Raw genomic sequence first — 97285 nt, 5'->3', positions numbered from 1 at the left:
CCACCCAACCCCCCCCCCCCCCCCCCCCCCCGCCCCCCCCCCCCCCCCCCCCCCCCCCCCTTTTTTCTCCCGGGCCCGTTCTTCCGGCCGGACGGATCAGGGCAGCGTGAGGATCTCGGCGCCGTGGTCGGTGATGGCGATCGTGTGCTCGGTGTGCGCGGTGCGGCAGCCGGTGGCGCTGCGCAGCGTCCAGCCGTCGTCGTCCATCGCGAGCTCGTCGGTGTCGGTCATCACCCACGGCTCGAGCGCGAGCATGAGGCCGGGCCGCAGCGGGAAGCCGCGGCCGGGCCGGCCGGTGTTCGGCACGTGCGGGTCCTGGTGCATGGTGCTGCCGATCCCGTGGCCGCCGAACTGGGTGTTGACGGGGTACCCGGCGTCGGACAGGACGGTACCGATCGCGTGCGAGAGGTCACCGATCCGCTGCCCGGGGCCCGCCGCGGCGATGCCGGCGTCGAGCGCGCGCCGCGTGGCGTCGATGAGGCGTTCGCTCTCGGGGTCGGTCGACTCCCCGACGACGAAGCTGATCGCCGCGTCCGCCGCCACGCCGTCCTTGAGGACCGCGAGGTCGAGGGTGAGCAGGTCGCCGTCGGCGAGGACCTGGTCGTGGGGCAGGCCGTGGAGCACAGCGTCGTTGACGGCGGTGCAGATGTGGTGGCCGAACGGGCCACGCCCGAAGGACGGCGCGTAGTCGACGTAGCAGGACGTCGCGCCGGCCATCGCGATGAGGTCGCGCGCCCACTCGTCGATCTCGAGGAGGTTCGTGCCCGGCACGGTCCGTTCCCGGACGGCGCCGAGGATCCCGGCGACGATCGCGCCGGTCACCCGGCCGCGGGCGATCTCTGGGGGTGTGAGGATCTCGATCATGTGCTCGCGATCCTACGGCTCAAGCACGAGCTTGAGGCTCTCCCCCGCCGCCGCACGGGCGAACCCGGCGGGCGCGTCGGCCAGCGGCACGCGGTCGGTGATGAGGCGGCGGAAGCGCCGCGGGTCGGAGGACACGATCTTCAGGGCCTCCGCGTTGTCCTCGGGCGTGTTCGCGGTGGACCCGGTGACGATCAGCTCGCGGTAGTGGACGAGGTTGGCGTCGAGGGCGATCTCACCCTTCCCCGAGGGCAGGCCGGCGAAGAAGTTCACCCGCCCGCCGACGGCGGCGGCGCGCAGGGCGTCGCCGAAGACCTCGGCCACCGGGGTGGCGACGACCACGCAGTCCGCGCCACGACCGCCCGTCAGCTCGAGCACGCGCTCGGTGAGGTCCTCGGCGCGCGGGTCGACGGTGTCGTCGGCGCCGAGGGCGGCGGCCAGCTCCCGGCGCGGCGCGGACGTCTGGCTGACGATGATGCGCTCGGCCCCGCGCATCCGCGCCAGCAGCACGGTGGTGAGCCCGATCGGGCCGGCGCCGCAGACGAGCACCGTGTCGCCCGGTCCGGGGTCGAGGGGGCGCAGGCCCCGCACGACGGCGGCGACGGGCTCGGTCATGACGACCTCGACCGGCTCGAGGCCCGCGTCGACCACGAGGACGTTGCCGGCCGCCACGCCGCGCGCCGGCACGCGGACGACCTCGGCGAACCCGCCGTCGAAGGTGAGGCCGACGCCGGCGTAGTCCGTGCACAGGTTGCTGCGGCCGCCCGCGCAGGCGTGGCAGGTCCCGCACCCGACGTTCGGGGCGAGGGCGACGAGCGTCCCGGGGGCGAACCGGTCGTCGCCGGAGCGGTTCTCCCGGACGTGGCCGACGACCTCGTGCCCCGGGACGCGCACCGTGCCGGGCGGGAAGAGCCGGTGCTGCCCGCGGGCGATCTTCAGGTCCGTCCCACACACACCGGTGGCGGCGACGTCGATCGTCACCTCGCCGTCGTCGGCGACCGGGACGGGCCGCTCGACGAGCCGCAGCTCGCCGTCAGACTGGAACTCGTAGGCCAGCATGCGCTCATCCTCTCGCGGCCCTACGGCCGTGGTGACCGGCGACGCCGGGACGCCGCCTGTCGTCGGGCCCCCGACGCCGTGACGCCGCCAGTCGTCGAGCCGGCGACGCCGTGGTACGCCGGTTGGTCGGCCGTCCGGCCGCCGCGTTCCTCGCAGCGGCCAAAGAGCCCGTCGTGGGGTCCGGGTCAGGCGTCCAGTCCGTCGAGGACGGCCGCGGTGCCGGACAGGCCGAGGCGCGTGGCGCCGGCCTCGATCATCGCCAGGGCCTTCTCCGTGTCGCGGATCCCGCCGGAGGCCTTGACGCCGAGGCGTCCGCCCACCGTGCGCGCCATGAGCTCGACGGCGTGGGTCGTGGCCCCGCCGCTGGAGTGGAAGCCGGTGGACGTCTTGACGAAGTCGGCGCCGGCGCGCTCGGCGGCCTCGCAGACGGCGACGATCTGCTCGTCGTCCAGGGCGCCGGACTCGATGATGACCTTGAGCACCACGCCCGGAGCGGCGTCACGGACGGCCCGGATCTCCGCCTCCGTCTCGTCGTAGCGTCCGGTGAGCGCGAGCGCGAGGTTGATGACCATGTCGATCTCGTCGACACCGTCGGCGGCGGAACGGGCGGCCTCCGCGGCCTTGACCTCGGCGGCGTGGGCGCCGGAGGGGAAGCCGCACACGACGGCGACCTTGAGGCCGGCGGGCACCTCGAGCGGGACGAGGTTCGGCGACACGCACACGGAGTAGGCGCCGAGCTCTGCGGCGTCACGCACGAGGGCGGCGACGTCGTCGGGCGTGGACTCGGGCTTGAGCAGCGTGTGGTCGACGAGCTGGGCGACCTCGGCGCGGGTACGGGTGGTCATGACGTGCTCCTTGTCGTTCGGGATGGTCGTGGGGGTTCGGGTGGCAGGGAGGCGAGCAGGCCGGCGGCGAGGTCCTCGTCGGTGACGAGGATCTTGCACAGGCCGTTGGTGACGGCTGCGAGCGCGGCCGGGGTCTTGGCGACGCCGGCCGCGACGGCGATCGGCAGCCGGGACGCGCGCACCTCGTCGAGCGTGAGCCCGACCGTACGCGCGTCGATCGCCGGGTCCGCCGGGCGGCCCCGGGAGTCGATGAACCGGCCGAGCACGTCGCCGACGGCGCCCTGGGCGACGAGACGCTCGACCTCGGCCGCGCTGAGGTAGCCGGCCTCCACGAGGACGGACGTGCCGACCGGCTCACCGAGGGAGAACAGGAGCGCGTCGGCCTCCCGCGCCTGGTCGAGGACCCGCCTGAGCGAGGCGTCGCCCATGAGCGTGGCGGCCAGGTCCGGCGACTCGACGATCGCCGGGGCCTGGAGGAACACGGCCGTGCCCCGTGCCTGGCGGGCAAGCTCGGCGACGACCTGCCCGGGGTTGCTCGCCCCGGGCAGGGGCAGGCCGGCGTTCGCCTGCACCACCACCGTGCCGTCGGACCACGACGGCGGGATCTGCTCGGCGAGGTCGATCATCGTGCGCCCCCAGGACACCGCGAGCGTGCCCGGGGACTCCTTGAGGTCGGCGAGCAGCTCGCCGGCGGCACCGGCGACCCGGGCGCGCGTGGCGACCGGGTCGCGCTCGGGCGGGACGACGACGGCGGCGGTGAGGCCGGTGCGCGAGACGAGCTCGGACTCCAGGGCGTGCGAGCGCGCCCGTGGATGCACGATCTCGATCCGGACGATGCCGGTGCGGCGCGCCTCCTGCAGGAGGCGGCCGACCTGCCAGCGGGTGAGGTGAAGCCGTTCGGCCACCTCCTGCTGGGTCAGCTCCTGCTCGTGGTAGAGCGTGGCCACCCGCAGCAGGAGCAGGTCGCGCTCCTCGTCACCGCTGCGCACCGGCACCGTGCCTCCCCGTCGTCGTCGTCCTCGTCCGCGTCCGTGGTCCTGCCGGGCTCACAGCCCGTGCGGCAGGAACAGCACCTTCGAGCTGTGGATCGTGCGGTTGTACATCGCCTCGATCGTCTCGCCGACCTTCTCCAGCGGGAGCTCGTGGGTGATCATGAACTCCCACTTGAGCAGGCCCTGGTGCATGGCCTCGACCGTGGTCGTCCACTCGGTGCCCGGGAACGGCGCCGAGAACGAGTTCCACGAGCCCAGGATGTTGATCTCGAGGCGCATCATGCGCGCCCAGTTCGTGTCGCTGATCGTCACGTCGGCGTTGGGGATGCCGATGAGCACGACCTCGCCGTGGCGTCCGGCCAGGCCGACGGCCTGGTTCTCGGCGATCGGGTTGCCGGAGCACTCGACGACGATGTCGTAGCCGAGCCCGGCAGCCTCGGCGGCCTGCTCCGGGGTGGTGGCCGTGGCGGTGGCCCCGGCCTCGCGGGCGAGCTCCGCCTTCTCCGGGGAGACGTCGACGGCGAGGACGTCGAGCGCGCCGCCGAGACGTGCCCACTGGATGGCGAACAGGCCGATCGGGCCCCCCGCGCCGACGACGGCGACCCGCTTGCCCGGCGCGAGCTTCGTCCGCAGCAGAGCGTGCAGGGCGATCGCCGACGGGTCCACCATCGCCGCGGCCCGCGGGTCGAGGTCCGAGGGCACCTTGAGCAGGAGCCGCGCCGGGCCCGCGACGTACTCGGCGTAGGCGCCGTGGCGGCGCGAGCCGTAGTAGTCGTAGTCCTCGCACAGGCTGTAGTGGCCGGCCACGCAGGGAGCGCACTCGAAGCAGGGCAGCATCGGCGGGACCGTGACGAGGTCGCCGACGGCCACCTCGGTGACACCCTCGCCGAGCTCCTCGACCCACGCGGAGAACTCGTGGCCGCAGATCAGGGGGAGCTTGTGCGCCCCCTTCTTGAACATGCGGTCCAGGTCGGACCCGCACACGCCGCACGCGGCGACCTTGAGGAGGGCCTCGCCGGGTCCCGGGGTGGGCTTCTCGACCTCCTCCAGGCGTGCGTCGCCGACGGCGTGGAGCTGGACGGCCTTCATCGTCTCGGTCATGTGTGGCTCGGGTTCCCTTCTGGTGGTCGGGCGCTGCCGCGGGCGCGGCGCTGCCGGTGGTTCTGCGGTGGGCGTCAGGCCTCGTCGACGTGACGCGACATCGAGTTGGTCAGCTCCTTCATGGCCTCGTACGTGTCGATGTACGCCTCGAGGTTGTACTGGTAGGCCTCGTGCGCCTCGGTGTCCGGCTCGATGACATCCACGGTGCGGACCATCTCCCGGGCCGCGGTCGGGAGGTCGGCGTGGACGCCGGCGCCGACGGCGGCCATCATCGCGGAGCCGAGCAGGGGCCCCTCGCTCACGTCGGTGAACGTGATCGGCACGTTCGAGACGTCGGCGTGCATCTGCATCCAGAAGCGGCTCTTCGTGGGACCGCCGGAGACGACGACCTCCTGCGGCGGGAAGCCGCCCGCGCGCATGGTGCGGAAGATGTTCTCCGTGCCGAAGCAGATGCCCTCGAGGATCGCGCGGAACATGTGGCCCTCGGTGTGGCCGAGCGTGAGGCCCCAGAACACGCCGCGGGAGCGCGGGTCGGAGTAGGGCGAGCGGTTGCCCTGGAAGTGGTCGAGCAGGACGAGGCCCTCCGAACCGATGGGGACCTCCGCGGCGAGCTCGTCGAGGACCTCGTAGGCGGAGCGGTTCTCCGCCGCCGCGCGGTCGTTCGCCTTGCGGGCGAGGTGGTCGCGGAACCAGGCGACGACGGACCCGGTCGAGACCTGTCCGGCCTCGACGGTCCACTCGCCGGGAATGACGGCGTCGGTGTAGGAGCCCCACAGGCCCTTGGCGTGCAACGGCACCGGGGACTGGCCGATCATCACGTGGCTGGAGCCGGTGATGAGGGCCATCTTGCCGGGCTCGACGACGCCGAGCCCGATCGCTCCGGCGTAGGCGTCGATCGCGCCCTCCGCCACGGGCGTGCCGGCGGCGAGGCCGAGCTCGTCGGCGATCTGCGGGCGCAGGCCGCCCACCGCGGTGCCGACGGGCAGGACCCGCTCCGGGAACTTTTCGAGCAGGTCGGCCGCGCCGACCGCGTCGTAGAGGGACGTGGGCCAGCCCCCGACGGAGGTGTCGTAGAAGTACTTGCCCGCCGCGTGGTTGAGGGACATGGTCCACTCGCCGGTCAGGCGGTGGACGAGCCAGTCCGTGCAGTCCACGAGGAGGTCGGCCTCGGCGAAGATCTCGGGCTCGTTGTTCTTCAGCCACATCGACTTCGGGGTGCCCCACTCGGCGGACACGGCGCCGTGCCCGGAGTACTTCAGGGCCGGGTCGCCGGCCCGGGAGAGCTCCTCGGCCTCGGCGGCGGCCCGGACGTCCATCCACAGCAGGGCGGGTCGCAGGTGGCGGCCGTCCTTGGTGGCGGCCACGAGCGTGGAGCTGGTGGCGTCGACGGAGATGCCCGCGATGGCGTCGGCGGGGACCTTGGCCTCGGCCAGCGCGCCGCGGACGGAGGTGACGATGGACGACCACCACGTGTCGGGGTCCTGCTCGGCGCGGCCGGGCCGCGGGAAGGACGTCTTCCACTCGGTCGAGGCGACGCCCTTGAGCGCGCCGGCGGCGTCGAAGATCCCGGCGCGCGCACCGCCGGTACCCATGTCGATGCCCAGCAGGTAGGGGCCGTCAGTCATCGGGAACTCCCATGTTCTCGGGGGCGCACCGCGTCATCGACTTATCGACGACCGGTGCTCGGGTGCGTTCAGCCTGCCAGCGGCTCGCGCATGCGCGCAAATGCGGCGCGCTGTTCGCTCATCTGAGCACCAGGAGTGCGGGGAGTGCTGGGCCTGCGCCGGCTCGTGTCCCGGCGCGCTACCCCTTGACCGAGCCGGCCGTGAGCCCGCCGACGATGTAGCGCTGAAGGAAGAGGAACAGCAGGAGCACCGGGACCGCCGAGATGACGGCGCCCGCGGCGAACACGCCCCAGTTCTGGTTCGTCAGCGAGGAGACCAGGCCGTACAGCCCGAGCGCGAGGGTCCAGTTCTGCTCGGACTGCAGCACCACGCGGGCGATGACGAAGTCGGAGAACGTGGCGACGAAGGACAGCAGGCCGACGACGGCCAGCACCGGAGAGACCATCCGCAGGATGATCGTCCAGTAGATGCGGGCGTGGCTGGCGCCGTCGATCTTGGCCGCCTCGTCGAGCTCCTTGGGGATCGTGTTGAAGAAGCCGTACATGAGGAAGGTGTTCGTGCCCAGCGCCCCGCCGAGGTACACGCAGATGAGCCCGACCCGCGAGTTGAGCCCGAGCGCCGGCACCACCTCGCCGAGCGAGAGCAGGAGGAGGAAGACCGCCACGAACGCGAGGAGCTGGGGGAACATCTGCAGCACGAGCAGGGTGTTGAGGCCGAACCCGTGCCCCCGGAACCGGAACCGGGAGAACGCGTACGCCGCGGCGGCGGCCATGATCACGGTACCGATCGCCGTCGAGAGGCCGACGAACATCGTGTTGCGGAACCAGGTCCAGAACAGCGTGGTGTCGGACAGCTGCGCATAGCTGCCGACGTCGAGGGACGTGAACAGCGAGTTCGAACCGGTCAGCGTCGCGCCCTGCCCGGCGAGGGAGGCCGAGAGCACGTAGACGATGGGGAACGCGGCGTAGACGACGAAGACGATGCCGACGACGTGCCGCACACCGAGCTCGGCGAACCAGCGACCGAAGCCCATGCGGCGCTGCGGGGCGATCTCCTGGCCCTTCCGGTCGACGACCGGGTCGGCGTCGGGGGTCGTGGTGGTCATCAGTTGTACTCCTCGAGCTTGCGGGCCTGTCGGAAGCCGATGACCGAGATCACCGCGACGATGACGAAGATGAGGATCGAGAGCGCGGACGCGAGCCCGTAGTCCTTCTGCGCCCCGCCGTCGATGCCGGCGATGTTGTAGACCATCGAGATGAGGATGTCGGTGTGCCCGACCGGCACGCTCGCGTCGTCCATGCGCGGACCGCCGCCGGTGAGCATGTAGATGAGGTTGAAGTTGTTGAAGTTGAAGGCGAACGAGGCGATGAGCAGCGGGGCCGTCGCCACGAGCACGAGCGGCATCGTGATGGACCGGAAGTGTTGCCACACGCCCGCGCCGTCGATCCGCGCGGCCTCCTTGAGGTCGCCGGGGATGGACTGCAGCGCGGAGGTCGCGATGAGGAACATGTACGGGAAGCCGAGCCAGAGGTTGACGCCGAGGACCGAGAGCTTGGCCAGCCACGGATCGGTGAGCCACGGGATCTCGGCGCCGAGCAGGAGGACGTTGTTGACGAAGCCGAAGCGCTCGTTGAGCAGACCCGACCACAGCAGGGCCGCGAGGAAGCCCGGGAACGCGTACGGGAGGATGAGCAGCGTCCGGTAGATCTTCTGCCCCTTGAGGCGCGGCTCGTTGAGGACGACCGCCAGGAAGAGACCGAGGAGGAAGGTCGTGACCACGGACAGGGCGGCGAACGCGACCGTCCACGCCAGGACCTTGAGCAGCGGGCCGGAGTACCTCGAGTCGGCGAACGCGTCGATGTAGTTCTCGGGGCCGACGAGCACCCGCCAGCCGGGGGTCAGCGCCTCGCCCTCCGCGGAGACGAAGCTGCCCCGGTCGTCCGGCCGGTACTCGACCCCGGACTCGACGTTCGTCACGACGTCGGCGTCCTCGTCGTAGACCAGGCGCGAGGTGGCCTGGAACGCGTTCGAGGCGTCGGTGGTGCGCAGCGACCCGTCGTTCGGGTCGTCCGAGAACGGGATGCGGATCTCGAGGATCTCGGCCTGATGGTCAGAGATCTGGTCGCGCGGGAGGATCTGTGCGCCGGGCACCTCCGTGATCAGGGGACGCGTGGCGTCCAGGTCGACGACGGCGTCCGGCACGTCCTCGAGCTCGCCCTCGTGGACGCCCATCCGTACGGTGCCCGACGCCTCGTCGTAGATCGCCAGCCCGAGACCGTCATCGGTCTCGACGACGACGGCGGGGAACGTCGTCGCGTCCGGGAGCCGTCGCTCGTTCTGCTCGAGCATCCGCTCGATCGCCGTCGGCTTGTCGAGGATGTGGCCGTCGCCGTAGTTCGTCAGCGAGACGTACCCCGTGTAGACGATGGTGAACACCTGGTAGATCGCGAGGAAGATCAGTCCGGGCAGGAGGTACTTCAGCGGGACGACCCGGCGCGAGAAGTACACCCAGTTGACGACGACGAGCACGACGACGGTGCCGCCCAACAGCCACCAGGACTCGGCACCGACCGCCTGGATGACGATCGTGATACCGAGCGCGTCGACCAGCGCGACGAGCGCGAGCTTGACGAAGAACCAGACGTTGACGTCACCGCCGGCGGCGGGACGGGTGCGGGTGCCGCCGGTGCCGGGCGACGGGGCGGCCACCGGGAGCTCTGTCGCGGTCATGGGGCCCTTTCGGGGACGTGGGCACGACGTCGTGCCGACCTACGGTGCGGAGAGGAGTGCGATGCGCCGTGGGGCGCGAGGTGGGAGCGGCGCCGTGGCGCGCGGGGTGGAAGCGGCGCACCGCATGGAGCGGAGGTGGGAGCGGCGCACCGCGGGGCGCGGGGTGCGAGGTGGAGAGGTGCGAGGTGGGAACGGCGCACCGTAGCGACGCGTGGCGGGCGGGGCCATGCTGCGGGGCGGCGGCAGGTCGGCCGCCGCCCCGCACGGGCAGGGTCTAGCCGGCGTCGATCGCGCCCTGGATGTCGGCCACCATGGTCTCCCAGGCGGCGGCCGGGTCGGCCTCGGCGCCGGAGACGATGCCGGCCTCGGTCACGCCCCAGAACTGCCAGACCTGACCCATCGCGGGCAGTGCGGGCATCGGGGCCGCGTCGGCGCCGACCTCGCGGAAGCCGGCCTGGATCTCGTCCTCCGCCGCGGCGTCGGCCGACGCGGTCAGCGCGGGCAGGCGACCACCGGTCTCGAAGATCGTGGTCTGCGCCTCCTCGGTCGACATGTAGTTGACGAGGAAGTCGTTGGCGTTGAGCGCGTCCGCGGACTGCGCGTTGACGAAGAACGCCTGGACGCCGGCGAACGGCGTGGCGGCCTCGGGACCGGGCGCCGGGATCGGGTCGATCGCGACGTCGATGTCCGCGAAGGACTCGAGCATCCACGGGCCACCGACGATGAAGGGTGACTCGCCGTTGGCGAAGGCCTCGACGGCGACGTCGTAGGTGACGTTCGTGTCGAGGGCGCCCGTGCCGTTCTCGCCCTGCTCGGCGAGCCACTGCGCGAACGCCGCGCCGCCCTCCCCGCCCAGGCCGAGCTCCTCGGTGTACGCGCCCGCGTCGTCGGTCTCGAAGACCGGGGCGCCGAAGGACATCTGGAGCGGGTAGTACGTGTAGGGGTCGCCCTCGGTGCTCGTCTGGATGAGGATCGGGAACTCGGTGCCCGCCTGCTCGCCCGCTGCGAGCGCGTCGTCCCACGTGGCCGGGGCCTCCGGGGCGAGCTCCGTGTTCCGGATGAGCGCGATGTTCTCGATGGCGAACGGCAGCCCGTAGACCTGCTCGTCGTACGTGACGGCATCGATGGCCACCTGCTCGAACACGTCGGCGTTGGTCAGCTCCAGCGGCGCGACGACGCCGTTGACGGTGAGCTCGCCGAGCCAGTCGTGCGCACCGACGGTGATGTCCGGGCCCTCGCCCGTGGGCACCTGCGTGACGAAGTCGGCGCGGATGTCCTCGAAGTTGCGCAGCACGGTCTGGACCTCGATGCCCGTCTCCTCCTCGAACGCCACGGCGGCCTCCTCGACGGCTGCCTGGCGCGTCTCGTCGACCCAGACGACCAGGGTGCCGTCCTCGTTGGGCGTGACCTCGCCGGCCTCGGCGACCTCGTCCCCACCTGCGTCGTCGGAGGACGCCTCGTCGGAGGAGGACTCGCCACCGGCGTCGTCGGAGGACGCCTCGTCGTCGGTTCCGCCGGCGTCCTGGGCGGGCTCCTCCTCGGTACCGGTCGACTCGTCGTCACCGCCTCCGCAGGCGGCGAGGGTGAGGGCCACGGCAGCTGCTGCCGCGAGGGTGGTGATGCTCCGTCGCATCTCGGTCTCCAGGTGTGTGAAGGTGACGGGGATGTCTCCGCGGACGTGCTCATCGCTGCGCACCTCGCGGATCGAGGCACACAGTACGCAGCCGACTGGCGATCTGCAACCACTTGCAGTAACTTTCAGGAATCCAGACGGTGCCGTTGCACCTCTTCCCCACGACCGCGCGAGCGGGACGCTCGACGAGGAGCGCACGATGACCCTCCACCGCCCTCCACGGGGCCTACCGACCACGTCGACGACGGAGAGCGTCGCATGACGCCCCGGACGCGGCTGACCGACGTCGCCGACCAGGCTGCCGTCTCCACCGCGACGGTCTCCCGGGTGCTCAACGGTCGTCCGGGGGTGGCGGAGGCCACCCGGCGCGAGGTGCTCGCCGCCCTCGACGTCCTCGGCTACGAGCGGCCCTCGTCGCTCCGGCAGCGCTCGGCCGGGCTCGTGGGCCTGATCGTCCCCGAGCTCTCGAACCCGATCTTCCCGGCGTTCGCCCAGCAGATCGAGACGCTGCTGAGCAGCTCCGACCTCACGCCGCTGCTGTGCACCCAGTCCCCCGGTGGGACCACCGAGGACGACTACGTCGAGATGCTGCTCGAGCACGGCGTCGACGGGATCGTCTTCGTCTCCGGCCTCCACGCCGACACCTCTGCCGATCCCGCTCGCTACCACCGGCTCGTCGACCGGCGCGTCCCGTTCGTCCTGGTCAACGGGACGAACCCGGACATCTCGGCGCCGGCGTTCGCCGCCGACGACGCCGACGCCATGGATCTGGCCGTGCGGCACCTCGCCGCGCAGGGGCACCGTCGGATCGGCCTGGCGGTCGGTCCGACGCGCTTCGTACCGGTCGCCCGCAAGATCGACGGCTTCCGTGCGGCGGCGGCCCGGTACGTCGACGACCCGGACCCGGCGACGGTCTCGACCCTGTTCACGGTCGAGGGCGGCCGCGCCGCCGGCCTCGAGCTTCTCCAGGCCGGCTGCACCGCCGTCGTCGCGGCGTCGGACCTCATGGCGCTCGGGGTCGTGCGCGCGGTCCGCGCGGCGGGCCTGCGGGTGCCCGAGGACGTGTCGGTGGTGGGCTACGACGACTCGCCGCTCATGGGGTTCAGCGACCCGCCGCTGACGACCATCCGTCAACCGGTGCCGGCGATGTGCCAGGCGGCGGTGTCGACGCTCGTCGCGATGATCCGGGGCGGTTCGCCGAGCGCCGCCGAGCTGACGTTCGTCCCTGAGCTGGTGGTGCGTCGTTCGACCGGCGCGGCTCCGCCGGAGTCGCCGGCCGCGGCGACCGCCTCCCCGTCGCCCGCGTACCCGTCGCCCGCACCGGGCGCCGAGGCCCCACCCGCACCACCGACGAACCCGGCACAGGACGAGGACGGATGACCGACGCAGCCGCACCCCACGACCGCCCGGCGGGCACCCTCCTGCACGCCGCCGGCTCCGGCGGCGGTGACCACTGGTGGCGCGACGCCGTCGTCTACCAGGTCTACCCGCGCTCGTTCGCGGACTCGGACGGCGACGGCATGGGCGACCTGCCGGGGATCACCGCCAGGCTCCAGCACCTGGCGGACCTGGGCGTCGACGCGATCTGGCTCTCGCCCTTCTACCGGTCGCCGCAGAAGGACGCGGGCTACGACGTCGCCGACTACCGCGACGTCGACCCCGTGCTCGGTTCGCTCGACGACGCCGAGATCCTGCTGGTCCGGGCGCACGAGCTCGGGCTGCGGGTGATCGTCGACCTCGTCCCCAACCACACCTCCGACCAGCACTCGTGGTTCCGCGCGGCCCTCGCCGCGGGTCCCGGTTCGCCGGAGCGCGACCGGTACCTCTTCCGGGACGGCAGGGGCGACGACGGCGACCTGCCCCCGAACGACTGGACCTCGGTGTTCGGCGGCATCGCCTGGACCCGCGTGCGCGACCGGACCGACGCCCCGGGCTCCGCGTGGGCCAACGACCCGCAGTGGTACCTCCACCTGTTCGACGGCTCGCAGCCCGACCTCGACTGGGACCACCCGGAGGTCCGCGCGGAGTTCCTCTCGATCCTGCGCTTCTGGCTCGACCGGGGCGTGGACGGGTTCCGGGTCGACGTCGCACACGGCCTGGTCAAGGAGGCGGGGCTGCCCGACTGGCCCTGGCACCTGCGCATGGTCTCGGGCTCCGACGTCGACCCGGCCGACGTCCCGCCCGCGCCGATGTGGGACCGCGACGGCGTCCACGAGATCTACCGGACCTGGCGGCGCGTCCTCGACGAGTACTCCCCCGCGCGCATCCTCGTGGCCGAGGCCTGGGTCGACGACGACGAACGTCTCGCGCGGTACGTGCGGCCCGACGAGATGCACCAGGCGTTCAACTTCCGCTTCCTGTCCACCCGCTACGACTCAGGGTCGTACGCCGCCGCGATCCGGGGGTCGCTCGCCGCGGCGGACCGCGTGGGCGCGCCGTCGACCTGGGTGATGTCCAACCACGACGTCGTGCGGCACGCGAGCCGGCTCGGCCTCGCCCGCGAGGACACGGGCAAGGGTCCGAACGGGATCACGGCGGACGACCCGCAGCCCGACGCCGCCCTGGGGCTGCGCCGCGCCCGCGCGGTCACGCTGGTCATGCTCGCTCTGCCCGGCTCGGCGTACCTCTACCAGGGCGAGGAGCTCGGCCTGCCCGAGCACACCCACCTGCCGGCGCAGGCCCGTCAGGACCCGGCGTACGCGCGCACCGCCGGCGCCGAGGCCGGGCGCGACGGCTGCCGTGTGCCGCTGCCCTGGGAGGCCGACGCACCGGCATTCGGCTTCTCGCCGTCGGGCGCCTCGTGGTTGCCCCAGCCCGAGGAGTTCCGCGCGCTGGCGGCGGACCGGCAGGCGGGCGTGGCCGGCTCGACGCTCGAGCTCTACCGCGAGGCGCTGCGGTTGCGCCGCAAGCTCGGTCTCGGCCGCGCGTCGCTCGAGCTCGTCGACGCCGGTGGGCCGGGAGAGGTCGACCTGCCCGCGTCGGGCCGCGCGGCGGGCACGGCCGGCGACCAGGACGGGCTCGGCGCCGACGGCGTCCTCGCTCTGCTGTCCCGATGTGCCGACGGTCGCGAGGTCCTCGTCGTGCTCGTCACCGACGGCGAGCCGGTCCACCTGCCCGAGGGCTGGCGGGTGGTCCTGGCCTCGCAGCCCCAGGCCGGCGTGGACGGGACGGTCCCGGTCGACACCGCCGTATGGGCGATGCGGGAGAACCGCGCGGACTGAGTCCTGGCGGCTCCGGCTCGCCGGGTCCGCGGTCGGGACGCCGGCGACGGCCGCCGGCGCGGGGAACCGCGAGTCAGCTGCCCCAGTACTTGTGCTGGACGGCGGCGATCTTGTCGTACGCGCCCGACTCGGTGAGCGCGTCGAAGGTCGTGAGGAAGACGTCGTATAGCTCGTCGTAGAGCTCCCGGTTCGCGGGGTCGGGCTCGAGGTGGCCCACGGGATGGACCATGTGCTCGACCGCCTCCTCGATCGATCCGAAGACCCCGGTGGCTGCCGCGCCGAGGATGGCCGCGCCCAGCGTGGTGCACTCCGGCACGCGGAGCAGCTCGATCGGCCGGCCGTAGACGTCCGCCTGGATCTGGTTCCACAGGTCGCTCGTGGCGCCGCCGCCGGAGAGCCTGATCGACTCGAACGGCTGGCCGATCACGTCCTCCATCGCCTCGACGATCATCCGCATCTCGAAGGCGCTGCCCTCGAGCACGGAGCGGGCCACCATCGCGCGGTCGTGCATGAATGACAGCCCCAGGGCGCCGCCGCGGGCGTTGTGGACGTACCGCGGCGTCACCTGCCCGACGAAGAACGGGAAGAACAGGGCGCCCTTGCACCCGGCGGGCGCCTGGGCCGCCTGCTCGGTGATGAGGTCGTAGGCGCTCACGCCGCGCGCGGCGGCGGCGTCCTGCTCGGCCTGGGCGAAGTTGTCCCGGTACCAGCGCAGGACCGCGCCGGAGCAGTCGGCCTCCCCCTCGAGCTCCCACCGGCCCGGCACGGCGTGCCCGCCGTGCAGGACCTGACAGCCCGGGTCCGCCCTGCGCGAGTCGACGTGCGCCACCATGACCGACGCCGTGCCCACGGTGATCTCGGCCAGCCCCTCACGGACGACGCCCGAGCCGACGGCGGCGCACTGCTGGTCGCCGCCGCCCACGCAGATCGGGGTCCCCTGGGCGAGGCCCGACGCCGCCGACGCCTCGGCGGAGACCTGGCCGACCTGCCTCATCGGTGGCTCGATCGGAGGCAGCAGCTCCGTCGGGATCCCCGCGAGGTCGCAGATCCGCTGAGACCACTGGAGCGTGTCGACCTCCATCATGCCGCTCAGCGTGAGTGAGGACGGGTCCGAGAACAGCTCCCGGGAGCCGAGCCTGTGGAGGAACCACTCCTGGCCGTTGACGACCTTCCAGGTCTTCTCCCACACGTGCGGCCAGTTGTTCTTCACCCACATGATCTTCGGGAGCGACCAGTTGGCGTACAGGGCCGTGCCCGTGATCGCGTGGTACTCCTCCGGGGAGATCCGTGCCCGCAGGTGCTCGATCTCGTCGTGCGACCCGCGGTTGTCGTTCCACACGATGGAGTCGTGGAGCGGGCGCCAGTCCTCATCGATGCACACGAACGTCCCGCGCTGGCTGGAGAATCCCACCGACTCGATGTCGCGCGGATCGATCTGCGTCGCCGCGAGCACCTCGGTGCTGGCATCGCAGATCCCCTGCCAGACCACGTCCATGTCCTGCTCCACCCGGCCGGCCTGCGGATAGCTGCACGGGTACTCGCGGTAGCCGGTCCCGGCGACGTGGCCCTCGAGGTCCACGATCATGACCGTGCACCCCGTGGTCCCCGCGTCGATGCCGCACACGTATCTAGCCATTGCTCATACCTCCTTGTAATGAACCCATGGTGATGCTGCTCTCCGGGGCCACGACCACGTGGCCCCGGATCCTGCGGGCCGGGCCGGGACGCCATCTGGTCCCGGAGCTCCGGCCCGTACCGGGACGCTCTCAGCCGTCCCGGAGCCTCGGACCGCGCCGGGCCGGCCCGGTCACGTCGTTCGTCCGCCCGAGACGAGCACGGTCTCGCCGACGACATAGCTCGCGAGGTCGGACACCAGGTAGAGGACGACGTTCGCCACCTCCTCGGGCTGGGCGACCCGTCCGAGGGGGATGTCCGTCACCCGCCGGGCCCGGACGTCGAGGTCGGGGTTGGCCTCGTAGTACATGTCGGTGTCCATGTAGCCCGGCGCGATGCAGTTGACCTTGATGCCGTCCTGGGTCAGCGTCCGTGCGGAGTACTTGGTCAGCGCGACGACCGCAGCCTTGGCGGGACCGTACGCCGGTCCCATCGTGCCGCCGGTGAGCCCGGAGGTCGAGGAGACGTTGACGATGTGGCCACCGCCCTGCTCCCGCATGACGGGGACGACGGACTGGGTGCAGAGGAAGGTCGAGCGCACGATCGTCCGGTACGCCAGGTCGACGTCTGACACCGGGGTGTCGTCGAACGTGCCGATCGGGCAGCTGCCCGCGTTGTTGACGAGGATGTCGATGCGCCCGAACCGTTCGCGGGTGCGGTCGACGAGCTCCCGGACGTCGTCCTCGTCGCCGACGTCGGCCTGAACGAGGAGCGCCTCGGCCCCGCGCTCCTCGAGCTCGCGGCCGACCGACTCCGCCCGCTCGCGGCTCTGGTGGTAGTTGACGGACACCCCGCTGCACCCGGCCTCCGCGAGCAGCAGGCTGATGCTCCGCCCGAGCCCGCGCGACGCACCGGTGACGAGCGCGACCTTGCCCGAGAGATCGATGCCGATCATCGCGTCCTCACTGTCGTCCTGGACCGGCAGTGCCGGCTCGTGGTCGTCAGCCGGCAGTGCCGGCACCGCCCCGACGCGATCGTCGTCCACGGGTGAGGTCGACGGGCCGGCCGGAGAATCTGATCGATGCTAGGACGGTGCCGGCGACACCGAGAAGCCGGCGCAGGTACTTGCTCAAGTGAGCGCGGTGCACAGCCGCCGTGGGCCGGGGACCGAGGACGACGGCACCGTCCCGGTCGACACCGCCGTCCGGGCGGTGCGGGAGAACAGCGCGGACTGAGTACTGCCGGCTCCGGCACGTCGACGACGCGGTCGGAACGCCGAGGGCGCGGTCAAGGCGCCGAGGGCGCGGTTCGTCGTCGACGACGCGGTCGGGACGCCGAATGGACCCCCGGCGGGTGTCCACTCGGCGCCCCGACCTGACTCTCGGCGCGTCAACCGCGCTCTCGGCGCGAGGTCCGTCTCCTCAGCTCGCTCCAACCACGATCTCGACGCCGAGTCCCGCGCCTCGCCTCAGTGCGCCGTGCCCGCGTGCCGAGCGATCGTGCGGACGACCAGCGCCGCGGAGACCGCGCCGGGGTCCGCGTGCCCCACGGACTTCTCCGCGAGCGGACGCGCGCGCCCGAGCTTGGGCCGCATCTGCTCGGTCGACTCCGAGCCCTGCTGGGCAGCCACCGCGGCGGCCGCCCAGTCGCCCTCGCCGAGGGCGTCGATCGCGGGCAGCAGTGCGTCGAGCATCGTCTTGTCACCCGCGACCGCCCCGCCCACGCGGGCGACGGCGTCCACCGCGGCCTTGGCGGCCCGAACGAGGTCGGCGTTGCTCGGCGACCCGGTGTCGGACAGCTCGCCTGCGGCCGCGTTGAGCAGTGCGCCCCACAGCGCGCCCGAGGTGCCGCCGGCTCGGTCGGACCAGGTCTCGCCGGCCCGGCCGAGCGCGGTGCGCAGGCCCGCTCCGGCGTCGACGGCCTCCCGTGCCGAGGCGAGCGCCTCGCTCGAGCCGCGCGCCATCCCCGTGCCGTGGTCGCCGTCGCCCGCGAACGTGTCGAGCTCACCGAGCTCCTCCTTCTTCGCGGCGAGCGCCTCGGACACCGACGAGAGCACCTCGACGAGGCGTGCCGCGGCGGCCTTCCCGGCGTCGTCGGCGTCGGGGATCGCCTGCTCGGCGGACTCGACCTGCTGGATCTCCTCGGCGCTGAGCTCCTCGCCGGCGATCTGCCCCATCTTCACGGTCGGCGTGTCGCAGGGGGCCTTCCACAGCCGCTCGAGCTCGTCGTCGACCCACACCAGCGTCAAGGAGACCCCGCCCATGTCCAGCGAGGTGACGAGCTCGCCCACGAGCCGGTCGACCACGGTGAGGCCGGCGGCCTCGAGCTGGCTCTCGATGGTGCGGTAGGCGACGAACATCTCCTCGTACTTCGCGGTGCCGAGCCCGTTGAACAGGACGACGACGCGTCCGTCGGCGCCCTCGGGACGCTCCTTGAGCACGGTGTCGACGAGGGTGGTGGCCACCTCGTCGGCGGTCCCGAGGTCCGTCTCGTCGATGCCGGGCTCGCCGTGGACGCCGAGGCCGATGCCGAGCCGGCCCTCTGGCACGGTGAACAGCGGCTCGGACGAGCCGGGCAGGGTGCAGCCCGAGAACGCGACGCCGAGGGTCCGAGTGCGGTCGTTGGCGTGGCGGAACACGCGCTCGACCTCGTCGATGTCCATGCCCTCCTCGGCCGCGGCGGAGGCGATCTTGAATACCGGGAGGTCGCCGGAGATGCCGCGGCGCTTGTCGATCTCGTCCTCGGTCGCGGAGGCGATGTCGTCCGTGACGACCAGCGCGCGGGCGTCGATGCCGTCGGCACGCAGGCGCTCGACGGCGTCGCCGAAGTGGAGGACGTCGCCGGCGTAGTTGCCGAAGCCGATGATGACGCCGCCGCCGCGCTCGGCCGCCTTCGCGACCGACACGGCCTGGGCGGCCGACGGCGACGCGAAGATGTTCCCGGTGACGCCGCCGTCGGCGAAGCCCGGGCCGACCCAGCCCATGAACGCCGGGTAGTGGCCCGTCCCGCCGCCGGTGAGGACGGCGACCTTGCCCTTCGGGGTGCGGGTGGCTCGGACGACGCCGCCGTACACCTCACGGACGTGGTGGGGGAACGCGGCAGCGAATCCGGCGACGAGCTCGGCCGGGAAGTCCGACGGGTCGTTGACGAGCTTGGTCATGACAGCTCCTTCGGTGTCGATCTGGTGGGGGTGATGGGTAGATGGGTGGATGGGTGGACGGACGTGCGGGGGCGGGACGTGGCTGGTCGGGGCGGGTCTGGTCAGGTCGGGTGTGCTCGGGTCGGTCAGGGCGCGGCGCCGGATCAGGTCGCAGCGGCGGTCGTCCCGCCGGGGACGACGGCGACCTTGAGCCCGCCCCGCTGAGCGGTGAGCTCGACGGCGTCGAGCGCGTGGTCGAGGTCGAACCGGTGGGTGACGTAGCGCGAGCCGTCGACGGCGCCGGACGCCAGCAGGCCGACGGCCTCGTGGTAGTCGGACCGGCGGCAGTTCGAGCCGCCGGTGACGGTGAGCTGGCCGTAGTGGATGTCGTTCGGGTCGATGACGGCGGTCCCGCCCTTGGGGAACCCGGCGAACGCGCTCACGCGCCCGCCCACGCGCACGAGGCGGGAGGCCTCGTTGAACAGCTCGGGCGCACCGATGGAGATGACGGCGACGTCGGCGCCGCGGCCGTCGGTCAGCGCCCGCAGCTCGGCGTCGAGGTCGTCGGTGGCCGGGTCGAGGGCGAGGGTCGCGCCCATGTCGAGCGCGACCTGGCGCCGCTCGGCGGAGCGGTTGGTGACGACGACGTGGCGCGCGCCACGCAGGAGCGCCACCTGGAGGTGGAGCAGCCCGATCGGGCCGGCCCCCATGACGAGCACCGTGTCGCCGAGCTCGACGGTGTACTCGCGCAGCCCGTTGAGCACGCAGGCGAGCGGCTCGGCCAGCGCGAGGTGTGCGGGGTCCATGCCCGACGGGGCCGGCACGAGGTTCCCGCGCGCGACGGCGTCGGCGGGCACGAGCTGGTACTCGGCCAGGCCGCCGTCGACCTGGTAGCCGAACAGCCGGGCCTGCTCGCAGTGGTGCTCGAGGTCGCGGCGGCAGTAGAAGCACGAGCCGCACGAGATCGTCGGCAGGACCGCGACCAGGTCGCCGGCCTCCACCGCGGTCACTCCGTCGCCGACCTCGGCGACGACGCCGGCCGCCTCGTGGCCGAGCACGACCCCGGGCCGGGCGTCCTTCTCCCCCCGCAGCAGCCGCACGTCGGTGCCGCACACGGTGTTCGCGGCGACCCTCAGCAGCACCTCGCCGGGGCCCGGGCTCGGGGTCGGCACTTCCGTGAGGACGACGTCCCCCTTCCCGCGCAGGACGACGGCCCTCATCGGGCGGCCCTCGGGTCGGTGAGGATCTGGTGCGTCGTCGGCATCGGGATCTCCTTGGGTGACGGGGACGGGGCGGACAGGATGGTCAGGGCCGGCGGTGCGCCGGTGGTCGGCGGTCCCGCGGTCGTACCGTGGCCAGACGGCGCCGGGACGGCCCTTCGTGCGGCGGTCATGACACGTGGACCCGCAGGCCGAGGTCGCGCAGGTGCTCGACCCGCTCGGCGGACAGGGCGGAGGGGACGACCACGTCGTCGACCTGGGCGAGGTCGGCGACCCGGTGCATCGCGCGCCGGCTGAACTTGCTCGAGTCGACCACGAGGATCTTGCGCACCGACCGCGCGAGCATGGCGCGCTTGACCTCCGTGACGTCGCCGTCGGGGTGGTGCATCGCGTCGTCCCAGATCGCGGTGGCCGACATGACGCAGCAGTCGGCGCTGAGCTCGCGCAGCGCCGCCACGGTCGACGGGCCGTGGTAGGCCTGCGCCCACGGCGTCCAGCGTCCGCCGACCATGTGCAGCCGCACCCCCTCCATCGCCTGGGCTGCGGTGGCGACGAACTGGCAGTGGGTGATGACCGTGAGACCGCTCGTGGCGCCGAGCGCGCGCAGGACGTGCAGGCCGGTCGTCGAGTCGTCGAGCATAAGCACGCTGTCCGGGGCGACGAGCCGGGCCGCGACGGCGCCGAGCTCGTCCTTGACCTCCGTGTCACGCGCGAGCCGGTAGGCTGCCGACGCCTCGACGAGCGAGGTGACCACGGACGTCACCGTGCCGCGCGAGCGCGCGAGCAGGCCCAGCTGCTCGAGCGCCGCCAGGTCCCGGTAGACGGTCATCGCCGAGACGCCCAGCTCGGCGACAAGCTCCTCGACCTGGACGGAGCCGCGCTCGACCACGATGTCCGCCAGGCGGTGGCGGCGGCGGTTGAGCTCGCCGGCGCCCCGCGCGTCCTCCTGCGTCATCGGCCGCGCGCACCGGTCGCCGCGGGACGACCCGGGAGCACCCGGCTCACGACAGCACCGCGGCCGCGACGCGTCCGGCCGGGTCCTCGGCGCCGCCGATGACGTCCGCGACGGCGAACAGCAGGGGCATGCGCTCGGGCAGCCCGCCGCCGACCTGCCGGGCGAGCCGGACCGCGAGACCGGCGGCGGGCACGCCCTCCACGGTCTGCTCGGCGGCCTCCATCGCGGCGAGGGCCTCCGTGGCCTCCTCGCCGGCGCCGATCCGGGAGCCGTAGACCTTGTTGCGTCCGGACAGACCGGTGACCTCGAGGTCGCCGACGCCGGCGAGCCCGTAGACGGTCTCGGCGCGGCCGCCGAGAGCCTGACCGAGGAGCGCGATCTCGCGCACCGCCTGGGCGAAGGTGGCGGCCTTGAGGTTGTGGAACGGCTCGCCGTGGGCCTCCTGGAGACCGTCGGCGAGCCCGAGGGCGATCGCGTAGACGTTCTTCATCGGCGCGCTGACCTCGAGCCCCACCTCGTCCGCGGACGGCTCGATCCGGTAGGTGGTCGAGCTGAGCGCCGCCGCCACCTCACGGACGACCGCCTCGTCCTTCCCCGCGTAGAGGGTCGCGGTCCAGCGGTCGGCGGCGACCTCGTTGGCCTTGCACGGGCCGCCGACGGCGACGATCGGCGGCAGGGGCGTGCCACTCGCCGCGGCGACGCGCCGCACGGCGTCGGGCAGGAGCTCGATGCGCCCCTCGGCGTCCGGGGCGAAGCCCTTGGAGGTGAGCAGGAGCACCCGTGCCCGTGCGATGCCGGACAGGGCCAGCTCGGCGACCTTCTCGACCCCGACGGACGCGACGGCGAGGACGACGTACTCGGCCCCGTCGAGGGCGGCCTCGATCTCGCCGGACCGGAAGAGCCGGGTGCCCTCGGCCACGGGGACCTGCGTGCGCGGGTGGGGCTCGCCCGCCTCGACGGCGTCGAGCAGGTGGTCGTCGAGCCAGGTCCCCCACAGGCGGACCTCGTGGCCCTGGGCGCGATAGGGCGTGGCGAGCGCGGAACCCATGGCCCCTGCGCCGAGGATGGTGATCGTCGTCATGTCGCTGCCTCGATTCGTCGGTGAACCTCGTCGGCCCAACCGCGAGCCGCCCGCATCATCCCACACTTCGGATGTGACAAACAACAGGCATCCCGTGAATCGGGTGGGCCCGTGGAGGCCGAAGCCGCGGGCCGGGACACTCCTGCCCCGGCCCGCGTCCGTTCACTCGCCCCCCAGCTCCCAGAGCCGCTCGTAGACCGGCTCGAGGTGCTCGTAGAGCGTGGCCTGGGCGTCGCCCCAGCGCGCGTACTCCTCGCCGCGACGCTCGTCGGGCTCGGTGACGTGGCCGGTCCTGGCCATGGCTCGGGCGGTGGCCGCGACGTCGCCGTGGACCCCCGTGTGGGCCATCGCGAGCACGGCGGCGCCCTGGGCGGAGACCTCGTCGACGCCGGAGGCGACGATCGGCAGCCCGACGGTGTCCGCGAGGATCTGCGTCCACAGGTCCGAGCGCGACCCGCCGCCCGTGGCCCGCAGCTCGGTGAGCCGCGTCCCGGTCCCCCGCTGCATGCCGGCGAGGTTCTGCCGCAGCTCGTAGGCCGTCCCCTCGAGGATCGAGCGATACATGTGGGCGCGCGTGTGGCTGCCGCCGAACCCGACCATCGCCCCGCTCGCCACGGGGTTCCACCACGGCGACTGCACGGCGTTCCAGTACGGGAGCGTGAGCAGGCCCTCGGCGCCGATCGGGACCTTGGCGGCCGCCGCCTCCAGCTCGGGGTCCGGCCGGCCGTCGAGCTCGGGCCGACCGAGCTCGGAGCGGAACCAGTTCGCGAGCACCGAGCCGGAGTTCTGCACGATCTCCAGGACGTACTGCCCGGCGAGCCCGGCGGCAAGGGTGCGGTACTCGCGCCCGTAGCGGTAGTCCGCGGAGTGCACCCCCGCGACGATCGACGTGCCGATGTTGATGTACGCGACCTCGGGCTCGATCGCGGCGGTGCCCAGGCCGGAGCCCTGCCCGTCGCCGAGACCGGAGATCACCGGCACGGTGTGCTTGAGCCCCCAGTGCTGGGCGACCTCGAGGTCCAGCTCGCCGACCACCTCGCCCGGCGCGGCCAGCTCGGCCATCTGCTCGCGCGTGACGCCGGCGAGCTCGAGCAGCTGCTCGGAGTAGTCGAGCGCCTCGATGTCGAACAGCGCGAGCGTGTCGGCCGACGCGTGGGAGGAGACCCACCGTCCGGTCATCGCATGGACGAGGTAGGCGTGTACGTCGACGACCTTCGCCGCGCGCTGAAAGATCTCCGGCTCGTTCTCCTTGAGCCAGATCATCTTGTACAGCGCGGGCGTCGTGTCGCCGGGTTTGCCGGAGAGCCGGTGGATCTCGTCCGAGCCGTGCTCGCGGATCTGCTTGGCGGCGCGCGAGTCGAGCCACAGCACGGCGTTGCGGATCGGACGGCCGGACGCGTCCACCGGCACGAAGCTCTCGCGCTGGTGAGTGATCGCGACGGCCGCGACGCGTGCCTTCTGATCGGCGCTCAGCCCGCCGACGGCCTTGCCGACCGCCGCGTCGGTGGAGAACCACCACTGCCGCGCGTCGTGCTCGTAGTGGTTCATCCTGGGCTGGAGCAGGTCGATGTCGGCCCGGCCCTCGCTGACGGTGGTGCCGCTGGGGTCCACCACCACGGCCTTGGTGGCCGACGTCGAGGAGTCGATGGCGATGACCAGCGGGTCGTCGGTCATGACCGGCCCCCGAAGAACTCGTCCCAGGGCAGCGAGATCGGCTCGTCGCGGGCGATGATCCCGTGGAGGTGGCGCAGCAGCGGGAACTCGTGCGCCTCGAGGACGCCCCGATCGATCTGCTTCTCGATCGCCGCGCCGACCACGCGGATGGCGTTGACGCCCTCGAGGGTGACGCCCTTCATCAGGGAGTCGCGCACCTCGGAGAACGGGACGCCGGAGCCGACATAGGTGCCGGCCTTGACGTTGCGCCCCCCGGCCGAGGTCACGTGCATGTCGCCCACGCCGGGCAGCCCCCACACCATCTTCGGGTCGCCGCCGAGGATCTCGTAGAACCGGTGCATCTCCTGGGCGCCCTGGGCGAAGATCGCCGCCGTGAGGTTGAGGCGGCGGTAGCGGTCGTTCGCGTCGTCGCCCTCGGCCCGCTGGAGGCCCTCGCCGAACCCGGCGGCGAACGCGTAGATGTTCTTCGTGGCGGCGCCGATCTCGGCACCGAGGAAGTCGGTCGACGTCCACACGTGGTAGTAGTCCGTGCGGAACATGTCCGCCAGGCGCTCGACGACGTCCTCCTTGTCGCCGCAGAACACGACGGCGGTGTCGTGGCCGACCGCCAGCTCGCCGGCGATCGACGGGCCGACGATCGCGGCCCAGTCCACCTGGCCGGCGAGCTCCTCGCCGACGATCCGCTTGAGGGCGTCGGGGATCATCTCCAGGTTGCCGTCGTCGTCGGCGAGCATGCCCTTGGTGACCGACAGGACGGTCTGGCCGGGCCGCAGGAGCCGGGCCAGCTGCTCACCCACCCAGTCGACGCCGAAGGAGTTCACCCCCGACATCACCACGTCCGCGCCGTCGAAGGCCTGCTCGGCCTCCTCCAGCTGGTAGGCGGCGATCCCCTCCTCGACGACGAGGTCGAGGTCGGGGTGCCGGCCCGTGGTCCGGATCGACTCGATGATGTCCCGGTCCAGGTGCGTGCCGACGAGACGGACCTCGTGGCCGTTCTGGCGCAGCGGGTAGGTCAGCGCCGTGGCCATGATGCCGGACCCGAGGACGACGACGGTGGTCATGTGGGTGCTCCTTCGCGCGGGTGGTGGGGTTCTCAGTTCTGACCGTAGACGCCCTGGTAGCGCTCGTAGAGGCGCGTGACGGCGTCGTCGGGCACGGGCACGGGCTCACCGAGCTGGCGCGACACGTGGACGGTGCGCGCCACCTCCTCGCACATGACGGCCGCCTTGACGGCCGCCCGTGCGTCCTTCCCGATGGTGAACGGACCGTGGTTCTGCATGAGCACGGCCGGCGAGCGGTGGTCGCGCAGGGTCTCGACGATGCCGCGACCGATCGAGTCGTCGCCGATGATCGCGAACGGCCCGACGGGGATCTCCCCGCCGAACTCGTCCGCCATCATCGTGAGCGCGCAGGGCACGGCCTCTCCCCGGGCGGCCCACGCGACGGCGTAGGTCGAGTGCGTGTGCACCACTCCCCCGACGTCGGGCATGTGCCGGTAGACGTAGGCGTGCGCGGCCGTGTCCGACGACGGGCTGAGCACTCGGGACGCGTCCGGCTCGCTCAGCGCCCGGCCCCACAGGTCGGTGACGACCATGAGCTCCGGAGCGAGCTCGTCGTAGCTGACGCCGGAGGGTTTGATGACCATGAGGTCCTCGCCCCCCTCGACGGCCACACGTGCCGAGACGTTGCCCGCGGTCCACACGACGAGCCCCCAACGGGGCAGCTCGGCGTGCAGGGCAGCGACCTCCGCGCGCGCCCGGGCGACGTCGTCGCGCACCTCGGCCGGGAGGTCCGCCAGGGCGGGGACCTCCCCGCGCGGGGTGTCGACGTCCGCCACGGTCACCTCGTGGCGCCCCGGGCGGCCGCCCGGGCGCGGATCGCCTTGAGCCGGTGCATGAGCTCGTTGCCGCCCCGGCCGAAGTAGTCGTGCAGGGTGACGTACTCGGCGTAGAGCTCGTCGTAGAGCTTCGCGCGCGCCTCGCTGGGCAGGTAGGCGTTGCGGACCTTGCCGCCCATGGCCTCCGAGGCCTCCTGGATGGTGCCGTACTCACCGGCCGCGACGGCCGCGTGGACCGCCGAGCCGAGTGCCCCGGCGTGCGCCGCCGTCGCGACCGAGATCGGCAGGCGGGTGACGTCGGAGAACAGCTGCATGAGGAACTTGTTCTTCAGCAGGCCGCCGGCGGCGACGAATTCGGTGAGCTCGACGCCGTGCTCCTTGAAGGTGTCGACGATCATGCGGGCGCCGAACGCCGTCGACTCGAGCAGCGCGCGGTACTGGTCCTCCGGGCGCGTGGTCAGCGTGGTGCCGATCATCAGGCCGGACAGGTCCGTGTCCACGAGCACCGACCTGTTGCCGCCGTGCCAGTCAAGGGCGACCAGACCGTGCTCGCCGATCTCCTGCTTCGCCCCGAGGTCGGTGAGGTAGTCGTGGACCGACTTCTTCGCCTTCTTCGCGGCCTCGTGGTACTCGGGCGGGACGCTGTGGTCGACGAACCAGCCGAAGATGTCGCCGACGGCGGACTGGCCGCCCTCGAAGCCCCACAGGCCGTCGACGATGCCGCCGTCGACGACGCCGAACATGCCGGGCACCTCGACGAGCTCCGGTCCAGAGACGACGTATACGGCGGAGGTGCCGAGGATCGCGGTGAGCTGGCCGGCCTCGACGGCCTTGACCGCGGCGGCGGTGACGTGGGCGTCGATGTTGCCGACCGCGACCGCGGTCCCGGCGTCGAGGCCCATGAGCTTCGCGAACTCCTCGTTCAGCTCGCCGGCCTTCGACGCCAGCGGCGCGACGGGCGCGGACATCTTCTCCTCGAAGACACCGCCGAAGTCGGGGTTGAGCGCCTCGAGGTACTCGCGCGAGGGGTACTGCCCGTCCTGGTACATGCGCTTGTAGCCGGAGTCGCCGGCGGACTGGACGAGCGTGCCGGTCATCCTCCAGACGATCCAGTCCAGGGCGTTGACGAAGACGTCGGTGGCCGCGTAGACCTCCGGGTCCTCCTCGAGGGTCTCCAGGACCTTGGGCAGGAGCAGCTCGGAGGAGATGGTGTTCCCGTAGCGTCCGAGCCAGGTCTCGCCGCGCTCCTTGGCCACCTCGACGATGCGCGTGGCCTGCTCCTGGCCGCCGTGGTGCTTCCACAGCTTGACCCAGGCGTGGGGCCGGTTGCGGAACTCCTCGAGCGTGCACAGCGGGGTGCCGTCCTCCTTGGCGGCGACGACGGTCGCGGAGGTGAAGTCGATGCCCACCCCGACGACCTGGTCGGGCGTGATGTCGGCGTCGTTCATGGCCGCGGGCACGGCCTTCCTGAGCACGTGGATGTAGTCGTCCGGGTCCTGCAGCGCGAACTCGGGCGGGAGCTTCGAACCGTCCGCGGCGTCGAGCGTGCGGTCCATGACCGCGTGCGGGTAGTCGACGATGATCGAGGAGCCCTTCTCGAGGCCGTCGCTGACCCGGATGATGCTCGCGCGTCCGGAGAGCGTGCCGAAGTCGATACCGATGACGAACTTGCTGTCCTTGGTCACGATGATGCCTTCCTCCCGGCGCTCAGGATGACGCCGACGTGGGTGGCGGGAGCGGACGAGCGCGGTCGGCGGGGCCCGGCTCCCGCCGGTCCGGGCCCCCGACCGTTCAGCGTGCGTCGTCCCGGGCCCAGTAGCCGTCCGGCCCGAAGAGCTCCTCGACGCACTCCTCGAGCAGGCCGACCTCGAGCAGGAGGTCGAGGATCGTGTAGCGCGAGCGGATCGTCTGCGCGCGGTAGTAGGTGAGCCGGAACCGCTCCATGTCGATGTCGATCTGCTCCGGGTGGTAGACCGCCCCGACGGCCCGGAGCATCTCGCGGGCATCGGCGGCCGGGACGAGCTGCTCGCGGCAGCGGCTGACGATGGTCGGCCACTGCTCGACGACGAGCTCGAGCCGCGCGCGCAGCTCCTCGGGCTCGAGGTACTTCTTCAGCGTCTGCTCCACGGCCGGCTCGACGAGCGGCGCGGCGCGCTCCGCCGTGTGCATGGCGCGCACCCGGGCCTCCATCTCCTCGCGCGAGGGCCAGGCGGTGACCAGGGCGTCGATGTTGATGCCGGGAACGTCCTTGGTGAGCGCCACCTCGAACAGGGCGCAGATGGCCACCGTGCCGAGGCCGACCTTGAACCCGTGCGAGAGGGGCGGCTCCCAGTCCAGGCCGTGCCCCTCCATCTCCCAGGTGTGGGAGAACTGGTGGCCCGCGCCGGAGGCCGGCCGCGAGCTCTGGTGGGCCTGCATCGCCAGGCCGGACATCAGCAGGCCCTCGGCGAGGCCGGCGAGCGCGTCGGGGTCGGAGGTGGCCAGGTCGGCGGGACGCGAGAGGGACTCGCGCAGCGGGCCCTGGACCAGGCCCCACACGTACTCGTCGACGGGCTCGACCCCGAGGATGTCGGAGATGATCCAGTCGGCGCCGGCGGGGACCTTCTCGACGAGGTCGCCGAACCCGGTGGCGGTGAGGCGCTGCGGGGCCGTCGCCATGAGGTCGAGGTCGGCGACCAGGGCCGTCGGTGCCGGGCAGTTGCGGGTGATCTTGAAGCCGTCCTTGGTGATGGACGAGCCGAACGCCGCGTAGCCGTCCATCGAGGCGGCCGTGCAGACGTTCATGTAGGGGCGCTCGAGCTCGCCCGAGGCGAGCTTGACGATGTCGTTGAGCGTGCCCGCGCCGATCGAGCAGGCGACCGCGTCGGTGCCCCGCAGGTGCTCACGGATCAGCTCGACGTTCTCGTAGCCCGCGTACAGGGTCGGGACGCCCGGGAACACGTAGGGCTCGTCGAGGTCGATACCGGCGGCGCGCAGCGACGCCGTCACCGCCTCCCCGGCGAGGTCCCACGTGTTGCCGTCGGCCACCACGATGCCGCGCCGGCCCGGGAACTGCTCGGCGAACACGTCCCCGGTCCGGTCCACCACCCCTCGTCCGTGGACGATCGCCTTGGTGTCGGTGGCGGTGCTCAGTGCGGTGGCGATCAGGTCCTCGGTCATGACAGCTTCTCCTTCTCGGCGTGGGCTTGGTGGTGCGCGGCGGTTCAGCCGGCGACGTGGTCGACGGTGTCGTGGATGAGCCCCTGCAGCGCCGGGTACTGCTTCGCGTACTGGTCGACGTAGAAGGAGTACTCCTCGTGGCGGGCCTTGTTCGGCTCGAGCCGCGCGCGCGTGTGCACCATCGCCTCGGCGGCCTCCTGGACCGAGGGGTGCAGGCCTGCGCCGGTCGCGGCGAGGATGCAGGAACCGAGGGTGACGGCGTCGCCGACCTCGGTGAGCGTGATCGGCACGCCGGTGACGTCGGCGTGCATCTGGATCCAGTCCCCGGACTTGAGCGCGCCGCCGGCGGCGACGAACTCCTCGACCTCGAGGCCGCCCTCGCGCAGCCCCCGCATGTTGAGCTCGACGCCGTAGGCGACCGACTCCTGGACGGCCTTGTACAGGTGTGCCCGGGTGTGGGAGAGCGACAGGCCGGAGACGGTGCCGCGCGCCTTGGAGTCGGAGTACGGCGTGCGGTTGCCCTGGAAGTACTCGGTGAAGATCACGCCGTCGGACCCGGGCGGGATGTCGCGCGCCTGGGCGTTGAGCACGTCGTAGGGGTTGAGGCCGGTGCGCTCGGCGGCGTCGACGATGTCCTGGCAGAACTCGTCCCGGAACCACTTGAGGACGGAGCCGGAGGACGTCAGCGAGGTCTCGACCGTGTACTGGCCGGGGACCACGCCGTCGACGTACCCGCCGAAGAACCCCGGTCCCGAGATCGGCTCGGCGCTCTGGCCGGACATCACGTGGCTGGAGCCCGTCACGAGGGTCATCTTGCCGGGGCTGAGGACGCCCAGGCCGATCTGGCCGTGCCAGGCGTCGCCGCCGCCCTGCGCGACGGGCGTCCCCGGCGTCAGCCCGAGCTCCTCGGCGGCGTGGGAGGTGAGGCCGCCGACTGCCACGCCCAGGTCGTTGACGGTCTCGGGGAGCTTGTCGAACACGTCGCCGGCGCCGGCCGCCTCGTAGAGGTCCACCGGCCAGCCGCCGTTGTCGCGGTCGTAGTAGGACCGGTGCGCGGCCGTGTTGATGTTGAGGGTCCACTGGCCCGTGAGCTGGTAGGTCAACCAGTCGGGCGCGTCGATGAGACGGTACGCGGCGTCGTACGTGTCGGGCTCGTTCTCCTTGAGCCAGGCCGCCTTGAACGGGTACCACTCGGCGGTCGGCGGGAGCGTGCCGTCACCGGTGTACCGCGTGGCCGGCGAGGGGTGCCCGACGACGCGCTGGGCCTGCTCGGTGGCCCGCACGTCCATCCACATGATCGCGGGGCGCAGGGCCGTGCCGGTCCGGTCCATGGCGACGACCGTCATCGTCGTCGCGTCGTAGGAGATGCCCTTGATGTCGCGACCGGCCAGGCCGGACTCGCGCATCGCCTTGGCGGTCGACGCCTTGAGCGCCTCCCACCAGTCGGTCGGGGACTGCTCCGCCCAGCCCGGGCGGGGGTGGGTCGTGCGGTAGGTCGTCGCCGCGAAGACGACGGGCCGACCGACGAGGTCGAATATCCCGACCCGGCAGCTCTCGGTGCCGAAGTCGATGCCCATGACGAACGGGCCGGTGGGGGTACGAGCAGACATCGTCGCCTCTCTTCGCTGGACGTCCTCCCGCGCGACCTCGCGCGGGCGGTCGGTGGGGGTCGGCGCGGCCGCGCCGGATCTGGTCGGTCGGTGCCTGGTCAGTCGGTGTCGTCGTCGGTCCAGCCGAGCGCCTCCCGTTCGGCGGCGGGGATCAGGTGGTCGATGCGGCTCAGCGCGAAGGTGGGCTGCTCCTCGGCCGGCAGCGCCTCGGCGTCGTCGAGGGTGTTGTCACCGGTGAGGACGAGCGTGGACGCCATCGACGTGCGCACGGCCATGCCGATGTCGGTCGCGAGGCGGTCGCCGACCATCATGCAGCGCGACGGGTCGACGTCGAGGCCCACGAGGGCCGCCTCGAGCATCGCTCCCTCGGGCTTGCCCATGTTGGCCTGCAGCGTGGCCCCGGTCGTCGCCTCGATGGCGGCGACGATGCCGGCGGCGTCGGGCTCGCCACGGCCGCCCGGGAACGGGCAGTAGCGGTCGGGGTTCGTCGTGATGAGGAACGCCCGCTCGTGGAACCAGATCGCGTCGAACGCGATCTGCAGCTTGCGGTAGTCGAAGGTCCGGTCGTAGGACGCGATGACGATGTCGATCTCCGCGGGATCCTCGGATCGCCGGATCCCGGCGGCGTCGAGCGCCCGCAGGAGCGGGGGCTCCGCGATGGGGAAGACGGTCGCGTCGGGGTGGTGGGCCTGGAGCCACCGCACGGTCGTCACGACCGTGTTGGCGATCTCGTCGACCGGGGTCGGCAGCCCGAGGCCCTCGAGCTTGGTCGCGTACTCGGCGGGGTCCTTGGTGGGGTTGTTCGACAGGAACCGGACCGGGAGCTCGCGCCGGTGGAGCTCCTCGATGAGTCGCTTCGCACCCGGGAGGAGGTGGTCGCCCAGGTAGATCGTCCCGTCCATGTCGAAGACGTAGGCCTCGTAGAAACCGGTGGGACCGGCCTGGTCGATCATGTGGTGCTGCCCTTCTGCGTGTGCGGTACGGCGGACGTGGCCCGGCGGCGCGCGTCCCTGCGGTGCCGGGACGACTCCGGGGCGAGGGCCTCGGCCCCCGCCCCGGAGCGGTGATCAGATCGTGGTGACCAGGTAGATGAGCGTGGTCCCGATGAAGATCGCACCTGCCGGCGGGTCGATGTGCGTGTCGCCGCGGGCGTTGAAGATCCGCGAGAACGCCTCACCGAGGACACCGCCGAAGAGGCCGGCGAGACCACCGACGACGACGGCGACCCACGGGTCGGTGCCGACGACGGTGAGCAGCTGGACGGCCGCGAGGCCGGCGAGGATCGTCATGTGGTGCGTGACCGGGGTCTTCAGCCCCAGGCTGAGGAAGATCAGCGAGATGGCGGAGATCGCCCAGCCGATGAGGAACACCTGGCTGACGATGTTGGTGTACGCCGGGTTGTCCGTGGGGACGTTGCCGATGAGCCACACGGCGACGAACGCGAAGAGCAGACCGGAGGTCAGGCCGTGCAGGGCCGACATGCTCCACTTCTCCTGGTGCTCGACCCAGTGCGTGCCGTCCTTGAGCGAGAGCGGGCTGTGACCCTTGAACGGACCGACCAGCGAGCGCGACTTCACGCCGAACACGAGACGGGCGACGACGGCGACACCCACGACCGACAGGGCGACCGTGTCCGTGGTGAACAGCAGGCCCTCGCCCTCGGGTGCCCACAGGCCGAAGAGCCAGGTGAAGAACTGGTTCATGACGTAGCCGAGGATGCCGAAGACACCACCGACGATGAAGATGTCGGCCTTCGGGTAGCCGGCCAGCGGCGTGACGATGTCACGACCGTTCACGCCCTCGGGGAAGTACCCCCGCTTCGCGGCGTACGCGGCCGCTGCCGCACCACCGGCGAAGGCGATGTGCGGGCCGAAGACCGGGCCGAACGCGAAGACGGCGATGAAGTCCTGCGCCACCGGCACGCCGCCGAGCAGGGCGGAGAACCCGAACAGGAACGCGAAGCCGGTGAAGATGAATGCGGTCTGCCCGCCGATGGCGGCGCCGAACGCACCTCCGGCAAAGGCGACGATCAACCAGACGATGTCGATTTCCACGTCGGTGGTACCTCTCTCTTCCCCCACGGCGTCGTGGGGAGTGTCGTGACTGCGGTGTCAGACCGCCGACGTCGGACGATGACGAGGGCGGATCCGGGCCGCGCGGGGGGACCCTGCGACCCGAGGTCCGCGCCCCGACCGGTATACCGGTCGGGGCGCAGGGGTCAGGAGGCGGAGGAGCCCGCCTGCTGGTTCTTGCTCTCGTAGTCGCTGAGCACGGCGACCTTGTCGGCGGACGCCGAGCTCTCGTCGAACTCGTGGCCGAGCCACTCGCCGGCGAGCTTGCGCGCCAGCTCGAGACCGATGACGCGCTGACCGAAGGTGAGGACCTGCGCGTTGTTGGACTTGATGAGACGCTCGACGCTGAACGAGTCGTGCGCGACCGAGGCCCGGATGCCCGGGACCTTGCCCGCGGCCATCGCCACGCCCATCCCGGTGCCGCACACCAGCAGCGCGCGGTCGGCCTCACCGCCGGCGACCTTCTCGCCGGCCGCCGTACCGATGTTGGGGTAGGGGTTCGCGTCGGAGTTGTCCCCGACGCCGACGTCGATCACCGAATCGACCCTGGGGTCCGCCTCGAGGTCGGCCTTGAGGGCCTCCTTGTACTCGTACCCGGCGTTGTCCGAACCGACAACTATCCGCCAGCCCATGTCGCCTCCCGTTCCGGCGCCTGCGCGCCTCTCGGGTGACGGTTCTCGGGCTCCGTCACCCGTCGCACCCGTGCGGCGCGATCTGCTTCGGGACCCTACCAAAGGGCTCGACAGATGCTCACCCATGGTGAACGGAAGTGCACGGGTGTCGTCGATGCGTGCGAATCTGCGCGCGCACCGTCCCTTCGGGGGTGCGGTTCGTGCCCGTCGGACCCCTCCCTCACACCGGGGGCAGCGGCCTGCCGCGCGCCAGCCCGGACCTCGAGATGCGCTCGGCGAGCGCCCGCAGGGTCGGCTCGTCGATGACGAGGTCGGTCACGGCACCCGCACGCAGCGCGCCGAGCGTGGGGCGGACCTTCGCACTGCCGGAGACCACGCACACGCGGCGGCCGATGCGCCGCAGCGCCGCGGGCGACGGCCCCGACGCGCGGGCGTTCGTCGCGATGTCCGCGTACGTACCGTCCTCCCGCAGCAGCACGGTGCAGATGTCGCCGACGACGCCTGCCGCCTGCAGGCTCGCGATCTCCGTCTGGTCGAGGTAGCCGCCCGCGTAGACCTGGGAGCTGAGCGACCCGGTGAAGGCGCCGACGCCGAACAGCGCGACGTCGGTCCGTGCCTGGAGCGCGCGGACCGCGGCGAGCGACCGTTCGCGCCACATCGCGAGCTTGGTCTCCGGGTAGTCGAAGAAGGCCGGCACCGGGAAGTGGTGCACCGAGGACTCGAAGGCCCGCGCAGCTGCCTCCATGATGGCGCCGGCGTACGGGATGCCCGTCGTCGTCGGGTTGGCCGCGCCGTTGAGCTGGACGACCGCCGACCGCGGCGCGGCGCGGGCGACGAACTGCGCGACCACGGCGGCGATGGTGTTCCCCCACGCGATGCCGAGCACCGAGCCGGGCTGCATCCAGCCCGACACCAGCCGGCCGGCCACGCGGGCCACCTGCTCGAGCCGCTGCACCTCGGTGGACGCCGGCCGCACCGTCACCACGTGCGTCTGCACGCCGAACAGGTCGCGCAGCACCATCGACTCCCGCGTCCCCATCTCGGCGGGCGGGTGCAGCTCGATGCGCACCATGCCCGAGGCGCGCGCCTGCTTGATCAGTCGCGAGACGGTCGAGCGCGACACGCCCGTGCGCCGAGCGATCGTCTCCATGGTCTCGTCCTGCAGGTAGTACATCGAGGCAGCCTCGAAGACCTCCCGCTCGCGGTCACGCTCGTCCACCGGTCCTCCGTCGTCGTGCACGTCCGCCCACCTGAGTTGTGCGGATGTGCGATGGCGACCATCCTAAGGATCAACACGACGCGGTGGATGCGATCCTCAGGCGTCGACGCACGAGCCGATGGAGGAGCGAGCACGTGAACACGACAGCACTCACACCCGAGTCGCGCCAGGACGCTCTGGAGCAGATGGCCACCAAGGAGCTCGACGTCCTGGTCATCGGGGGTGGAGTCACCGGGGCGGGTGTCGCCCTCGACGCCGCGACCCGCGGCCTGACGACGGGCATCGTGGAGATGCGGGACTGGGCCTCGGGCACCTCGCAGTGGTCGTCCAAGCTCATCCACGGCGGCCTGCGCTACCTGTACCAGCTCAACTTCGCCCTCGTGTCGGAGGCGCTGCGCGAGCGCGGCATCCTCCTCACCACCACGGCCCCCCACCTCGTCTCGGCCCAGCCGTTCCTCTGGCCGCTCAAGCAGCGCGTCATCGAGCGCGGCTACTCGGCGGTCGGCGTCGGCATGTACGACGCGTTGTCGATCATCGGCAACCGCGGCGCGACCGTGCCCATGCAGAAGCACTACTCGCACAAGGGTGCCCTCGACCTCGTCCCGAGCCTGGACCCCGAGACCCTCATCGGCGGCATCCGCTTCTACGACGCCCGCGTCGACGACGCCCGCCTGGTCATGACCCTCGTGCGCACGGCGCAGGGCTTCGGCGCCCACGCCGCGAGCCGCTCGCAGGTCACGTCGATCGTCACCGACGCCTCCGGGCGGGCCACCGGCGCGATCGTCCGTGACCTCGAGACCGGCCGGGAGATCACCGTCCGCGCCAAGCACGTCATCGGTGCGACCGGCGTGTGGACCGAGGAGACCGAGAGCCTCGGGGGCGCCGAGGGCGGGCTGCAGGTCCTCGCCTCGAAGGGCATCCACATCGTCGTGCCCAAGGAGCGCATCAAGGGCCGGACCGGTGTCTTCCTGCGCACGGAGAAGTCCGTCCTGTTCATCATCCCCTGGCAGCGCTACTGGGTGATCGGCACGACCGACACCAAGTGGACGGAGCAGGTCGACTCCCCCGTCGCGACGTCGGAGGACATCGACTACGTCCTCGAGCAGGCCAACGCCGTGCTCTCCGACAAGCTGACGCGCGAGGACATCATCGGCACCTACGCCGGCCTGCGGCCGCTGCTGCAGCCGGTGGACAAGGGCGACGGCGAGTCGACCAAGGTCTCCCGCGAGCACACCGTGACGAACCCGCAGCCGGGGCTCACGGTCATCGCGGGCGGCAAGCTCACCTCCTACCGGATCATGGCCGAGGACGCGGTCGACCACGCGCTCGGCAAGGCCCGCGCGAAGGCGAAGCCGTCGATCACCGCGACCACCCCGCTGGTCGGCGCACCCGGCCTGGAGGCCACCCGCCGCCAGCTGCCGCGCCTCAGCGCCCAGTACGACCTCAGCCGCGAGCGCGCCGAGCACCTCGTCTCGCGCTACGGCTCCGAGCTCCCGGACGTCCTCGCGACGATCGACGCGGACCCCACCCTGGCCACGCCCCTGGAGCACGCGCCGGACTACCTGCGCGCCGAGGTCGCCTACGGCGTCACGCACGAGGGCGCGCTCCACCTCGAGGACATGCTCCTGCACCGGGTCCGGCTCGACTTCGAGCTTCCGGACCGCGGCAGGGCGGCGGCCCCCGAGGTCGCCGAGGTCATGGGCGCCCTGCTCGGCTGGGACGACGCCCGGCGCGAGCGCGAGGTGCAGAGCTGGGTCGACCAGGCGGACGCGATCCTCGCCGCCCAGCAGACCGACAACGACGCGGCGGCCTCGGCCACGCGCACGGCGGTGCCCCAGCTCGTCCCCGTCGTCGAGATCGATCCGGCACACTGACCCCAGAGCGGGCGGTCGGGGGCCCACCGGCCCCCGACCGCCGTCGAACCCCCGAAGGACCGGTCGCCGGAAACCGCCGACGACCGGAAGCACATCGACATCGCCGTCGAAAGGAAACGCCCCCACCATGAGCGACCAGAAGTACGTCCTTGCCATCGACCAGGGCACGACGTCGTCCCGAGCCATCATCTTCGACCACTCGGGCCAGATCGTCTCGGTCGGCCAGCTCGAGCACGAGCAGATCTTCCCCCGCGCGGGCTGGGTCGAGCACGACCCCAAGGAGATCTGGAACAACGTCCGTGAGGCCGTGGGACTCGCCCTGTCCAAGGCCTCCCTCAACGCCGGCAACATCGCCGCCGCCGGCATCACCAACCAGCGCGAGACCACCGTCGTGTGGGACAAGAACACCGGGGAGCCGGTCTACAACGCGATCGTCTGGCAGGACACGCGCACCGACAAGATCATCAAGGAGCTCGGCGGCGACGAGGGCGAGGAGAAGTACAAGTCGCGCGTCGGCCTGCCGCTCGCGACCTACTTCTCGGGCCCGAAGATCAAGTGGATCCTCGACAACGTCGACGGCGCCCGCGAGAAGGCCGAGGCCGGTGACCTCGTCTTCGGCAACACCGACGCCTGGGTGCTGTGGAACATGACGGGCGGCGTCGACGGCGGCCTGCACGTGACCGACGTGACCAACGCGTCGCGCACCATGCTCATGGACGTCACGACGCTCACGTGGGCCGAGGACATCGCGGCCGACATGGGGATCCCCGTCTCGATGCTCCCCGAGATCCGCTCCTCCTCCGAGGTCTACGGCAAGGGCCGCCAGCAGGGGCTGCTCGCCGACGTGCCGATCTCCGGCATCCTCGGCGACCAGCAGGCCGCCACGTTCGGCCAGGCCTGCTTCCAGGTCGGCATGGCCAAGAACACCTACGGCACCGGAAACTTCATGCTCATCAACACGGGCACGGAGCCGGTCTTCTCGGAGAACGGCCTGCTGACGACCCTGGGCTACAAGATCGGCGACCAGCCGGCCGTGTACTGCCTCGAGGGCTCGATCGCCGTCACCGGCTCGCTCGTCCAGTGGCTGCGCGACAACCTGGGGATCATCTCCTCGGCCCCCGAGGTCGAGGAGCTCGCCAAGACGGTGGACGACAACGGCGGCGCCTACTTCGTCCCCGCTTTCTCCGGCCTGTTCGCGCCGTACTGGAAGTCGGACGCCCGCGGTGCGCTGGTCGGCATGACCCGGTTCGTCAACAAGGGGCACATCGCCCGCGCGACCCTGGAGGCCACGGCCTTCCAGACTCGCGAGGTCCTCGACGCCATGAACGCCGACTCCGGCGCCGCCCTCGCGGAGCTCAAGGTCGACGGCGGCATGGTCGCCAACGAGACGCTCATGCAGTTCCAGGCCGACATCCTCGGCGTGGACGTGGTCAAGCCTGTCGTCGCCGAGACCACCGCCCTCGGCGCGGCCTACGCGGCCGGCATCGCCGTCGGATTCTGGAAGGGCGAGCAGGACGTCATCGACAACTGGGCCGAGGACCGGCGCTGGAAGCCGCAGCTCGACGAGGCCGAGCGGGAGCGCACCTACCGCCTGTGGAAGAAGGCCGTGACGAAGACCTTCGAGTGGGTCGACGAGGACGTCAACTGATCACCACGAGTGAGGGGATTCTTTCCCGCGAGTGAGGGGACTCTCTCCCACGATTGAGGGGAAATCTCCGATGGCGAGGGGCGCGCGGTCATCACGACCGCGTGCCCCTCGCGCGTCGTGTGCGTGTGTGGGCGGCGAGCAGCCGAGCCGTCCTCGAGCGTGTGGCTTCGACGCCGAGGCTGCGTACCGACGTCGAGGCCACCGGTCGGGCGCCGACCCCACACCTCACCATCGACCCCACACCTCCGACGCCGAGCCCGGCCCCGCCGTCGGTGGGGTCGGCACGGACACTGCGGGGTCGGCACGGACACTGTGGGGTCGGCGGCGATGCGTGGGTCGGGCGTGACCACCTCGGCGGCGACGGGTCGGTTGGGTGTCACCGCACCACCACGTCGGGTTCGCGTCGGCTCGGCGCCACCATGCGCGTACGAGCCGACTCCGCGGTGCCGGCTTCAGCCGCCCGAGACCGACAGCTCCGCCTGCGCGAGCACGGCGGCCCAGGCGTCGTCGACGTCGCGCGAGGCGAGCCAGGCGTCGGGCAGGTGTGCGCGCTTCGGTCCGCCGGCCCGGCCGCGCTGCCCCTCGGCGCCCTCGCCCGGGTAGGGCGAGTCGAGGTCCAGCTCAGCGATGAGGGCGTCGAGCTCGTCCATGGTGGAGACGAGGGCGAAGGCTCGCCGAGCGTCGCCACCCACCGGGTAGCCCTTGAAGTACCAGGCCACGTGCTTGCGCATCTCGCGCAGGGCACGGTCCTCGTCGCCGATGTGCTCGACCATCAGCTCCGCGTGGCGGCGCAGCACGCCCGTCACCTCGCGCAGGCCCGGTCGCACCCGGGCGGGCGAGCCGGTCGCCGCCGCGACGAGGTCGGTGAACAGCCACGGGCGACCCTGGCACCCACGTCCGACGACGACGCCGTCCGCTCCCGTCGTCGCCATCATCTCGGCGGCATCCTCGGCCGACCACAGGTCGCCGTTGCCGAGCACGGGCACCGTCCGCACCGCCTCCTTGAGCCGGGCGATCGCCTCCCACCGGGCGGTGCCCGAGTAGTGCTGCTCGAGCGTGCGCGCGTGGAGGGCCACGGCGGCGGCACCGGCCGCCTCGGCCGCCCGTCCGGCGTCGAGGTAGGTGAGGTGGTCGTCGTCGATACCCATGCGCATCTTCACGGTCACGGGCACCTCGTGGCCGCGCCCCCTGCTCGCCGTGCGTGCGGCGTCGACGGCGCCGCGCACGATGTCGCGGAACAGATCGGCCTTCCAGGGCAGCGCCGCTCCCCCGCCCTTCCGCGTGACCTTGGGGACGGGGCAGCCGAAGTTGAGGTCGACGTGGTCGGCCCGGTCCTCCTCCACGAGGATCCGCACGGCGGCCGCGACCGTCACCGGGTCGACGCCGTAGAGCTGGACCGAGCGGACGGGGTCGGTGGGGTCCGGCGTGATCATGCGCATCGTGTCCGGCGTGCGCTCGACGAGCGCCCGGGACGTGATCATCTCGCAGACGTACAGGCCCGCCGGCGCATGCGTGCCGACGGCGTCGCTCACCCGCCGCTCGGGCGTCAGCGCCGCCTCGCCCGCCTCGCGGCACAGCTGCCGGAACGGGGGCAGGGTGACGCCGGCCATCGGGGCCAGGACGACGGGCACGCCGACGCGCACCGCTCCTACCTGCAGCCCCGATCCGCCGTCGAGCGTGCGGTCAGTGCTCGCCGAGGTGCTGGTCGTCGCACCGCTGCTCGTCGTCGGGCGGGAAACCGCCGACGACGAGGACCCCGACGACGCGTGCCACGGCTCGCCTGTCGGGTCGCCCCCGTTCCTCTCGCTCACCGTCCCGGTCATCCGCCCGCTCCTGCTCGTCCGTCCTCGGCGTCCGTCAGGTGCGACGGACCCTCCATTGTGCGGCACCACGGTGGGGGCCGGGGTGGGACGGTGCTCACGGCTGGGACGGTGCTCACCGACTCGGGCGCGCGGACCCGCCGGCGTCCGGCGGTACCAGGAGAGCCCGGAGCACGGTGTCGAGCACGACCTCCGGATCGACCACCGCCCGGCGTCGGTGGCGTGCGTATGCCGGGGCCGCGTCGTCGTCGACGTGCGTCGCGGGCTCCGCCCGGGCGGCGGCCGCGGTGAGCGCGCTGCCCAGCACGAGGTTGGACACCGCGTAGGAAAGCGCGAGCGGATCGCCCTGCCCGGTACGCTCCAGCCGGTCGACGAGCGCCTCGGAGAGCGCGAGGTACGCCGGGCCCCGCGGCGGACGCGCGGCGAGCACGTGGATCGCCCACGGGTGGCGCAGCAAGTGACGATACAGAGCGAGCGCGAGCTCGCGGACCCCGACCGTGTGCTCGACGGCCTGCTGCACGTCGGCGTCACTGGCGAGCGCGTCGTCGAGCGCGAGATCATGGGCGTCGGCCGGGCTGTCCAGCCGGGAGTACAGGCTCGCGGGCGCCACACCGAGCGCGCCGGCCAGTCCCCGCAGCGTGAAGCCGCCCAGGCCCGCCTCGTCGAGCAACCGTACGGACTCGGACGCGATCCTCCCCGGGTCGACCGCCCTTCTCCGCCGCACCGTGCGGTCCCGGTCCCAGTACCCCATCCCGCTCCTTAAACATTGCGTGTTAGTTTACTTGGATGATCGACGCAGGTGCACTCCCCGTGAGCGACGGGCAGCGCGCCCTGCGACCGCTCGCCGAACGGGACGCCGCACGCTACGCGGAGGGCACGCGCGACGAGGCGGTGACCAGGTGGGCGTACCTGCCCGAGCCCACCTACACGACGGCGTCGGTGGCCCGGATCGCGCGAGACGTCGTCCCCGCAGGACTCGCCCGCGGTGACCTCGCGGTTCTCGCCGTCGTCGACCCGGACGATCTCCTCGTCGGCAGCCTCGTTCTGTTCGGCGTCACGACGACGACCGGCGAGGTCGGTTTCTGGCTCCGTGCGGACGCCCGCGGGCAGGGACACGCGGCGGGCGCCCTCGCGCTGGCTCGCACCCTGGCCGAGCACTCGGGCCTCTCGGTGCTGACCGCGCGGACCTCGCCGGACAACGCCGCCTCCGGCCGAGCGCTCGCACGTGCGGGGTTCGTCCCCGTGCGCACGGACGTCGACCGGACCCCGTCCGGCGCCTCCGTCCCCCTGATCCACCACGAGCTGAGGCTGGCGGCGCCGCCGGACCACGTGGGGTCCGGCGACGCCGCGGGATGAGCGTCGCGCTCACTCGCCAGGCGGAATTCCGCTCACTCGCGGAAGAATCCCCTCACTCGTGAGAAGAAGTCCCCTCACTCGCCAGGAGTGGCGTTAGGCGCCGACGAGGCGCTGCGCGAGGTAGCCCGAGACCTGGTCGAGCGAGACGCGCTCCTGCGTCATCGTGTCCCGGTCGCGCACCGTGACGGCCCGGTCCTCGAGGGAGTCGAAGTCGACGGTGAGGCAGAACGGCGTGCCGATCTCGTCCTGGCGGCGGTAGCGACGCCCGACGGCACCGGCGTCGTCGAAGTCGACGTTCCAGCTCTGCCGCAGCTCGGTCGCGAGGTCGCGGGCCATCGGCGAGAGGTCGGCGTTGCGCGAGAGCGGGAGCACGGCGGCCTTGACCGGGGCGAGCCGGTGGTCGAGCCGGAGCACGGTGCGCTTGTCGACCCCGCCCTTCGCGTTCGGCGCCTCGTCCTCGGTGTAGGCCTCGACGAGGAACGCCATGAGCGATCGCGTGAGTCCGGCTGCGGGCTCGATGACGTACGGCATCCAGCGGGCGTCCTTCGTCTGGTCGAAGTAGGACAGGTCCTTGCCCGAGTGCTCGGAGTGCGTCGAGAGGTCGAAGTCGGTGCGGTTGGCGATGCCCTCGAGCTCGCCCCACTCGCTGCCCGTGAACCCGAACCTGTACTCGATGTCGACGGTCCGCTTGGAGTAGTGGGAGAGCTTCTCCTGCGGGTGCTCGAAGTGCCGCAGGTTCTCGGGCGCGATGCCGAGCCCCATGTACCAGGCCGTGCGCTGCTCGATCCAGTACTCGTGCCAGTCCTCGTCGGTGCCGGGCTCGACGAAGAACTCCATCTCCATCTGCTCGAACTCCCGCGTGCGGAAGATGAAGTTGCCGGGCGTGATCTCGTTACGGAACGACTTGCCGATCTGGCCGATGCCGAACGGCGGCTTGCGGCGCGCGGAGGTCATGACGTTGGAGAAGTTGACGAAGATGCCCTGCGCGGTCTCGGGCCGCAGGTAGTGCAGGCCGGACTCGTCCTCGATCGGGCCGAGGTAGGTCTTGAGCATCATGTTGAAGTCGCGCGGCTCGGTCCACTTCCCGCGGTTGCCGCAGTTCGGGCAGGGCAGGTCGGTGATCGCGACGGCGTCGGGGTCGTCGAGCCCCTTGCGCTCGGCGTACTCCTCCTGCATCTGGTCCACGCGGAAGCGCTTGTGGCACTCGAGGCACTCGGTGAGCGGGTCGGTGAACACGCCGACGTGACCGGAGGCGTGCCACACCTGGCTCGGCAAGATGATCGCGGAGTCGATGCCGACGACGTCGTCGCGCGAGGTCACCATCTGCCGCCACCACTGGCGCTTAATGTTCTCCTTCAGCTCGACGCCGAGGGGTCCGTAGTCCCAGGCGGAGCGGGTACCGCCGTAGATCTCGCCGGACTGGAACACGAAGCCCCGTCGCTTGGCGAGCGAGATGACGTTGTCGAGTGCGGTGGCGGCCATGTGGTCTCCAGGTTCTGCCGGGCGGTGCCCGGCCTTCGAGCCGCACCCGGGTGGTGCGGACGTGCCCACGGTAGACGCACGGCCGACCCCCGGGTGCCGGGGTCCGGTCGGTGGCGAGGTCCGGTCGGTGGCCCCAGCCTGCGACGACCCGCCCCGCGGCTACTGGTCCTGGTAGCGGGTCGGCACCTCGTCCGGCACCGCGAGCACCCGCCCGTCACCGATGGCGAGGGTCGCCGGGCCGCCGTCGGTCGCGGTGTAGCTGACCGCCAGGGTCTCGACGCCGGTGACGTCGAGGTCCAGCTCGACGTCCTCCTCGAGCGTGACCTCGCCGCTCCACAGCGTCGAGCCGTCCCCGATCACCTGGACACGAACCACTCGTGCTTCGTATGCCGCCAGGTCCTCGGGCATGACCTCGGGGTCCTCCCAGCGCCCGATCGTCGCCCGGAAGGTCTGGAAGCCACCGTCGAGCGCCCAGCCGAAGGCGCCGTCCTCCCAGGTGGAGCTGGACAGGATGCTGTACGGGTAGTCGGCGCCCGCGATCCGCGTGGCCTCCGTCGACGGGAACCCGTAGTCGCCCTCGTCGGGCCGGTCGAGGTCGTCGAGGTACAGCCGCGTGCTCGGGCGCGCCACCTCGACCTCGACGGACCCGTCGTGGTCCTCTCCCGCGGCCGGCACCTGGCCGACGATCGTGCCGACGGTCTCGCCGTCGGACAGGGCGTCGGTGGTGACGATCTCGGTGCCGTCGCCGAGCTCGGTCTGCGCCTGCTCGACCGTCTGGCCCGAGAGGTCGGGCGTCTCGCTGGCGCGCAGGAAGAAGAACCAGACAGCCCCGGCGAGGAGCAGCAGCAGGACCACTCCCCCGACGACGAGTGGCAGCCGGCTGCGGCCGCTCCCCGCTGCCGCGCCGGCACCTCCGGGACGTCCCGAAGCTGCCTGCGCACCGGTGCCACCGGCTCCCGCGGGACCGCCGGGTCCCCGCACGGGGTACGCCCCCGTGGCGGCCGATGCTGCGCCGTCGGGGCTCTGCGCGTACGGGTTCATCGACCCGGCGTACGGGTCCGAGCCACCCGGTCCGACGCCGTGCGGTGCCTGGGCGGGCGCCCCTGCTCCCGGGTACCCGGTCCCGTACGCGCCACCCGGCGTCGTCGGTCCCGCGAACGGTGCGCCGCCCGCTCCGCCGGGACCACCCGACAACCCGAAGCCGTTCGCCCCGGGCCCACCGGCGTTGACGCCCGGCCCGTCGGCGTTCGTCCCCGGGGCGCCACCGTTCGTCCCGGGCCAGCCACCGTTCACTCCCGGACCGGCCGGCGGCGCCACCCGGGTCGCGTCCGTGCCGCCCGGCTCGAGGACGGCGGGATCGACCTGTCGCGTCGCGTCCCCGCCCGTCGCGGCGGTCGCCGCCTGGCGTCCGAGGGCGACGGTACCGTCGTCGTCGATCGTCCGCGGCGCGGCCGGGCCGGGCGGGGGCGTGGTGATCCTGCCGAGGGCGGGAAGACCGCGCAGCTCCTCCGCGAGATGCCCGAGCTCCTCCGCGACGTCGTCGGCGCTCGGCCGGTCACCGGTGTTCTTGGCCGTCATCGTCGAGATGGCGCTCCACAGTCCGTCCGGGACGTTCTCCGGCCGGCCGGGCAGATTCTCGGAGTGACGGCGCAGCACGCCGTACGTCCCGCCGGGACCCGCGAACGGGGTCACGCCGACCACCATCTCGTACAGCATGACGCCGAGCGCGTAGATGTCCGTGGCCGGCCCGGGTGGTTCCTCCTCGATCACCTCGGGAGCCATGTAGAGCGGGGTGCCGAGCATCGCCGTCGAGGTGGTGGAGTGCAGGGCCTGGGTCACGCGGGCGACGCCGAAGTCCGACACCTTGGGCACCATCGTCCCGTGGTCGGTCCCCTCGGCGAGCAGGACGTTGCCGGGCTTGACGTCGCGGTGGATGACGCCGCGCTCGTGGATGGCCGCCAGCCCGCGGGCGATCTGCTGGCCGTACCAGGCGGCCTCGCCGGGCGGGAGTGTGCCGCGCTCGTCGAGGAGGGCGCGCAGGTCCCCGCCGGCGACGAACTCCATGACGATCGCCAGCGTGCTGCCCTCGACGACGAGGTCGTGGACCTGGACGACGTTGCCGTGCACGACCCGGACGAGGAAGGAGCGCTCCTGGATGAACCGGTGGACGATCTCGGCGTCGTCGGCGTACTCGGAGCGCAGGATCTTCACGGCGACCTGCTTGCCGTCCTCGTTGCGGTGCCCCGCCCACACGGCGCCCATCGCGCCCTTCCCGACCTGTCGGTCGAGCGTGTAGCGGCTGCCGAGCGGCCGTGACGTCATGGATCCTCGAGTCTCGCTGGTGTGGGTCGGGTTCAGGCGAAAGGGTACCGATGCGCCGCTGCGGTCGCGGCGCGCCGCCACGGCGAGGCTCAGCCGTCGCCGTACCGCGCCGGCAGCTCGCCGGGCGGGGTGAGCACGCGGCCGTCACCCACGGCGAACGCCGCCGACGTCGAGTCGCCCCCGCTCGTCAGCGACCAGCTGATGACGAGCTCGTCGACCCCCTCGACGTCGAGGGTCACGTTCCTCGGCTCGTCGACGGTCACGGAGCCGCTCCACAGGATCTCGCCGTCACCCGTGACCTCGACGGCGACGACCCGCGACTCGAACCTCTCCTGCTCCTCCGGGTCGGAGAAGCTCGCGGGCCACCGCCCGAGGGTCGCACGGAAGACGTGGAAGCCGGAGTCGAGGTCCCAGCCCCAGCTCCCCGACGGCTCGCCGGGCTCGGAGGTCACGCCGTGCAGGAACGAGTCGTCGCCGATGTCGACGGCCTCCTCCTCGAACCCGGAGTACTCCTCGCCCGTGAGCGGGTCGAGGTCCTCGACGCCCCGGCGGGCGCTCTCCCGGGCGATCGTCACCTCGACCTCGCCGTCGTGCTGCTCGTCGCGACGGGGCGACTGACTCATCACGGTGCCGACCTCGTGAGAGTCGGCGAGACCGTCCTCCACGACGACGTCGACGTCGCCCAGCTCCTCCTCCGCCTCCTCGAGCGTCATGCCCCACAGGTTCGGCGTCGGGCCCGGCTCGGCCTCGTCGAGGTACCGGGTGAGCCAGACGGCGCCCAGCGCGACGATCGCGACGACCACCAGAGCGAGCACCGCCGGCGTCACGAGGCGTCGGCGGCTGCGCACGGGCGCGTCGTCGGGCGCCTGCACCACCGTGCCGCGCACCGGAAGGCGCGTGGCTGCCGCGGGGACGGACCCGGACGGCTCCCGCAGGACCGTCGCCTCGTCCGCGTCCTCGGGGACGGGCTCGCGCATGCCGCTCGCCGACGAGGTCCGGGCCAGGTCCGTGCCGGGCGACGGCGCACCGGACGGACGTGAGCCGGACGACGGCGTCCCCGTCGGCGGGTGCACGAGCCGCGTGCGGGCGGGAAGGTCGGCGAGGGGGGCGACCAGGCCGTCGAGCTCGTCGGCGAGCCGGGCGGCGTCGGGCCGCGCCTCGGGCTCCTTGGCGAGGGTCCGTTCGATGACGTGCCACAGCTCGTCAGGGAGTCCGTCCGGGCGCCCCGGCATCATCTCGGTCTGGCGCCGCATGACCCCGTAGGTCCCGCCGTCGCCCGTGAACGGGGTGATGCCGGTGAGCATCCGGTAGAGCAGGATCCCGAACGAGTAGACGTCGCTCGCCGGGGTGGGCGTGCGCTCGTGGATGACCTCGGGCGCCATGTACAGGGGCGTCCCGACCACCATCGTCGCGCTCGTGGCCTCGGTGATCTCGCCGTGGGTCACGCGGGCGACGCCGAAGTCCGTCACCTTCGGCACCACCTCGTGCTCGGTGCGCTCAAGGAGGATGTTGGCCGGCTTGACGTCACGGTGGACGACCCCGCCGTCGTGGATCGCCGCCAGCCCGCGCGCCACGCCCGCCCCGTACGCGGCGGTGTCAGCCGGCGTCAGCGTCCCGCGCCGGTCGATCTCCTGACGCAGGTCTCCCCCGTCGACCAGCTCCATGACGATGGCGAGCGTGCTGCCCTCGGCCACGAGGTCGAGCACCCGCACCACGTTCGGGTGCACGACGTTCGTCAGCAGGGTCCGCTCCTGGATGAAGCGGCGGACGATCTCCAGGTCCTCGGCCACCTCCGCCCGCAGCCGCTTGATCGCGACCACAGTCCCGTCGTCGGTGCGGTGACCGCGCCAGACCGATCCGACGGCCCCGCGGCCGATCTCCCGATCGAGCGTGTATCGGCTGCCGAGCGGCCGACCGGACATGCAGCCTCTTCTCCGTGCTCCGAGGGCGCCCGCGTGCGCGGGCGATTGAATCGTGGACAGGGTAGCGACCAGGTCCGCAGGTCGCAGGCGGGGAGGTCGGGCAGCAGGGCCCGTGGGCGGGTGGCATGTGGGGGCGACGGGGCCCGATCGGTGCGGCGGCCGGAGGCGGAGAGGTCGGACACACGACGGTCCGTCAGATTGACACCCGTTCTCGAGCCTCATGAGAATGAGTCTCATGCTCCGTCCCTCCCGCGTGGTTCTCGCGTCCGCCGCGGCTGCGCTCGTGCTCGCCGGCTGCTCCGGCGCGGACCCCGACGACGACGCGGCGGTCGAGGTCGGCACCGCCGCGTACGCCTTCGAGTGGCTCGTGGAGCAGGTCGGCGGCGAGCGCGTCGCGGTGACGAACGTGACCCCGCCGGGCGCGGACGCGCACTCCCTCGAGCTCGCACCCGCGCAGGTCGTCGATCTCGAGCAGGCCGACCTCGTCGTGCACCTGCCGCAGTACCAGGCGGCCATGGACGACGCCGTCGGCCAGCTCGGAGAAGGCGCCGTGCTCGACGCCGCAGGCCCCACCGAGCCGCTCGCGCCCGAGGAGCTCGCGGAGCAGGGCGGCGACGACGCCCATGACCACGACGACGAGGACGAGGGCCACGACCACTCCCACGCCGACGCGGCCGACGACCACGCGGCCGACGACCACTCCCACGACGCCGAAGGTCACGACCACTCGGACCACGGCGCGGCCGACGACCACGCGGGCCACGACCACGGCGCGCTCGACCCGCACGTGTGGCTCGACCCGGAACGGATGATCGCGCTGGCCGAGACCGTCGCGGACCGGCTGACGGAGATCGACCCCGACGGCGCCGACGCCTATGCGGACGGCCTCGACGCCGTGGTCGCCGACCTCGAGGACCTGCGCGAGCAGATCGCCGACCGGCTCGGGAGCTGCTCGGTGGAGACCGTCGTCGTCGGGCACCAGGCCTACGGGTACCTGCTCGCCCCGCACGGGTTCGTCGAGACCGGCCTCGCCGGGATCGACGGCGGCACCGAGGTCAGCCCGGCCCGCATCGCCGAGCTCTCGGCGCTCGTCGAGGAGTCGGGTGCCACGGCGATCTACCGCGACGCCAACGCGCCCGACGACGCCGTGCGCGCCGTCGCCGAGCAGACGGGCGCGGACGTCCAGGTCATCGATCCGCTCGAGATCGCGCCCGCCGACGGTGACTACCGTGACGCCATGCAGGCGAACATCGACGCCCTCGCGACCGGACAGCAGTGTGGCTGAGGCGCCCCCCACCTCCGTCCGACCCCTCGAGGTCGACGACGTTCGCGTGACGATCGACGGCCAGCGCATCCTGCGTGGCGTGTCCCTGACCGTGACAGCCGGTGAGTGCGTCGCCCTCATGGGGCCCAACGGGTCGGGCAAGTCGACGCTCGTCCGATCGATCGTCGGCGTGCGCCGACCGACGTCCGGCGCGGTCCGTCTCTACGGCCGGGACATGGCCGGACGCCGGCGCTCCGTCCCGTGGGCGCGCCTCGGGTACGTGCCGCAGCGCGCCTCCGCGGGCTCCGGCGTGCCGGCCACGGCGCGCGAGGTCGTCGCCGCCGGCGAACTCGCCGGCTGGCGCTGGCGACCGCGCAGCGGTGCGGACGCGCGTGCGCGGGCGGCCCTCGCACGCGTCGGCCTCGACGACCGCGGGAACGACCCGGTCCACGTGCTCTCCGGCGGCCAGCAGCAGCGGGTCCTGGTTGCACGGGCGCTCGTGCGCGACCCGGACCTGCTCGTCCTCGACGAGCCGCTGTCCGCGATGGACTCCGCGTCCCAGCGGGCCACCACCGACCTCCTCGCCGACTTCACCGCCCGGGGTGGCGCCGTCGTCGTCGTGCTGCACGAGCCCGGCCCGCTGGCCCCCCTCCTCGACCGGGCCGTCGTCCTTCGCCACGGGGCCGTCGTGCACGACGGCGCTCCACCACCGCCGGCCCCCGGGCACGACGAGCCCGACCACCGTCACCACCACCACGAGGACACCACCGAGGACGCACCTGCAAGGGCCGTCCTCGAGCCGGGTGCACCGCTGCCCGCACCGAGAGGGGCGATCTGATGGGGATCGTCGAGACGCTGAGCGAGATGCTCGGCAGCCCGCTCATGCGCCGGTCGCTGGTCGTGGCGGTGCTCGTCGGGGTCGCGGCCCCGGTCATGGGCACCTACCTCGTCCAGCGCCGGCTCGCGCTGCTCGGCGACGGCATCGGTCACGTAGCGCTCACGGGCGTCGCGCTCGGCTGGCTCGTCGGGTCGCTCACCGGCGTCTCCCCGATCGACCGGTTCGCGGTACCGGGGGCGATCGTCGCCTCGGTCGCCGGGGCGCTGCTCGTCGAGCTGGTCCGGGCCCGCGGCCGGACGTCCGGCGACGTCGCGCTGGCCATGCTCTTCTACGGCGGCATCGCGGGTGGCGTCCTCATCATCACGATCTCGGGCGGGTCGAGCTCGACCCTCACCGGCTACCTGTTCGGCTCGATCGCGACGGTGTCCTCGCTCGACATGTGGCTCGCGCTCGTGCTCGCGGTCGTCGTCATCGGGGTCGGGGTCGGGCTGCGACCCGCCCTGTTCGCCCTGTGCCACGACGAGGAGCTCGCCAGGTCGTCGGGCCTGCCCACGTGGCTGCTGTCCGCACTCGTGTCGGTGATGGCAGCCCTCACGGTATCCGTGTCGATGCGCGTGGTCGGCGTCCTGCTCGTCTCCGCGCTGATGATCGTGCCGGTGGCGGCCTCGCAGCAGCTCACGCGGTCGTTCGCCGGCACCATGCGCCTCGCGATGGGGATCGGCCTGGTCGTCACCGTCGCCGGGCTCGTCGTCACCTACGTGCGGCCGTGGTCGCCGGGCGCCACGATCGTCGTCCTCGCGATCGGGGCCTACGCCCTGGCGGCGGTCGCGCACCCCGTGGTGGAGGCGCGCAGGCGCCGCCGCGAGGCTCCGCGGGACCCGCACCCCGAGCACGACGACGACGTCACGGTCGGCGACGCGGCACCGGCTGCCGGCTGACCGGGTCGGCGACGCGGCACCGGCTGCCGGCTGACCGGGTCGGCGTTGCGGCGGTGGATCTCCTCACGTCGGCGTCCGGTGGGCGGCTCGACGGGTGACAATGACCGGGTGCCCGACTTCCTCAGCGGATGGCCCTTCTGGGTCGTCTTCGCCTTCCTCTACGCGGGGGCGACGCTGCGCGGACAGTCGATCTACTGGCTCGGCCGGTGGGCCACCCACCTGACGGTGAACCACACCCGCCCGACGAAGGGCTGGCAGCTGCGGGCGCACGGCTGGCTCTCCGGCGAGGGGCCGCAGCGAGGGATCGATGCCCTGCGCCGCTGGGGCCTCGTGATGGTCCCCCTCGGCTATCTCACCGTCGGTTTCCAGTCGATGATCATGGCCGGCGCCGGAATCCTGCGCATCGCCTGGTGGAAGTTCTCGCTCGCACAGATCCCCGGCTCGCTCGCGTGGGCGGCGATCTACTCGACGATCGGATTCGCCGTCTGGGGCGCCGTCATCGCCGCCGCGGCCGGATCGCCGCTCGGGATCGCGGTGATCGTCGCCGTTGTCGTCCTCCTGGTCGCGACGTTCGTCGCCCACAGGCTGCGGCGGCGGACAGCGACTCCGACGACCGGGGCGACGCTCGAGACCGAGGCCGGCACCGTGGTGAGCGCACCGGCCGCTCGGACCGAGACCACGGCCCTGGACGGCGCCGTGGCGAGCACGCCGGCCACTCGGAACCAGACCACGGACCTGGACGGTGCCGAAGCCGTGGTCGACGTCGACGAGAACGCCGCGGCCTCCTGACGCAGCCGCCCGCGCGCCTTACTCAACCTTGTGGTTGACAGCGGCCCCTGCACACCCCTAGCGTCTTCTTCAACCATACGGTTGACAAAGGAGTGCGCGTGCAGGACGACAGGCTCGACAAGGTGTTCGCGGCGCTGGCGGACCCGACCCGGCGCGAGATGGTCGCCCGGCTCGCGGACGGCGACGCCACGCTCACCGAGCTCGCCGAGCCCCACGCGGTCTCGGTCCAGGCGATCTCCAAGCACCTCAAGGTGCTCGAGGAGTCCGGACTGGTCTCGCGCACCCGTGAGGCGCAGCGCCGACCGGCCCACCTCGAGGCGGAGGTCCTCTCCCTCATGACGAAGTGGATCGAGCGCTACCGCCGAGCGGCGGAGGAACGATTCCAGCGTCTCGAGGAGGTGCTGGCTGCCATGGACGACGACACCACCCGACACGCAGCAACCACGAAGGAGCAGGCATCATGACCACGCAGATCCACCACCCCGAGACCACCATCGAGGCGAACCCCGACCTGCCGACGATCCGGATCGTCCGCGAGCTCGACTTCCCGGTCGAGAAGGTCTTCCGCGCCTACACCGACCGCGAGCTGTTCGCGCGCTGGATCGGCCCCCGCTCGCTCACCACCGAGATCGAGCACTGGGACTGCACCACCGGCGGCGCCTACCGGTACTCGAACGCGGACGGTGACGAGAGGTACCGCTTCTACGGCTCGTTCCACGAGGTGCGCAAGGACGAGCGCATCGTCCAGACGTTCACCTTCGAAGGCTTCCCGGACGGGGTCTCGCTCGAGACCGGCACGTTCGAGGACATCGGCGACGGGCGCACGCGTCTCACGCTGCTCTCGGTCGTCGACTCGATGGAGATCCGGGACGCCATGCTCGCCTCCGGCATGGAGGTCGGGGTCGTCGAGGGCTTCGAGAAGCTCGACGAGCTGCTCGCCGAGGGCGCCACGTGAGGGACGACGATGCTCCCGCGGACCTTCACCGACAGGTGGCGGCAGGCTTCTCCGCCGTGGTCGACGGCGTCGCGCCGGGCGCGTGGGATGCGCCGTCCCCGGTGGAGGGCTGGGCCGCGCGCGACGTCGTCGGGCACCTGACGACCTGGTTGCCGACCATGCTCGCCGCGTCCGGCGGTCCGGCGCTGCCGGAGGGCCCGGACGCGGACATCGACCCGGCCGGCGCGTGGCACCACCAGCGCCGGGCCGTCCAGGCGATCCTCGACGACCCGGCCTCGGCCGACCAGGTCCTGATCAACCCCAACTTCGGCGAGGTCCCGCTCCCAGGGGCGATCAGCCGGTTCTACGTCGGCGACGTCTTCATGCACACGTGGGACCTCGCTCGGGCCACCGGCCAGGAGCCCGGGCTCGACGCGGAGCTGTCGGAGTCGCTGCTCGCCGGCATGGCGCAGATGGAGGACGTCCTGCGCTCGTCGGGCCAGTACGGCCCCCCGGTGCCGGTGCCGGGCGACGCCTCCGCCCAGGACCGGCTCGTCGGGTTCATCGGACGTGACCCGGCGTGGGAGCCGCCCGCCGACCGGTAACGGATTGCCGCCGACGCTCCCGTTCGCCCACCTGGACCGTGCCGGGTCGAGCTCGACGTCGCACGGTCATGCTCGACGTCGCACGGTCGTGCTCGACGCCGCACGGTGCGTGACGCTCAGGCCGACAGCTGCTCCGGACCGTTGTGGTGCCGGCCGATCGGCACCATGAGGGGCCGCCCGGTCACCGGGTCGGGAACGATCGTCGAGCCGATCCCGAACACCGACTCGACGCACTCCGACGTGAGCACCTGCTCCGGGCTTCCGGCGGCGTGCACGCGCCCGCCGGCCACCGCCACGAGGTGGTCCGCGTAGCGGGCGGCGAGGTTGAGGTCGTGCAGCACCATGACGATCGTCGTGCCGCGCTCGAGGTTGAGGTCCGTGAGCAGGTCGAGGACCTCGACCTGGTGGGAGACGTCGAGGAACGTCGTCGGCTCGTCGAGGAGGAGCACGTCGGTCTCCTGGGCGAGCACCATGGCGATCCACGCGCGCTGACGCTGGCCGCCAGAGAGCTCGTCGACGGGGCGGTCGGCGAGCTCGACGGTCTGCGTGGCGGTGAGCGCACGGGCGACGGCCCGGTCGTCGGCCTCGCTCCAGCGCGCGAGCATGCCCTGGTGCGGGTGCCGGCCACGACCGACGAGATCGGCCACCGTGATGCCCTCGGGCGCCACGGGGGTCTGCGGGAGCAGGCCGAGGACCTGGGCGAGGCGGCGGGCGGGGATGCGGTGGACGTCCTTCCCGTCGAGCACCACCTGGCCGCGGCTGGGGGCGAGCAGCCGGGACATCGCGCGCAGGAGGGTCGACTTGCCGCAGGCGTTGGCGCCGACGATCGCGGTGATCCGCCCCGGCGGGACCGCGAGGCTGAGGTCCTCGATGACCCCGCGGTCGCGGTACCCGACCCACACGTGGTCGGCGGTGAGCTGTCGGTCGGTCACAGGGAGCCTCCGGCCCGGTCGGTGCGTGCGATGAGATATACCAAATACGGCGCCCCGAGGACGCCGGTGATGACGCCGGCGGGGAACCTCGTGCCGAACGCGTACTGCCCGGCGAGGTCGGCGACGAGCACGAGGACCGCGCCGACGAGTGCGGCAGGGACGAGCAGGGAGCGCCCCGGCCCCACCACGCGCGCCGCGATCGGGCCGGACAGGAAGGCGACGAACGCGATCGGGCCGGCCGCGGCGGTCGCGAACGCGATGAGGCCGACGGCCGCGACGACCAGGGTCAGGCGCGTGCGCTCGACCCGCACGCCCAGGGCGCGGGCCGCGTCGTCACCGAGCTGCAGGGCGGAGAGGTTGCGGCCCCGGGACAGCAGCACCGGGCCGAGGACGGCCAGGGCGATCGCCACGGGGACGACGGCGGACCACGTGGTGCCGTTGAGGCTGCCGACGAGCCAGCGCATGGCCTCCTGGAGGTCCCACTGGGCCGCGTTGTCCAGCAGGTAGCTCGTCACGGAGTCGAGCATCGCCGCCACGCCGATGCCGATGAGGACGAGCCGGGTGCCGGCCACCCCGCCGCGGTAGGACAGCAGGTAGATGAGCACCGCGATGCCGAGACCCGCAGCGACGGCCACGACCGACACCTGCCCGCCGTCGAGGTCGAGCACGATGATCGCGAAGGCTGCGGCCGCGCTCGCGCCGGCGCTGATGCCGATGATGTCCGGGCTCGCGAGCGGGTTGCGGAGCATGGTCTGGAAGGTGACGCCGCCCAGTCCCAGGCACAGGCCGGCGACGACGGCGAGGGTCGCCCGCGGCAGGCGGAGCCGTCCGACGGTGAAGCTCGCGCCCTGGACCTCCTCCCCCGTCAGCACGCGCCACACGTCGGCGGGCGGGTAGAACGTACGGCCGACCACGAGGGACGCGCACCACAGCCCGACGACGACGGCGAGCAGGACGAGCGCCACGACGAGCCCACGGCGCGCGCGACGTCGGCGTGCGGCGGCGAGCGCTGCCACGGCGTCGTCGGACGGCGGACGGGTCGGGTGGTCCGCAGAGCCGGTCCGGCGTGCGGTCCGGACCTCTGCGTTCTCGGCGAGGGCGCTCATAGCTCGCGGATCCTCGTGCGGCGGACGATGGCGATGAAGACGGGGGCGCCGACGATCGCGGTGATGATGCCGACGTCGATCTCGCCGGGGCGGGCGACGATGCGGCCGAGGACGTCCGCGGCCACGAGCAGCCCGGCCCCCGTCAGGGCGGAGAACGGCATGAGCCAGCGGTGGTCGACGCCCACGAGCAGCCGGCACAGGTGCGGGACCACGAGGCCGACGAACCCGATCGGTCCGGCGACGGCCGTCGCCGCCCCGGTGAGCACGACCGCGCCCACGGCGGCCACCAGTCGCGTGACGCCGACCCGGACGCCGAGGCCCGCCGCCACGTCGTCGCCCAGGGCGAGCGAGTTGAGGCTGCGTGCCGAGGCGAGGCACACGAGCAGGCCGACGACGAGGAACGGCAGCACCTGCGCCGTGGCCTCGTGGCTGGCCCCGCCGACGCCGCCGACCTGCCAGGAGCGGATGCTGCCGGCGATGTCGCCGCGCGGCAGGGCGACGGCGGTGATGAAGGAGGCGAGGGCCGCGGAGGTGGCCGCGCCGGCCAGGGCCAGGGTGAGCGGCGTGGCGCCGCCCCGGCCGACCGAGGCGACGACGTAGACGAACACGGCCGCGAGGCCGGCCCCCAGGATGGCGGTCCAGATCATGCCCGTCCGGGTCCACAGGCCGAACCAGGCCATGCCGACGACGACGGCGAGCGAGGCACCCATCGTCACGCCGAGGATCCCGGGGTCGGCGAGCGGGTTGCGGGTGACGCCCTGCATGGCGGCGCCCGCGACGCCGAGCGCGGCCCCGACGAGCAGGGCGAGGAAGGTGCGCGGCACGCGCGTGTAGACGGCGGCCTCGCCGATCGAGTCGGTCGAGCCCATGATCCCCGCGACGATCTCGGGCACCGTCACGCTGCGCGAGCCGATCGCGACCGACGCCATCGTCAGGACGACGACCGCGCCGAGCACGACCATGAGCCAGAGCAGGCGCGTCCGGGCCGGACGGCGGAGGACGCCGACGTCCGGCCCGGCACCGGGTGAGGAGGATGGAGTCCCCCCGGCCTCCTCGCGGGCGGGGGCCTGGGTCACTGGGACCCGGCTGCGGCCTCTGCGAGAAGCGCGACATAGTCCTCGAGGACCCAGGAGATGGACAGCGGCGTGGGGTTCGCCGCGGTGCCCATCGGGCCGGATCCGTCGAGGAAGACGATGGCACCGGACTCGACGGCCGGCATCTGCGACAGCAGGGGGTCGGCCTCGAGCGTGTCGACGAGCTCCTGGTCGCCGTAGGTGACGATGAGCTCGACGTCCTCGAACATGTCGACCTGCTCGGCGCTGATCGAGCCGGAGAACTCACCGGAGGCGGAGGCCTCCTCGACCGCGGCCGGCGTGCTCAGGCCCAGGTCCTCGAAGAAGGCGGCGCGGGTGTCGTTGGCCGTGTAGAAGTTCACGGTGCTGAGGTCGGAGACGTCGACGTGCGTCATGAACATGGTCGAGACGCCCTCGAGCTCGGGGTGCGCGGCGACGGTCTCGTCGATCTCGCCCTGGAGCTCGGTGATGAGCTCCTCGCCCTCCTCGACCATGCCGAGGCCCGCGGCGTTGTAGGTGATGACGTCCTGCCAGGAGGTGCCCCACGCGGTCTCGGGGTAGGCCACGACGGGCGCGATCTCGGTGAGCGTGTCGTAGTCCTCCTGCGTGAGCCCGGAGTAGGCGGCGAGGATGACGTCCGGCTGGGTGTCGGCGACGGCCTCGAAGTCGATGCCGTCGGTCTCGTCGAACAGGACGGGCGGCTCGGCGCCGAGGGTCTCGAGCTCCTCCTCGACCCAGGGCAGCATGCCGTTGCCGTCGTCGTCGCCGAAGTCCGCGGAGGCCATCCCGACGGGCACGACGCCGAGGGCGAGCGGCACCTCGTGGTTCGCCCAGTTGACGGTGGCCACGCGCTCGGGGACCTCCTCGATCACGGTGGTGCCGAAGGCGTGCTCGATCTCGATCGGCAGCTCGGCGCCGGAGATACCAGTGGCGCCCGCATCGCCGGAGTCGTCCGCGGCGTCGTCGCCGCCGTCGCCGGACGCGCTCTCGGAGCCGGACTCGGCGTCGTCGGAGGCGGACTCCGAGCCGGACTCTTCGTCGCCCACCGCCGGCCGGTCATCACTCTCTTCTGTCGTCGGCTCGCCCGTCGCGTCGTCGGAGGACTCGTCGGAGCCGCCGCAGGCGGCGAGGGTCAGTACCGCGACCGTGGCAGCAGCAAGGACGCGGAATCGGTGGTGACGCAAGTGGACCAGCTCTCGTTCGGGGCGGGCGCGGTGCCTGACGACGCCACGCCCGCGCATTACGCTAGGTTTGCGTGTCGAAAAGTTACCGACGCACAGTAGATCAGGCAAGCCTTACCTGCGTGATCCACCCCATAGGCGGGGGGCCGAGCCGGCGATTCACTCGGCCCGGTCCTGCGCTCGGAATCCCACAGCCCGGGCGCCCATGCTCCCCGAACGATTGTCAGCCGCCGGGCCGGGCCGCCGCGTCGACCGCCCCGCCCCACCGCCGGTCGCGGCGCGCATACTCCTCCACGACGCGCCACAGCGAGCGTCGGTCGACGTCGGGCCAGGCCTCGTCGGTGAAGACGAGCTCGGCGTAGGCGGACTGCCACAGCAGGAAGTTGCTCGTCCGCTGCTCCCCGCCGGTGCGCCACAGGAGGTCGACGTCCGGGACGTCGGGCTCGTCGAGATAGCGGGCCAGGGTCCGCTCGGTCACCCGATCGGGGTTGACCCGCCCCGCCGCGACGTCCCGGGCGAGGCCCGCGGCGGCGTCCGCGAGCTCGGCGCGGCCACCGTAGTTGACGCACATCGTCAGCGTCGCGGTGGTGTTGCGTCGGGTCATCTCCTCGGCGGTCTCGAGCTCGCGGATCACCGAGCCCCACAGTCGCGGCCGGCGTCCGGCCCACCGCACCCGCACGCCCCAGGAGTGCATCTCGTCGCGTCGCCTGCGGATGACGTCCCGGTTGAAGCCCATGAGATAGCGGACCTCGGCGGGCGAGCGCTTCCAGTTCTCTGTGGAGAACGCGTAGGCACTGATGTGGGTCACGCCGATCTCGATCGCACCCGCCACGACGTCGAGGAGCGACGCCTCCCCCGCCGCGTGCCCCTCGGTCCTGGGCAGCCCGCGGGCGTTCGCCCACCGGCCGTTGCCGTCCATGATGACCGCGACGTGCGCGGGCACGAGCTCGCGCGGAATCGCGGGCGGACGGGCACCGGACGGGTGCGACGGCGGCGGGACGGGCGAGGTCATGCGCGCTCCACGAACGGCAGGGAGCGCAGCCGGCGCTCGAGGTGGTACTGCAGGTGGGCGGCGACCAGGCCGGACGCCTCGGTGCGGTGGCGTGACACGGAGGCGTCGGCGACGGGCCAGTCGCCGGAGAGCAGGGCACCGAGCAGGGTCATCGTCTCCTCCGCGGGCGAGGCCGACCCAGGGGGCCGGCACGAGGAGCACATCGCACCGCCCATCTGCGTGGACCAGGCGCGGTGCGGCCCCTCGGTCCCGCAGCGGGCGCAGTCGTAGCAGCTGGGGGCCCACCCGGCGACCGCCAACGAGCGCAGCAGGTAGGAGTCGAGGACGAGGGTTGCCGCGTGCCGGCGCATGCTCATCGCGTGCAGGGCGCCGACGAGCAGGATGTACTGCTGCGGCGCCGGGACCTCCTCCGCCTGCGTGAGCTGGGTCGCGGTCTCGACCATCACGGTCGCGGACGTGAACAACGAGTAGTCGGCGGCGAGCGAGCGCCCGTAGGGAGCGATCGTCTCGACCTGCGTGACCGTGTCGAGGTTGCGGCCGCGGTGCAGCTGGACGTCGACGACCGTGAACGGCTCGAGCCGCGCGCCGAACCGCGAGCTCGTGCGCCGCACGCCCTTCGCGACGGCGCGCACCAGGCCGTGCTCGCGCGAGAGCATGGTGACGATGCGGTCCGCCTCCGACAGGTCGTGGGAGCGCAGGACCACCGCCTCGTCCCGGTAGAGCCTCACCGGTCCATTCTCCCCCCTCGGCCCGACATACCGGAGGACCACCACGGCACGCACCGCGCGTATCGATCACGCGAGGTGCATGGCTGGGGGTATGGCGCGTACAACGTTCGACCTGGACGACGACCTGATCGCTGAGGTCATGCGCAGGTACGACGTGCGGACCAAGAGTGAGGCGGTCGATCTGGCACTTCGCCGGCTCGTCGGACCGGTGATGAGCCGCACGGAGATGCTGTCGCTCGAAGGAACCGGCCGGGAACGTGACCTCCGGCCGATGCGGACCGACCGCGTGGCTCGTCAGTGATTCTGGTGCTGCGTGCAGGGTCGCCACGATCGGCGCCCCTGCACGCGGCACCGCGAGTCAGGCGGTGTGCCCACCCAGCTCCCGCACGTCCGCCACGATCGGCGACACCTCCGTGATGCCGCCGTCGACCGGGATCACGTGGCCGTTGACGAGCGCGGCCTCGTCGGAGGAGAGGAACACGACGACGTCGGCGATGTTCTGGGGTTCCGCGCCGCTCGTAGAGACCATGTGACGGAGATAGACGTCGGCGAACTCCTGCGAGGCGTACTGCTTGTTGTTACGCGTGTTGACGAAGGCAGGCGCGATCGCGTTGCAGCGGATCCCCTGCTTCCCGTACTGCACGGCCACCTGCTTCGTGAAGTGGATGACCGACGCCTTCGACATGCCGTACGCGCTCAGCGACGACTCGCCCGCCATACTGGACACGGACGCCATGTTGACGATGCTGCCCGCGCCCTGGTCGAGCATCGTCGGGAGCCCGTGCTTGGTCACGAGGAACATGCCGACCAGGTTCGCGCGGAACGTCTCCAAGAGGACATCGGGGTCGAGGCTCGAGATGTCCGCGTCGTTCGCCGTCAGGTCGAGGCCCGCGGCGCGGATCTCGGACTCGACGAGCAGCGAACGCTCCGCACGACCGACCGCCCACCCGGGTCGCACCTCCCGACGCCCGGACGCAGGATGGAGGAGGACCACCGAACGACGGCCACGAGAGGCGGCACCTCATGACCGAGACCATCGCCGGTATCGAGATCCCCGACAGCACGATGACGAAGGACGCCACCCAGCTCGTCCGCGACGTCGCCACTCCCGTCGTCTACCACCACTGCCGACGCGTGTTCCTCTTCGGCTCCCTGCGCGCCCAGGACCAGGGACTGAACCACGACCCCGAGCTGCTGTACGTCGGGGCCATGTTTCACGACCTCGGCCTCACCGAGACCTACCGCCGGACGGATCAGCGCTTCGAGATCGACGCCGCCGACGAGGCCCGCCGCTTCCTTCGCGGGTACGGCGTCGACGGCGAGGCCGCGGACCGGGTATGGACAGCCATCGCGCTGCACACCACCCCGGAGATCCCCCTGCACATGGCTCCCGAGATCGCGCTGGTCACCCGCGGTGTCGAGCTCGACGTCCTGGGTGTCGGCTACGACGCGATCACCGACGAGCAACGCGCGGCCGTCGTGGCGGCCCACCCGCGCCCGGACTTCAAGAACCAGATCCTGGCCGCGTTCACCGAGGGGCTCCAGGACCGGCCGGAGACCACGTTCGGGAACGTCAAGGCCGACGTGCTCGCCCACTGCCTGCCCGGTTTCGAGCGGATCGACTTCGTGGAGACCATCCGCGGCTCCGCCTGGCCCGAGTGACCGCGATCCGGCCCTGACGATCGAGCAGCCGCCGGTCGAGGAGCGCGCTCACCGACGCTCCGCCAGTTCGACCGTGTAGCGGCGTTCGATGTGGGCCGTGGCTCGGCCCCACTCGCTCGCCGCCGCACGCTCCTGATGGCCGGCGAACCCGGCCTCGTCGGCGAACAGCTCGACGACCTGCCAGACGAGTGGATCGCTGGTCGGGCGTACCTCGAACGAGAGGCAGGCGGGCTCGGACCGGGTGAGCGCCGTGTGCCCGGGCAGGTACCGCTGCACGAGCTCCGCCTCACCGGCGGACGCGCACACCAGCAGACCGCTCAGGCGCACCTGCGCCGTTCCACGCACCCGTTCCGTTCCGCTCACACCGTCGCGATCCCCCCGCCCGGCTCCGCCCGGACACTCGCGTGCGCCCCGTCCCCGCCCCGTCAGCGCGGCTCGCCGTCGACCGGGACTCCGCCCGTCACCCCGCGTGCCGCGCGGTTGACCGCGGAGATGATCGCCTGGAAGGAGGCGGTCATCGTCGACGGGTCCACGCCGACGCCCCACACCACCTGGTCGCTCGTCTCGACCTCGAGGTAGGCCGCCGCCATCGCATCGCCGCCCGCGGACAGGGCGTGCTCGGCGTAGTCGAGGACCTCGACCCCGACGTCGATGGTCGCCAGTGCGTGGACGAACGCGTCGATGGGGCCGTTGCCGCGGCCGGAGAGCAGCCGCTCCTCCCCACCGTCGTCGAGGACGACCGTGAGGTCGGCGTCCCCGCCCTCCCCGTGGGAGGTCAGCGAGGTGCTGCGGAGCGTGTAGCGGCCCCACGGCGCCAGGCCGTCGGTGGTGGTGTAGGGCAGGTACTCGTCGACGAAGATCGACCACAGCCGCTCGGCGTCGATCTCGCCGCCGTAGGCGTCCGTGTGCTTCTGGACGATGCCGGCGAGCTCGATCTGCAGGCGCCGAGGCAGGTCGAGGCTCCGCGTGGAGTGCAGCAGGTAGGCGACGCCGCCCTTGCCGGACTGGCTGTTCACTCGTACGACGGCCTCGTAGGTGCGGCCGACGTCCTTGGGGTCGATCGGCAGGTAGGGCAGGTCCCATACGACGTCGGCGTCCGCGCCGCCGGCCTCGGCGACCTTGCTCTCCCGGACCTGGAATCCCTTCTTGATGGCGTCCTGGTGCGAGCCGGAGAACGAGGTGTAGACGAGGTCGCCGCCGTAGGGGTGGCGGGCGTGCACGTCCATCTGGGTGCAGCGCTCGACCGTGCGTCGGACCTCGTCGATGTCGGACAGGTCGATCATCGGGTCCACGCCCTGGGAGTACAGGTTCATCGCGAGCGTGACGAGGTCGACGTTGCCGGTGCGCTCGCCCTGGCCGAACAGACAGCCCTCGACCCGGTCGGCGCCGGCGAGCATGGCGAGCTCGGCGGCGGCCACGCCCGAGCCGCGGTCGTTGTGCGGGTGCACGGACAGTGCCACGTGCTGACGGTGGGACAGGTGCCGGCTCATCCACTCGATCTGGTCGGCGTAGACGTTGGGCGTGGCCCGCTCGACGGTCGCCGGCAGGTTGAGGATGATCTCCCGGCCGTCCTCGGGCTGCCAGACACCCATGACGGCCTCGCTCACCTCGAGCGCGAAGTCGAGCTCGGTGTCGACGAAGATCTCCGGGCTGTACTGGTAGCCGAACACGGTCTCCTCCCCGAGCACCTTCTCCGCGTGGGCGAGGACCTCGCGGGTCCCGTCGACGGCGAGCTCGCGCGTCCCCTCGCGGCCGGAGCGGAAGACGACGTCGCGGAACACCGGGGCGGTCGCGTTGTACAGGTGCACGGTGGCCCGCGGGAACCCGACGAGCGACTCGACCGTGCGGTGGATGAGCTCGGGCCGCGCCTGGGTGAGCACGGAGACGGTGACGTCCTCCGGCACGGCGTCGTCGTCGACGAGTGAGCGGACGAAGTCGAAGTCGGCCCGCGAGGCGGCGGGGAAGCCGATCTCGATCTCCTTGTAGCCGAGACGGACGAGCAGGTCGAACATCTCGCGCTTCTTCTCGGGGCTCATCGGCTCGATGAGGGCCTGGTTGCCGTCGCGCAGGTCGGTCGAGAGCCACCGGGGAGCGACCGTGACCTGCTTGTCGGGCCAGGTGCGGTCCGGGAGGTGGACCGGATTCGTCTCGGCGAACGGCCGGTACTTGGTCACCGGCATGCCGGAGGGGCGCTGGAGGTTCGTGGTGCCGCGGGTCTTCATCGTCTGGGTCTCCTCGTCTGGGTCACGTGCGGCCAGCACGACGTCTCCCGCGACGAGGAGCCGGCCTCAGGAGGCCTCGCCGCGGCAGATAAGGAGCAGGAGCCCGGTGCGCACGGTCGTCACCCTACTCCTTCGGACGGCCGGTGGTCGGCGCGTACCGGTGCCGCGCGGATGCGTGCCGGCGCCACACGGATGTGCACCGGCACCGCGCACCCGGCCGCGAGGGGTCGCTCGGCGGGTCCCGCTCCCCTGGCCTGTCGGCCCGTCCGCCCATAGCCTGGCGGGCATGCCTTCGGAGTTCTCCCCGTCCGCGCGTGGCCCCTGGGGCCCGCTCACCGTGACGGTCGGCGCCGTCGCCGCCGGTGCGGTGGCCGCCTGCGGGGCCGCGGCCGCCTACCTGCAGCAGCGCGGGATCGTCAGCCGCCAGGTCCCGGTGCACCGCGAGTACTGGGCGCGGCGCACGCACGAGGTGCGCGCCTCCGCCGTGCCGCACGCCTTCCACCTCGTGGTCGTCGGCGACTCCGCGGCCCAGGGCGTCGGCGTCCCGGACCCGGAGCACGGCTGGGTCGCCCGGGTCGAACGACGCCTCGCCGAGGTGCTCGACCGGGCCGTGGTGACGACCAACCTGTCGGTCTCCGGCGCGACGACGACGAACCTCATCGACGACCAGCTCCCCCTGCTCGAGGGTCTCGAGCGTGAGCCGGACCTCGTGATCTGCGAGATCGGTGCCAACGACGTCGCGCGTCGCCAGATCTCGATGCCCGGCCTCGGCGAGCGGATGGAGACGATCGCCGACGCTCTCCCGCGCGGCAGCGTCATCGCCGAGGTGCCCAGCTACGGGTACGGCCCACACGAGATGTGGGTGCGCCGCGCCAACACCGCGATCCGGGAGACGGCCGAGGCCCACGACCTCCACGTCGCGCCGCTGCACGCGGCCACGCGCCCGCTGTGGCCGAGGATCGTCTTCACGCACATGGCGCAGGACCTGTTCCACCCGAACGCCGCCGGCTACGAGGTGTGGGCGGACGCCCTGTGGGAGGGCGTCGCGGAAGCGCTGCACGACCGTGGGCTGGTCGGCGCGGACCGGCTCCGGCACGACGCCGAGGAGCGTGCGCGGGCGCTGTCGGCCTGACCGCGCACAGCCGACCGCCACCGACCGCCACCACCGGTGCCGGGTCGTCTCCCACGGCCCCGACTCAGCGCCGCTCGAGCACCCCGCGGACGAACGCCGCCTGGCCGGCGTGCTCGAGGCAGTCGTCGATGACGCTGACGAGCCGCACGCCCATGGTGGTCGGCGGGTCCCAGCTCTCGTCGACGACCGTGCCCAGGTCCGCCTCGGTGAGCCCGCGGACGCACCGGAGCGTCTGCTCGTGCACGGCGTCGTGGTAGGCGAGCACGAGGTCGGCGTCGAAGCCGACGACCTTCGCGACGTCGTCAGCGGAGTGCCCGTAGCCGATCCCGGACACGTCCAGGCCGAAGCGGTCCGCCCAACCGCCGCTCGTCCACAGCTCGTCGACGCCGAACGCGCCGGCGACGTGGTCGTCCTGCACGCGCGTGAGGTGCCACAGGAGCCAGCCGATCGAGTTGGCGCCGGGGTCGAGGCGGGCCTCGAGCTGCTCGCGGGTCAGCCCCTCCCCCGCCCGGTGGACGGAGCCCGACACCCGTGAGAACGCGTCGAGCAGGAGATCGTGGACGGCGGCCATCAGCTTCCTCCCAGGTCGTTGTCGGCGAGCCACTCGGTCGCGATGGTCGCGGAGTCGAGCTGCTCGTCGACGCTGCGGGCGTTGAGCTCGATGAGCTCCTCGGTGGTGAGCACCTCGCTCACCGGGTCGAGCACCTCGCCGAGCTCGCCGGCGAGGTCGTCGGTCACGAGCGGGACGACGTTCTGCGCGAGGATCATGTCCTCGGGGTCCTCGAGCGTGACGAAGTCGCCGGACGCGAGGTCGGGGTCCGCGGTGTAGATGTCGCCCATCGTGATCGTTCCGTCGAGGATCGCCCCCTTGGTGAGCGGGCCGCCGCTGTCGCCGATCGCGACGAACTCGACGTCGACGCCGTAGAGCTCGGCGAGCCCGTCGGGCCCGTAGGGGCGGCTCTCGAGCTCGGCGTTGCCGCCGATCGTGATCTCGCCGTCGTGGTCCGCGAGGTCGGCGAGGCTCGTGATGCCGTGCTCCTCGGAGAACTCGGTGGTGACGTTGTAGGAGTCCGCATCCTCGGCGTCGGCGTACTCGAGCACGGCCATGCCGTCCGGGAGCGCGTCGGCGAGCTCGGCGGCGACGTCCCCGCTGGACCGCGCCTCGGTGTCCGGCGCGTAGAACTGCAGCAGGTTGCCCGTGTACTCGGGCAGGACGTCGACCTCGTCGTTCTCCATGGCCTGGAGGTAGACGTCGCGCTGCCCGATCTGGAACTGCCGCTCGACCTCGTAGCCCGCCTCCTCGAGGACCTGGGCGTAGATCTCGGCGACGATCTCGTTGGAGTAGTAGGCCTGCGAGCCGACGACGACGCTCCCGCCGGAGTCGTCGGAGCCCGACTCCGCCCCGTCACCGCCCGAGCCGGAGGTCTCGTCCTCCCCCTCGTCGAACGGGTCGTCCGACCCGCACGCGGTGAGCGCGACCGCGGCGACGAGGGACAGTGCCGCGGCGCGGCGGGTCGAGGAACGCATCAGGTACGTCCTTCCGTCGGGGATGTGGCCCCCAGTGTGCCTCGGCCTCCGCTCACCCGCAGCGCGAGCCGGGCGAGGAGCGAGAACACACCGTCGACGGCGAGGGCGAGGGCGACGATCGCGATCGCCGCGCCCAGCATCTCGTCGTAGCGCTGCAGCGAGATGCCCCGCTGGATGTAGATGCCCAGCCCGCCGAGCCCGACGTAGGCCGCCAGGACCGCGGTGGCCACGATCTGCAGGGCGGCGCTGCGCATCCCGCCGACCAGCAGCGGGAGGCCGAGCGGCGCCTCGACCCGGGTGAGGACCTGCCAGCGGGTCATGCCCTGGGCGCGGGCGGAGTCGACGACGGCGTGGTCGACGTTCTCCACCCCCGCGTAGGCGCCCGCGAGCACGGAGGGGACGCCGAGGACGACGAGGACCGCCGTCGCGGCGAGGGCGGCGTCGCCGACGCCGACGAGCAGCGTGAGGACGGTGAGCAGGCCGAGCGAGGGAAGCGCGCGGCCGGCCCCGGACAGGGCGACGACGAGCTGCCTGCCCCGGCCGGTGTGCCCGACCAGGTAGCCGAGCGGGACGGCGACGACCGTCGCGATCGCGAGCGCGAGCAGCGTGAGGACCAGGTGCTCGCCGAACCGCTCGGGCAGCGACCCGGAGCCGGACCACTGCTCGGGCGCGGCCAGCCAGGCGAAGGCGTCGGCGAACAGGTTCATGCGCCCACCTCGGCCGGCCGGTGGGCGTCCGGGCCGATGCCCCCGCCGGCGCCCCGCTCGTCCTCGCGGCCCGCCCCCTTCGGCAGCCGGAGCGCGCGTCGCACCGAGCCGCCCCGGGCACCTCCCGACCGGTGCCACGGCATGAGCAGGCGACCGAGCACGACGAGCACGAGGTCGAAGAGCAGGGCGACGACGACGGTCGCCACGATGCCCGCGACGATCGAGGCGACGATCCCGCGCTGAAGTCCGTCCATGAACAGGTCGCCGAGGCTGCGGATGCCCACCAGGACGCCGACGGTCACCATGCTCACGGTGCTCACGGACACCACGCGCAGCCCGGCCAGCAGCACGGGACCGGCCAGCGGCAGCTCGACCGACCAGAAGCGCCCCGCGGTCGAGAACCCCTGGGCGGTCGCTGCGGAGCGCACGGCGGGATCGACGGCGTCGAGCGCGTCCGTCACGGAGCGGGTCATGAGGGCGACGGCGTAGATCGTCATGGCGATGACGACGTTGAGCTCGCTGAGGAACCCGATGCCGAGGACCGGCGGCAGCAGGACGAACAGGGCCAGCGACGGGATCGTGTAGAGCAGCCCGACGGCGGCGAGCACCGCACCGCGTGCGGCCGGGTAGCGCCACGCGAGGACGCCCGGCGGGAGCGAGAGGAGGAGTCCCGCCACCACGGGGATCACGCACAGGAGCGCGTGCTGCAGGGACAGATCGACGATGAGGTCGATGTTCGCGGCGACCCAGGTCATCCGGCGCTGCCGTCCTGCACCGCACCGTCGTCCAGCACCCCGGCGGGGCGGCCCTCGGCGTCGACGACGAGGCGCCGCCCCCCGCGGTGTTCGATCCGCAGCGCGCGCCTGCCCCGGTCCGCCCCGATGAACGAGGCGACGAAGTCGTCGGCGGGCTCGGCCAGCAGGTCGGCCGGGCTGCCCTGCTGCACGATGCGCCCGCCGTCGGCGAGGATCACCACGTGGTCGCCGAGGCGGAAGGCCTCGTCGATGTCGTGGGTGACGAGGACGATCGTCTTGGCGAGCGTGCTCTGCAGCCGCAGGAGCTCGTCCTGCAGCTCGGTGCGGACGATCGGGTCGACCGCCGCGAACGGCTCGTCCATGAGCAGGATGTTCGGGTCCGTCGCGAGCGCCCGGGCCACGCCGACGCGCTGCTGCTGGCCGCCGGAGAGCTGCGCCGGGTAGCGGCCCGCGAGGGTCCGGTCGAGCCCGACGGTGTCCATGAGCTCGAGCCCTCTCGCGGACGCGGCCGCCCTCGGGGTGCCGGTGAGCCGCAGGACCGTGGTGACGTTGTCGAGCACGCGTCGGTGCGGGAGCAGGCCGGCGCTCTGCATGACGTAGCCGATGCTGCGGCGCAGGGGCACGGGCGACCGGGTCGCGACGTCGGTGCCGTCGATCGAGACGGTGCCCGACGTCGGCTCGACCATCCGGTTGATCATCCGCAGGATCGTCGTCTTGCCGCACCCCGACGAGCCGACCAGGACGGTGATCTCGCGGGGGCGGATCACGAGGTCGAGGTCGTCGACGGCCCGGGTACCGCCCGGGAAGGCCTTGCCGACCGACCGGAACTCAATCATCGCGGCGGCTTCGTGCGTGTGTCATCTCCCGAGCGTAGGCTCGTGACCACCTCCCCGTCCCGACGAAGCGAGGGCCCCGTGTCCGATCCGCACCGGTCAGAGCAGCACCCGTCACCGTCGACGGCCCCCGACCCTCCCGCGGCCGGGCCGCACGGAGCCGGGGAGCACCCGGGCCTGGACGACCACGCCGACACGTGGGACGTCGTCGTGCTCGGCGCCGGCCCGGTCGGTGAGAACGTCGCCGACCAGGCCGTGCGGGGCGGGTTGTCCGCGGTGGTCGTCGAGGCCGAGCTCGTCGGCGGCGAGTGCTCGTACTGGGCGTGCATGCCCTCGAAGGCGCTGCTGCGCAGCGGGGAGGCGCGCCGGGCCGCCCTGGCCGTCGACGGTGCGCGGCAGGCCGTCACCGGAGGGCTGGACGTCGAGGCCGTCCTGCGGCGGCGGACCTCCTTCACGTCCGACTGGGACGACGCCGGGCAGGTCGACTGGCTGCGCTCCGCCGGCATCGACCTCGTGCGCGGCCGCGGGCGGCTCAGCGGCGTGCGGGAGGTGACGGTCGCGGCGCCGGGCGGCGAGGAGCGCGTCCTGCGCGCCCGGCACGCCGTCGCGCTCGCCACGGGCTCACGCCCGCACGTCCCGGACGTGCCGGGCCTGGCGGCGGCGCGGCCGTGGACCAACCGCGAGGCGGTGTCGGCGCAGGAGGTCCCGGGCAGTCTCGTCGTCGTCGGCGGGGGCGTCGTCGGTTGCGAGCTGGCGGTGGCATTCACGGACCTGGGGGCCGAGGTGACGGTCCTCGCGCGCTCCGGCCTGCTCGGCGGCTACGAGCCGTTCGCCGGTGAGGCCGTGGCCGAGTCCCTCGCGGAGCTCGGGGCAGACGTCCGCACCGGGGTCTCGGCGACCGAGGTGAGCCGCGGGTCCGACGGCGTCACGGTCCGGTGCGACGACGGGCGGACCGTGACCGCGGAGCAGATCCTCGTGGCGACCGGGCGCGAGCCGCAGCCGGACCTGGGTCTCGACGTCGCCGGCCTGCCCGAGGGCTGGGTGGAGGTCGACAGCACCCTCCGCGCCCTGGGTCCGGACGGCGACCCGCTGGCGTGGCTGTACGCCGTGGGGGACGCCAACCACCGCAGCCCGCTCACCCACCAGGGCAAGTATCAGGCCCGTGCGGCGGGCGCGGCGATCGTCGCTCGCGCGGCGGGCGTCGCGGTGGAGGACGAGCCCTGGGGCCTGCACGCCGCGACGGCGGACGACGCCGCCACACCGCAGGTGGTGTTCACCGACCCCCAGGTGGCGAGCGTGGGCCGGACGGCGGCGCAGGCCGAGCGGGACGGGGTCCCCGTGCGCGTGGTGGACCAGGACCTCGGCGCGGTCGCGGGCGCCGCGCTGCACGCCGACGACTACGCCGGCCGGGTGCGGATGGTCGTCGACGAGGAGCGAGAGGTGATCGTCGGCATGACGTTCGTCGGTCCCGACGTCGCCGAGCTGTTGCACGCCGCCACGATCGCGGTGGTCGCCGAGGTGCCGCTGGACCGGCTGTGGCACGCCGTGCCCGCCTACCCGACGATGAGCGAGGTCTGGCTCCGGCTGCTCGAGGCCTGGTGAGACGACGGACCGGCGGTCAGCGCAGGATCGTCTGCCCGGCCTCGTCCTCGTCCTCCGACCACGGGTCGTCCCACTCCAGGAGCGACTCGCCGACGCGCAGCGCGGCACCCTCGGGCACCACGACCTCGCGCCACGGCTCGAGCCTGCTCACCGACCCGTCCTCGGCCACGTAGAAGGTGCCGTTCGTGGAGGCCCGGTCGATCGCGTGGAGGCCCGCGCCCGTGAGACGGACCGACAGGTGCGTCTTGGACATCGACGGGTCCGGGACCACCATGAGGTTGTCGACGAGCTCCCCCGCCCGCGGCTCCGGGTCGCGGCCGACGAGCGTGATCCCGCCGTCGAGGAGGTAGCCGCCGACGCGCACGTCCGGCACCTCCTCCCACTCCCCCGTCTCCCGCCACGCCGGCGCGGAGTGCGCGCCGAGCGCGGCGTGGGTGCCCGTGGTGCGCGGGCCGGGCTCGGCGGTGACCGGCGCTGCGTCGGGGCTGACCGCGCCGGGCGGGGTCGCCGCGCGCGGCTCGCCCATCGGGCCACCGACCGGAGGGCCCGGGTACGGGTGGCCATGACCGTGCCCGTCGTAGGACGCGGCGGCGTGCGCGCCGGACGGCGAAGGGTCCTGCGCGCCGTGGCGGGCGGGGGCGTGCGAGTCGCTGCCCGGCGGGGTGACGTGCGGCTGCGGGACGTAGCCTCCCGCGGGCGGCCACCCGGTGCCGGAGCCCGGGCCGCCGTGCTCCGCCGGGCCGCGGCCCGGTGCGCCGTAGCCGTCCGCGCCGTAGCCAGGTGCGTAGCCGTGCCCGTGGTCACCGGGCCCGCCGTACCCAGGTGCATAGCCGTGCCCGTGGTCACCAGGCCCGCCGTACCCGGGCGCGTAGCCGTGCCCGTGGTCACCGGGCCCGCCGTGATGGCGCTCCCCGTGGCCCTCGACGCCCGAGACCGGCGGCGCCAGCACGGGCGCGTCGTCCGACCACCGGTCCCCGGCACGGTCCTCGCGGCCGGAATCCCCGGCCCCGGTCACGTCGATGCCCGCGCGGCGCAGGGTCCACACACGGGCGCCCTGACCGCCCGGACCGAGGCCGCCGTTGCGAGCCACGGTGAGCCGCCATGCGCCCAGTCCTGCCGCGACGGCGAGCCACCAGCAGGCCACCGCGCGCACCAGCGCGGCCACCATGACACCGAGGATGGCCTCGTTGGCGTAGGGGCGCGTCTGCTCGACGACCGGACCGATCGCCATCGCCGTGGCTGCCACGGTCGCGAGGATCGCCAGCCCCGCCCCGACCTGGCGCAGCCGCACCGGGCCGGGAGGCAGCAGCCGGCCGACCTCCTCGACCGCCTGGTGCTGCCGCGCGGTGAGCGGCCCGGCGCGCCGTTGGCGCCGGCCGTCCTCGGTCACCACGGTCGGGAGGACCGCCCAGGCGAGCGTGCCGGCGATCGCCGGGTTCCCGGCCCGCATGAGCAGGATCGCCAGGACCGCGGCGGCCAGGACGAGGACGATCCCGACGATCACGAGGACCGGTGCCTGGAGCGGGCCCCACGGCTCTCCGGCGATTCCCGGGCGCAGCATGAGGCTCCCGACGACGGCGAGCGCCAGCGCGAGAAGCCCACCGAGCGCGCGCGGGACCGACGTGGCGGCCGGGTACAGGTCTCGCAGCGCCGTCTGGCGCTGCATGAGGACCGAGCTGAAGGTGGCCCAGTCGCGCCGGACGGCGGACGGGTGGGCGGCACGGCGGACCGCCGACGTGGAACCAGGCATGGGATCAGTGTGCACCGACCTGCCCGCGTGCACGGTCAGGGCCTGGACCCCGGCTGCCGCCGGCCGCGACGCCGGCGCAGCGAGCGCGTGGACAGCCGCGAGCGCCACCAGCGCCGACGCCCCGCCGCCGCGCGCATGCGCTCGAGGGTCTCGTCGACCTCCGCCCACAGCTTCTCGACGTCGCGGTCGTCCGGCTCGCGGTACCCGAAGGCCTGTGCGTCCGTCCGCCTGGCCAGCCCGCGAAGGTCGACGCCGCTGAGGTCGATCGGGTTGGCAACCGCGGACCCGTCGCCGGCCGCGCTCCCGGGTGCTGCGTCGCCGTCCGGTGCGGTCTCGCCGCCGCCCGGGGCGGTCGACCCCGGGGGGCGCACCCGGTCGGGGTCCTCCCCGCCGCGACGTCGCGCGCTGCGTCCGGCGTCCGCGACGGGCCGCCCCGTGCCCCAGGCCGCTCCCCCGGGACCGGTGGCGGTCCGCCCGACGCTCGACGTCGCACCTGCGCCTCCCGCACCGGCGCCGCCTGCTCCCGCCGCGGCAGCGCCCGGGCCGGTCGAGCCGGCGGGACCGACTCCACCCGACCCCCCGAGCGAGCGCTCGACGGCTCCGGCCGCGACGGAGCGAGTGGCGCCACCGGGCACGAGGGCACCGAGGTCGCGGGTGACGTCGACGATCTCGGACCACCCCCCGACCGCGCGGTGCGTGGTCGTGCCGCGGGTGCGACGGCGCCTGCGCCGCGTGGCCTTCCACGCGAGGATGACGACGACGGGCGCGAGCAGCAGGAGCAGCAGGCCACCACCCGCGGCGGCCACGATCACCCAGACGATCGACAGCCGGCTCTCCCGCTCGTCGGGCTCCTCGCGCACGTCGACGTCCTGACGGGCGGCGGGCGGGGCGTCGGGCGGCTCGAGCACGGGCGGCGGCGGCTGGAGGACCTGCGGCTGGGGCTGCTCCTGCGGCTCGAGGTTCTGCTCCTGCCAGATGCGGTCCTCGTCCGGCGTGGGGAAGAAGGGCACCCAGCCGTACTGCTCGAACGGCACCTCGACCCAGGCCGTGACGTCCTCGCCGGCGACCTGGATCGCGCCCGTCCCGTTCGGCACCTCGAAGCCGATGACCACGCGCGCGGGGATCTGCATCGAGCGCAGCATGAGCGCCATGAGTGCGGCGTACTGCTCCTGGTCGCCGACCATCGCCGGCCCGGTGAGCATGGCGTCGAGCCGCGCGGCGCCGTGGCCCGCCAGCGACGGAGTGTCCCCCTCGAGCCCGTGGCTGAAGTAGCCCTGCCTGAGGCCGGACTCGACGGCCTGGATGCGGGCGAGCGTCGTCGTCGCGTCGGCGGCGAGGATCGAGGCCTCGGTGGCGATCGAGTCGGGCACCGTCACGGGCGGCAGCGCCCGGTCGTCGACGGGCGCGGCCGAGAGCGCGCCCAGGTCCGGCCGCTCGACCGGGGCCGCCAGGAGCGTGTACCGGTCCCCCGGGCGCAGCCCGGCCTCGACGAGCCCGACGCCGGCGACCGGGTTGACGTACAGCGACCGCGCGAGATCGGTCGAGCGCTCGGAGGTGAACGTGACGTCGGAGATCCGGCCCGTGACCGGCACCCACACGTCGCGGTACTCCCCGATCGTCACGTCGATCTCCTCGGCGCCCGGCAGGTCCTGCTCGACGGCGGCGCCGATGCGCTGGAACTCGCCCGTGCCGGCCTCGCCTCCGGGGGCGACCGTGAAGGCGGTGCCGTCGTAGGAGTCCATCGCGGCGAGCCGCACGAGCTCCCCGGTCTCGAGCCCGTCGACGGTGAGGACGGTGTCGGTGAGGTGGTCCTTGAGGTAGGCGCGGAACCCGGCGAGCGGGCTCGGGTAGTCGCGCAGGTCGGGCGGCGGCGCCACGTGGTCGCGGACGACGGTGCGCCGGTCCTCGTCCTGCCAGAGCAGGCCGGTGGCCCCGCCGGCGACGAGGGCGACGACGAGCAGCACGGAGGTGGCGACCGGCCGCTCGGTGTGCAGCCGGTTCGACCGGCGGGACGCCCACACGAGCGCGACGGCGGCGAACGCGAGCCCGACCGGGACCGCGAGCCCGGTGTCCCGGGTGCCGAGCAGGACGCTGCCGGGGAGCACGCCCATCGGCACGAGCGCGGCGAGCGTGGGCCGCCGGGTGCGTTGCGCGATCGTCATCGCGAGCGCCGAGCCGACCACGCCGACCACGAGCGGGACCGTGAGGACGGCCCCGGTCGCGCCGACGGGCGCGAGGATCGTCACCAGGTCCTTCCAGGAGGTGACGACGCCCTGGCCGACGGCCCCGATGCTCGCCGGGGTGGGCAGCCAGCCGACGAGTGCCTCCACCGGCGCGGCCACCCCGGTGAGGAGCACGAGGGCCAGCAGCACGGCGAGGAGCGTGACGAGCGCGCCCCAGCGCCGCCACGCGGACAGCAGGGCGATCCCGGACCCGGCGGCGACGGCCAGGAGCGCGAGCACGACGAACCGGCCGACCCCGTAGGCGGGCCAGAGCGGCGCGAGCGCGAGCAGCATGAGCAGCGGGACCGCGACGGCGTCCCATACGCGCATCCGGGCCCGACGCCGAAGTGCCGCACGGGTCGGTGCGTCGCCCCGGTAGGCGAGCGCCTCGCTGGCCTCCCGGGTCCGACGGCCCTCCTCGAGGGCGGAGCGGGCGTTCACAGCGCCGCCATGTGCAGCCCGCGGGTGAGCTCGTCGAGGTGGGGCACGGTGACGACCGTGACCGGCCCGACGGCGGCCACGCTCGGCTCGACGTAGGGGTCGGCGCGCACGGCGAGGGCCCGCATGCCGACGGGCAGCACGGAGCCGGCGGCCCGGATGTCCCGCAGCGGCACGGGCGAGCCGCACACGAGGACGGCGAGCGTGGCACGCGCGTGGGACAGGGCGATCTCGCGGGCCATGTCGACGACCTCGGTGCGGGTCGGCGTCATCGTCAGCCGGGTCAGGGCGTCGAGGAGCGCGCGCGGCGACACCGTCGGCAGCGGGGTGCCCGTGGTGAGGACGGTGAGCTCCTTGTCCTCGGTGATCGCCTGGAGCCCGAGCGAGCCGACGGTGGACACGACGGTCTCGAACTCGTCGGGCTCGTCGTAGTCGGCGGCCGAGGTGCTCAGGGCCACCACCACGTGGCTGCGCCGGGACTCCTCGAACTGGCGGACCATGAGCGTGCCGGTGCGGGCGGAGGTGCGCCAGTGGATGTAGCGCCGGTCGTCGCCCGGGGCGTACTCCCGCAGCGCGTGGAACGACAGGTCGGACTCGGTGAGCTCGGCGGTGGGGCGCCCCTCGAGGTCGTGCAGGAGTCCCGCCGACGCCGGCGCGAGGCGGACGGTGCGCGGGTGGACGTACATCTCGAGGACCTCGGTCCACGTGCGCGCGGAGCGCACGAGGCCCAGCGGGTCGCCGCGGACGGTGCGGGCCGGGCCGATGTCGACCACCGAGCGCCGCTGCGTGGGCACGGCGAGGAGCTCCTCGACGGAGTCCCGCGCGGCGAGCCCGGGCAGCGGGATGGCGACCTGGCCGGGGCCGACGGGGATCTCCAGGCGCGCCGCCGAGGTGGAGCGCGCGCCGGTGTTGGTGACGATGACGCCGGCCAGCGCCCGGTCCCCCACCGTGACGCGGCGGTCCGAGAGCCGCAGGTCCACCGAGTAGCTCTGCCGTCCCACGGTGAAGGCGACCGCGACGGCGAACAGCGCCAGCAGCGCCACCCCGCCGGCCATCGCCTCGCCCCAGCCGAGCACGAGGGCGACGACGAGACCGGCCAGGCCCATGCCGAGCGCCGTCCAGCCGAGCGCGGAGACGCCGCCGAGGACGCGAGCGACCTCCCGGCGCGGGCCGATGGTGCGCTCGAGCGCCGTCGTCAGCCCGGGGATCGCACCCACCCGGGCGCGGGCGGACGTGCGCCAGCGGCCGGTGGTCGACCCGCCGGAGGTCATCGACCCGATCGAGTACGGCGAGTGGGCCGAACCGGGCGAGGGACCGGTGGGCGGCGATCCGGTGTGCGGGGAGGCCGCGGAGCCGGGACGTTCGGCGGGGTCGTGGACGACCGCGTGCCGCTCGACCGCCTCCGGGACGTCGGGGCGGGAGTCGTTCACGAGCGGTCGTGGTCCCCGGCGACCTGTCGGTGGGCGGGCGGCTCGACCTGCTCGAGGACCGTGCCGAGCGCGCCGGCGGCCGTCGCCCCGTCGAACTGGGCCTCGGCCTCCATCACCATGCGGTGACCGAGCACGGGCTCCGCGAGCTCGCGGACGTCGTCGGGCAGGACGTAGCCCCGGCCCTGGGAGGCGGCCCAGGTCTTGGCGCAGCGCACGAGCGCGAGCGCGCCGCGCACGGAGACGCCGACCTCGACGCCGGGGGCCGTCCGGGTCGCGGTGACGAGTCGGGAGATGTAGTCCGCGATCGCGGGGTCGACGTGGACCCGGCCGGACATCCGCACCATCTCGGTGACGACCTCGGCGGTGACGACGGCGCGCAGCTCGGCGGCCCGGTCGCGCACCGAGGCGCCCGTGAGGATGGCGACGGTCGAGTCGTGGTCCGGGTAGCCCACGGACGTCTTGATGAGGAAACGGTCGAGCTGGGCCTCGGGCAGGGCGTACGTGCCGGCCTGCTCGATGGGGTTCTGGGTGGCGAGCACGATGAACGGGTCGCCGACCTCGTGGGTGCGGCCCTCGGCGGTCACGCGGCCCTCCTCCATGACCTCCAGGAGTGCCGACTGGGTCTTCGGGGAGGCGCGGTTGATCTCGTCCGCGAGGACGACGTTGGCGAAGATCGGTCCCGGGTGGAACTCGAAGGTCTTCTTCTCCTGGTCGTAGATCGACACGCCCGTGACGTCGGACGGGAGGAGGTCGGGCGTGAACTGGATGCGCGAGCTCGTGGCCCGCAGCGTCTGGGCCAGCGAGCGGGCGAGCTGGGTCTTGCCCGTGCCCGGGTAGTCCTCGAGCAGGACGTGGCCGCCGGCCAGCAACGCGGTGACGACGAGCCGGACGACGCCGGTCTTGCCGACCACGGCCCGGCCGACGTTGTCGACGACGCGGTCGAACGTGCTCGCGTACCAGGCGGCCTGCTCCTCGGAGAGCTGCTCGAGGGTGACGGCGGTCATGGGGTCCTCTCGGTGGTGCGGGGAAGGGACGGACGGGGCGGCGGGCGGGTCAGCGGGTGGCGATGCGGGACGACCCGCGGCCGCCCGCTAGGGGACGACCCGGTGGGTATCTCGCGCCACCACGGCGCCGCTCGCGTTCTCGATCTCGAGCGTGAGGGTGACCGGGTTGCCCTGGTAGCGCTGGGAGTTCTCGCGCCCGCTGTCCCCGCTCGGGGTCCACTGCGACGGGTTCGGCCAGCCGTCCGTGGGCCTGATCGGGCCGTAGCTGCCGTCGTCGTCGTACCAGGTCACCGTGTACGGCGCCTCGTCGCCCCAGTGCTCGAACCCGTCGAACGTGAAGTCGAGGAACGCGCAGTCGTTGTTGTCCGGGAGGCACGGCGGCGTGCCCGGTTCGCCGCGGGCGTCCCGGTCGCGGACGATCGTCACGGTGCGGGTGGGCCGGTCCGGCTCGGCACCGGTGCGGGCGTTCGCGGTCGCCTCGCGCGTGGTGCGGGAGCCGTCGTCGCGCACGACCGTGATCGTCGCCCGGTAGTCGGTGCTCCAGTCGGCGGGGTTGATCGTGATGCTCGTGCGCTGGCGCGCGTCGATCCGGCTCTGCCCGGTGATCTCCACGTAGGCCTCGACGATCGGCCGGCCGTTGCCGTCGGGGACGCTCCAGCTGACGTCGACGGTGGCGGGCGTGCCGTACTGGGAGGGGGTGTTCGCGCTCGCCCGGATCGTCGGGTCAGCCATCGGCCCGAACGGGACCGCCGAGGACGAGGCGCCGGACGGGTCGCCGCAGTACGTGTTGCAGGCGCGCACGCGGAAGGTGTAGCTGCTGCCGTTGGTCAGGCCGGACACCGAGTCACCGGACAGGGTCTCCCAGCCACCGCCGTTCATCGAGTACTCGTAGCGCGAGATCTCGTCGCCGCGCGGGTCGGCGGCGCCGTAGTCGAGCGTGACCTGGCCGTCGCTGCCCGTCGCGGTGACGGTCGGGGTCCCCGGGGCCGTGGGCTGGATGAACGAGCGGACGGTGCCGGACCGGGGGCTCGCGGGCCCCTGGTCGACGTCGTTGGTCGCGGCGACCGCCACCGAGTAGTCGTGGCCCTCGGGCGCGTCCTGCGTGAAGGAGGTGTCCTGGGTCGTGAACCGGGAGAACTCCGCGCCGTCCTGGTAGATGACGACCTCGTAGCCGGTGATCGGCGAGCCGTTGGCGTCGGCCGCGCCGAACGAGCCCGTGATCTGGGCGGCGACGGGCGAGTCGACGCGCTGCACCTGCGGCGTCCCCGGCGCGCTCGGCGGGCCGGCCGGCACGACGGCCTGCGACCACGGCGACCATTCCGACGGCTCGTCGGCGCCGTTGTGCGCTCGGACCCGGAAGGTGTAGCTCGTCCCGTTGCTCAGCCCGCTCCACGTGTGGCTCGTCGAGGTGGCGGACACCTGGCCGCCGCCGGTCGACGGCGTCACCTGCACGTCGTACCGCTCCACCGGTGTGCCGCGCGAGACCGGGGTCTCCCAGGACAGCTGGACCTGGCCGTCGCCGCGCTCGGCGGACGGTGCCGCCGGCCGCTCGGGCCGTACATCGGGGATCGCGGGGCCCGACGGCGCCGACGGCTCGGAGTCGCCGACGGCGTTGGTCGCGATGACCGTGAACGTGTACTCCTGGCCGTTGGTCAGCCCGGAGACGGTGCACGTCGTCGTCGCGCACTCCTGCCGCTGGCCCGCCGTGTCGACGGTGTACCCGGTGATCGGCGAGCCGTTCGCGACCGGGGCGGCCCAGGTGAGCACGACGGCCCCGTCCTGGGACTCCTGGACGCGCGGCGGCGCGGGCGTGCCCGGGACGCCGACGACGTTCATCGAGATGCGCGCCTCGGCCTGCCTGGTCGGCAGGCCCGTGGCGTCCTCGACCGTGACCCGCACGGTGAGCGGCCCGACGAAGTCCTCGCCCGGCGTCACCGAGACGTCGGTGAGCGAGTGCTCGACGCGCGCCACGCCCTGCTCGGCGGCGGCGGAGACCACGGTCAGCGGCTCGCCGTCCTCGGCGTACGGGTTGAACGCGCCCTGGAGGATGTCCACCACCTCGGTCTCGCCCTGCTCGACCTCGCCGAGGTCGACGTCGGGCACCGACGGCATGTCGCGGTTCGACGCGGTGACCTCGACGCGCACGACCCCGGGGACGGGATCGTTGACGGGGTCGGAGACGGTCATCGGCAGGTCGAGCGTCTGGCCGGGCACGACGTCGACGTCGGCCTCCACCGTGAGCGTGTGCCCCTCCACGGTCGCCGTCAGGCCGTCGGGCACGCCGTCCTCGACGACCTCCAGGCGCAGCGCGGAGAAGTCCTCCGGGTCGTCGATCGCCGAGCGCAGGTTGACCGACTCCGGGTCCTCGCCGGGGACGACCTCGATCTCGCCGCCGCGGAAGGTCGGCGGGATGTTGACGCCGTCGGGCACCACCGTGATCGGCAGCGTGAGCCGCGAGCTGAGGCCGTCCTGGGCGGTCTCGCCGTCGGTGACCTCGAACGTGATGGACGCGGGCCCGTAGTAGTCGGGCGCGGAGGTGAACTGCAGGGTCGTCGCGTCGACGACCGGGCTCGAGCCGTCCGAGCTCGTCGCCGTCACCTGGGTCTCGTCGGTCAGCCGGATGTCCCGGCCGGACGGGGCCACGACGTAGTGCTCGAGGTCGATCTCGATGCGCTCCCCGGAGTGCACCTCGATCGGGTCCACGTTCGTCCGCAGGACCGGACCGGTGTCCTCGGAGCCGGGCACGTCGATGAACGCGTAGCCCTCGAGGCCGTCCGGGTCCGTCACCCGGTAGGTGACGACCTGCCGGGTGGGCAGGACCGGGACCTGCACGTCGTTTCCCGCCACACGCGCGCCCTCGGGCGGGTCGACGAGGGAGACGGTCAGCGCGTCGGCCGTGCCGTCGGGGTCCTCGTCGTTGGCGAGGACGGGGACGGTGACGATGTCGTGGCCGATGATGTCGGCCGGCGCGACGAGGTCGTCCCGCGCGAGCGGCGGCAGCAGCGGCGCGTCGGGCGTGACGTCGATCGTCGCCACCCCGGAGTCCAGCCCGCCGCGGCGGTCGGAGACCCGGTAGATCAGCGAGAACGTGGCCGGATCGGCCGGCGTGGACACGCGCACGCGCTGCTGCTCGGTGGCCTGCGGCGAGAGCTCGGGGACGTCGTCGAAGGGCCCGCCGTCGGGGTCGTCGGCGAGGTAGAGCGGGTCGCCGTCGGGGTCCGTGTCGTTGGACAGGACGTCGACGTCGACGGTGCGGCCGGGTCGCACCTGGACGGAGTCGTCCTGCGCCTGGGGGCGCGAGTTGCTCATGGGCGGCGGGACGACGGCGACGCGCACCTGCGCGGAGCCCACGGCGCCGAGCCGGTCGCGCACGGTGTAGGTGAAGGTGTCGGTGCCCGAGGACTGGCCGTAGGCCTCGTAGTCGAGGTAGCCGGAGCCGACCTCGACGATGCGGCCGAGCTGCGGGGCGGTGCCGGCGCCGAGGAGCTGGACCGAGTCGCCGTCCGGGTCGATGCCGTACATCGGCACCTGGATGCGCACGCGCTCGCCGCCGAAGGCCCTGGTCTCGACTGGCTCGGGCAGGGGCGCCGAGTTCGCGTCCGAGGCCGCCTGGACGCGGACCGTGATGAGCGCCGACGCCGAGTTCCCGTTCTCGTCGGTCACCGAGTACACGGCGTTGACGGTCTGGGGGGTCTCCGGTGCCCGGAAGCGGACCACCTGGTCGGAGGTGAAGAAGTGGCCGCGGGAGGACTCGGGCTCCTCGGACAGCTCGGCGTCGAGGGTGTACTCCAGGCCCTGCGGGTGCGAGTCGTTCTGCAGGACCGGGATCGTCACGTAGTCGCCGGCGCGCACGTCGACGACGTCGGGCTCGGCCACCGGCGGCTGCGGGGCCACGTCGGACATGATCGGCAGGACGACGACCTCGCCGGTGGCCGTCGCCGTGCCGTTGGAGACGGTGTAGGTCAGTCGCTGCGGTCCGGTGAGGGTCTGCGCGACGGAGATCCGCAGCATCCGGTGCTCGAGCACGGCGACGACCAGCGGGGAGTCCTGCGGGACCTCGATCTGCTGGACCGCGAGCAGGCCGCCCGCGGGGTCCTCGTCGTTGGCGAGGACGTCGACCAGGACCGAGCCGCCGGCCGGCAGCAGCGCCGTGTCCCGCACGGCCACCGGGGGCGCCTCGGTGTCCGGGGCGACGACGTCGACGCGCACGAGGCCGGTGGTGTCCTGGCCTCCCGAGTCGGCCACCACGTACTCGAGGTAGTTCGTCCCCTCCGAGAGTCCCGTGAGGTGGACCTGCCCCGTGTCGTAGTCGGGGCGGACGTCGGCGACCTCGGCGGGGGTGACGGAGCCGAGCCGCAGCGGCTCCCCCTCGGGGTCGACGTCGTTGGCCAGCACCTCGACGACCGTCTCCTCGCCCACGCTGAGGGATACGTAGTCGTTGACCGCGCGGGGCGGGAGGTTCTCGGCGTCGTGCACCTCGACCGGGACGATCACCTCGGTGACGTCGGTGCCGTCCGAGACGGCGACGGTGACCTCCTTGACGCCGGAGCTCGTCCCGGTGTCGACGAACGTCAGCCGCCCGTCGGGCGTGAAGTGGACGACGTCGTCGGAGTCGGTCTCGGCGCGGGCGAGCAGCATCTCGTCGCCCTCGGGGTCGATCATCGACGCCAGGACGTCGATCTCGCCGGTGCCGCCGAGCGCGAGGTCCATGCGCGGGTCGCGGTCCTCGCGCACCTGCGGCGCGCTGTTCTCGGTGTCCGGGACGACCCGCAGGGTGATCGTGCCCTCGGCCTCGCCGTTCTCGCGGCCGTCGGTGATCGTGTACGGCACCGAGACCTGGCCGGTCGCCGTCTCGGGGACGGCGATCTGGAGCGCGCGGCCGCCCATGATCGAGGACAGCACCCCGGTCTCCTCGGGGACGTCGCCGAAGTCGGTGACGGTGAGCAGGTCGCCGTCGGGGTCGGTGTCGTTGGCCAGGACCTCGAGGACGGTGACCGACCCGGGTCGCACGCCGAGCGCGTCGTCGACCGCGCGCGGTGGCCGGTTCTCCTCCTCGCGGTCGAGCGGCTGGTCCTCGAGGCGGTCGTCGGTGGACTCCGTCTCCTCCTCGGACTCGCCCTCGGGCGGGGTGGTGTCGTCCCAGTTGTCGACCATCATCATGTCCTCCTGCGGGAGGTACACGGTGCCGGTGAGGGTGTCGTTGAGGACGACGAGGTCGTGGTTGGTGCGCAGGCGCAGCTCGTTGTCCGAGCCCTGCAGCGGGACCTGGGCGTCGACGGCCTCGGCGTCCCCGCACCGGACGAGGTAGGAGCCCTCGGCACCGGCCCACGCGCCGTGGACGCAGTCGCCCACGGCGATCGGCTCCGCGGGGACGCCGGCCATCTCCGAGCGGATGATCGTGGGCTCGTCGCCGTCGACCGGGAGGAGCACGAGGGCGTCGCGGGTGGCCAGGGCGACCTGTCCGGTGGCGGCGGACGGCTGCTGGAGGGCCACCTCGGTCAGGTCGAGGTCGTAGGAGGTGAGGTCGAGGGGCTCGCGGTCGGGGCGCAGGACGAGCAGCTGGGCGTGGTCCTCGGTGACGACGGCGCCCATGGGCTCCTCGCCGACGGCGGTCAGCGCCACGTGCTCGGCCTCGGCGAGCCGGTCGGGGCCCACGCCGAGGTCCACGGTGGGCAGTGCCTCGGTCGTCTCCTCCTCGCCCTCCTCGGCCTCGGGGGGCCCGGGCTCGTCGCTGGGTGCATCGCTGCCGGACTCGGCCGGGGCGGGGCCGCCGCCGGCGGGCTCGGTGCCCGCCGGGATCGTCACGACCGTGCCGTCGGTGACCGACATGCCGTGGACGGCGCCGTCGCGCCCGACGGCGAGCTGCCCGTCGGCACCGACGTGGGCGTTGGGGGCGGCCTCCGCGTCGCCGAGGAGGCCCACCTGGTCCACGGGGACCGAGCGCAGGGCGCCCGAGCCGGGCTCGAGCATGCCCACCGTGTCCCCGCCGAGGCCGAGCTCGGCGCCGCGCGGCAGGGTGACGGCGCCCGTCCCGGTGGACACGGTCGCGGGGTCGAGGGTCTGGAGGAGCGCGGCGCCGTGGTCGACGACGAGGACGGTGCTGCCCTCCTGGAGCACGTCGACGTCGGCGGAGGCGGCCGTCACCGAGCCGTCGAGCTCCTGGACCGGGTAGTTGACGCGTCCCACGAGCAGCTCGTCGGAGTTCGTCACCCACACGCCGCCGTCGTGCAGCTCGATGTCGGCGACGGGCTCGCCGTCGTAGGCGAGGGCGGCGGCGACGATGCCCGTGGAGGCGACCGCGAGGGCGGCACCGGCAGCGACGGAGCGCCGACGACGCCGCACCCGTTCGGTGCGCCGCGCGTCCGCGTCCGCGGCCTGCGAGGCGACGCCGCCGGTGGCACCCGCTGCGCGGGCGCCCGCTCGGCTGGTACCCGCTCGGGTGGTGCCGGCCGCCCGCCTGGCGGACCGGGTGGCGGGTCGGTGGGCGGGGCCGCCGTCGGTCTCGGCGGCCATCGTGGCCTCCGGCTCGGCCGCGGCCGACCCGCTCGCAGGGGCGGTGCGGTCTGCGGCCTCGGGACCTCGGGTGTCCCGGGCACGACGACGCCACCACGCCATGCCGGAGCCTCCCCGTGTCCGCCTCGTCGACCGGGCGCGAGGGCGCGCCGGACCGTCCTGGCGCAGACTATCGCCGGACCGCCGGCCGCGGCGCGGGGTGGACGACCTGCTCCGGTGAACCTGCCCACCTCGATCCGACCGCATGGGTCCGGACGGACAACACCGGGTGAACGCCCGGGATGGCCGGTGCCGTGGTCGCGAGAGCCGGCGTCACGACGGTCGACGTGGCAGGCGCCGATGTCAGGAGGGGCAGGGACGACGACCGGCCCCGGCCGTCACTCCGCGGCGGCGGCGTCCGCGTCCTGCGGTGCGTCGAGGAGCTCGAGCTCGTCGACCGTCACGAGCCGGGAGGCGACCGCGTGCTCGACGAGCCGGGCGCGACGGTTGACGGCCAGCTTGCCCTGTCCGCCGCGCAGCCCGCGCACTCCGTAGCGGGCGAGCTTGTCGCAGACGTTGTCGAGCTTGCGGTTGAACCGGGTCAGGGTCCAGCCGAGCCGGTTGGCGGCCTCGGCGGAGGTGGGGATCGACGTCGTCGTGCCCCGGCCCGACAGGACGGGCTCGGACAGGGCGAGGACGAGCAGCCGCTGCGAGGGCGTGAGGGAGACCGGACCGATGGTCGTCTCCCCCACCTCCATCTCGTCCTCGGGCCGGGTCGGGAAGTACGCGGGGTCGTCGTTGGCGACGAGCACCTCGTAGGTGGTCGGGCCCGCGGTGAACATCAGGGTCGTGCGCGCGTACACGAGCGGCAGCCGGGCACCCGGCGAGAGCCAGGCCTGCGTGTTGCCGTCGGGGTCGGCGACCGTCGCGGTCAGCCGCGTGCCGACGTTGGAGACCCACCACAGACCGCCCGACCGGGCGATCGTGAGGAACCGGCGGTGCAGGTAGGGGTTGTCGTCGAGCTCGAGCGGCCCCTCCCGCCCGACGACGAACGGCTCCTCGTCGTCGACCGGGAACCAGTCGCCGCAGAACTCCACCTGGATACCCATGGGTCATGCCTCCTCGTCGACGCACGTCGTCGCCGGCTCGTTCGACGTCCGGCCGTTCGTGAGCCGGATCTTCACCTCGATGCAGACCTCGCCCGGCTCCTCCACCGATGCTACGGGCTCCTCGGCCGAGGCGAGCGGGAACGATCCGTCCGTACGTTGCCACACGTAGGTCACGTCCTGCCCGTCCAGCTCGTCCGGGGCCGCCCACGTGAACTCGACCGTGGAGCCCGCACGGGTGCCGACCAGGTCGACCGGGGTAGGCACGAGGTCGGGGACGTCGATCGTCGTGGGGCCCGAGGCGTCCGCCGTGACCTCGCCGTCGCCGCTGCTCGTGTCGTCCCCGGTGAGCGTGCCGAACGCCCAGATCAGGGCGACGACGACGGCCATCACGCACGCGACCGCAGTGATGACGACGCCGGAACCGGCCCGTCGGGAGCCCGCCGGACCCGGCTGCGTGCCCTGACCGTGGCCGGGCGGGTGCATCGGCCCGCCGACCCCCGCGCTCGCCGGGCTCCCGGCGCCGGGGCTCATCGGCGCGCCGACGCCCGCGCTCGCGGGGCTCCCGGCACCGGGGAAGGCGCCGCCCGGGTGGCCGCCCTGGTCCGCGCCCTGCATGCCGGCCTGGAGACCGGTCCGGTGGCCCGCCCAGGCGGCGGCGCCTGCGTTGTCCGCCGACGCCGCCGCCGGGGGCCGGGCATCGGTCGACCGCGCGGGCGGCGCCTGCGGCGGCACGGCCCGGATGGAGTTCACCCGGGTGGGTTCCGCGGGCGGACGCGCCGCACCCTGCTGGGGGGTGCCGGCTTCCGGGCGCCCCTCGGATCCTCCGGAAACGGTCCCGCCGGCACCGGTCCCGGGCCCTGGTGGCGCAGAGGCACCTCGATCGCCCGAGGTGCTCTCGGGCGCCGAGGCTGCGCCCGCGGCGCGGCGCGAGCCGGTCGAGGGACGCGAGGACCCGGAGGACGTGCCTGCCGACGAGTCGGCGGAGGCCCCGGAGGCGTCGTCGGCGCGACGCGAGCCCTCCCGGTTCTCCAGCGCCGCCCGCGGTGCCTTGCGGCGGTCCTGCGGGTCGGGTGCCAGCCACGAGGTGTCCGGGATCTCGATCTCGGTCATCGGCAGGCGCATCTCCTGCTCGACGATCTGCAGCGCTCGACCGAGGTCGGCGGCGCTGCGGTAGCGCTGCGCGGGCTGCTTGGCCATCGCCTTGTCGAGGACGCGCTGCAGCGAGTCGGGCAGGTCCTCTCGCTCGATGCGCGGCACCGGGTCGCGCCGGATCCGGGTCGTGTAGTCCAGGCGCGTGTTCGGTCCCCCCGGGCGGGTGAACGGCGAACGGCCGACGAGCAGGGTGAAGATCGTGGCGCCGAGCGAGTAGACGTCTCCCTCGACCCCGGTGACCTGTCCGTCGATCGCCTCCGGGGGCGCCCAGGGGATCGACAGGCCCGCGGTCTCGGTGAGGGTGTTCGAGAGCAGGCCGGCGATGCCGAAGTCCGTCAGCGCCGGTCGGCCGTACTCGGTGGTCAGCACGTTGGCCGGCTTGATGTCGCGGTGGACGATGCCGGCGCGGTGCGCGGTCTCCAGCGCGCCCGACAGGCGCACGCCGATGCCGACCGACTCGGCGACCCCGAGCGGGCGGCGGCGGGTGCGCTCGGCGAGGTTGGGCAGCGGGCAGTACTGCATGACGAGGAACGGGCGCCCGTCCGGCGAGGTGCCCGCGTGGTAGATCGACACGATCGAGGAGTGCGAGGACAGCTGGGCCATGAGGTTGGCCTCGGCCGTGAACTGCTCCCGCGACTGCCCCTCGGCGGCCTCCTCGGTCATCACCTTGACGGCGACGTTGCGCCGGGGCAGGTGCTGGCTGTACAGGAAGACGTCGGCGAAGCCGCCCGAGCCGAGGAGACGGACGTGCTCGTACCCGTGCAGCTCGGGAGGCTCTCCCGCCGGACGCTTCTGGCTCACTGCTCGGGCACCTGCCCGGCAACGTCGACGTGGAACCCTGCATCCGTGCCCAGCTCGACGTACGCGCCCGGAGGCACGGGGACGCCCGTGCGCGGGTGCAGGCGGAATGCCGGCTGGTCGGGCAGGACGATGACCGTGCCGTTCGTGGAGTCCATGTCCGTGACCACGACCGTGTCGCCGGCCGGCCGGACCTCCACGTGCGTGGCCGAGACGTCGCGCTCGGGGCTGCGCACCTGGACGATCCGCGGGGCGTCGTCGCCGCTGAACCGCGCGGCGTCGGGCGCACGACCGAGCAGGACCGGGCGGTCGACGAGGACACTGGTCCCGTCCGGCAGGACGAGGATCAGGCCCTCGGCGTAGTCGCCGACGGCGACCATGCTCGTCGCACCGTCGTGGTCCGGGCCGGCGACGCCGTCACCGGCGCCCTGGTCGTCGCCCTGGTGCTCGCCGTAGCCGTGCTGGTCGTAGCCCTGCTGGTCGTAGCCCTGCTGGTCGTAGCCCTGCTGGTCGTAACCCTGCTGGTCGTAGCCGTCCTGGTCGGCGTGGGCGCCGCCCTGGTCCTGATGGTCGAGCTCGTACCCGCCGGCGGCCGGGGCCTGCTCAGCGGCGCCCTCGAGCGCAGCTCCGGATCCGGCATCGACGGCGTGCGCGTCGACGGGCTGCTCCTCGACCGCGGGGACGTCGCGGCCGAGGCCCTCGTCCGCGGCGTCGTCGTAGATCTGGGTGTGCTCGGCGTCAGGGGCGTCCGTCGGTCCGAGGTCGTCACCCGCGCCCTCGGCTCCCGGCTCTGCTCCCGCCCCGGTCGCCGACGCTTCGTCGGACCAGGTGGGGACGTTGTCGATGAGGCCGTCGGCGTCGCCGTCAGTACTCGTGTCCTCCGGCCCCTCTCCCACGTAGCCGTCGACGGCGGTCGGCTCCGCCGTCAGCGCCACGTCGTCCTCCGCGGCGAGAGCCTCGGCCAGCTCGGCGTCGTCCGGGCGTCCGGGCTCGTCGGTGTGCGCGTCGACGTCCTCGCTCTGCTCGAGGGCCGCGCCCTCGTGGAACGGGTCGGCGAAGCCCTCACCCTCGACCTCAGCGGCCTCGGGGGCGTCGGGCGCACCGGCTCCCGGGGCGCCCTGCTCGTCGGCCTGGAAGGCGTCCTGGCCGCCGGACGTGGCGGCCCCTTCCTCGACGGCGTCCGGCTCCGTCTCCGTCGACGCCTCCACCGGCGCCTCGGGAGCCCCGGCCTCGGGGCTTCCCTCCGCGACGGGCTCACCCTCGGGGCCACCGTCCGCGGCACCCGCGTCCGCGACGGGCTCGCCCTCGGGGCTACCACCTTCGGCGAGCACGTCGTCCGGGACGTCGACGTCAGTCGGCACCGACTCGATCGGCTCGCCCGCGATCGCATCCGCGTCCACGAGCCCGGCGCCCTCGGCCGCCGCCTCTGCCTCCGCGTCCGACCGCGCCTCGTCCTGCGCCTCGACGGCGGTGACGCCCTGCGCTTCTGCGTCGACGTCGGCACCGGCGTCGTCATCGTCGCCGGAGGCGAGATCGGCGGCGACGGCCGCCCCGGCACCGGCGAGCCCCGCTCCGGCGAGGCCGGCGGCCGGAGCACCCGCGGCACCGCCGGCGTCAGCGACGTCCGACTGCGCGGGCTCGGCGGGCGCGCCGCCGGTGGTGTCGTCATCGGCGGTGCCGGCAGCGACCGCCGCGGCACCGGACCCACCGGACCCGGCCTCGTTCCCGTGCTCGTCCTCGGCGACGGTCAGACCGGCGTTGGTCTCCCCCGCCGGCGCGTGCGACGCGACGCGGGCGGCGAGGACGATGCCGGTCGTGACGGGCAGGGTCTCGTCGTCGTCGGAGGCCTCCGGCGCCGTGATCTCGAAGTCGGTGGCGCCGTGGACGACCTCCTCGTACCAGGTCGAGTAGCCGCGGCCGGTGACGGTGCGGGCGCCCGCGCGCACGGCCAGGTCGCCGCGCACGAGGACGAACAGCCCGTCGTCGCGGGCCTCGACGAGCGCGAAGGGCGGCAGAGCCGTGATGCCGCGGGCCGCGAGGACCTCGATCCATCGGCTCAGCCGGGATCCGTCCCGGTCGTTCTCCCACAGCCGCCGCGCGTCGTCGACGCCGAGGGACGGGTCCAGGAGCGCCACCGCGCTCTCCCCGACGACGGCGATCCAGCGTCCTGAGGTGTACTCGTGCATGTCAGCTCTCCGCGGTAGTGGGTGCCGGCGTCGGGGCCGGGAATGGTGTCTGTTCCGTGGGCGGCGCGTCGGGGCTCGGCGCCGTGAGGGCGTGGCTGCGCTCGCTGCGGGCGATCTCGTCGGCCTGCGTCGGCGGCACCACCTCCGCGCGCCCGTACCCGCTGCCGGTGGCGGTCGTCCCGACCGCGTCCTCGTTGTCGACGTCGACGACCACGGCGGTGATGTTGTCCCGCGCGCCGCCGTCGGCGACCGCCCGCTCGATGAGCTCCTCGGCGGCGGCGGTGGGGTGCATACGGGTCCGCAGGACGTCGGCGATCTCCTCCTCGCCGAGCTCGCCGAACAGGCCGTCGGTGCACACGAGGAGGCGGTCGTCGGCGCCCACGTGCAGCATCCAGTAGTCGACCTCGACGTCGAGACCGGTGCCCACGGCGCGGGTGATGACGTTGCGGCGCGGGTGCGTGCGCGCGGCGTCCGGGTCGAGCTCGCCCGCATCGACGAGCTCCTGGACGAGGCTGTGGTCGACCGAGACCTGCTCGAGGCGGTCGCGGGAGAAGCGGTAGACGCGCGAGTCGCCCACATTGAGCACGAGCCAGTACGGCTCGCCCCCGGAGTGGGTGAGCACGACCCCGGCCACGGTGGTGCCCGCCATCACGTCCTGCAGGTCCGGGCCGAGGCCGCCCTGCCGGGCCTCCTCCTCCATCGTCTGCCGGATCTGCTCGGCGCCGGCGCGGACCGCGGCCGTCACGTCGTCCGGCGTGATGGATCCTTCGTGGTCCGCGAGCGCCCCGAAGGCGGCGACGACGGTGCGCGACGCCATCTCGCCCCGGGCGTGCCCGCCCATGCCGTCGGCGACGACGAACACCGGATGACGCGCGAACGCAGCGTCCTCGTTCATCTTGCGCCGGCCGCCCGCGTCGGAGGCGGAACCCCATTGCACCTGCATGCTCACCTCTCTCGGGCCTCGTGCGGAGTCCAACCTACCGGCCCGAGCCCGCCCCGCCCGCGCGGGGGCGGGGCGGGGTCCCCATGCCTGCGCGAGAGAGAGCGCGCGTCCGCGCTGATGGGTGTCCGTGCCGCCGCGGTGCAGCGCCCGTGCCGCGGGACCCCGGCGCCCCGGGCGGGGTGCAGCGGGGGCCATCCTCGGGTCTGATTCATGTGTTCCTCGCTGGTGGGTGTCCGTTCCGCCGCGGTGCATCGCCCGTGCCGCGGCCCCACGCTGCTCGCGCGGGGCCGCGACGGGATACTTCTCGGGTCTGCGTCAGCCGCGCGCTGCCCACCAGGGACGGTGTGCCTCGACGAGGTCGAGGTACTGGGCGAAGCGCTCCTCGGCCCGCTCCCGGCCCGGTCCCGGCTCGACGGTGCGGGTCTCGGACTCCATCGCGCGCGCGGCCTCGGCGAGGGAGTCGAACGCGCCGACCCCGGCGGCCGCCACCATCGCGGTGCCGAGCGCGCCGCCCTCCGCGGCCGTCGGGATGACGATCTCCCGGCCGATCGTGTCGGCGAAGATCTGCGGCCAGATGCCGGAGTTCGTCACGCCGCCGGTGACCCGGACGTCGCTGACGTCGAAGCCGTCGAGGAGACCGTCGACGTGGATGCGGTGGTTGAAGGCCAGCCCCTCGTAGAGACCGCGCAGGACGTGCCCCCGCGTGTGCCAGGCCCGCAGGCCACCGAACGAGGCCGACGCGTCGTGCGGGAACGGGCTGCCGTAGAGGAACGGCAGGAACGTCACGGGCTCGTCGTCGTCGCCGACGGCCGCGACCTCGCGGTCGACGAACGCGTACGGGCTCTCCCCCAGCCGCTTGGCGGCGTCGACGTCGGCCGAGCACAGCGTGCTGACGAACCACTCGAGGTTCGACGAGCTCGTGGGCGAGATCGCCATGTTCATCCAGCGGCCCCGCTCGACGAAGGCTCGGCTCATCCATCGCTCGTCGATCGCCGGTCGCTCCGAGATCACCTCGTTGATGGACCAGGTGCCGGCCATGACGGCGAGCTGGCCCGGGCTGACGGCGCCGGCCCCGATGGCGGCCGCATCGACGTCGTGGAGGCCGGCGAGGACGGGCAGGCCTGCGGGAAGGCCGGTATGGAGATGAGCGAGGTAGGTGACCTCTCCGACGACGTCGGTCGGCAAGGAGATGTCCGGTGCCTTTCCGCGCAGCTGCTCGAGCCCGTAGGCCGCGAAGGCGGCGTCGTTGTAGTCCTGGGTCTCGACGTGGGTGAACGCCGTCGACGCCTCCGTAAGGTCGGTGCCGATGGTCTCGGTCAGTCGCATCCGCAGGAAGTCCTTCGCGGACATGAACCAGCGGGCGCGCTCCACGGTCTCGGGCTCGTTCTCGGCGAGCCACCTGAGGACCGCGCCGGGCGACGCAGCGGCTACGCCCTGCCCCGTGACGGACAGCAGCTCGTCGCGGTGGTCGCGCATGAGCGCGGCGGCCGTGTCGCGGGCGCGCGAGTCGAGGGAGAGGATGCCCGGGCGCACCGGGGTCATCGTGTCGTCGACGAGCCAGGCGCCGTCGCCGTGCGCGCTGACGGCGACGCCGAGGATCTCCGCGCCCTGCGCGTCCAGATCGGTCGTCAGGCCGCGCAGCATGCGTCCGAACAGGGCCCAGAACTCCCGCTCGTCGCGCTCGACCCAGTGGGGGTGGGGCATCGAGCGCGGCGACGCGTCGGCTGCCGAGGCGACGGCGGTGCCGTCGAGGGTGAAGGCGACGGCCTTCATGCCTGTCAGTCCGATGTCGACACCGACGACGACCTGACTTCCGGTGGAGCTCATCAGCGAACCTCCTCGTTGCTGTGGGGGATGAATCTCGTGAGGTAGTGCTCGTACCGTGCGATCTCGTCCGCGCGCCGGTCGGCGCTCCAGCCGAGGAGACCTGCGAGGACGTCGGCGACGGGCTCGACGGAGTCCCGGCCGAGGTCGTTGCGCAGGCCGATCATCGTGCGGCGGGCGAGGACGTCGGCCAGTCGGTAGCCGTGCTCGAACCGCGCTCCCCACTCGACCTCGCCTGCCGTGAGGCCGTACTCCGCGTCGAGGACGCGGGAGCGCTCGGTGCTGGACCCGATGAAGGTCGCCAGGTCGACGGCGCGCGTGCCGTACTGGTCGACGAGGCGCTCGGCCAGCTCCGCGGACAGACCCGTCCCTGCCACCCGGGCCCGGAGCCGCCGGAGGTTCTTCTCGGCTCCGCCGGGCAGGGTGAGGCGACGGGTGACCGACCTCCGACGGGCGCCCAGCTTCTTCGCGAGCAGGTCGCCGACGTCCTCGCCCACCTGACGGAACGTCGTCAGCTTGCCGCCGACGAGCGTGTAGAGCCCGTCGGCCACCTCGGGGTGGGTGCGCAGGTCGTGCCGCCGGGTGATGTCGGAGACGTCCGAGGACTCGTCGGCGTACGGCAGCGGGCGTACGCCCGTGTAGGAGTACTGCACGTCGTCGAGCGTGAGGTTCGCGCCTGGCAGGATTCGGTTCGTCTCGGTGAGGATGTAGTCGTACTCGTCCTGGGTGGCGGAGGCCGAGTCGAGGTCGCCGGTGAAGCGCAGGTCGGTCGAGCCGATGAGGTACCGCCCGTCCCACGGGATGACCATCATCGGGCGGCCGTCGCTGACGGCCTCGTAGTAGAAGGCTTCCTTCGGGGCACCGGGGAACGGGTCGAGGACCAGGTGGGTGCCCTTCGTCCCGCCGTTCATGCGCGGCAGCCCGAGGTCGTCCTCGGCCCAGACCTCGTCGATCCAGGGACCTGCGGCGTTGACGACGGTGCGGGTGGGGACCTCGACCTCGGTGCCGTCGATCTCGTCGCGCACCGTCACGGAGGTCAATCGCCCGCCGGCGCGCCCCAGGCGGACGGCGCGGGCGTGGGTGAGGACGGTGGCACCGGCGGCCTCGGCGGCGAGCGCGATCTCCACGGACATGCGCTCGGCATGCTTGACCTGGGCGTCGGAGTAGGCGGCGCCGCCCTGCAGGCCGTCCGTGGCGATGCCGGGCTCCTTGGCGAGAAGACGGTCCTTGGAGAACAGCTGGAAGCGCCGCACGCTCTTGTCGAACGAGAGGACGTCGTAGGCGACCATGCCCAGGGACAGCACGGCGCGCGAGTGGACGTTGCGCTCGTAGAACGGCAGCAGGAAGCGCAGCTCGCGGACGAGGTGCGGTGCGGCCTGCAGCAGCCACTCGCGCTCGCGCAGGGACTCGCGCACCAGCGGCACGTCGTACTTCTCGAGGTACTTCAGCCCGCCGTGGATCATCTTCGAGGACCACGACGACGTGCCGGAGCCGATGTCGCCCTTGTCGAGCAGGAGGACCCGCAGGCCCCTGAGCGAGGCGTCCCAGGCGATGCCGGCGCCGTTGACGCCCGCGCCCACGACCACCACGTCGTACCCGGCGGACGTCGCGCGGAGCCGGTCCGCCCGCGCGGACGAGATCTCTGACATGACCACCCCTTCGTGTCGTGCAGGTACGGCGCGTCCCGCACCCGGCGATGCCGCAAATCTAACACCAGAACTGATAAAATCAACGCTTAGCGATGTTTGCTCAACAGTCGCTGATGATGGCTGTGACAGTATCGGGGCATGAACGCCGCACCCGTCCCGATGAAGGACCGCCGGCAGCGCCTGGCGACGATGGCGGAGCTGGTGCTCGAGGCGGGCACGCTCTCCGTGGACGATATGGCCCAGCAGTTCGGCGTCTCGACGATGACCGTCTACCGCGACCTCGCCGAGCTCGAGCGCAGCGGCATCGTCACGCGCACGCGCGGCACCGTCACCGCGCGCGCCACGTCGATGTCGGAGGCCTCGGCCGCGTTCCGCAGCACCCTCAACCAGGCGACGAAGCGGCAGCTCGCCGCCCGCGCCGTGGAGGAGGTGCACGCCGGGTCCACGATCATGATCGACGACTCGACGACGCTGCTCGGCATGGTGCCGCTGCTCGACGACCGCGGGCCGGTGACGATCGTGACGCACTCCCAGGCCGTGGCCCGCGAGGCCGCGGCGCTGCGGTCCGTCCGCCTGTTCGTCACCGGGGGCCGCTACCGGCCCGAGCTCGACTCGCTCTACGGCTCGACCACGCTGACCACCCTGCGCTCGGTGCGCGCCGACGTGTGCTTCATGTCGACCACGGCGCTCGTCGGCGGCGAGCTGTTCCACCCGCTCGAGGAGAACGCCGACGTCAAGCAGGCGATGCTCGCCTCCTCGACCCGCGCCATCCTCGTGGCGGACGGCTCGAAGTTCCGGCACGCCGCCACCCACCGGGTCGCCTCGGTCGCCGAGTTCGACCTCGTGGTCGTGGACACCGACGCGCCCGCCGACGAGCTGGCGATCATGGCCGAGGCCGGCGTCGAGATCGCCCAGGTCGGCGGCGACGGCTGAGCGCGCAGGCCGGTCTCCGCCCGCCTGCACCGGACCACTGGCGGCACCCGGGGCGTCGGGCCGGGCGTGGACGGCCCAGGCGCGGACAGCGCCTCAGGGGTGGACGGCGACCTTGATGCCCTCTCCCCCGGCGGAGAACTCGATCGCCTCGACGGCGTCCTCGAGGGCGAACTCGTGCGTGACGAGGGAGGCGACGTCGATCGCACCGGAGGCGATGAGCGCGAGCGCGCGCTGGTGGTCGACCCGGCGCGAGTTCGACGCGCCCGTGACCACGAGCTCGTTGTAGTGCACGAGGTTCGGGTCGACCTCGGCGGAGACCCCCTTGGGGAAGCCGGCGAAGGCGTTGACCCGACCGCGCTTGCGCACGACCGTCAGCGCCTGCGCGAACAGGGCGGGGATCCCGATGGCGACGACGGCGACGTCCGCGCCGAGGCCGTCCGTGAGTGAGTGGACGTGCTCGCGCAGGTCGGTGACCGTCGGGTCGACGACGTCGGTCGCGCCGAGCGCGGACGCCACCTCGCGGCGGCCCGCCGACGGGTCGGACACGACCACCCGGCCGGCCCCGGCGAGCCGGGCGACCTGCGCGTGGAGCAGGCCGATCGGCCCGGCGCCGAGCACCACCACGGTCTCCCCCGGCGCGACCCCGTAGGACTCGGCCCCGCCGAGCACGCAGCCCAGCGGCTCGGCGAGCGCGATCGAGGAGTACGGGACGTCCGCCGGCGCGACGAACACGCCACCGCGGGAGATCGCCTCGGCCGGGACGGCGACGTACTCGGCCAGACCGCCGTCGAGCGCGTACCCGAAGATCTTCGAGTCGCTGCACAGGTTCTCCCGGCCGAGCCGGCAGTAGGCGCAGCGCCCGCACGGCACGGTCGGATTGATCCCGATGCGGTCGCCCACGGCGAACCCGTCCACGCCGGCGCCGAGCTCGACGACCTCGCCGGCGATCTCGTGACCGAGGACGACACCGACGTCGATGCCCGCCGACTTCTCGCCGCGGATGATCCGCACGTCGGTACCGCACACGGTGTTGGCGCCGGTGCGCAGGAGCAGTCCGCCCTCCGGCGCGGTCGGGGTCGAGACCTCCCGCAGCTCGACGATGCCGGGACCGCCGAAGACCGCCGCCCTCATCGGGCGTCGCCGGCCTGGTGCGTGATCCGGCCGAGGGTGGACAGGCGCTCCTCGAGGTCGCCGGCCTGCCACACGTTGCGGCCGAAGATCAGGCCGCGCGCGCCGGACTCGATGGCGCCGGCCGCGGCGGCCGCGACGTCGGCGTCGTCACCGGGAGCCCCACCCAGGGTGAGGACGGGGACGTTGCCGACCTCCTCGATGATGGTGCGCTGGGCCTCGACGTCGCCGACGTACTCGGTCTTGATAGCGTCGGCGCCCAGCTCGGCGGCGATGCGGCAGACCTGGCGCAGCCCCTCGGGGTCCTTTTGGTCCTCGTTGCGCAGCCCCCACAGGGTGCCCTCGACGATGACGGGCAGGCCGACGGCGTGGGCGCGGTCGATCGTCTCCGCGACGTTCGCGATGTTGTCGTAGAACATGCCGTCGGACTTCGGACGGGCGATGAGGTACATGCACAGGGCGTCGGCGCCGAGCGCGATCGCGTCGGCGGGGTCGACGAGCGGCCGGTAGCCCTCGCCCTGCTCCTCCTTCATCGCGGGGTCGAGCGTGGTCCAGTCGGCGCGCAGGATCGCGGCCGGTGCGCCGCGGTGGGCGAAGACGTGGGAGGCCTGCGCGAGCATGCCCTTGTTGAGCAGGATGCCGTCCGCGCCGCCGGCGGCCACGCGCTCGAGGAGCGCGACCGGGTTGCCGAGGCCGCCCGGGATGCGCAGCGACTGGCCGTGGTCGAAGGCCACCGTGAACGAGCGGCGGGTGTCCTTGTCGAACATGCGGCCGAGACGGATGTCGATTCCACTCATGGTGGGAGCTCCTTGGTTCGAGGTGGTGGTGCGGTTCGTGCGGTTCGTGCGGTTCATACGGTTCATGGGTGGTGCGCCGTGCGGGCGCGTGGCGGGGCGGTCGGGACGTCGGCGGTGCGGTGCGCCGTCGTCGGCCGTGCGCCGTCGCGGGACGAGGTCCTGCCTCAGTACTCCTCGTTGACGGCGGGGTCCTTGCCGAGTGCTACGCGGGGCATGGCGTCGATGCGCGCGATCTGCTGCTCGGTCAGCTCGATGCCGGGGGCGGCGAGGTTGGCGCGCTGCCGGCCGGCGTCGGCGGACTTGGCCAGGGCGGCGACGCCCTTGCCGACGGTCCAGGCGAGCGAGACCTCGATCGGGCTGACGCCGTGGTCGCGCCCGATCTCCTCCAGCGTGCCGTCGTCCATCATCCCCTTGCCGCGTCCGGCGACCCCCCAGCCCTGGGTGACGATGCCGTGCTCGGCGTCGAAGGCCCTGATCTCGTCCTGCGGCCAGCCCGGGTGGAGCTCGACCTGGTTGACCTCGGGGTACTCGCCGAACCGGTCGTGGACCGCGGCGAGGTGCTCGGGCAGGAAGTTCGACACGGCGATCGCGCGGATGAGGCCCTCGGCGCGCAGCTCCATGAGGATCTCGTAGGACTCGAGGTACTTCCCGAGCATCGGCAGCGGCCAGTGGATGTAGTACAGGTCGAGGCGGTCGGTCGCGAGGCTCTCCAGCGAGGCCATGAACGAGCGCCGCGTCTGGACGGCGCCCTGGTCGCCGCCGCGCAGCTTGGACACGAGCAGCAGCTCGTCGCGCGGGACGCCGGACTCGCGCACGCCCGCACCGACGGCCCGCTCGTTGTGGTAGCGCTGCGCCGTGTCGATGAGCCGGTAGCCCGCGCGAATCGCGCCGGCGACGGCGGTGCGGCCGACGTCACCGTCCATCTGCCAGGTCCCCAGCCCCACGGGCGGGATCTCGATGCCGGACCGTGTGACGAATCGACTCGTCGGCACGTGCCTCACCTCTTCGTCTCGAGCGACCGTGCGCTCCGGGCCTCCCGCCGCGCGGGACGATCCGGTGCTGACACCTGAACGTCTCAGACACTAACATGGTGTTGTGTTGATTTAACACCCCATAATGTTGCGTCGTCGGCGGTGCTGCGCCGCCACGACGCCTCGCACGGCGTACGCTCGGGGCCCGCGGTCGGGTTCGCGACGACGCCGCCCGGCAGGTCCAGCACGCTCAAGGGAGAGAGACGATGACTGCATCCACCCGCCCCGACGGTCCGTTCGTCATGGGCATCGACTTCGGCACCGAGAGCTGCCGGGTCGCGATCTTCAACCTCGTCGGCGACCCGGTCGCCTTCGCGGCCACGCCGTACAAGACCACACACCCCCGACCCGGCTGGGCCGAGCAGACCGAGGACGACTGGTGGGGCGCCATCGCGACCTCCAGCCGGCAGGCCCTGGAGAAGGCCGGCCTCACGGGCGCGGACATCTCCGGCATCAGCTACGACGCCACGACGATGACGGTCCTCGCGATGGACGACAGCGGCCGCGCGATGCGTCCGGCGATCATGTGGATGGACGTCCGGGCGGTCGAGCAGGCCGAGCGCGCGAGCAGCTCCAGCTCGAAGGCGCGCCGGTACAACGGCGGCGGCACGATGCCGGCGACGGCGGAGTGGTTCCCCTTCAAGACGGCGTGGCTCAAGGAGCACGAGCCGGAGACGTTCAACGGCGCGAAGTACCTCGTCGACGCCCCGGACTGGATCACCTACAAGCTCACGGGCGAGTGGACGATCAACATCAACTCGGCGTCGGCGCGGATGTACTACGACCGGGACAACGGCGGCTGGCCCGTCGACTTCTACGAGGACATCGGCGTCGCCGACGTGCTCGACAAGATTCCCGGGACGGTCAACGACCTCGGCGTGGCCGTCGGCGGGCTGACCGGCGCCGCGGCCGAGCACCTGGGGCTCGCCGAGGGCACGCCGGTGGCGCAGGGCTGCGCGGACGCCTTCGCGGGGCAGATCGGGCTCGGCGTCGTCGCGCCGGGGAAGATGGCGCTCATCACCGGGTCCTCGCACGTGTTCATCGGGCAGACCGACCAGGCGATCTCCGGCGAGGGATTCTTCGGCGGCTACACCGACTCGGTCATGCCCGGGCAGTACACGGTCGAGGGCGGGCAGGTCTCGACCGGCTCGGTCGTCAAGTGGTACCGGGACAACTTCGCCAAACACCTCGTGGCCGAGGCGGAGGAGGCGGGCCGCACGGCCTACTCCCTCATGGACGAGCGTGCGGCGGCGATCCCGCTGGGGTCGGAGGGGCTCATCGTCAACGAGTACTTCCAGGGCAACCGCACGCCGTACACCGACGGCCGCGCGCGCGGCATCCTGTGGGGCCTGTCGCTGCACCACGGGCCGGCGCACTTCTACCGGGCGATCCTCGAGGGCGTCTGCTACGGCACGGAGCACATCGCCCGCACGATGCGGGCCGCGGGGCACAAGGTCGACGAGATCGTCTCGTGCGGCGGTGCGACGAACAGCCCGTTCTGGATGCAGATGCACGCCGACGTCACCGGCACGCCGATCACGCTGACGAAGGTGCCCGACGCCGTCGCGCTCGGCTCGTGCATCCTCGCGGCGACCGGCGCGGGGCTCTTCGACGACGTCACGGCCGCGGCCGACGCCATGGTCCACACGGCCGACACGATCGAGCCGGACATGGACGCCCACGAGGAGTACCAGTTCTACCTCGACAGCTACATCGACACCTACCCGCGCATGCAGGAGCCGATCCACAAGATGGTCGACCACATCAGCTGACCGTTCACCCCCGGTCGGGGGGGGGGGGGGGGGGGGGTGTCGCGCGGTTGGGTCTTTGGTCCGCGGGGGGTCGACGTTCCGGCC

Annotated in this window: 76 protein-coding genes; 18 read left to right on the top strand and 58 right to left on the bottom strand. The window is 72.9% G+C overall.

Features of this window, described 5'->3' with window-relative positions:
• Positions 1 to 96: 96 nt before the first annotated feature.
• From map to ACZLKG_RS05670, 9 genes are all read right to left on the bottom strand, one after another.
• On the bottom strand, positions 97 to 864 hold the full coding sequence (gene map, locus ACZLKG_RS05710; RefSeq protein WP_425709001.1) for a type I methionyl aminopeptidase: 768 nt from the start codon (positions 862 to 864) through the stop codon (positions 97 to 99).
• Between the two features lie 12 nt (positions 865 to 876).
• Positions 877 to 1920 carry a zinc-binding dehydrogenase gene (locus ACZLKG_RS05705; RefSeq protein WP_425709002.1) on the bottom strand — a complete coding sequence of 348 codons (1044 nt, stop codon included), beginning with the start codon at positions 1918 to 1920 and terminating at the stop codon, positions 877 to 879.
• A 185-nt stretch (positions 1921 to 2105) separates the two neighbouring features.
• A complete protein-coding gene (deoC, locus tag ACZLKG_RS05700) occupies positions 2106 to 2765 on the bottom strand; it encodes a deoxyribose-phosphate aldolase (RefSeq protein WP_425709003.1) in 660 nt (219 codons plus the stop codon).
• Complete coding sequence (locus ACZLKG_RS05695; RefSeq protein ID WP_425709004.1) at positions 2762 to 3760, bottom strand: sugar-binding transcriptional regulator; 999 nt, start codon at positions 3758 to 3760, stop codon at positions 2762 to 2764. The genes deoC and ACZLKG_RS05695 overlap by 4 nt, the downstream gene beginning before the upstream one ends.
• Positions 3761 to 3811: 51 nt before the next feature.
• Positions 3812 to 4858 (bottom strand): galactitol-1-phosphate 5-dehydrogenase, encoded by a 1047-nt coding sequence (locus ACZLKG_RS05690; RefSeq protein WP_425709005.1) that lies wholly within the window; start codon positions 4856 to 4858, stop codon positions 3812 to 3814.
• 74 nt (positions 4859 to 4932) lie between these two features.
• Entirely contained in the window at positions 4933 to 6483 is a 1551-nt protein-coding gene (locus tag ACZLKG_RS05685; protein WP_425709006.1) for an FGGY-family carbohydrate kinase, read from the bottom strand.
• Positions 6484 to 6661: 178 nt separating this feature from the next.
• Positions 6662 to 7588, bottom strand: coding sequence for a sugar ABC transporter permease (locus ACZLKG_RS05680; RefSeq protein WP_425709007.1), 927 nt, complete (start codon positions 7586 to 7588; stop codon positions 6662 to 6664).
• Positions 7588 to 9213 carry an ABC transporter permease subunit gene (locus tag ACZLKG_RS05675; protein ID WP_425709008.1) on the bottom strand — a complete coding sequence of 542 codons (1626 nt, stop codon included), beginning with the start codon at positions 9211 to 9213 and terminating at the stop codon, positions 7588 to 7590. The genes ACZLKG_RS05680 and ACZLKG_RS05675 overlap by 1 nt, the downstream gene beginning before the upstream one ends.
• A gap of 274 nt (positions 9214 to 9487) precedes the next feature.
• The gene (locus ACZLKG_RS05670) at positions 9488 to 10846 is read right to left on the bottom strand and encodes a sugar ABC transporter substrate-binding protein (RefSeq protein WP_425709009.1); all 1359 of its coding nucleotides are present in this window, start codon (positions 10844 to 10846) and stop codon (positions 9488 to 9490) included.
• Between the two features lie 258 nt (positions 10847 to 11104).
• On the opposite strand from ACZLKG_RS05670, the gene ACZLKG_RS05665 reads away from it, so the two are divergent.
• Together ACZLKG_RS05665 and ACZLKG_RS05660 are read left to right on the top strand one after the other, a co-directional pair.
• Entirely contained in the window at positions 11105 to 12226 is a 1122-nt protein-coding gene (locus tag ACZLKG_RS05665; RefSeq protein ID WP_425709010.1) for a LacI family DNA-binding transcriptional regulator, read from the top strand.
• On the top strand, positions 12223 to 14067 hold the full coding sequence (locus ACZLKG_RS05660; RefSeq protein WP_463648205.1) for a glycoside hydrolase family 13 protein: 1845 nt from the start codon (positions 12223 to 12225) through the stop codon (positions 14065 to 14067). The genes ACZLKG_RS05665 and ACZLKG_RS05660 overlap by 4 nt, the downstream gene beginning before the upstream one ends.
• Positions 14068 to 14140: 73 nt before the next feature.
• Here ACZLKG_RS05660 and ACZLKG_RS05655 read toward each other — a convergent pair whose 3' ends face one another.
• From ACZLKG_RS05655 to ACZLKG_RS05580, 16 genes are all read right to left on the bottom strand, one after another.
• Positions 14141 to 15703 carry an FGGY-family carbohydrate kinase gene (locus ACZLKG_RS05655; protein ID WP_463648204.1) on the bottom strand — a complete coding sequence of 521 codons (1563 nt, stop codon included), beginning with the start codon at positions 15701 to 15703 and terminating at the stop codon, positions 14141 to 14143.
• 171 nt (positions 15704 to 15874) lie between these two features.
• Complete coding sequence (locus ACZLKG_RS05650; protein WP_463648203.1) at positions 15875 to 16726, bottom strand: SDR family NAD(P)-dependent oxidoreductase; 852 nt, start codon at positions 16724 to 16726, stop codon at positions 15875 to 15877.
• Between the two features lie 423 nt (positions 16727 to 17149).
• Positions 17150 to 18841, bottom strand: a complete 1692-nt coding sequence (locus ACZLKG_RS05645; protein WP_425709012.1) for a dihydroxyacetone kinase family protein — start codon at positions 18839 to 18841, stop codon at positions 17150 to 17152.
• A 143-nt stretch (positions 18842 to 18984) separates the two neighbouring features.
• Positions 18985 to 20040, bottom strand: a complete 1056-nt coding sequence (locus tag ACZLKG_RS05640) for an alcohol dehydrogenase catalytic domain-containing protein (RefSeq protein WP_425709013.1) — start codon at positions 20038 to 20040, stop codon at positions 18985 to 18987.
• A gap of 169 nt (positions 20041 to 20209) precedes the next feature.
• Complete coding sequence (locus ACZLKG_RS05635; RefSeq protein ID WP_425709014.1) at positions 20210 to 20995, bottom strand: DeoR/GlpR family DNA-binding transcription regulator; 786 nt, start codon at positions 20993 to 20995, stop codon at positions 20210 to 20212.
• A gap of 46 nt (positions 20996 to 21041) precedes the next feature.
• The gene (locus ACZLKG_RS05630) at positions 21042 to 22076 is read right to left on the bottom strand and encodes an NAD(P)H-dependent glycerol-3-phosphate dehydrogenase (protein ID WP_463648202.1); all 1035 of its coding nucleotides are present in this window, start codon (positions 22074 to 22076) and stop codon (positions 21042 to 21044) included.
• 162 nt (positions 22077 to 22238) lie between these two features.
• Positions 22239 to 23750: a xylulokinase gene (locus ACZLKG_RS05625; RefSeq protein ID WP_425709016.1), complete on the bottom strand. Its 1512-nt coding sequence runs from the start codon at positions 23748 to 23750 to the stop codon at positions 22239 to 22241.
• Entirely contained in the window at positions 23747 to 24811 is a 1065-nt protein-coding gene (locus ACZLKG_RS05620; protein WP_425709017.1) for an NAD(P)H-dependent glycerol-3-phosphate dehydrogenase, read from the bottom strand. The genes ACZLKG_RS05625 and ACZLKG_RS05620 overlap by 4 nt, the downstream gene beginning before the upstream one ends.
• Before the next feature lie 32 nt (positions 24812 to 24843).
• Positions 24844 to 25548 (bottom strand): L-ribulose-5-phosphate 4-epimerase, encoded by a 705-nt coding sequence (locus ACZLKG_RS05615; RefSeq protein ID WP_463648221.1) that lies wholly within the window; start codon positions 25546 to 25548, stop codon positions 24844 to 24846.
• Between the two features lie 41 nt (positions 25549 to 25589).
• Entirely contained in the window at positions 25590 to 27275 is a 1686-nt protein-coding gene (locus ACZLKG_RS05610) for a ribulokinase (protein ID WP_463648220.1), read from the bottom strand.
• A 103-nt stretch (positions 27276 to 27378) separates the two neighbouring features.
• Positions 27379 to 28746 carry a sn-glycerol-1-phosphate dehydrogenase gene (locus tag ACZLKG_RS05605; RefSeq protein WP_463648201.1) on the bottom strand — a complete coding sequence of 456 codons (1368 nt, stop codon included), beginning with the start codon at positions 28744 to 28746 and terminating at the stop codon, positions 27379 to 27381.
• Positions 28747 to 28790: 44 nt separating this feature from the next.
• A complete protein-coding gene (locus ACZLKG_RS05600) occupies positions 28791 to 30356 on the bottom strand; it encodes an FGGY-family carbohydrate kinase (protein ID WP_463648200.1) in 1566 nt (521 codons plus the stop codon).
• Positions 30357 to 30454: 98 nt separating this feature from the next.
• Complete coding sequence (locus ACZLKG_RS05595; RefSeq protein WP_425709022.1) at positions 30455 to 31309, bottom strand: HAD-IIA family hydrolase; 855 nt, start codon at positions 31307 to 31309, stop codon at positions 30455 to 30457.
• Positions 31310 to 31423: 114 nt separating this feature from the next.
• The gene (locus ACZLKG_RS05590) at positions 31424 to 32410 is read right to left on the bottom strand and encodes a hypothetical protein (protein ID WP_463648199.1); all 987 of its coding nucleotides are present in this window, start codon (positions 32408 to 32410) and stop codon (positions 31424 to 31426) included.
• A 164-nt stretch (positions 32411 to 32574) separates the two neighbouring features.
• Positions 32575 to 33060: a ribose-5-phosphate isomerase gene (locus ACZLKG_RS05585; RefSeq protein ID WP_463648198.1), complete on the bottom strand. Its 486-nt coding sequence runs from the start codon at positions 33058 to 33060 to the stop codon at positions 32575 to 32577.
• A gap of 220 nt (positions 33061 to 33280) precedes the next feature.
• Positions 33281 to 34279: a sugar-binding transcriptional regulator gene (locus ACZLKG_RS05580; RefSeq protein ID WP_425709025.1), complete on the bottom strand. Its 999-nt coding sequence runs from the start codon at positions 34277 to 34279 to the stop codon at positions 33281 to 33283.
• Between the two features lie 185 nt (positions 34280 to 34464).
• On the opposite strand from ACZLKG_RS05580, the gene ACZLKG_RS05575 reads away from it, so the two are divergent.
• Together ACZLKG_RS05575 and glpK are read left to right on the top strand one after the other, a co-directional pair.
• A complete protein-coding gene (locus tag ACZLKG_RS05575) occupies positions 34465 to 36153 on the top strand; it encodes a glycerol-3-phosphate dehydrogenase/oxidase (protein WP_463648219.1) in 1689 nt (562 codons plus the stop codon).
• Positions 36154 to 36280: 127 nt separating this feature from the next.
• Positions 36281 to 37801: a glycerol kinase GlpK gene (glpK, locus tag ACZLKG_RS05570; protein WP_463648197.1), complete on the top strand. Its 1521-nt coding sequence runs from the start codon at positions 36281 to 36283 to the stop codon at positions 37799 to 37801.
• Positions 37802 to 38253: 452 nt separating this feature from the next.
• Here glpK and dusB read toward each other — a convergent pair whose 3' ends face one another.
• Together dusB and ACZLKG_RS05560 are read right to left on the bottom strand one after the other, a co-directional pair.
• Positions 38254 to 39444: a tRNA dihydrouridine synthase DusB gene (dusB, locus tag ACZLKG_RS05565; RefSeq protein ID WP_463648196.1), complete on the bottom strand. Its 1191-nt coding sequence runs from the start codon at positions 39442 to 39444 to the stop codon at positions 38254 to 38256.
• 292 nt (positions 39445 to 39736) lie between these two features.
• Complete coding sequence (locus ACZLKG_RS05560; protein WP_463648195.1) at positions 39737 to 40372, bottom strand: TetR/AcrR family transcriptional regulator; 636 nt, start codon at positions 40370 to 40372, stop codon at positions 39737 to 39739.
• A gap of 35 nt (positions 40373 to 40407) precedes the next feature.
• Here ACZLKG_RS05560 and ACZLKG_RS05555 point away from each other — a divergent pair, with 35 nt between their 5' ends.
• Positions 40408 to 40977 (top strand): GNAT family N-acetyltransferase, encoded by a 570-nt coding sequence (locus ACZLKG_RS05555; RefSeq protein ID WP_463648194.1) that lies wholly within the window; start codon positions 40408 to 40410, stop codon positions 40975 to 40977.
• Between the two features lie 93 nt (positions 40978 to 41070).
• Here the strand turns inward: ACZLKG_RS05555 and ACZLKG_RS05550 are convergent, their stop codons facing one another.
• From ACZLKG_RS05550 to ACZLKG_RS05540, 3 genes are all read right to left on the bottom strand, one after another.
• Positions 41071 to 42459, bottom strand: coding sequence for a glycine--tRNA ligase (locus ACZLKG_RS05550; protein WP_463648193.1), 1389 nt, complete (start codon positions 42457 to 42459; stop codon positions 41071 to 41073).
• Between the two features lie 159 nt (positions 42460 to 42618).
• Positions 42619 to 44781, bottom strand: a complete 2163-nt coding sequence (locus ACZLKG_RS05545; protein WP_463648192.1) for a protein kinase domain-containing protein — start codon at positions 44779 to 44781, stop codon at positions 42619 to 42621.
• A gap of 89 nt (positions 44782 to 44870) precedes the next feature.
• A complete protein-coding gene (locus ACZLKG_RS05540) occupies positions 44871 to 46703 on the bottom strand; it encodes a protein kinase domain-containing protein (protein WP_463648191.1) in 1833 nt (610 codons plus the stop codon).
• Between the two features lie 226 nt (positions 46704 to 46929).
• Here ACZLKG_RS05540 and ACZLKG_RS05535 point away from each other — a divergent pair, with 226 nt between their 5' ends.
• The 7 genes from ACZLKG_RS05535 to ACZLKG_RS05505 all read left to right on the top strand — a co-directional run bounded on the left by ACZLKG_RS05535 (position 46930) and on the right by ACZLKG_RS05505 (position 52071).
• Positions 46930 to 47988, top strand: coding sequence for a metal ABC transporter substrate-binding protein (locus ACZLKG_RS05535; protein WP_463648190.1), 1059 nt, complete (start codon positions 46930 to 46932; stop codon positions 47986 to 47988).
• A gap of 46 nt (positions 47989 to 48034) precedes the next feature.
• Entirely contained in the window at positions 48035 to 48805 is a 771-nt protein-coding gene (locus tag ACZLKG_RS05530) for a metal ABC transporter ATP-binding protein (protein WP_463648189.1), read from the top strand.
• Positions 48805 to 49743 (top strand): metal ABC transporter permease, encoded by a 939-nt coding sequence (locus ACZLKG_RS05525; protein ID WP_463648188.1) that lies wholly within the window; start codon positions 48805 to 48807, stop codon positions 49741 to 49743. Before ACZLKG_RS05530 ends, ACZLKG_RS05525 begins: the two co-directional genes overlap by 1 nt.
• Before the next feature lie 108 nt (positions 49744 to 49851).
• Entirely contained in the window at positions 49852 to 50532 is a 681-nt protein-coding gene (locus ACZLKG_RS05520; protein WP_425709036.1) for a DedA family protein, read from the top strand.
• Between the two features lie 98 nt (positions 50533 to 50630).
• Positions 50631 to 50996 carry an ArsR/SmtB family transcription factor gene (locus ACZLKG_RS05515; RefSeq protein WP_425709037.1) on the top strand — a complete coding sequence of 122 codons (366 nt, stop codon included), beginning with the start codon at positions 50631 to 50633 and terminating at the stop codon, positions 50994 to 50996.
• Positions 50993 to 51487, top strand: coding sequence for an SRPBCC family protein (locus tag ACZLKG_RS05510; protein ID WP_425709038.1), 495 nt, complete (start codon positions 50993 to 50995; stop codon positions 51485 to 51487). The genes ACZLKG_RS05515 and ACZLKG_RS05510 overlap by 4 nt, the downstream gene beginning before the upstream one ends.
• The gene (locus ACZLKG_RS05505) at positions 51484 to 52071 is read left to right on the top strand and encodes a TIGR03086 family metal-binding protein (protein ID WP_425709039.1); all 588 of its coding nucleotides are present in this window, start codon (positions 51484 to 51486) and stop codon (positions 52069 to 52071) included. The genes ACZLKG_RS05510 and ACZLKG_RS05505 overlap by 4 nt, the downstream gene beginning before the upstream one ends.
• Positions 52072 to 52187: 116 nt before the next feature.
• Here the strand turns inward: ACZLKG_RS05505 and ACZLKG_RS05500 are convergent, their stop codons facing one another.
• The 6 genes from ACZLKG_RS05500 to recO all read right to left on the bottom strand — a co-directional run bounded on the left by ACZLKG_RS05500 (position 52188) and on the right by recO (position 58103).
• The gene (locus tag ACZLKG_RS05500; RefSeq protein ID WP_425709040.1) at positions 52188 to 53003 is read right to left on the bottom strand and encodes an ABC transporter ATP-binding protein; all 816 of its coding nucleotides are present in this window, start codon (positions 53001 to 53003) and stop codon (positions 52188 to 52190) included.
• Positions 53000 to 54109: a FecCD family ABC transporter permease gene (locus tag ACZLKG_RS05495; protein WP_425709041.1), complete on the bottom strand. Its 1110-nt coding sequence runs from the start codon at positions 54107 to 54109 to the stop codon at positions 53000 to 53002. The genes ACZLKG_RS05500 and ACZLKG_RS05495 overlap by 4 nt, the downstream gene beginning before the upstream one ends.
• Positions 54106 to 55071: a FecCD family ABC transporter permease gene (locus tag ACZLKG_RS05490; RefSeq protein WP_463648218.1), complete on the bottom strand. Its 966-nt coding sequence runs from the start codon at positions 55069 to 55071 to the stop codon at positions 54106 to 54108. Before ACZLKG_RS05490 ends, ACZLKG_RS05495 begins: the two co-directional genes overlap by 4 nt.
• Before the next feature lie 110 nt (positions 55072 to 55181).
• Positions 55182 to 56366, bottom strand: coding sequence for an iron-siderophore ABC transporter substrate-binding protein (locus ACZLKG_RS05485; RefSeq protein WP_425709042.1), 1185 nt, complete (start codon positions 56364 to 56366; stop codon positions 55182 to 55184).
• Between the two features lie 220 nt (positions 56367 to 56586).
• Positions 56587 to 57375 carry an isoprenyl transferase gene (locus ACZLKG_RS05480; protein ID WP_425709043.1) on the bottom strand — a complete coding sequence of 263 codons (789 nt, stop codon included), beginning with the start codon at positions 57373 to 57375 and terminating at the stop codon, positions 56587 to 56589.
• Positions 57372 to 58103: a DNA repair protein RecO gene (gene recO / locus ACZLKG_RS05475; protein ID WP_425709044.1), complete on the bottom strand. Its 732-nt coding sequence runs from the start codon at positions 58101 to 58103 to the stop codon at positions 57372 to 57374. The genes ACZLKG_RS05480 and recO overlap by 4 nt, the downstream gene beginning before the upstream one ends.
• A gap of 91 nt (positions 58104 to 58194) precedes the next feature.
• On the opposite strand from recO, the gene ACZLKG_RS05470 reads away from it, so the two are divergent.
• Positions 58195 to 58404, top strand: coding sequence for a type II toxin-antitoxin system VapB family antitoxin (locus ACZLKG_RS05470; RefSeq protein ID WP_425709045.1), 210 nt, complete (start codon positions 58195 to 58197; stop codon positions 58402 to 58404).
• Between the two features lie 57 nt (positions 58405 to 58461).
• On the opposite strand, the gene ACZLKG_RS05465 is transcribed toward ACZLKG_RS05470, so the two are convergent.
• The gene (locus tag ACZLKG_RS05465; protein ID WP_463648187.1) at positions 58462 to 59061 is read right to left on the bottom strand and encodes an SDR family NAD(P)-dependent oxidoreductase; all 600 of its coding nucleotides are present in this window, start codon (positions 59059 to 59061) and stop codon (positions 58462 to 58464) included.
• A gap of 65 nt (positions 59062 to 59126) precedes the next feature.
• Between ACZLKG_RS05465 and ACZLKG_RS05460 the strand changes: the two genes are divergently transcribed.
• Complete coding sequence (locus ACZLKG_RS05460) at positions 59127 to 59765, top strand: HD domain-containing protein (protein ID WP_463648186.1); 639 nt, start codon at positions 59127 to 59129, stop codon at positions 59763 to 59765.
• Positions 59766 to 59813: 48 nt separating this feature from the next.
• Here ACZLKG_RS05460 and ACZLKG_RS05455 read toward each other — a convergent pair whose 3' ends face one another.
• Together ACZLKG_RS05455 and leuA are read right to left on the bottom strand one after the other, a co-directional pair.
• On the bottom strand, positions 59814 to 60128 hold the full coding sequence (locus tag ACZLKG_RS05455; protein ID WP_463648185.1) for a putative quinol monooxygenase: 315 nt from the start codon (positions 60126 to 60128) through the stop codon (positions 59814 to 59816).
• A gap of 62 nt (positions 60129 to 60190) precedes the next feature.
• A complete protein-coding gene (gene leuA, locus ACZLKG_RS05450; protein ID WP_463648184.1) occupies positions 60191 to 61987 on the bottom strand; it encodes a 2-isopropylmalate synthase in 1797 nt (598 codons plus the stop codon).
• A gap of 286 nt (positions 61988 to 62273) precedes the next feature.
• Here leuA and ACZLKG_RS05445 point away from each other — a divergent pair, with 286 nt between their 5' ends.
• On the top strand, positions 62274 to 63119 hold the full coding sequence (locus ACZLKG_RS05445; protein ID WP_463648183.1) for an SGNH/GDSL hydrolase family protein: 846 nt from the start codon (positions 62274 to 62276) through the stop codon (positions 63117 to 63119).
• Between the two features lie 64 nt (positions 63120 to 63183).
• On the opposite strand, the gene ACZLKG_RS05440 is transcribed toward ACZLKG_RS05445, so the two are convergent.
• From ACZLKG_RS05440 to ACZLKG_RS05420, 5 genes are read right to left on the bottom strand one after another with little or no spacing between them, the layout of a single operon-like run.
• On the bottom strand, positions 63184 to 63690 hold the full coding sequence (locus ACZLKG_RS05440; protein ID WP_425709051.1) for a mycothiol transferase: 507 nt from the start codon (positions 63688 to 63690) through the stop codon (positions 63184 to 63186).
• The gene (locus ACZLKG_RS05435; protein ID WP_463648182.1) at positions 63690 to 64646 is read right to left on the bottom strand and encodes an ABC transporter substrate-binding protein; all 957 of its coding nucleotides are present in this window, start codon (positions 64644 to 64646) and stop codon (positions 63690 to 63692) included. Before ACZLKG_RS05435 ends, ACZLKG_RS05440 begins: the two co-directional genes overlap by 1 nt.
• Positions 64646 to 65353 (bottom strand): ABC transporter permease, encoded by a 708-nt coding sequence (locus ACZLKG_RS05430; RefSeq protein WP_463648181.1) that lies wholly within the window; start codon positions 65351 to 65353, stop codon positions 64646 to 64648. Before ACZLKG_RS05430 ends, ACZLKG_RS05435 begins: the two co-directional genes overlap by 1 nt.
• Entirely contained in the window at positions 65350 to 66108 is a 759-nt protein-coding gene (locus tag ACZLKG_RS05425; protein WP_463648180.1) for an ABC transporter permease, read from the bottom strand. The genes ACZLKG_RS05430 and ACZLKG_RS05425 overlap by 4 nt, the downstream gene beginning before the upstream one ends.
• Positions 66105 to 66944: an ABC transporter ATP-binding protein gene (locus tag ACZLKG_RS05420; RefSeq protein ID WP_463648179.1), complete on the bottom strand. Its 840-nt coding sequence runs from the start codon at positions 66942 to 66944 to the stop codon at positions 66105 to 66107. The genes ACZLKG_RS05425 and ACZLKG_RS05420 overlap by 4 nt, the downstream gene beginning before the upstream one ends.
• 174 nt (positions 66945 to 67118) lie before the next feature.
• Between ACZLKG_RS05420 and ACZLKG_RS05415 the strand changes: the two genes are divergently transcribed.
• A complete protein-coding gene (locus ACZLKG_RS05415; RefSeq protein ID WP_463648217.1) occupies positions 67119 to 68543 on the top strand; it encodes a dihydrolipoyl dehydrogenase family protein in 1425 nt (474 codons plus the stop codon).
• A gap of 16 nt (positions 68544 to 68559) precedes the next feature.
• Here ACZLKG_RS05415 and ACZLKG_RS05410 read toward each other — a convergent pair whose 3' ends face one another.
• The 11 genes from ACZLKG_RS05410 to ACZLKG_RS05360 form a co-directional block, all read right to left on the bottom strand.
• Positions 68560 to 70293 (bottom strand): FHA domain-containing protein, encoded by a 1734-nt coding sequence (locus ACZLKG_RS05410; RefSeq protein ID WP_463648178.1) that lies wholly within the window; start codon positions 70291 to 70293, stop codon positions 68560 to 68562.
• A 35-nt stretch (positions 70294 to 70328) separates the two neighbouring features.
• Entirely contained in the window at positions 70329 to 72956 is a 2628-nt protein-coding gene (locus ACZLKG_RS05405) for a transglutaminase-like domain-containing protein (protein WP_463648177.1), read from the bottom strand.
• The gene (locus ACZLKG_RS05400) at positions 72953 to 74383 is read right to left on the bottom strand and encodes a DUF58 domain-containing protein (RefSeq protein WP_463648176.1); all 1431 of its coding nucleotides are present in this window, start codon (positions 74381 to 74383) and stop codon (positions 72953 to 72955) included. The genes ACZLKG_RS05405 and ACZLKG_RS05400 overlap by 4 nt, the downstream gene beginning before the upstream one ends.
• Positions 74380 to 75387 (bottom strand): AAA family ATPase, encoded by a 1008-nt coding sequence (locus ACZLKG_RS05395; RefSeq protein ID WP_425709059.1) that lies wholly within the window; start codon positions 75385 to 75387, stop codon positions 74380 to 74382. Before ACZLKG_RS05395 ends, ACZLKG_RS05400 begins: the two co-directional genes overlap by 4 nt.
• Before the next feature lie 87 nt (positions 75388 to 75474).
• Positions 75475 to 81900: an Ig-like domain-containing protein gene (locus tag ACZLKG_RS05390; RefSeq protein ID WP_463648175.1), complete on the bottom strand. Its 6426-nt coding sequence runs from the start codon at positions 81898 to 81900 to the stop codon at positions 75475 to 75477.
• A gap of 377 nt (positions 81901 to 82277) precedes the next feature.
• Complete coding sequence (locus tag ACZLKG_RS05385) at positions 82278 to 82988, bottom strand: hypothetical protein (RefSeq protein ID WP_425709061.1); 711 nt, start codon at positions 82986 to 82988, stop codon at positions 82278 to 82280.
• 3 nt (positions 82989 to 82991) lie between these two features.
• Complete coding sequence (locus ACZLKG_RS05380; RefSeq protein WP_463648174.1) at positions 82992 to 84941, bottom strand: serine/threonine-protein kinase; 1950 nt, start codon at positions 84939 to 84941, stop codon at positions 82992 to 82994.
• Positions 84938 to 87124: an FHA domain-containing protein gene (locus tag ACZLKG_RS05375; RefSeq protein WP_463648173.1), complete on the bottom strand. Its 2187-nt coding sequence runs from the start codon at positions 87122 to 87124 to the stop codon at positions 84938 to 84940. Before ACZLKG_RS05375 ends, ACZLKG_RS05380 begins: the two co-directional genes overlap by 4 nt.
• A gap of 1 nt (position 87125) precedes the next feature.
• Positions 87126 to 88067 (bottom strand): PP2C family protein-serine/threonine phosphatase, encoded by a 942-nt coding sequence (locus ACZLKG_RS05370; RefSeq protein WP_425709064.1) that lies wholly within the window; start codon positions 88065 to 88067, stop codon positions 87126 to 87128.
• A 315-nt stretch (positions 88068 to 88382) separates the two neighbouring features.
• The gene (locus ACZLKG_RS05365) at positions 88383 to 89894 is read right to left on the bottom strand and encodes an FGGY-family carbohydrate kinase (protein ID WP_463648172.1); all 1512 of its coding nucleotides are present in this window, start codon (positions 89892 to 89894) and stop codon (positions 88383 to 88385) included.
• The gene (locus ACZLKG_RS05360; RefSeq protein WP_463648171.1) at positions 89894 to 91540 is read right to left on the bottom strand and encodes a glycerol-3-phosphate dehydrogenase/oxidase; all 1647 of its coding nucleotides are present in this window, start codon (positions 91538 to 91540) and stop codon (positions 89894 to 89896) included. The genes ACZLKG_RS05365 and ACZLKG_RS05360 overlap by 1 nt, the downstream gene beginning before the upstream one ends.
• 138 nt (positions 91541 to 91678) lie before the next feature.
• On the opposite strand from ACZLKG_RS05360, the gene ACZLKG_RS05355 reads away from it, so the two are divergent.
• Positions 91679 to 92473, top strand: coding sequence for a DeoR/GlpR family DNA-binding transcription regulator (locus ACZLKG_RS05355; RefSeq protein ID WP_425709065.1), 795 nt, complete (start codon positions 91679 to 91681; stop codon positions 92471 to 92473).
• Positions 92474 to 92566: 93 nt separating this feature from the next.
• Here ACZLKG_RS05355 and ACZLKG_RS05350 read toward each other — a convergent pair whose 3' ends face one another.
• The 3 genes from ACZLKG_RS05350 to ACZLKG_RS05340 form a co-directional block, all read right to left on the bottom strand.
• Positions 92567 to 93604 carry a zinc-dependent dehydrogenase gene (locus ACZLKG_RS05350; protein WP_425709066.1) on the bottom strand — a complete coding sequence of 346 codons (1038 nt, stop codon included), beginning with the start codon at positions 93602 to 93604 and terminating at the stop codon, positions 92567 to 92569.
• A complete protein-coding gene (locus ACZLKG_RS05345) occupies positions 93601 to 94398 on the bottom strand; it encodes a class I fructose-bisphosphate aldolase (RefSeq protein ID WP_425709067.1) in 798 nt (265 codons plus the stop codon). Before ACZLKG_RS05345 ends, ACZLKG_RS05350 begins: the two co-directional genes overlap by 4 nt.
• 164 nt (positions 94399 to 94562) lie before the next feature.
• On the bottom strand, positions 94563 to 95390 hold the full coding sequence (locus ACZLKG_RS05340) for an aldo/keto reductase (RefSeq protein WP_425709068.1): 828 nt from the start codon (positions 95388 to 95390) through the stop codon (positions 94563 to 94565).
• Between the two features lie 245 nt (positions 95391 to 95635).
• On the opposite strand from ACZLKG_RS05340, the gene ACZLKG_RS05335 reads away from it, so the two are divergent.
• Positions 95636 to 97201: an FGGY-family carbohydrate kinase gene (locus tag ACZLKG_RS05335; protein WP_425709069.1), complete on the top strand. Its 1566-nt coding sequence runs from the start codon at positions 95636 to 95638 to the stop codon at positions 97199 to 97201.
• Positions 97202 to 97285: the final 84 nt, after the last annotated feature.

The sequence above is a fragment of the Georgenia sp. Z2081 genome (assembly GCF_055326445.1).
This window is presented reverse-complemented; position numbering and strand designations above follow the sequence as displayed.

Bases quoted from the DNA above. Each gene is read 5' to 3' on its own strand.
- ACZLKG_RS05345 (WP_425709067.1), bottom strand. From the start codon at position 94,398: ATGAGTGGAATCGACATCCGTCTCGGCCGCATGTTCGACAAGGACACC.
- ACZLKG_RS05440 (WP_425709051.1), bottom strand. From the start codon at position 63,690: ATGGCCGCCGTCCACGATCTCCTGCTCGACGCGTTCTCACGGGTGTCG.
- ACZLKG_RS05370 (WP_425709064.1), bottom strand. From the start codon at position 88,067: ATGCAGGTGCAATGGGGTTCCGCCTCCGACGCGGGCGGCCGGCGCAAG.
- ACZLKG_RS05690 (WP_425709005.1), bottom strand. From the start codon at position 4,858: ATGACCGAGACGATGAAGGCCGTCCAGCTCCACGCCGTCGGCGACGCA.
- ACZLKG_RS05550 (WP_463648193.1), bottom strand. From the start codon at position 42,459: ATGGCCGCCACCGCACTCGACAACGTCATCTCGCTCGCCAAGCGACGG.
- map (WP_425709001.1), bottom strand. From the start codon at position 864: ATGATCGAGATCCTCACACCCCCAGAGATCGCCCGCGGCCGGGTGACC.
- ACZLKG_RS05555 (WP_463648194.1), top strand. From the start codon at position 40,408: ATGATCGACGCAGGTGCACTCCCCGTGAGCGACGGGCAGCGCGCCCTG.
- ACZLKG_RS05495 (WP_425709041.1), bottom strand. From the start codon at position 54,109: ATGAGCGCCCTCGCCGAGAACGCAGAGGTCCGGACCGCACGCCGGACC.
- ACZLKG_RS05525 (WP_463648188.1), top strand. From the start codon at position 48,805: ATGGGGATCGTCGAGACGCTGAGCGAGATGCTCGGCAGCCCGCTCATG.
- ACZLKG_RS05385 (WP_425709061.1), bottom strand. From the start codon at position 82,988: ATGGGTATCCAGGTGGAGTTCTGCGGCGACTGGTTCCCGGTCGACGAC.
- glpK (WP_463648197.1), top strand. From the start codon at position 36,281: ATGAGCGACCAGAAGTACGTCCTTGCCATCGACCAGGGCACGACGTCG.
- ACZLKG_RS05430 (WP_463648181.1), bottom strand. From the start codon at position 65,353: ATGAACCTGTTCGCCGACGCCTTCGCCTGGCTGGCCGCGCCCGAGCAG.
- ACZLKG_RS05705 (WP_425709002.1), bottom strand. From the start codon at position 1,920: ATGCTGGCCTACGAGTTCCAGTCTGACGGCGAGCTGCGGCTCGTCGAG.
- ACZLKG_RS05560 (WP_463648195.1), bottom strand. From the start codon at position 40,372: ATGGGGTACTGGGACCGGGACCGCACGGTGCGGCGGAGAAGGGCGGTC.
- deoC (WP_425709003.1), bottom strand. From the start codon at position 2,765: ATGACCACCCGTACCCGCGCCGAGGTCGCCCAGCTCGTCGACCACACG.
- ACZLKG_RS05425 (WP_463648180.1), bottom strand. From the start codon at position 66,108: ATGACCTGGGTCGCCGCGAACATCGACCTCATCGTCGATCTGTCCCTG.
- ACZLKG_RS05630 (WP_463648202.1), bottom strand. From the start codon at position 22,076: ATGACGACGATCACCATCCTCGGCGCAGGGGCCATGGGTTCCGCGCTC.
- leuA (WP_463648184.1), bottom strand. From the start codon at position 61,987: ATGAAGACCCGCGGCACCACGAACCTCCAGCGCCCCTCCGGCATGCCG.
- ACZLKG_RS05335 (WP_425709069.1), top strand. From the start codon at position 95,636: ATGACTGCATCCACCCGCCCCGACGGTCCGTTCGTCATGGGCATCGAC.
- ACZLKG_RS05535 (WP_463648190.1), top strand. From the start codon at position 46,930: ATGAGTCTCATGCTCCGTCCCTCCCGCGTGGTTCTCGCGTCCGCCGCG.
- ACZLKG_RS05360 (WP_463648171.1), bottom strand. From the start codon at position 91,540: ATGTCAGAGATCTCGTCCGCGCGGGCGGACCGGCTCCGCGCGACGTCC.
- ACZLKG_RS05645 (WP_425709012.1), bottom strand. From the start codon at position 18,841: ATGACCAAGCTCGTCAACGACCCGTCGGACTTCCCGGCCGAGCTCGTC.
- ACZLKG_RS05660 (WP_463648205.1), top strand. From the start codon at position 12,223: ATGACCGACGCAGCCGCACCCCACGACCGCCCGGCGGGCACCCTCCTG.
- ACZLKG_RS05410 (WP_463648178.1), bottom strand. From the start codon at position 70,293: ATGCCTGGTTCCACGTCGGCGGTCCGCCGTGCCGCCCACCCGTCCGCC.
- ACZLKG_RS05620 (WP_425709017.1), bottom strand. From the start codon at position 24,811: ATGACCACCGTCGTCGTCCTCGGGTCCGGCATCATGGCCACGGCGCTG.
- ACZLKG_RS05545 (WP_463648192.1), bottom strand. From the start codon at position 44,781: ATGACGTCACGGCCGCTCGGCAGCCGCTACACGCTCGACCGACAGGTC.
- ACZLKG_RS05575 (WP_463648219.1), top strand. From the start codon at position 34,465: ATGGCCACCAAGGAGCTCGACGTCCTGGTCATCGGGGGTGGAGTCACC.
- ACZLKG_RS05540 (WP_463648191.1), bottom strand. From the start codon at position 46,703: ATGTCCGGTCGGCCGCTCGGCAGCCGATACACGCTCGATCGGGAGATC.
- ACZLKG_RS05595 (WP_425709022.1), bottom strand. From the start codon at position 31,309: ATGATCGACCAGGCCGGTCCCACCGGTTTCTACGAGGCCTACGTCTTC.
- ACZLKG_RS05665 (WP_425709010.1), top strand. From the start codon at position 11,105: ATGACGCCCCGGACGCGGCTGACCGACGTCGCCGACCAGGCTGCCGTC.
- ACZLKG_RS05490 (WP_463648218.1), bottom strand. From the start codon at position 55,071: ATGGTCGTGCTCGGCGCGGTCGTCGTCCTGACGATGGCGTCGGTCGCG.
- ACZLKG_RS05510 (WP_425709038.1), top strand. From the start codon at position 50,993: ATGACCACGCAGATCCACCACCCCGAGACCACCATCGAGGCGAACCCC.
- ACZLKG_RS05480 (WP_425709043.1), bottom strand. From the start codon at position 57,375: ATGACCTCGCCCGTCCCGCCGCCGTCGCACCCGTCCGGTGCCCGTCCG.
- ACZLKG_RS05435 (WP_463648182.1), bottom strand. From the start codon at position 64,646: ATGCGTTCCTCGACCCGCCGCGCCGCGGCACTGTCCCTCGTCGCCGCG.
- ACZLKG_RS05625 (WP_425709016.1), bottom strand. From the start codon at position 23,750: ATGACCGACGACCCGCTGGTCATCGCCATCGACTCCTCGACGTCGGCC.
- ACZLKG_RS05600 (WP_463648200.1), bottom strand. From the start codon at position 30,356: ATGTCTGCTCGTACCCCCACCGGCCCGTTCGTCATGGGCATCGACTTC.
- ACZLKG_RS05375 (WP_463648173.1), bottom strand. From the start codon at position 87,124: ATGCACGAGTACACCTCAGGACGCTGGATCGCCGTCGTCGGGGAGAGC.
- ACZLKG_RS05685 (WP_425709006.1), bottom strand. From the start codon at position 6,483: ATGACTGACGGCCCCTACCTGCTGGGCATCGACATGGGTACCGGCGGT.
- ACZLKG_RS05420 (WP_463648179.1), bottom strand. From the start codon at position 66,944: ATGATTGAGTTCCGGTCGGTCGGCAAGGCCTTCCCGGGCGGTACCCGG.
- ACZLKG_RS05350 (WP_425709066.1), bottom strand. From the start codon at position 93,604: ATGAGGGCGGCGGTCTTCGGCGGTCCCGGCATCGTCGAGCTGCGGGAG.
- ACZLKG_RS05675 (WP_425709008.1), bottom strand. From the start codon at position 9,213: ATGACCGCGACAGAGCTCCCGGTGGCCGCCCCGTCGCCCGGCACCGGC.
- ACZLKG_RS05635 (WP_425709014.1), bottom strand. From the start codon at position 20,995: ATGACGCAGGAGGACGCGCGGGGCGCCGGCGAGCTCAACCGCCGCCGC.
- ACZLKG_RS05445 (WP_463648183.1), top strand. From the start codon at position 62,274: ATGCCTTCGGAGTTCTCCCCGTCCGCGCGTGGCCCCTGGGGCCCGCTC.
- ACZLKG_RS05605 (WP_463648201.1), bottom strand. From the start codon at position 28,746: ATGACCGAGGACCTGATCGCCACCGCACTGAGCACCGCCACCGACACC.
- ACZLKG_RS05655 (WP_463648204.1), bottom strand. From the start codon at position 15,703: ATGGCTAGATACGTGTGCGGCATCGACGCGGGGACCACGGGGTGCACG.
- ACZLKG_RS05390 (WP_463648175.1), bottom strand. From the start codon at position 81,900: ATGGCCGCCGAGACCGACGGCGGCCCCGCCCACCGACCCGCCACCCGG.
- ACZLKG_RS05355 (WP_425709065.1), top strand. From the start codon at position 91,679: ATGAACGCCGCACCCGTCCCGATGAAGGACCGCCGGCAGCGCCTGGCG.
- ACZLKG_RS05585 (WP_463648198.1), bottom strand. From the start codon at position 33,060: ATGGGCTGGCGGATAGTTGTCGGTTCGGACAACGCCGGGTACGAGTAC.
- ACZLKG_RS05365 (WP_463648172.1), bottom strand. From the start codon at position 89,894: ATGAGCTCCACCGGAAGTCAGGTCGTCGTCGGTGTCGACATCGGACTG.
- ACZLKG_RS05460 (WP_463648186.1), top strand. From the start codon at position 59,127: ATGACCGAGACCATCGCCGGTATCGAGATCCCCGACAGCACGATGACG.
- ACZLKG_RS05670 (WP_425709009.1), bottom strand. From the start codon at position 10,846: ATGCGACGGAGCATCACCACCCTCGCGGCAGCAGCTGCCGTGGCCCTC.
- ACZLKG_RS05680 (WP_425709007.1), bottom strand. From the start codon at position 7,588: ATGACCACCACGACCCCCGACGCCGACCCGGTCGTCGACCGGAAGGGC.
- ACZLKG_RS05640 (WP_425709013.1), bottom strand. From the start codon at position 20,040: ATGAGGGCCGTCGTCCTGCGCGGGAAGGGGGACGTCGTCCTCACGGAA.
- ACZLKG_RS05470 (WP_425709045.1), top strand. From the start codon at position 58,195: ATGGCGCGTACAACGTTCGACCTGGACGACGACCTGATCGCTGAGGTC.
- ACZLKG_RS05395 (WP_425709059.1), bottom strand. From the start codon at position 75,387: ATGACCGCCGTCACCCTCGAGCAGCTCTCCGAGGAGCAGGCCGCCTGG.